Origin of the sequence: Pseudodesulfovibrio pelocollis (genome assembly GCF_030282845.1) — a bacterium.
Taxonomy (GTDB): Bacteria; Desulfobacterota; Desulfovibrionia; order Desulfovibrionales; family Desulfovibrionaceae; genus Pseudodesulfovibrio; species Pseudodesulfovibrio pelocollis.
Map to the genome: position 1 here is coordinate 1 of NZ_JASTWE010000003.1, position 115,343 is coordinate 115,343.

The 115,343-nt window shown below is 66.0% G+C and carries 95 protein-coding genes and 1 tRNA gene (1 of these 96 running past the window's edge); 51 read left to right on the plus strand and 45 right to left on the minus strand.

Translation table 11 applies throughout. The features are described 5' to 3' along the window. The 5 genes from QQS14_RS01870 to QQS14_RS01890 form a co-directional block, all read right to left on the minus strand. Window positions 1-513 (minus strand): class I SAM-dependent methyltransferase (locus tag QQS14_RS01870; RefSeq protein WP_285905191.1); only part of this gene is annotated, 513 nt, incomplete at its 3' end. Between the two features lie 92 nt (window positions 514-605). Next, on the minus strand, window positions 606-2,297 hold the full coding sequence (locus tag QQS14_RS01875; protein WP_425607906.1) for an AMP-binding protein: 1,692 nt from the start codon (window positions 2,295-2,297) through the stop codon (window positions 606-608). A gap of 101 nt (window positions 2,298-2,398) precedes the next feature. Then, the gene (locus QQS14_RS01880; RefSeq protein WP_285905193.1) at window positions 2,399-5,725 is read right to left on the minus strand and encodes a response regulator; all 3,327 of its coding nucleotides are present in this window, start codon (window positions 5,723-5,725) and stop codon (window positions 2,399-2,401) included. A 139-nt stretch (window positions 5,726-5,864) separates the two neighbouring features. Continuing rightward, window positions 5,865-6,191, minus strand: a complete 327-nt coding sequence (locus tag QQS14_RS01885; protein ID WP_285905194.1) for an AzlD domain-containing protein — start codon at window positions 6,189-6,191, stop codon at window positions 5,865-5,867. Then, complete coding sequence (locus tag QQS14_RS01890) at window positions 6,167-6,886, minus strand: AzlC family ABC transporter permease (protein WP_285905195.1); 720 nt, start codon at window positions 6,884-6,886, stop codon at window positions 6,167-6,169. The genes QQS14_RS01885 and QQS14_RS01890 overlap by 25 nt, the downstream gene beginning before the upstream one ends. A gap of 156 nt (window positions 6,887-7,042) precedes the next feature. On the opposite strand from QQS14_RS01890, the gene QQS14_RS01895 reads away from it, so the two are divergent. From QQS14_RS01895 to QQS14_RS01925, 7 genes are all read left to right on the plus strand, one after another. Further along, window positions 7,043-8,530: an aminotransferase-like domain-containing protein gene (locus QQS14_RS01895; protein ID WP_285905196.1), complete on the plus strand. Its 1,488-nt coding sequence runs from the start codon at window positions 7,043-7,045 to the stop codon at window positions 8,528-8,530. A 156-nt stretch (window positions 8,531-8,686) separates the two neighbouring features. Continuing rightward, complete coding sequence (gene rarD, locus QQS14_RS01900) at window positions 8,687-9,658, plus strand: EamA family transporter RarD (RefSeq protein ID WP_285905197.1); 972 nt, start codon at window positions 8,687-8,689, stop codon at window positions 9,656-9,658. Between the two features lie 43 nt (window positions 9,659-9,701). Beyond that, window positions 9,702-10,055 carry an ArsR/SmtB family transcription factor gene (locus QQS14_RS01905; RefSeq protein ID WP_285905198.1) on the plus strand — a complete coding sequence of 118 codons (354 nt, stop codon included), beginning with the start codon at window positions 9,702-9,704 and terminating at the stop codon, window positions 10,053-10,055. A 116-nt stretch (window positions 10,056-10,171) separates the two neighbouring features. Next, window positions 10,172-11,269: a mercury methylation corrinoid protein HgcA gene (gene hgcA, locus QQS14_RS01910; protein WP_285905285.1), complete on the plus strand. Its 1,098-nt coding sequence runs from the start codon at window positions 10,172-10,174 to the stop codon at window positions 11,267-11,269. A gap of 13 nt (window positions 11,270-11,282) precedes the next feature. Then, a complete protein-coding gene (gene hgcB, locus QQS14_RS01915) occupies window positions 11,283-11,570 on the plus strand; it encodes a mercury methylation ferredoxin HgcB (protein WP_285905199.1) in 288 nt (95 codons plus the stop codon). 122 nt (window positions 11,571-11,692) lie between these two features. Beyond that, a complete protein-coding gene (locus tag QQS14_RS01920) occupies window positions 11,693-13,513 on the plus strand; it encodes a PAS domain-containing hybrid sensor histidine kinase/response regulator (RefSeq protein ID WP_285905200.1) in 1,821 nt (606 codons plus the stop codon). Between the two features lie 34 nt (window positions 13,514-13,547). Next, window positions 13,548-13,961 carry a response regulator gene (locus tag QQS14_RS01925; RefSeq protein WP_285905201.1) on the plus strand — a complete coding sequence of 138 codons (414 nt, stop codon included), beginning with the start codon at window positions 13,548-13,550 and terminating at the stop codon, window positions 13,959-13,961. Between the two features lie 84 nt (window positions 13,962-14,045). Here the strand turns inward: QQS14_RS01925 and QQS14_RS01930 are convergent, their stop codons facing one another. From QQS14_RS01930 to QQS14_RS01945, 4 genes are all read right to left on the minus strand, one after another. Beyond that, window positions 14,046-15,059, minus strand: a complete 1,014-nt coding sequence (locus QQS14_RS01930; protein WP_285905202.1) for an electron transfer flavoprotein subunit alpha — start codon at window positions 15,057-15,059, stop codon at window positions 14,046-14,048. A 16-nt stretch (window positions 15,060-15,075) separates the two neighbouring features. Continuing rightward, complete coding sequence (locus QQS14_RS01935) at window positions 15,076-15,882, minus strand: electron transfer flavoprotein subunit beta/FixA family protein (protein ID WP_285905203.1); 807 nt, start codon at window positions 15,880-15,882, stop codon at window positions 15,076-15,078. Between the two features lie 110 nt (window positions 15,883-15,992). Then, on the minus strand, window positions 15,993-17,849 hold the full coding sequence (locus QQS14_RS01940; protein WP_285905204.1) for a 4Fe-4S ferredoxin: 1,857 nt from the start codon (window positions 17,847-17,849) through the stop codon (window positions 15,993-15,995). A 201-nt stretch (window positions 17,850-18,050) separates the two neighbouring features. Next, window positions 18,051-20,159: an acyl-CoA dehydrogenase family protein gene (locus QQS14_RS01945; RefSeq protein WP_285905205.1), complete on the minus strand. Its 2,109-nt coding sequence runs from the start codon at window positions 20,157-20,159 to the stop codon at window positions 18,051-18,053. A gap of 302 nt (window positions 20,160-20,461) precedes the next feature. Between QQS14_RS01945 and QQS14_RS01950 the strand changes: the two genes are divergently transcribed. After that, entirely contained in the window at window positions 20,462-24,325 is a 3,864-nt protein-coding gene (locus tag QQS14_RS01950; RefSeq protein WP_285905206.1) for a class I adenylate cyclase domain-containing protein, read from the plus strand. Between the two features lie 33 nt (window positions 24,326-24,358). Here QQS14_RS01950 and QQS14_RS01955 read toward each other — a convergent pair whose 3' ends face one another. Genes QQS14_RS01955 through QQS14_RS01965 form a run of 3 tightly spaced genes read right to left on the minus strand, consistent with a single transcriptional unit; the run spans window position 24,359 to window position 27,059 of the window. Beyond that, the gene (locus QQS14_RS01955; protein ID WP_285905207.1) at window positions 24,359-25,162 is read right to left on the minus strand and encodes a metal ABC transporter permease; all 804 of its coding nucleotides are present in this window, start codon (window positions 25,160-25,162) and stop codon (window positions 24,359-24,361) included. Beyond that, a complete protein-coding gene (locus QQS14_RS01960; protein WP_285905208.1) occupies window positions 25,159-25,959 on the minus strand; it encodes a metal ABC transporter ATP-binding protein in 801 nt (266 codons plus the stop codon). Before QQS14_RS01960 ends, QQS14_RS01955 begins: the two co-directional genes overlap by 4 nt. A 59-nt stretch (window positions 25,960-26,018) precedes the next feature. Further along, on the minus strand, window positions 26,019-27,059 hold the full coding sequence (locus QQS14_RS01965; RefSeq protein ID WP_285905209.1) for a rhomboid family intramembrane serine protease: 1,041 nt from the start codon (window positions 27,057-27,059) through the stop codon (window positions 26,019-26,021). Window positions 27,060-27,144: 85 nt separating this feature from the next. On the opposite strand from QQS14_RS01965, the gene QQS14_RS01970 reads away from it, so the two are divergent. Then, window positions 27,145-28,248, plus strand: a complete 1,104-nt coding sequence (locus tag QQS14_RS01970; RefSeq protein WP_285905210.1) for a glycoside hydrolase family 3 protein — start codon at window positions 27,145-27,147, stop codon at window positions 28,246-28,248. 100 nt (window positions 28,249-28,348) lie between these two features. On the opposite strand, the gene QQS14_RS01975 is transcribed toward QQS14_RS01970, so the two are convergent. The 3 genes from QQS14_RS01975 to QQS14_RS01985 form a co-directional block, all read right to left on the minus strand. Beyond that, on the minus strand, window positions 28,349-28,831 hold the full coding sequence (locus tag QQS14_RS01975; protein WP_285905211.1) for an META domain-containing protein: 483 nt from the start codon (window positions 28,829-28,831) through the stop codon (window positions 28,349-28,351). Window positions 28,832-28,944: 113 nt separating this feature from the next. Continuing rightward, window positions 28,945-30,288, minus strand: a complete 1,344-nt coding sequence (locus tag QQS14_RS01980) for a TrpB-like pyridoxal phosphate-dependent enzyme (protein ID WP_285905212.1) — start codon at window positions 30,286-30,288, stop codon at window positions 28,945-28,947. A gap of 286 nt (window positions 30,289-30,574) precedes the next feature. Next, entirely contained in the window at window positions 30,575-31,294 is a 720-nt protein-coding gene (locus tag QQS14_RS01985; RefSeq protein WP_285905213.1) for an SIR2 family NAD-dependent protein deacylase, read from the minus strand. Between the two features lie 151 nt (window positions 31,295-31,445). On the opposite strand from QQS14_RS01985, the gene icd reads away from it, so the two are divergent. After that, complete coding sequence (gene icd / locus QQS14_RS01990; protein ID WP_285905214.1) at window positions 31,446-32,588, plus strand: NADP-dependent isocitrate dehydrogenase; 1,143 nt, start codon at window positions 31,446-31,448, stop codon at window positions 32,586-32,588. Between the two features lie 185 nt (window positions 32,589-32,773). After that, the gene (locus tag QQS14_RS01995) at window positions 32,774-33,481 is read left to right on the plus strand and encodes a hypothetical protein (protein ID WP_285905215.1); all 708 of its coding nucleotides are present in this window, start codon (window positions 32,774-32,776) and stop codon (window positions 33,479-33,481) included. Between the two features lie 93 nt (window positions 33,482-33,574). On the opposite strand, the gene QQS14_RS02000 is transcribed toward QQS14_RS01995, so the two are convergent. The 4 genes from QQS14_RS02000 to greA form a co-directional block, all read right to left on the minus strand. Then, window positions 33,575-35,758 carry a glutamine synthetase III family protein gene (locus QQS14_RS02000; protein ID WP_285905216.1) on the minus strand — a complete coding sequence of 728 codons (2,184 nt, stop codon included), beginning with the start codon at window positions 35,756-35,758 and terminating at the stop codon, window positions 33,575-33,577. 455 nt (window positions 35,759-36,213) lie between these two features. Next, window positions 36,214-36,861: an RluA family pseudouridine synthase gene (locus QQS14_RS02005; RefSeq protein WP_285905217.1), complete on the minus strand. Its 648-nt coding sequence runs from the start codon at window positions 36,859-36,861 to the stop codon at window positions 36,214-36,216. Beyond that, window positions 36,858-37,640 (minus strand): hypothetical protein, encoded by a 783-nt coding sequence (locus tag QQS14_RS02010; protein ID WP_285905218.1) that lies wholly within the window; start codon window positions 37,638-37,640, stop codon window positions 36,858-36,860. The genes QQS14_RS02005 and QQS14_RS02010 overlap by 4 nt, the downstream gene beginning before the upstream one ends. A 78-nt stretch (window positions 37,641-37,718) precedes the next feature. Further along, a complete protein-coding gene (gene greA / locus QQS14_RS02015) occupies window positions 37,719-38,213 on the minus strand; it encodes a transcription elongation factor GreA (RefSeq protein ID WP_285905219.1) in 495 nt (164 codons plus the stop codon). 321 nt (window positions 38,214-38,534) lie between these two features. On the opposite strand from greA, the gene QQS14_RS02020 reads away from it, so the two are divergent. Genes QQS14_RS02020 through QQS14_RS02045 form a run of 6 tightly spaced genes read left to right on the plus strand, consistent with a single transcriptional unit; the run spans window position 38,535 to window position 45,706 of the window. Continuing rightward, window positions 38,535-39,722, plus strand: a complete 1,188-nt coding sequence (locus tag QQS14_RS02020) for a BMP family lipoprotein (RefSeq protein ID WP_425607904.1) — start codon at window positions 38,535-38,537, stop codon at window positions 39,720-39,722. A 3-nt stretch (window positions 39,723-39,725) separates the two neighbouring features. Continuing rightward, window positions 39,726-41,219, plus strand: a complete 1,494-nt coding sequence (locus QQS14_RS02025) for an ATP-binding cassette domain-containing protein (RefSeq protein ID WP_285905220.1) — start codon at window positions 39,726-39,728, stop codon at window positions 41,217-41,219. Continuing rightward, complete coding sequence (locus tag QQS14_RS02030; protein ID WP_285905221.1) at window positions 41,216-42,328, plus strand: ABC transporter permease; 1,113 nt, start codon at window positions 41,216-41,218, stop codon at window positions 42,326-42,328. The genes QQS14_RS02025 and QQS14_RS02030 overlap by 4 nt, the downstream gene beginning before the upstream one ends. After that, complete coding sequence (locus QQS14_RS02035; protein WP_285905222.1) at window positions 42,325-43,311, plus strand: ABC transporter permease; 987 nt, start codon at window positions 42,325-42,327, stop codon at window positions 43,309-43,311. The genes QQS14_RS02030 and QQS14_RS02035 overlap by 4 nt, the downstream gene beginning before the upstream one ends. Window positions 43,312-43,337: 26 nt before the next feature. Continuing rightward, a complete protein-coding gene (locus tag QQS14_RS02040; protein ID WP_285905223.1) occupies window positions 43,338-44,342 on the plus strand; it encodes a 2-hydroxyacid dehydrogenase in 1,005 nt (334 codons plus the stop codon). Continuing rightward, window positions 44,339-45,706, plus strand: a complete 1,368-nt coding sequence (locus QQS14_RS02045; protein WP_285905224.1) for a glycerate kinase type-2 family protein — start codon at window positions 44,339-44,341, stop codon at window positions 45,704-45,706. The genes QQS14_RS02040 and QQS14_RS02045 overlap by 4 nt, the downstream gene beginning before the upstream one ends. Window positions 45,707-45,802: 96 nt before the next feature. Here QQS14_RS02045 and QQS14_RS02050 read toward each other — a convergent pair whose 3' ends face one another. Both QQS14_RS02050 and QQS14_RS02055 read right to left on the minus strand, forming a co-directional pair. Next, on the minus strand, window positions 45,803-46,468 hold the full coding sequence (locus QQS14_RS02050; RefSeq protein WP_285905225.1) for a M15 family metallopeptidase: 666 nt from the start codon (window positions 46,466-46,468) through the stop codon (window positions 45,803-45,805). Between the two features lie 158 nt (window positions 46,469-46,626). Beyond that, entirely contained in the window at window positions 46,627-49,119 is a 2,493-nt protein-coding gene (locus tag QQS14_RS02055; protein WP_285905226.1) for a diguanylate cyclase, read from the minus strand. Window positions 49,120-49,370: 251 nt separating this feature from the next. On the opposite strand from QQS14_RS02055, the gene QQS14_RS02060 reads away from it, so the two are divergent. After that, a complete protein-coding gene (locus tag QQS14_RS02060) occupies window positions 49,371-50,258 on the plus strand; it encodes a PHP domain-containing protein (protein WP_285905227.1) in 888 nt (295 codons plus the stop codon). Window positions 50,259-50,311: 53 nt separating this feature from the next. On the opposite strand, the gene QQS14_RS02065 is transcribed toward QQS14_RS02060, so the two are convergent. The 3 genes from QQS14_RS02065 to modB are packed head-to-tail and all read right to left on the minus strand — an operon-like array spanning window position 50,312 to window position 52,550. Then, window positions 50,312-51,061: an ATP-binding cassette domain-containing protein gene (locus tag QQS14_RS02065; RefSeq protein ID WP_285905228.1), complete on the minus strand. Its 750-nt coding sequence runs from the start codon at window positions 51,059-51,061 to the stop codon at window positions 50,312-50,314. A gap of 15 nt (window positions 51,062-51,076) precedes the next feature. Next, on the minus strand, window positions 51,077-51,841 hold the full coding sequence (gene modA / locus QQS14_RS02070) for a molybdate ABC transporter substrate-binding protein (protein ID WP_285905229.1): 765 nt from the start codon (window positions 51,839-51,841) through the stop codon (window positions 51,077-51,079). 22 nt (window positions 51,842-51,863) lie between these two features. Beyond that, window positions 51,864-52,550 carry a molybdate ABC transporter permease subunit gene (gene modB / locus QQS14_RS02075; protein WP_285905230.1) on the minus strand — a complete coding sequence of 229 codons (687 nt, stop codon included), beginning with the start codon at window positions 52,548-52,550 and terminating at the stop codon, window positions 51,864-51,866. A 316-nt stretch (window positions 52,551-52,866) separates the two neighbouring features. Here modB and QQS14_RS02080 point away from each other — a divergent pair, with 316 nt between their 5' ends. Then, the gene (locus QQS14_RS02080; protein WP_285905231.1) at window positions 52,867-53,445 is read left to right on the plus strand and encodes a manganese efflux pump MntP; all 579 of its coding nucleotides are present in this window, start codon (window positions 52,867-52,869) and stop codon (window positions 53,443-53,445) included. A gap of 14 nt (window positions 53,446-53,459) precedes the next feature. Here QQS14_RS02080 and QQS14_RS02085 read toward each other — a convergent pair whose 3' ends face one another. The 4 genes from QQS14_RS02085 to QQS14_RS02100 are packed head-to-tail and all read right to left on the minus strand — an operon-like array spanning window position 53,460 to window position 59,175. Further along, window positions 53,460-54,584 carry an HD domain-containing phosphohydrolase gene (locus QQS14_RS02085; RefSeq protein WP_285905233.1) on the minus strand — a complete coding sequence of 375 codons (1,125 nt, stop codon included), beginning with the start codon at window positions 54,582-54,584 and terminating at the stop codon, window positions 53,460-53,462. Then, a complete protein-coding gene (locus QQS14_RS02090) occupies window positions 54,581-55,780 on the minus strand; it encodes a response regulator (RefSeq protein ID WP_285905234.1) in 1,200 nt (399 codons plus the stop codon). Before QQS14_RS02090 ends, QQS14_RS02085 begins: the two co-directional genes overlap by 4 nt. 26 nt (window positions 55,781-55,806) lie before the next feature. Beyond that, window positions 55,807-57,978: a PAS domain-containing sensor histidine kinase gene (locus QQS14_RS02095; RefSeq protein WP_285905235.1), complete on the minus strand. Its 2,172-nt coding sequence runs from the start codon at window positions 57,976-57,978 to the stop codon at window positions 55,807-55,809. 48 nt (window positions 57,979-58,026) lie between these two features. Continuing rightward, on the minus strand, window positions 58,027-59,175 hold the full coding sequence (locus QQS14_RS02100; RefSeq protein WP_285905236.1) for an HD domain-containing phosphohydrolase: 1,149 nt from the start codon (window positions 59,173-59,175) through the stop codon (window positions 58,027-58,029). A gap of 239 nt (window positions 59,176-59,414) precedes the next feature. Between QQS14_RS02100 and QQS14_RS02105 the strand changes: the two genes are divergently transcribed. The 19 genes from QQS14_RS02105 (at window position 59,415) to QQS14_RS02195 (ending at window position 82,496) form a co-directional block, all read left to right on the plus strand. Next, complete coding sequence (locus tag QQS14_RS02105; protein WP_285905237.1) at window positions 59,415-60,812, plus strand: sigma-54-dependent transcriptional regulator; 1,398 nt, start codon at window positions 59,415-59,417, stop codon at window positions 60,810-60,812. 290 nt (window positions 60,813-61,102) lie between these two features. Continuing rightward, window positions 61,103-61,378, plus strand: coding sequence for a hypothetical protein (locus QQS14_RS02110; protein WP_285905238.1), 276 nt, complete (start codon window positions 61,103-61,105; stop codon window positions 61,376-61,378). 77 nt (window positions 61,379-61,455) lie between these two features. Continuing rightward, window positions 61,456-62,031: a GNAT family N-acetyltransferase gene (locus QQS14_RS02115; protein ID WP_285905239.1), complete on the plus strand. Its 576-nt coding sequence runs from the start codon at window positions 61,456-61,458 to the stop codon at window positions 62,029-62,031. Window positions 62,032-62,054: 23 nt separating this feature from the next. After that, window positions 62,055-62,327, plus strand: coding sequence for a hypothetical protein (locus tag QQS14_RS02120; RefSeq protein WP_285905240.1), 273 nt, complete (start codon window positions 62,055-62,057; stop codon window positions 62,325-62,327). Between the two features lie 62 nt (window positions 62,328-62,389). Then, entirely contained in the window at window positions 62,390-63,040 is a 651-nt protein-coding gene (locus tag QQS14_RS02125) for an SET domain-containing protein (RefSeq protein WP_285905241.1), read from the plus strand. A gap of 81 nt (window positions 63,041-63,121) precedes the next feature. Then, window positions 63,122-64,216 carry an acyltransferase family protein gene (locus QQS14_RS02130; RefSeq protein ID WP_285905242.1) on the plus strand — a complete coding sequence of 365 codons (1,095 nt, stop codon included), beginning with the start codon at window positions 63,122-63,124 and terminating at the stop codon, window positions 64,214-64,216. A 152-nt stretch (window positions 64,217-64,368) separates the two neighbouring features. Continuing rightward, window positions 64,369-65,265 (plus strand): YitT family protein, encoded by an 897-nt coding sequence (locus tag QQS14_RS02135; protein WP_285905243.1) that lies wholly within the window; start codon window positions 64,369-64,371, stop codon window positions 65,263-65,265. Between the two features lie 337 nt (window positions 65,266-65,602). After that, the gene (locus QQS14_RS02140) at window positions 65,603-67,573 is read left to right on the plus strand and encodes an amylo-alpha-1,6-glucosidase (protein WP_285905244.1); all 1,971 of its coding nucleotides are present in this window, start codon (window positions 65,603-65,605) and stop codon (window positions 67,571-67,573) included. Between the two features lie 2 nt (window positions 67,574-67,575). Then, on the plus strand, window positions 67,576-68,862 hold the full coding sequence (locus QQS14_RS02145) for a glycosyltransferase family 4 protein (protein ID WP_285905245.1): 1,287 nt from the start codon (window positions 67,576-67,578) through the stop codon (window positions 68,860-68,862). After that, window positions 68,859-70,058, plus strand: coding sequence for a glycoside hydrolase family 57 protein (locus tag QQS14_RS02150; RefSeq protein WP_285905246.1), 1,200 nt, complete (start codon window positions 68,859-68,861; stop codon window positions 70,056-70,058). The genes QQS14_RS02145 and QQS14_RS02150 overlap by 4 nt, the downstream gene beginning before the upstream one ends. Before the next feature lie 17 nt (window positions 70,059-70,075). Further along, window positions 70,076-74,317, plus strand: coding sequence for an alpha-glucan family phosphorylase (gene glgP, locus QQS14_RS02155; protein WP_285905247.1), 4,242 nt, complete (start codon window positions 70,076-70,078; stop codon window positions 74,315-74,317). A 133-nt stretch (window positions 74,318-74,450) separates the two neighbouring features. Beyond that, complete coding sequence (locus tag QQS14_RS02160) at window positions 74,451-75,863, plus strand: sigma-54 dependent transcriptional regulator (RefSeq protein WP_285905248.1); 1,413 nt, start codon at window positions 74,451-74,453, stop codon at window positions 75,861-75,863. A 259-nt stretch (window positions 75,864-76,122) separates the two neighbouring features. Then, window positions 76,123-76,437 carry a hypothetical protein gene (locus tag QQS14_RS02165; RefSeq protein ID WP_285905249.1) on the plus strand — a complete coding sequence of 105 codons (315 nt, stop codon included), beginning with the start codon at window positions 76,123-76,125 and terminating at the stop codon, window positions 76,435-76,437. After that, a complete protein-coding gene (locus QQS14_RS02170) occupies window positions 76,421-76,774 on the plus strand; it encodes a hypothetical protein (RefSeq protein ID WP_285905250.1) in 354 nt (117 codons plus the stop codon). The genes QQS14_RS02165 and QQS14_RS02170 overlap by 17 nt, the downstream gene beginning before the upstream one ends. A gap of 35 nt (window positions 76,775-76,809) precedes the next feature. Next, window positions 76,810-78,084, plus strand: a complete 1,275-nt coding sequence (locus QQS14_RS02175; protein WP_285905251.1) for a KamA family radical SAM protein — start codon at window positions 76,810-76,812, stop codon at window positions 78,082-78,084. Then, window positions 78,081-79,118: a D-alanine--D-alanine ligase family protein gene (locus QQS14_RS02180; protein WP_285905252.1), complete on the plus strand. Its 1,038-nt coding sequence runs from the start codon at window positions 78,081-78,083 to the stop codon at window positions 79,116-79,118. The genes QQS14_RS02175 and QQS14_RS02180 overlap by 4 nt, the downstream gene beginning before the upstream one ends. Further along, a complete protein-coding gene (locus tag QQS14_RS02185) occupies window positions 79,115-80,128 on the plus strand; it encodes a D-alanine--D-alanine ligase family protein (protein WP_285905254.1) in 1,014 nt (337 codons plus the stop codon). The genes QQS14_RS02180 and QQS14_RS02185 overlap by 4 nt, the downstream gene beginning before the upstream one ends. Before the next feature lies 1 nt (window position 80,129). Continuing rightward, on the plus strand, window positions 80,130-80,648 hold the full coding sequence (locus QQS14_RS02190; protein WP_285905255.1) for a GNAT family N-acetyltransferase: 519 nt from the start codon (window positions 80,130-80,132) through the stop codon (window positions 80,646-80,648). 84 nt (window positions 80,649-80,732) lie between these two features. After that, window positions 80,733-82,496 (plus strand): histone deacetylase family protein, encoded by a 1,764-nt coding sequence (locus tag QQS14_RS02195; protein WP_285905256.1) that lies wholly within the window; start codon window positions 80,733-80,735, stop codon window positions 82,494-82,496. A 51-nt stretch (window positions 82,497-82,547) separates the two neighbouring features. On the opposite strand, the gene QQS14_RS02200 is transcribed toward QQS14_RS02195, so the two are convergent. The 5 genes from QQS14_RS02200 to QQS14_RS02220 form a co-directional block, all read right to left on the minus strand. Next, window positions 82,548-83,189 (minus strand): histidine phosphatase family protein, encoded by a 642-nt coding sequence (locus QQS14_RS02200; protein ID WP_285905257.1) that lies wholly within the window; start codon window positions 83,187-83,189, stop codon window positions 82,548-82,550. A 34-nt stretch (window positions 83,190-83,223) separates the two neighbouring features. After that, window positions 83,224-83,394 carry a hypothetical protein gene (locus QQS14_RS02205; protein WP_285905258.1) on the minus strand — a complete coding sequence of 57 codons (171 nt, stop codon included), beginning with the start codon at window positions 83,392-83,394 and terminating at the stop codon, window positions 83,224-83,226. 143 nt (window positions 83,395-83,537) lie between these two features. After that, a complete protein-coding gene (locus QQS14_RS02210) occupies window positions 83,538-86,702 on the minus strand; it encodes a beta-phosphoglucomutase family hydrolase (protein WP_285905259.1) in 3,165 nt (1,054 codons plus the stop codon). Window positions 86,703-86,730: 28 nt separating this feature from the next. Beyond that, window positions 86,731-87,933: a trehalose 6-phosphate synthase gene (locus tag QQS14_RS02215; RefSeq protein WP_285905260.1), complete on the minus strand. Its 1,203-nt coding sequence runs from the start codon at window positions 87,931-87,933 to the stop codon at window positions 86,731-86,733. A 9-nt stretch (window positions 87,934-87,942) separates the two neighbouring features. After that, complete coding sequence (locus QQS14_RS02220; protein ID WP_285905261.1) at window positions 87,943-89,340, minus strand: DUF4139 domain-containing protein; 1,398 nt, start codon at window positions 89,338-89,340, stop codon at window positions 87,943-87,945. Between the two features lie 259 nt (window positions 89,341-89,599). Between QQS14_RS02220 and QQS14_RS02225 the strand changes: the two genes are divergently transcribed. Next, a complete protein-coding gene (locus QQS14_RS02225) occupies window positions 89,600-90,580 on the plus strand; it encodes a GGDEF domain-containing protein (protein WP_285905262.1) in 981 nt (326 codons plus the stop codon). A 192-nt stretch (window positions 90,581-90,772) separates the two neighbouring features. Here the strand turns inward: QQS14_RS02225 and QQS14_RS02230 are convergent, their stop codons facing one another. The 5 genes from QQS14_RS02230 to QQS14_RS02250 all read right to left on the minus strand — a co-directional run bounded on the left by QQS14_RS02230 (window position 90,773) and on the right by QQS14_RS02250 (window position 96,194). Continuing rightward, a complete protein-coding gene (locus tag QQS14_RS02230) occupies window positions 90,773-90,937 on the minus strand; it encodes a hypothetical protein (RefSeq protein WP_285905263.1) in 165 nt (54 codons plus the stop codon). Window positions 90,938-91,304: 367 nt separating this feature from the next. Continuing rightward, a complete protein-coding gene (locus tag QQS14_RS02235; RefSeq protein ID WP_285905264.1) occupies window positions 91,305-91,958 on the minus strand; it encodes a LexA family transcriptional regulator in 654 nt (217 codons plus the stop codon). 109 nt (window positions 91,959-92,067) lie between these two features. After that, entirely contained in the window at window positions 92,068-94,266 is a 2,199-nt protein-coding gene (gene rnr, locus QQS14_RS02240) for a ribonuclease R (protein ID WP_285905265.1), read from the minus strand. Then, the gene (lpxK, locus tag QQS14_RS02245) at window positions 94,253-95,422 is read right to left on the minus strand and encodes a tetraacyldisaccharide 4'-kinase (protein ID WP_285905266.1); all 1,170 of its coding nucleotides are present in this window, start codon (window positions 95,420-95,422) and stop codon (window positions 94,253-94,255) included. The genes rnr and lpxK overlap by 14 nt, the downstream gene beginning before the upstream one ends. A gap of 40 nt (window positions 95,423-95,462) precedes the next feature. After that, complete coding sequence (locus QQS14_RS02250) at window positions 95,463-96,194, minus strand: Bax inhibitor-1/YccA family protein (protein WP_285905267.1); 732 nt, start codon at window positions 96,192-96,194, stop codon at window positions 95,463-95,465. Between the two features lie 182 nt (window positions 96,195-96,376). Between QQS14_RS02250 and QQS14_RS02255 the strand changes: the two genes are divergently transcribed. After that, window positions 96,377-97,603: a histidine kinase dimerization/phosphoacceptor domain -containing protein gene (locus QQS14_RS02255; protein WP_285905268.1), complete on the plus strand. Its 1,227-nt coding sequence runs from the start codon at window positions 96,377-96,379 to the stop codon at window positions 97,601-97,603. Here the strand turns inward: QQS14_RS02255 and QQS14_RS02260 are convergent. Genes QQS14_RS02260 through QQS14_RS02270 form a run of 3 tightly spaced genes read right to left on the minus strand, consistent with a single transcriptional unit; the run spans window position 97,600 to window position 100,108 of the window. After that, window positions 97,600-98,028 carry a YccF domain-containing protein gene (locus QQS14_RS02260; protein WP_285905269.1) on the minus strand — a complete coding sequence of 143 codons (429 nt, stop codon included), beginning with the start codon at window positions 98,026-98,028 and terminating at the stop codon, window positions 97,600-97,602. The two genes, QQS14_RS02255 and QQS14_RS02260, sit on opposite strands and share 4 nt — an antisense overlap. A 29-nt stretch (window positions 98,029-98,057) precedes the next feature. Continuing rightward, a complete protein-coding gene (locus QQS14_RS02265; protein ID WP_285905270.1) occupies window positions 98,058-98,987 on the minus strand; it encodes a calcium/sodium antiporter in 930 nt (309 codons plus the stop codon). 44 nt (window positions 98,988-99,031) lie between these two features. Further along, window positions 99,032-100,108: a tRNA(5-methylaminomethyl-2-thiouridylate) methyltransferase gene (locus QQS14_RS02270; RefSeq protein ID WP_285905271.1), complete on the minus strand. Its 1,077-nt coding sequence runs from the start codon at window positions 100,106-100,108 to the stop codon at window positions 99,032-99,034. Window positions 100,109-100,322: 214 nt separating this feature from the next. Between QQS14_RS02270 and recA the strand changes: the two genes are divergently transcribed. The 10 genes from recA to trhA all read left to right on the plus strand — a co-directional run bounded on the left by recA (window position 100,323) and on the right by trhA (window position 110,813). Continuing rightward, window positions 100,323-101,396, plus strand: coding sequence for a recombinase RecA (gene recA / locus QQS14_RS02275; RefSeq protein WP_285905272.1), 1,074 nt, complete (start codon window positions 100,323-100,325; stop codon window positions 101,394-101,396). An 89-nt stretch (window positions 101,397-101,485) separates the two neighbouring features. After that, entirely contained in the window at window positions 101,486-104,125 is a 2,640-nt protein-coding gene (alaS, locus tag QQS14_RS02280; protein WP_285905273.1) for an alanine--tRNA ligase, read from the plus strand. Window positions 104,126-104,461: 336 nt separating this feature from the next. Next, complete coding sequence (rplM, locus tag QQS14_RS02285; RefSeq protein ID WP_285905274.1) at window positions 104,462-104,890, plus strand: 50S ribosomal protein L13; 429 nt, start codon at window positions 104,462-104,464, stop codon at window positions 104,888-104,890. Window positions 104,891-104,902: 12 nt separating this feature from the next. Next, a complete protein-coding gene (gene rpsI, locus QQS14_RS02290; RefSeq protein WP_425607905.1) occupies window positions 104,903-105,292 on the plus strand; it encodes a 30S ribosomal protein S9 in 390 nt (129 codons plus the stop codon). A 168-nt stretch (window positions 105,293-105,460) separates the two neighbouring features. Further along, window positions 105,461-106,723: a radical SAM family protein gene (locus QQS14_RS02295; RefSeq protein WP_285905275.1), complete on the plus strand. Its 1,263-nt coding sequence runs from the start codon at window positions 105,461-105,463 to the stop codon at window positions 106,721-106,723. Window positions 106,724-106,738: 15 nt separating this feature from the next. Further along, window positions 106,739-107,986 carry an HD domain-containing protein gene (locus QQS14_RS02300; protein ID WP_285905276.1) on the plus strand — a complete coding sequence of 416 codons (1,248 nt, stop codon included), beginning with the start codon at window positions 106,739-106,741 and terminating at the stop codon, window positions 107,984-107,986. Between the two features lie 144 nt (window positions 107,987-108,130). Next, complete coding sequence (gene cbiM, locus QQS14_RS02305) at window positions 108,131-108,736, plus strand: cobalt transporter CbiM (RefSeq protein WP_285905277.1); 606 nt, start codon at window positions 108,131-108,133, stop codon at window positions 108,734-108,736. Between the two features lie 11 nt (window positions 108,737-108,747). Further along, on the plus strand, window positions 108,748-109,440 hold the full coding sequence (locus QQS14_RS02310) for a hypothetical protein (RefSeq protein ID WP_285905278.1): 693 nt from the start codon (window positions 108,748-108,750) through the stop codon (window positions 109,438-109,440). A 200-nt stretch (window positions 109,441-109,640) separates the two neighbouring features. Beyond that, complete coding sequence (locus tag QQS14_RS02315; RefSeq protein WP_285905279.1) at window positions 109,641-110,087, plus strand: RrF2 family transcriptional regulator; 447 nt, start codon at window positions 109,641-109,643, stop codon at window positions 110,085-110,087. Between the two features lie 84 nt (window positions 110,088-110,171). Next, on the plus strand, window positions 110,172-110,813 hold the full coding sequence (gene trhA, locus QQS14_RS02320) for a PAQR family membrane homeostasis protein TrhA (protein ID WP_285905280.1): 642 nt from the start codon (window positions 110,172-110,174) through the stop codon (window positions 110,811-110,813). A gap of 97 nt (window positions 110,814-110,910) precedes the next feature. Here the strand turns inward: trhA and QQS14_RS02325 are convergent, their stop codons facing one another. The 4 genes from QQS14_RS02325 to QQS14_RS02340 all read right to left on the minus strand — a co-directional run bounded on the left by QQS14_RS02325 (window position 110,911) and on the right by QQS14_RS02340 (window position 114,451). Further along, on the minus strand, window positions 110,911-112,632 hold the full coding sequence (locus QQS14_RS02325) for a uracil-xanthine permease family protein (RefSeq protein WP_285905281.1): 1,722 nt from the start codon (window positions 112,630-112,632) through the stop codon (window positions 110,911-110,913). A gap of 212 nt (window positions 112,633-112,844) precedes the next feature. Further along, a tRNA-Pro gene (locus QQS14_RS02330) sits at window positions 112,845-112,921 on the minus strand. 64 nt (window positions 112,922-112,985) lie between these two features. Beyond that, window positions 112,986-114,005: an AmmeMemoRadiSam system radical SAM enzyme gene (gene amrS / locus QQS14_RS02335; protein WP_285905282.1), complete on the minus strand. Its 1,020-nt coding sequence runs from the start codon at window positions 114,003-114,005 to the stop codon at window positions 112,986-112,988. A gap of 68 nt (window positions 114,006-114,073) precedes the next feature. Beyond that, on the minus strand, window positions 114,074-114,451 hold the full coding sequence (locus tag QQS14_RS02340; RefSeq protein WP_285905283.1) for a hypothetical protein: 378 nt from the start codon (window positions 114,449-114,451) through the stop codon (window positions 114,074-114,076). 318 nt (window positions 114,452-114,769) lie between these two features. Between QQS14_RS02340 and purM the strand changes: the two genes are divergently transcribed. Beyond that, window positions 114,770-115,343, plus strand: the 5' portion of a protein-coding gene (gene purM / locus QQS14_RS02345) for a phosphoribosylformylglycinamidine cyclo-ligase (protein ID WP_285905284.1). 488 nt of this gene lie beyond the right edge of the window; the window shows 574 of its 1,062 coding nt (coding positions 1-574); it begins with the start codon at window positions 114,770-114,772; its stop codon lies off the right edge, out of view.

Genomic DNA, 115,343 nt, shown 5'->3' on the forward strand with positions numbered 1-115,343 from the left:
ATAGTATAATTCTACAGGCAAATGCACAGGGTGGTTGTGGTAACCAAAAGAACTCTCTATTGGCACATCAAAACCGATGAAGTTCCATTTAACCTTGAAAAATCCAGTCAGAAAAAAATGGATGCGGGACTTGATGTTCATTATATTAGGCGTTGTCAGAATGAACAACCCACCTTTCTTTAAGACTCGTTCAACTTCTTTATACACTGCAACATGATCTGGAATGTTCTGAATGGTCTCTGAAATGATCACACAGTCGACACTTTCATCATCAAATGGAGTTTTCTTTGTCAGATCGACTCCATTAACTATTTTCACGGCATTATCTGTATTGCCATACACTGAATAATTGGTCCCGGTGACTTCATAACCGACCTCCTGCAAGCCGGCACAAAGCCGTCCATCGCCACAGGAATACTCAAGCACTTTGCTCCCGACCGGGCAAAGAGCAGTTACCATCTCGAAAATCTTGGTACGTGTAAAACCAAAATTGAAATCTTTCGCTGTTTTCATGGCGGCAACTTATCAATACATATATCAAACTGCAACGATTATATCATCAGCCAACCGCCTGATGCGGGCCTTGTCGCGAGGCCAAGGACCGATCAGTTATCCAGATAGATAAACCGCTTGATCTTCTGGGTGGGGGTCTTCTCGAAGGGTTCCACCTGCTCCACCACGCGGGCCAGGCGGGCGAAGGTGGAGACCTTGGAGTTGGTCTCCTGGCGCACGGCCTCAAGGATGCCCTGGACCTTGGCCCGGACCTCGGACTCGATCATCTTCTTGACCCCGAAGACCTCGTCCAGGGACTCGTAGCTGAGGTGGATGCGGGCCGAGACCTTGCCCGCCGCATCGTAGACCATGGACTCCATGACATGGTCGCAGCCGTTGATGATGGACTCGATCTCCTCGGGGTAGATGTTCTCCCCGCTGGAACCGATGATGACGTTCTTGAGGCGGCCCTTGATGAAGAGGTAGCCGTCCTCGTCGATGGAGCCGAGGTCGCCGGTCTTGAGCCAGCCGTCCTCGGTGAAGGTGTCGGCCGTGTCGCCCGGGGCCTTGTAGTATTCGCGCATGACGTTGGGGCCCTTGGCGTATATCTCGCCCTCGCCCGTGGCCGGGTTCGGGTCGGCGATCATCAGTTCGATGCCGGGCAGGGGCGGGCCGATGGCCCGGAAGCGCTGCCGGGTGGGCGGAGCGCCCGCCAACAGCGGCGAGGTCTCGGTCATGCCGTAGCCGATGGCATAGGGCACCTCGGCCTCGCCGAGGAAGCGCTCCACCTCGGGCGACAGGGGCGCGCCACCGATGCACATGCAGCGCAGGCTGCCGCCAAAGGCCTCGATGAGCTTGCGTCCCGCGATGCGCGAGACCTTGCGCCGGGCCGGACCGATCTTCATCAGTCCGCCCATGATGCCCTTGCGCGAGAGTTTGGGCTTGATCCGACTCTTGTAGATCTTCTCGATGATCAGGGGGACCACGTTCATGACCGTGGGCCGGACCTGCTCCATGGCGGGCAGCAGGGTCTTGGGCGTGGGCGGCTTCCTGAGGTAATGGACCGAGGCCCCGCAGTGGACCGGGACAAGCAGGCCCACCGTGCACTCGTAGGTGTGGGCCATGGGCAGCACCGACAGGAAGCGGTCGGTCTCGTAAATCGGGATGGTGGCCACTCCGGCGATGACGTTGGAGACGAGGTTGCCGTGGGTCAGGACCACGCCCTTGGAGTGGCCCGTGGTGCCCGAGGTGTAGAGGATGGCGGCCACGCTGTCGCTGGTCAGGCCGGAGTCGCCCTTGCCGGTCTTGCGCTCGATGAACCGCCGGGCGGCATCGCTGAACTTCTCGAACCGCTCGCGCCCGCGCTCCACGGCCTCCTCGAAGCTGGTGCGCTGCTCATGCTCATCGACCACGGAGAAATCATCCATGACCACCACGGTCTTGAGGTTGGAAAAACTCCCTTCCTCCACCTTGTGCATGTAGCGGTTCGAGGCCACCACCACCTTGGCCTCGGAGTGCCTGAGGATGTGGTGGACGGCGCTGACGTGGAATTCCTGCAGGATGGGCACGGCGATGGCCCCGGAGGAGACGATGGCGAAATAGGTGATGGCCCAGTTGGGCATGTTCTCGCCGATGATGGCCACCTTGTCGCCGGGGTTGACGCCGTTGGCCGCGAGCAGGGTGGTCATGTCGTGGGCCAGATCAATGAACCGGGCGTAGGTGATGGGCTCCTCGCCGACAAAGCTCAGGGCGGGCCGGTCGGGGAAACGGCTGGCGGCTGTCACCAGCAGATCCTTCAGGGTCATGGTCTCGGTGTTCACGCTCTCCTCCAGGTGCGGGCTGCCTCAACAGACGTTTCAAACGGCCAGTCAGGGCGCCCGCTTCCATACCACGCCGGGCGCAGGGGTCAAGCCCGGGGTTGGGCCGCTCGCCGGGGCGTCAGGCTCGACAGGACCCGGATCAGATCGGTGAAATCCACGGGCTTGGCCAGATAGTCGTCCATGCCCGCTTCCAGGAACTTCTCGCGGTCGCCCTTCATGGCGTGGGCTGTCAGGGCGACGATGGGCAGCCGCGCCTTGGGGCCAAGGCTTTCGTCGTCCCGGATCACCCTGGTGGCGGCCAGGCCGTCCATGCCGGGCATCTGGATGTCCATGAGGATTATGTCGAAATCCCCGGAGCGGAGCCTGTCCAGGGCCTGTTCGCCGTCCTCGGCCGTGACCACCCGGTGGCCAAGCTTTTCCAAAAGCCGCAGCACCGATACGCGGTTGACCGGCTCATCCTCCACCAGGAGCACGGTGAGGGGCCGCACGCTCTCCGGAATATGGGCCACCAGATCGCAGGAGCGGCCCTGCTCGTCGGCCTCGCGGACCCTGATGAAGAGATGGATGTGCGTGCCTTCTTCGTCGCTCTCCACATACACCTGGCCGCCCATGAGACCAGCCAGCCGCTTGACGATACCAAGGCCGAGGCCGGTGCCGCCGTATTTGCGGGTATGGGAGCCGTCCACCTGCGAGAAGGCGTTGAACACTGCGGCGAGCATGTCGGCCGGAATGCCGATGCCGGTGTCGTTGACGGCCAGGAAGAGGCGCATCTCGCCCGGGGTGTCCAGGGGCTGGGTCCAGGCCTCCACGGTCACCCGGCCCGATGGTGTGAACTTGACCGCGTTGCCCACGAGGTTGAAGAGGATCTGGCGGATGCGCGCCTCGTCGCCCACCAGCATGGGCGGCACGGATCCGTCCACCTCCACGGCCATGAGCAATTGCTGCTCGGCGGCCTGGACAGTGAAGTTCTCCAGCACGTCGGTCACCACGTGGCGCAGATCCATGGGCTCGCTCTCCAGCGAGAGCATGCCCGCCTCCATCTTGGAGAAATCGAGCACGTCGTTGATGACCCGCAGCAGGCTGCGGCCCGAGTTCAATGCCGTGTCCACATAGTCGCGCTGCTCGTCGTCGAGGCGGGTGCCGCCCACCAGCTGGAGCATGCCGAAGATGCCGTTGAGGGGCGTGCGTATCTCGTGGCTCATGTTGGCCAGGAACTCGCTCTTGGCCCGATTGGCCGACTCGGCCGCCTCCTTGGCCCTGACCAGCTGCCGGTCCGAGAGCTTGCGCTCTTCCTCAACCCTGATGGTGGCGGCCACGATGCCCATGAGCTGCTCGTCGTTCTCGGTGGGCTCGAAGTCGCCGCGAAACAGGACGTAGAGCGCGCCCAGGGGCCTGTCGCCCATGAAGACCAGCTCTCCGGCAAAAGTGGCCGGGGGCGCGTTGTCCACGAGCGGCGGCTGCGCGGCATAGGGCGAGGTCGCGAGGTGGCGCACAAGGAACACCCCGGGCTTGCCCTCGGCAGCCATGGCGGCAAAGATTCCCTCGTCGATGCAGTCGGCACTCAGGGCGCAGGCGTTGACGCCGCGAAGGCTGACACAGCCGCTGCCGCCGTTGCCAAACCGCTTGTAGCAGCCTACCTGGCCGCCCAGCAGTTCGCGGATCAGGCCGCACAGGCTCGAAATGTTCTCGTCCGGGTCGGCGGTGAACCCCAGGACGCAGGTGTTGATGCTGGCCAGCCTGTTTTCGGCGCGCCGACGCTCGGTGACGTCGTGGGCGATGCCGACCATGCGCCGGGAGCCGCCATCCGGGCCGCTATGAAAGACACGGCCCCTCGATGAAAGCCAGCGCCACGAGTCGGCATCGGTGCGCACGCGATACTCCACCTGAAACACAGGGGTTTCCCCGGACAGGCTGCGTTCCACCTCACGGCGCACGGCCAACGCGTCGTCGGGGTGGAGGCGGTCGTACCAGTCCTCGATGCGTCCGGGCAGCCGGTCGGGATCGCACTCCAGGAGCCCGGCCCAGCGCTCGCTCAGGACAAGCCGGTCCTCGCCCACGTCCCAGTCCCAGAAGGCGAGGTCGCCGCCGCGCACGGCCAGATCAAGCCGCTCCTCGATCTCCCGGCGCGCCCTGTCCGCAGCCACCTGCTCGGAAATGTCGAGCACGGTGACCAGATCGTGACCCGTCTCGCCCAGATGGACCGCGCTGACAAAGAGTTCCACGTCGCGCACCCGGCCGCCAGCCAGCCGGTGACGGGTGATCAGCCGTTTGCCCCCATCCGGGCCTTCGTGGCCAGGGCCGTCTGCACCTGGATCAGACGGAGAGTCCGGCCGCAATCCCTCCAGGCCCATGCCCACCAACTGCCCCGGCCCGAAGCCGTAGAACAGCTCCGCCGCCGGGTTGGCCTCCCTGATCCGCCCGCTGGCCGAGTCCACGAACAGGAGCGGCAGGTGATTGTCGGTGAACATGGCCCGGTGGCGCTCCGCGCTCTCCCACAGGGCGCTCTGGGCCCGCTTGCGGATCTCGGTCTCCTGCTCCAGGGCCTTGCCGGTGCGGTCCGCCTCAAAGGAAGTCATGAACAGCCGTCGGCCAAGCCACATGATGGCCACGGCCAGCAGGGCCACCACGGCCGCCACGGTCCAGAAGGCGGCCGCCCCCAGCCCGGACTCCTCGTCAGCGGGCGAGAGCCAGACGCGCATGGCCCGGTGAAAGGCCGAGTCCCGATCCGCCCGGAGCCTGCCCAACTCCGCGTCCATGGGGGCCAGCAGATCGGCCCTGTCCGACCTCGCGGCCAGCCGCAGGCTCACGGGATCGAAGAACACCGGCGTGTCCTGCACACCCAGCTCGCGCTGGTGGCGCAGACCGAGCAGCCGGTTGGCCACTGCGGCGTCGAGTTCGCCCCTGCCCACGGCGGCCAGCGCCTCGCGGCAGGTGTCGTACATGCGCAGGGTCACGCCCACGCCGTGTTTTCCCACCAGCCGCTTGAAGGCCTCCATGTGGGAGCAGTCGCGACCATAGCCCACGACCCGGCCGTCGAGATCCTCAAGGCCCGAGACTGTCAGATCGCGCACATACACCGCGCCCCAGTCGGCAACGATGGAATTGTCGGAAAAAATCACGCCTCCGTCGGCGTAGGAAAAGGGAAGGCCCGCGCAGATGTCGGTATCGCCCGAGACGAGTCTGTCGCGGCACTCGGCCCGGGTGCCCGGAACAAAGACCGTGTCGTGGCCAAGGCCCAGGCCGATGGCCCGCACGATGTCCGGGACAAGGCCCTCGGCCGCGCCGTCCGGGCCGGTGAAGGCGATGGGCGAATGATCGTAATAGCCCACCCGCACCGGTTCCTTCCCGGCCGCTGCCGGGACGTGCGCGGACAGGCAGATCAACGCTGCCAGGATGGCGATGCGAATACCCACGAAACCCCCAATGAATTCGGCCGGGCCTGCACGATGCTCACCCCCCCCGGGGCGAGCGCCGCAGCCTCGTCACCGATACCTGAAACCGGCCGGTAAATCCATTATTAGATGCGGGCCGGGCACGGCCGCGCAGGAGGGGTCATCCAAGGAGCCAGCGGCCCGCGGCCACCAGCCCCATGCCAAGGGCCACGGTGCCGAAGAAGCTGCGGGTTTTCCAGGCGAGCAGGAAGGCGGGAAGGGCCGCCCACAGGAAGATATTGTCCAGGCCGAGGTCAAGGCCGCCGGCCGGGAGCAGGAGCGAGGGAAAAAGCATGGCCGAGAGCACGGCCGTGGGCACATAGGAGAGCCAGCGCACCACCGGCCCGGGCAGAGCGCGCGAGGCCAGGAGCAGCACCGGGGCCACGCGCGGCGCATAGGTGACCAGGGTCATGCCCACGATGGTCAGGAGGACTGCCGCTTCATCCATGATTCCACTCCCGCGCCAAAGGTTGCGCCAGCAATGGTGGCGATGATCACGCTGAACCTGTCGGCCCCGGCCTGGATCAGGGCCATGGCTGCCAGCCCGGTGAACCCGGCCACGAAGACGTGCAGCCCGTTGCGCACCTGCATGGTCAAAAGGGCGATGAACATGGCGGGCAGGGCGTAATCAAGCCCCAGAGGCCGGACATCCGGGATGCCCGCCCCGGCCAGATATCCCAGCCCGGAGGCCAGCACCCAGGCCGCGTGGGCCGTCACATTGATGGCAAACCCCGTGGTACGGTCCGTCTCGCCCCGGGCGAACCGGGCCGAGTGCAGGGCAAAGGTCTCGTCCGTGACCTGATAGGCGAAGAGGCCGAGCTGCCACTGCCGCCACTCCTTGAGCCCCGGAGTCAGCGAGGCGGTCATGAGCAGATGGCGCAGATTGACCACAAAGGTGGTGGCCACGATGGACACGGGCGGCATGCCTGCGGCGAACATGGCCACCGCGATGAGCTGGGCCGAGCCCGCGTAGACCAGCAGCGACATGAGCACGGTCTCAAGGGCGGAAAGCCCGGTCTTGTGGGCCAGTACGCCAAAGGCCGCGCCCACGGGCAGGTAGCCCATGACGATGGGCAGCGCCTGTTTGACGCCCGAGAGCCACGCGGCCCGCGCGCCCTCCCCTTCCATGCTTTTCGTGATCATTTCCCTCTTCTCCCGCATGCCGGTGTCTTGTCCTGCCCAGGCCTTGCAGTAAAGGGGAAAATCTGCCATCGGTACAGATACAGAATTTGCAATTTTCATACGGAACAGAATGCGAGTTACAATTCTCGGCCACAATTCCCGGTCATGAGAGCGGCCATGCGCGACGACACGACCATCGACCACCAGACAGGTGACGCCCCGTTGCCGGGCGACGGGACGCCATACCGCTATCAGGCGGTGGAGCGCCATGTCACGGCCATGGTCGAGGCCGGGGCCATCGGCCTTGGCGACCGGCTGCCCTCGCTGCGCACCCTGAGCGCCAACCTCGGGGTGTCCATCTCCACGGTCAATCAGGCCTATGTGGAGTTGGAGCGCAAGGGGGTCATCGAGTCGCGGCCGCGCTCCGGGTTCTTTGTCCGCCGCCCGGCGGTCCGGCTGCCGCGCACCGAGCGGGCCGAATCCGGCCGCCACGACGGCCCGCGTCCGGTGACGCGCAGCGGGCTGATCCAGACCGTGCTCGAATCCGTGGGCCGAAGCGACATCGTGCCCCTTGGTGTCATCGCGCCGGGCGTGGAGCTGCTGCCGCGCAAGGAACTGTCGCGGATCATGGCGGCCGTGGTGCGCGACGACCCGGCCCGGGCCATGGGCTACGCGCCCATTCCCGGCGACCCGGAGCTGGTGCGCCAGATCGCCTTCCGCTCCATGGAACACGGCATGGCCACCGCTCCTGACGAGCCGGTGGTCACGGCAGGCTGCATGGAGGCCCTCTATCTGGCCCTGCGCTCGGTCTGCCGCGCGGGCGATACGGTGCTCATCCAGTCGCCCACCTACTACTGCTTCCTGCAACTGCTCGAAACCCTGGGGCTGCGGGCCGTGGAGATTCCCTCCCACCCCGATGGCGGCGTGCACCCGGCGGACCTGGACCGCGCCCTGTGCGCCTACGACATCGCGGCCTGCGTCCTGGCTCCCAACTTCAACAACCCGGACGCCAGCCTGACCCCGGACGCGGCCAAGCGGGAGATCGTGTCCATCCTCGCCCGCCGCGCCATCCCGCTGGTGGAGGACGACGTGTCCACGGACCTGCACTTCACCCCCACCCGGCCCGGCACCTACAAACAGTTCGACCGGGCCGGACTGGTCCTGCTCTGCTCGTCCTTTTCCAAGACCCTCGCCCCGGGCTATCGCGTGGGCTGGATGCTGCCCGGCCGGTTCCGGCAGAAGGTGCTGGAGATCAAGGCCACCACCAATGTCTCCACCTCGGCCCCGGCCCAGATGGCCATCGCCGAATATCTGCGCCAGGGCCGCATGGAGCGCCACCTCAAGCGGCTGCGCACGGCCATCGAGCGGCAGATGGACACCATGCAGCTCCACCTGGGCCGCCATTTTCCGCCCGGCACCCGGGTCAGCCATCCTGCGGGCGGGGCCGTGCTCTGGCTCCAGTTGCCCGGCGGCGTGGACTCGGTGGAACTGTTCTTCCGCGCCCGGGCCAGGTCCATCGGCATCGCGCCCGGGGCCATCTTCTCCACCGGCGACGGCTTTGCCGGATACATCCGCCTCAGCTGCGGCGCGCCCTTCAGCGACACCCTGCACCACGGCATCCGCACCCTGGGCCAGATGGCCTCGGCCATGCTCGGCGGAGAATGACCCGGTCGGACCATCGCGACACCCCCCCCTTCGCAACTGCCGCGACTGCCGCAACTGTCCGGCCGGGCGGTGATTTTTTCGCTTTACCGCGCCGGGTCGCAGGCGTAGCCTTCCCTCCTGGCGCAGGACGCCTTCACCCCAACCGACAAGCCGACCATGACCGAAAGACCGCAAAGCGAGATCACCGCCGGATTTCTGGCCGCCTTCGCCGCCTTCCTCGCCTGGGGACTGCTCCCGGTCTACTGGAAGTCGGTCCAGGGCGTGGCCCCGCTGGAAATCCTCTGCCACCGCATCCTCTGGTCCCTGATCTTCATCGCCACCATCCTGTCCTTCAAGCATCGCTGGGCAGAGACCTTTGCCCCGCTGCGCTCGCCGCGCAACCTGCTCATCCTGAGCCTGAGCAGCCTGACCATCGCCGTCAACTGGCTCATCTACATCTGGGCCGTGAACAACGGCAATGTCCTGGCCACCAGCCTTGGCTACTACATCAACCCGCTGGTCAACGTGCTCTTCGGGTGCCTTTTCTTCCGCGAGCGGCTCAACCCCTTGCAGACCGCGGCCATCGGGCTGGCCGCCCTGGGCGTGGCCAACTCCGTGGTCGGTTACGGCGAATTCCCCTGGATTTCCCTGACCCTGGCCGTGACCTTTGCCTGCTACGGCCTGCTGCGCAAGATCGCGGCCGTGGAATCCCTGCCCGGCCTGTTTCTCGAAACCATGGTCCTGGCCCCGGCCGCCCTGCTCTATGTCCTGCACCTCCAGGTCGCGGGCGCCAGCGGCTTCCTGGCGGGCGACACGCGCATCGATCTGCTCCTGGTGGGCGCGGGCGCGGCCACGGCCCTGCCCCTGATCGGCTTCGCATTCGGCGCACGGCGGCTGCGCCTGACCACCATCGGCCTGCTGCAATACATCGCGCCGACCATCGCCTTCTCCCTGGGCGTCTTCGTCTACAACGAGCCCTTTGGCCCCTCGCACCTGCTCACCTTTGCCCTGATCTGGTCCGGGCTGGCCCTGTACACCATCGACTCGGTCCGGGCCATCCGCCGCCACCGCCGCGCCCGGGCCCTGGCCGGACAGGACGCCCAGATACCGGGCCAGACGCCGCCGAACCCGTCGCCGACAAGCCGGTAGCCCCCTTGACACCCACTCATTCATCGCCTATCGTCGATTGGCGATGAAACAGAACACCCCCTTCCCCTTGCAGGCGGCGGACCCGACAGGGTCAGACCGCCTGGACAGCGACGCCCTGGCCGAGGGCCTGAAGGCGCTGGGCCACCCGGCGCGCATCCGCATCCTGGCCCATCTGCTCCAGGAGGACCGCTGCCTGTGCGGAGGGATCGTGGAGGTCATGCCCCTGGCCCAGTCCACGGTCAGCCAGCACCTCAAGGTGCTCAAGCAGGCCGGGCTGGTGCGGGGCGAGGTCGAGGGGCCGAGAACCTGCTATTGCGCGGACCGGAACGCACTCAAGCGACTGGCCGAGGCCATGCGCGCCATGCTGGACCAGCCCGGGACAGGGGGAGACGAATGAACGACAACACGGAATTTCCCATGAATAAAACCACTTGCGACAGCACTCCTCCTCTGGACTCCCTGATGGCTCCGGTGGGCGCATGTTCGCCGCAAACCTGCGCCCCTCCGGCCGACCTGAACAGCGACGCGCCCTGCTGAGGCCCCAAACCAGACCCCCGTGCCGGGGTCCACGAACGCCCGGGCTACGCCCTCGAACCCTTTGTGGACGGGTTTCTCGACACGCCTGCCGGGCCGGTGCCCCGCGTGCGCACCCGCCTCTCGGCCCGCGACCGGTTCCAGACGGCCACGGTGCGCATCGGCTTTGGCCGCAACGACTTCAAGGTGGTGCCCGGCCTCTACTGCGTGGGCTCGCCCTCGGCCGCGTCGCCGGTCATCGTCACCGGCAACTACAAGCTGACCTTTGACGCGGTGCGGCGCGAGCTCTGCGGCCTCGACGTCTGGCTGCTGGTGGCGGACACTCGCGGCATCAACATCTGGTGCGCCGCGGGCAAGGAGCTGTTCTCCACGGACGAGGTGGCCTTCAGCGTGACGCGTACCCGGCTGGCCGAGGTGGTCTCCCACCGCACCCTGATCCTGCCCCAGCTCGGGGCCACGGGCGTGGCCGCACATGTCCTGCGCCGCAGCTGCGGCTTCTCGGCGGTCTACGGGCCTGTGCGCGCCTCGGACCTGCCCGCCTTCATCAAGGCCGACAACACGGCGGACGAGGCCATGCGCGCCGTAACCTTCACCCTGCGCGAGCGGGCCGAACTCATCCCGGTGGAACTGTATCTCCTGGGCAAGCCATTGGTCGTGGCCCTGCTCGCCTGCTTCCTGCTCTCGGGCATCGGGCCGGACATCTTTTCGCCCGGCGCGGCGTGGTCACGCGGATTGGCCGCAGCCTGCGCCACCCTGGCGGGCATTGCGGCAGGCTGCGTGGCCGTGCCGCTGCTCCTGCCCAGGCTGCCCTGGCGCCACTTCTCGCCCAAGGGCGCGCTGCTCGGGGCGGCGGCCGGAATGATCAACGCCCTGGCCTTTGCCCCCGGCCTCCTCGAAGGAACGGCACTGGTCCTGTGGAGCACGGCCGTGGCCTCGTACCTGGCCATGAACTTCACCGGCTCGACCCCCTACACCTCGCCCACCGGAGTGGAAAAGGAAATGCGCCGGGCCATCCCCATCCAGGCGGGCGCGGCCCTGATCGCCCTGAGCGTCTGGCTGGCCGCCCCCTTTGCGTGACAAGGAAAGCATCATGAAGGATTACCGCTACCTCGACGGCGTGGCCACCCTGCGACTCGACGCGGACGCCTGCATCGGCTGCGGCATGTGCGTGGCCGTCTGCCCCCACCGGGTCTTTGCGCTGCGCGACCACAAGGCCGTGATCATCGACTTCGACGCCTGCATGGAGTGCGGGGCCTGCGGCCGCAACTGCCCGGTCTCGGCCGTGGATGTCCGGCCCGGAGTGGGCTGCGCCTCCTACATCATGGGCGTCTGGCTCGCACGACTGACCGGCGACAGGGTCAAACCCGGCTGCTGCTGACCCGACGGCTTCCTTGCCCGCCGTTCCCACACGCCTTCTCTGGCCGCATTATTGGTGGCGCGCGGACACGGGCTTTGCTAATGTGTCAAGATAAGGCGACACTCAAGCAAGGCGAAACGGCCATGGACACCCGCAGACGATACATACTCCCGGCACTCAAGGCGGCGGCCATCTACGCCGTGTTCGGCGGGCTGTGGATCGTCCTGTCCGACAGGCTGCTCTGGGCCATGGTTCAGGACCTGGAAGCCTACGCCACACTCCAGACCTACAAGGGGTGGTTCTACGTGGCCCTCACTGCGGTCTTCGCCTTTGTGGTGGTCAGCGCCCTGGTGCGCAGGGAGGTCTCGGCCATGGAAAAGGAGAGGCGCAGCGCCGAGCGCTACCGCCTCTCGGCCGAGGGGGCCGGAATCGGCACCTGGGACTGGGACATCGAGGGCGGGGAGATCGTCTTCAACGAGGAATTCACCCGCATGCTCGGCTATGCGTTCGACGCCTTCCCGCCCTTCTACTCCAGCTGGGAGGCGCTGGTTCACCCGGACGACAAGCCTGCGGTCATCCAGGCCCTCAACGACCATCTCGCAGGGAAAACACCGGAATTCGTCAGCGAGTACCGCATCCTCACCGCCGACAACCGCTGGAAATGGATCATGGACAAGGGCCGTGTCTTCCAGTGGGACGATGCGGGCAGGCCGCTGAGGGCCTTTGGCGTCCACATTGACCTCACCGAACGGCGCGCCGCCGAACAGGCCCTGGAGTCGGCCAAGGAGCTGGCCGAGTCGGCCAACGTGGCCAAGTCCCAGTTCCTGGCCAACATGAGCCATGAGATACGCACGCCCCTCAACGGCATCCTCGGCATGCTCCGCCTGCTGCGCGATCACGACCTGCCGCCCGAGCAGGCCGAGTACGTGACCACGGCCGAGACCTCGGGCCGCAACCTGCTGGCCATCCTCAACGACGTGCTCAGCCTCTCCCAGATCGAGGCCGATGCTGTGCGCGTCTGCAACGAGGGGCTCAGCCTGCCCATGCTGGCCGACTCGGTCATGCGCGTCTTCAAGACCCAGGTGGACAACAGCGGGGTGGAGCTTCTCTTTTCCATCGACCCGGCCATCCCGCCCGGCCTGTGCGCCGACCAGGGCAAGCTGCGCCAGATTCTCTTCAACCTCGTGGGCAACGCCCTCAAGTTCACCCACCACGGCTCGGTCCGCGTCGAGATCACGGCCGTGAACGACAGACGCACCCCGGGCGGGATCATCCTCGTCTTCACCGTGGAGGACACGGGCATGGGCATCCCGCCCGACCGGCTGAGCGAGGTCTTCGCCCCCTTCACCCAGGCCGACGGCTCGTACGCGCGCAAATACGGCGGGGCTGGCCTCGGGCTGCCCATCGTCAGCCGCCTCGTCGCCCTGCTCGGCGGGGCCATCTGCCTCGACAGCCAGCCGGACCTGGGTACGCTGGCCGTCTTCTCGGTCCAGGCCGGTGCCTCGGACGACCTCTTTCTGCCGCGGTCGGCCAAAAGCTCACAGCCCAGAAGCACCCCGGGCGAACCCCGGGCCGCGTCCTACTCCATCCTGGTGGTCGAGGACGAGGCGGTCAACAGGCTGGCGGCCGAGCGGTTCCTGGAAAAGCTCGGGCATCGGCCCATGGCCGCCCGCTCCGGCCCCGAGGCGCTGGAGCTGCTGCGCCACCACCAGTTCGACTGCGTGCTCATGGACATCCAGATGCCGGACATGGACGGCCTTGAGACCATGAACGCCATCAGGGACGCCACGGACATCGGCCGCAACACGGCCATCCCCATCATCGCCCTCACGGCCCACGCCCTGCTCGACGACAGGGAGAAGTTTCTGGACGAGGGCATGGACGGGTACATTCCCAAGCCCATGACCTTGGACGATCTGCGAGACGAACTCGACCGGGTCATGGGCGCGGCCACCCTCAGCTAGCCCAGCACAACCCGAAGGAGCGACCGGACAGACCATGGACTCCCGCTGCGAAGCCTCGTCACCCCCCGCCGGGGCAGACACCATCCTGGTGGCCGACGATTCGGACACCAACCGCGCCCTCATCGAACTCTATTTCCGGGGCACACCCTGGCGCCTCGACTTCGCCGTGGACGGGCGTGATGCCGTGGCCCGCTTCGCCTCGGGCAGCTACGCCCTGGTCCTCATGGACATCCGCATGCCGGACATGGACGGCTACGAGGCCACCCGCCGCATCCGCGCCCTGGAGGCCGAGCGCGGCACGGAGCCCACCCCCATCGTGGCCATCACGGCCGACGCCTTTCGCGAGCACGAAGTGCAGTGTCTGGCCGCAGGCTGCACCGATTTCCTGGCCAAGCCCGTGCGCAAGGACGCCCTGCTGCGCTGCGTGGCCCGCCACACCCAACCCTGACCGGAACCCCGTCTGACACGCGACGCGAAAAGGGCCGCCCCGATCCCGGAGCGGCCCCTGCCTTGATGCTGTTTCAGCGACCACTCAGCCGAGCAGTTCGTTGACCTTCTTCATGACCGCAAAGGCGTCGGCCACGTAAAGCACATCGCACTTGCCCTGGGCCCAGCCGCAGCCTGCGTCGGTGTTGATGGCCCGGCGCTCGCCGATGAACCGCCAGCCCACCACGTGCGGCTCCTCGCCGTGGCAGCAGGTGGAGAGTCCCTTGGCGTGGCGCGGGGAAGAGCCGGTCTGCCCCACCTGATGCATGTGCGTCAGGAAGGAGATGACCGCGTGGCCTTCGCCCGAGATATCCACCAGGGACTTGGACGAACCCAGCGAGCTTTTGGTGGCAGTCAGGAAGTTCAGGATGGTCTCCTCGGCCACGTCCACATGGACCGCGCCGTCGGCCTGCTTCTTTGTCCAGCCCGCTCCGGCCACCAGGAGCACCCGGGCGTCGGGCCGGATGGTCTGCTGGTCGGCCGAAGGGCATTCCAGCCCGGACACGGCGGTGCGCACGGACGAGACATCCACGCTCAGCGCCTCCACCTCGGCCTTGCCCGCGCCGGAGAAGGGCACGGCGCAGCCGGAGTCAAGAGTCAGCACCCAGGGCCGCTCGCTGCGGGTCAGGGTGCCCTCCATGCGCTGGCGGTAGAACCAGCGCCGGGCCACGGGCTGCCCGCCCACCACGTCGAGGCCGGAAAGATGGGTGTCCACGCGGCCCTCAAGGCGCACGGCCAGCCCGGGCAGGGCGCGGCTGAAGCGCGAGGTGGCCGGGGCCACGATGATCTGCGCCTCGCACGCCCTGGCCACGGCCTCGGCGGCGGCCAGGTCAGAGGCATAGCGCGCGTCCGCAAAGCCGGGGCCGGACACGCCGTATATCTTCGCGCCGCATCCGGCCACCGAGTCGGCGGCAGCGGCCACGTCAGCGCCAATGATGCCCACGGTCAGGGTGTGGCCCAGTCCCTCGGCCAGCCCCTTGGCAGCGGTGAGGGCCTCCAGGGCGGACTTGTGCAGGGTTGCGTCGCATTCGGTGTGTGCAAGAAAAAGAACGGTACTCATATCGGATATCCCCTGGCTACGCCTTGAGCCATTCGACAATTTCACGGGCCATGTCATCCACTGGCACGTCCTTGACCACGCGGGTCTCGCGCCGCTGCTGGGGCACGGCCACGGCCGAGAGCTTCAGCCCGGAGCCGGACAGATCAGCGGGCTTGGCCTGCATCAGGGCGGGCATGTTCTTTTGCATGTTCTGCATGCCGATCTGCGGGTTGTTGGGCGGCTCGGGCAGTTCGCCAGTGGCCCAGCCGAACACCGCCGGAGCGCCGGACACCACCGAGATCTGGTACGCGCCGCCCTCGACGCGCTCCTTGACCTCCATGGACCCGTCGTCGCGCAGGGTCAGCTTGTCCACGCCCTGGAACTGCTCGGTGACGCCGAGCATCTCGCCCACCATCTGCATGACCGCGCCAGATCCGCGCGAGGCCGACTGCCAGCCGCCAAAGAGCAGCAGCTTTCCAGTGTCCAGACCGGCGATGCCCTTGATGGCCCCGGCCAGCACCCTGGCCGTCTCAAAGCTGTCGGTGAAGCCCGAGGCCGGACCGTCGGCCACCACCAGCTCGAACGGAGCCTTCTGGCTGACGGCCATCATCACCTGCTGCAACTTGGCCTTGGGGGCCAGGCTGACCAGCCAGACGCGGCTGCCCGGATGCTTCTTCGCCAGGGCGGCGGCCTCGTACAGGGCGTGCCCGGCCCAGGGGTCGAGCACGGCCGGAAGCATCATCTCGTTCTTGAGCGCCCAGCCGGTAGGCCCCTCCATCGGGGCCAGGGTCTGAAGCGGGTCGGGCACGATGCTGCCGCAGACCACGATATGCAATTCGCTCATTCAATTACTCCTTGGAATGATTCCACAACCCGGCCACGGCCGGGCCGCATGACAGGACCATCCGAATCGATTCGGAAGGGGCGCGCCTTGGCGCACCCCGTGCGTATAGCCTAATTCTCGACAGAATGCAGCCCGCCCGAACCGGCCAGGAAGCGGACATTGGTGCGCTCCTTGTCCCTTGGCCTCGACTTGCTGCAATTCCAGATGCATGCGCCGCAGTGGACGCATTTTTCTCGATCAAAGAGCGGCGCGCCGCCCTCGGGATTGACGGAAATGGCCTGACCCGAACACGCCTCGATGCAGACCCGCTCGCGGCACGCCTCGCAGGTGTAGGGATCGGCAAAGCGCACATGATCCGCGTAGCCTGGCGCGGCCTGAACCTTGCCGCCCATGAGCAGCGCGTCCTGGTGCGAGACCAGCAGGGTGCCGTCCAGCGGAATCTGCGGCCACCCCACGCGGTCCATGAGGGCGTCGTGCAGCGGCTTGCCCTGCCGGGCGCACTCGGCCCTGATCTCGCGAACCTCGCCCTGGGCGATATATCCCTCGTAGTAGTCCTCAATGGTCGGGATGCGGTCCTGGGGCTTTCGCGGGACACCAGGCATGTTCAGCAGCCCGCCTGTCAGGCCGGTCAGCCCCATGCCGATGAATCCCCTGACCACGGACGAGACGAACCCGTCGCGGGATTTCTCGGCCACCTTGGCCTCGGCCTCCACCCAGGAGGCGCGGCGTCTGGCCACATAGGTGGCTTCAAGATTTTCCCCGGTAAAGGGCTTGCCCGCCTTCATCAGCTCAAGCACGGCCTCGCCGAGCATGACGCCCGTGGCCCAGGCCTCGTCCACGCCCGAGCCGGTGAGCACGTTGGTGGAGCCAGACCCCTCGCCGATGCGGGCGAATCCGTCGCCACACAAAAACGGCTCGCCGCGCCTGCCCGACTCCTGCAACGACTTCGCGCCCCAGGAGCGCAGGGTGCCGCCCTGAAGCCGCTTCCACAGATAGGGGTGGAGCATCCAGTGCTGCATGTAGCGGTAGGCGGTGCGCACCGGATTGTCGAACCAGGAGGGCACGAAGATGCCCAGCGAGGCCACGTTGCCCGGATAAACGTAGAGGAATCCGAAAATTTCCGGCTCGGGATAGCCGATGGTGTGCAGCACGGTGCCGGGCTGCCAGTCGCACCCCTCGGGCAGGTCCACCACGCATTTCATGCCGATGGCCCACTCGTGCTGATGCTTGCCCTCGGGCAGGCCCAGTTCGCGGTCCAGATGGCGACCCACCGGACCCACCGGACCGTCGGCCACCACGGTCAGGGCGGCCTTCATGTCCATGCCGGGCATGGAGCCGGGGGTGAGGGTGCCGTCCTTGCCCACGCCCTGGTCCGCCATGCGCACGCCCCTGACGGCCCCGCCCTCCATGAGCGGCGCGGCCACCGGGCTGCCCGGCCAGATCTGGGCCAGGCCCGTGCCCATGAGGTTTGAGCCCACCCACTGGTTGAACTGGCCGATGGAAAAGATCATGCCCGGATGTTTCTTAAGAAACGGCGGCACATAGGGCAGCACAAAGGCGTCGTCCTCCATCCAGCGCGACAACGCCTTGTCCGCCAGCCTGAAGGCGGTCGGCCTGCGGCTCGCGCCCACGGGATCGCCCAGATAGACCACCTTCTCGTCCGTGACTTCCTGGGCCATGGGTATCTGGCTCAGGTCGAGGTCGGGAAACGACGCCCTGATGGCCCGGCCCCTGGTGACCACGCCGGACACGCCGAACCCGATGTCGTCGGCGCGCTCGTAGCAGATCACCTGCGGCGGCATGCCGGGCATGGCCGCGCTCTCCACGGCCGGGGTGCCGTCCTCGTTCATGAGCCCGCGCGTCAGGGTGGTCAAAAAACCACCCGCAGCCGGGCCAAAGCCCACACAGACGATGTCGGTCTCCATCTCGGCGCGGGGTACTTCAGGGGTGTCCGTGGAATTGCTCATGGTGCCTCCGAGGCTGCCTCCGGCGGCCAGGGAACCTCTTGATAAAGATACCCTGGACCCTTCAATACTTTTTGAAGAAAACGCCGCTGGGAGAGCTTGCGAACTCGATGGAATGCGTTGCGGCGTTTTGGGTCAGATCTCATTGTTCAGAAAAAAAGCGGGAGGGTTACTTTCTTCAAAAGTCTCCCTCCCGCATTTTCATTAGCCCATCGGATAATCAAGCGCCTCGGGGATCATGACCTCGATCAGGGCGTTGCCCGCGCGGTCCCTGGCCTTGCGCGAACCGGCCATGCACATGTCGATCCTGGCCTTGAGGGCGCGGAACTCGGGCAGCTCGTCGCGGCAGCAGTCGCCGTGGTCGCCGGGCAGGGCGCTCGGGGCGCTGCACTTGCACTCGTTGTAGCCGTAGACCAGCTCGGTGCAGATGCGGGCCACCTCGCCAGCGGCCCGGGCGGCCTGAACGTGGCAGATATCCTTGTAGAACCCGGTCAGATCGTCGATGCCGTCGGCCAGGGTCGGGCTCATGGGGCCTTTCTCGATGAGCTCCATGACGTCGCAGGCCAGAAAGTAGGGTCCGAGCAGCCAGCCCAGTGCGTCGGCCATGGGGAAGGTCACGCCCTGGCGCTTGTTGTGGAAGAGCTTGCGGCCCTCGTCGTCGGTGGCGTTTTGCAGATGGTTCAGGGTCCACTGCCACAGCTCCATGGCCGAGGCCAGGACAAAGCCGCCCAGGCCGGGCACGTCGCGGCCAGCGCGCTGCATCTGGCGCACCCAGGCGCTCATTGTCGCCTGGAAGACCTCGCTGGTCATGGTCAGGGTCAGGTGACGGCGCTGCACGGCCTCCGGGCCTTCATAGGTGGCCTCAAGCTGGGTGTCGGCCCATTTCTGCATCAGGAAGCCCGGACAGTCCTCGGTGATGCCGTAGCCGCCGACCAGGGCCACGGCCTCGCGCATCATGGTGGCGCCAACGCCGGTGTTCCAGAGCTTGACCCCGGGGTTGAGCACTCCGGCCAAGGCCTCCATGGAGGCATACTGGACCAGGGTGTCCGCCTTGAGGGCGTCGAGGCGGGCCTGATCGCGCTCGGCGGCCGGGGCGTATTCGAGGTCGATGCATTCCTTGACCTGATCGCCGATGGCGCGCAGGGCGGCCATCTGCTTGCGCGGGCCGGTCACGCCCTGGGCCTCGAAATGGGCTTCCTTGGCCTTTTCGACGGGGTCGAAGGCATCGGCCAGCCGGGACGCGGCAAAGGCCAGGGAGCAGCCCGCCTCGCCGCTGGCCCAGACATCGATGAGTCGTTGCAGGGCGTCCTCGTTGATCTGGATGCCCTTGTCAAAGCGCGGGGAGCCTTCCTTGCAGGAATCGCCGCCCCGGAAGCGGTTGCGGTGGTAGCGGATGACCGGCTCCACGGCCGAAAGCAGCTTGGCCGAGGACATCAGCCCCACCGGAATGCGGGTGCGGTGGAAGACCGCGCCGATGATCTCGGAATGGTTGTATTTGGGCACGATCACGCCGTCCACCACCTCGTAGCCGCCGATGATGCGGCTGGCCGGGACCTTGAGGTTGAGCACGGGATCGCGGGTGGAGGAAAGCTGATGGACCATCTTGAGGGTGGGCGCGCCCCGGTCGAAGAGTCCCTCGTCCGTGTCTTCAAGGATGACCATGAACGAGCCCTTGATGCGCTCGTCGGCCGATTCCACGGCCGCGGTGACGAAATTGGCGAAGTCCATGTTGGTGATGAACCGGCCCCGCTTGTCGATCTGGAGGACCGGCTCCTGGCCGTCCTGCCACTCGGCCACGGTGGCCTTGCCGCAGAGCACGCCGGTGTCAACGCCCACGTAAGGCAGCGGCTCGGTCAGGGCAAAGGCGCCGCGCCATATCTCGCGGTCCTCGCCCGGCTGGGGCGGCACACATTTGGCCATGTAGAAATCGCGCTGCTCCGGGGTGCCCTTTTCGTGGATGGGAGCCAGGGCCAAGTTGGAGGCCAGCGAGCAGGTGGCCGCGCCCGCGTCCACCCAGGAGAGTTCAAAGGCGACCAGAGCCAGGGCCAGGTTCTTGGGACCCTCGATGAAACCGCCCTGGTGGGGGTCCATGAACAGCGCGGTGAGGCCGGACTGGTCAAAGGCGATGAGCAGCTCGTTCTTCTGGTCGGTCCACTCGTGGGTGTTCCTCGCGCCGTCGGCCACCAGCCTGGCGACCACGCCCCGGGCGATGGCCCTGGCGGACTGGACGGACATCTGAAGATCGAAACGGTCGGAAAAACGCCACATGATCTGGCGGACGTCGTCCCCCGGGAGCGTACGCAATGTATACATTGAACCTTTCCTGAGTTTGATTTTGTGCCGGAATTCTGGACTATATAATAGTAGTTGGGCACGATAGGGCATGTTCCCCCACGAGTCAAAGTGTTTTTGGCTCTCAAACACCCGTTTACCCCGCATCATGCCTTGATTCCGTGACTTTCCGACCGCGCCCCGCCCCCTGGCCCGGCCCCCTGCCCTGCGTGGGCCAGACATCCGCACCGCCACGTTGATTATAATGCGCCAAGGCCCCGTCCCCTTTGACTTCCGCCCCTGTTGGCGGCACAGTGTCAATGCCCGCACCGGGCCGTAAAGCCATGAATCAGCATGAACCGAGCATACCCAGCCTCGCAGAGGCCATCCGGGCCTGCCGCGCCGCGCCCCTGGGCGGTGACACGCCCGATCTGGTCGCGACCGCGTCCGCCTTTGCCGAGGCAATGGCCGGACTGGGACCCGACAGCGACGCCGAGGCGGCCCCGGTGGCCGACGCCGTGCTCAATCTCTTCCGCATCGCCCGCTCGTCGAGTGACGGATCCACCCTGCGCGCCTGCCTGCTGGGCATGCTGGCGGCGGGCCGGTTCGGCCGCATCCTGTCCAGCCGGGTGATCACGGGCATGACCGTGTCCCTGCGCGAGCTGGCCGCCGTGGTCGCCCCGCTCCCGGCCCCAACCCGGCTGGCACTGGCCCACGAGATGCTGCGCGACATGCGCACCATGCCGGACAAGCCACTCCTCTCCTGGCTCGAAGCGCTGGCCCGCCCTCTGGGCGAAACCGACCCGGCCGGGCTGGTCCCGTTCCTGGCCGAGCTGGGCGAAGCGGGCGAACCGCTGGCCTTCCCGGTGCGTCAGGTGCTGGCGGGCGGCGGGTTCGACAAGTGGATCGAGGCCCGGCTGAGTGCGGGCGCGGACAGCGCGGACCTCGACCGCCTGTGCCTGGCCCTGGTCGCCCTCAATTCACCGGAACTGGCGCTGAGTCTGGCCCGGGCCATGGCCTCGGGCACAATCAGGCCCACGGCCACAGCCCTGCGCGCCGTGGCCGCGCTGACCGAGGCCGGGAATCGCGCCGTGCTCGACATGTTCCTCAAGGTGCTCGCTTCCCGTGAGAGCGGTTCCGGCAACGCGCACCTGATCGGCGCGTGTCTGGACGGCATCATCGCCCAGGACACCCCGGCCACGGGCAGGCTGATGGCCACCATCCGCCTGAAGAAACCGGCCATGCGCCGGGCGGCCGACAGCCGGGTGCCCCTGCTGGGCGACACCGCCCATGCGGCGTACCTCGCCGCCCTGCCCGACGCCCACCGGGCCGGGGCCGAGGCCGACGCCCTGGCCGCGCTTCAGGCCATGGCCCCGGATTTCGTGGAGATCACCAGCCGCGCGGGCACGGCCAGACGGCGCACCCTCACATCGCAGCCGACCCAGTCCGAGCGGGTCCTTTCCAACGGGACCGACCCGGCGGCCGCCTGCCCCAAACCGGGACTCATGGCCCGGCTCTTCGGCTCCCGGCGCAAGACCCTGGCAGGGGTACTGCCGGGACTGCGCAACATTCGCCACATGGATCTCGCCTGCTCCCGGATCGAGGACCAGGAGCTGGACGGCCGCGAGCTGACCGGGCTGGACCTCTCGGACTCGACCTTTGCCCGGGTCGTCTTCCTGCGGGTCAAGATGGCCGGTTCACGGCTGACGCGCAGCGTGTTCACTGGCGGCTCGGCCACGGGATGCGCCTTCACGGCCACGGATTTTTCCGGCGCGGACCTGACGGGCGTCGCCTTTGCCAAGTGCACCTTCACGGACTGCGACTTCACGGGCGCGGCCCTTTCCGGCTGCACCTTTGCCGACTGCCGGTTCCGCACCTGCGCCCTGGGCGGGGCGGCGCTCCTGGACACGCGCCTCTCCCTGTGCGTGTTCACGGCCTCGGCCCTGGCCGGGGCCACCCTGCACGGGGTGCGCGCCCGCTCGTGCCGGTTCGAGGACACGGACTTCACGGCCACGGAATTCACGGCCTGCGACATGGCCGGGCTGGAGTTCATCGACTGCGCCATCCGGGCGGCGCGCCTTGCCGGATGCACCCTGTACTCCGTGACCATGCCCGGCACCACCGTTGCCGGCTGCCACGTCCACGCATCGGACATCCCCCACGCCCTGTTCCTGGGCAACCGGCTCGACCGGCTGCCCGAGGCCGCCGACGGGTTCGCCTCGGTGCCTCCCGACGCCCTGGCCGAAGCCCTGACCGACACCGGGGACCACGGCGAGCCCGCGACCCTGCGCGACTGGGCCAGGGAGCTGACCTTCATGCGGCGCGAGCGGAGCATCCAGATGGCCAACCGCAAACGGCTGACCCGGGCCATGGGCCGCCTCGCCCCGGAAAAGCGGGCCTATCTGCACATGCTCCCCCACCTGCTGGCAACCGACGTGTTCGAATCCCGCTTCGGACTCGACAGCGTGCCGCCCTGCGAGGTCTGGGGCTACACCCCGAGCCTGACAGCCATCGAGCTGACCCGGCAGTTCTTCCCTGACATCAAGCCCTCCGGGGCCAGGGCGCGGGTACGCATCCTGGCCGTCTACGCCATGGGCAGCCTCGGCACCGTGGCCCAGACCGCGCAATCGGACATCGACTGCTGGGTCTGCTTTGACAGCGACGTGACCCCTGACGCCGAGGCCGGGCTGCGCCGCAAGCTCGATGCCCTGGGCCTGTGGGCCGAAAGCGAGTTCGGACTTGAGGCGCACTTCTTTCCCATGCGCATGGACGACGTGCGCGACAACCGGTTCTCGTCCGGGGACGAGGAAAGCTCCGGCTCGGCCCAGGCGCTGCTGCTCAAGGAGGAGTTCTACCGCACGGCGGTGCGCATCGCGGGCAAGCATCTGGCATGGTGGGTGACTCCGGCCGGTGCGGACAGGCCTGCGCACGATGCCTGTGTCCGGGCCGCTCGCCGCTACCCGGCCATGGGCCGTCCGAGGCTTGAGGACTTCGGCCATCTCGCGCCCGTGCCGCCGGACGAGTATTTCGGGGGGTCGCTGTGGCAGATGGTCAAGGCGATCCATTCGCCCTTCAAGTCCGTGCTCAAGCTCGGCCTGCTGGAGACCTACGCCGACCCGGCCGCCTCGCACCTGCCCCTGTGCGACCGCATCAAGCGCAACCTGTTCATGAACCGGCACGGCGTGCGCCACACCGATCCCTATGCCGGACTCTTCAGCACCCTGCGCACCTACTACGCGGACCTGGGCGATGTCGGGGCCGCGAGGCTGCTCACCGAGGCCTTCAGGCTCAAGGCCAACCTGCGCGACATCGAATTCTTCCTGGGCAGCCCGGCCCGGGCCGAGGACACAAGCCTTGTGACCACCCTCTTCGGCCGGGAATGCACCGAGCCGGAACGCCGCTGCCACGCCGAGGTCGCCTGGACCTTCCAGAAGTCCCTGAAGATGGGCGGCGCGGTGCGCGACTACATGGTCTCCACCTACCAGCGCATCCAGGCCGGGCTTTCCGAGGGCGACCGGCAGGACGTGCGCATCACCCCCGAGGACCTGACCCGCATGGGGCGTCGCATTGCGGCCAACTTCTCGCCCAAGCCGCACAAGGTCATGCGCGTGCCCTTCATGGACGCCCCGGGCGGCGGCTTCGCCATCCTCCATTTCTCGGCCAGGAAGGCCCCGGGCAAGCAGACCGTCTGGGTGACGCGCGGCGGTTCGCGCGCCGAGGCCAAGAAGCTGTCCTCCGCCCTTCAGGTCCTGCACTCGGGCGGCGACCCGGCCCACATGCTCGCATGGCTGCTGGCCAACCGGCTGTACACCCCGAGAACCCTGCTCCAGGGCGACCGGACCATGGCCCCCATCTCCCTGGCAGACCTCCAGAAACTCATGCCCGCCATGCACGAGTTCTTTCCCTTTGACCAGACCTTCGAGCGAGACATCAACGAGGGCCTGAACCCCGAGCGCGTCACCCGGGCCTTCCTCCTCTTCAACCTGATGGCCGGGCCGGACCTCAAGCGCATCGAGCAGGTCTCGGTGATCTATTCCACCAACTGGGGCGAGATGTTCTGCCGCACCTTCCGCCAACCCGGGCCGCTCCTGGAGCGCCAACCGTCGCAGTTCCTGGCCGAGGCCCTGGACCATCCGGTCACGGACATCCCGAGGATGACCCAGTTCATCCCCAAGGGGTCGCAGTGCAAGCGGGTCAACCTGATCTGAGGGGGTGCATGCCCGGATTCCGGGCGGCCCGGGTCACGACGCCTTGCGCGGCAGCAGGAGCGAGGCGAAGAAGCCCACCGAGGCCACGGCGATGATGGACGCTCCCGAGGTGATGTCGGCCATGTACGAGACCGCCAGCCCGGCCACGGTGAAGACCCCGCTGAGCAGGGCCGAGAGGACCATCATGGAACCCAGCGAACGGGTGCGCCGCTCGGCGATGAAGGGCGGGATGGTCAGCAGCGCGATGACCAGAATCAGCCCCACCACCCGGATGACCATGACCACGCTGAGGGCCACCATGGAGATGAGCAGGCAGTAGAGCACGTCCACGGGCACGCCGCGCGCCCTGGCGAACTCCTCGTCAAAGCTCATGGCCAGAAACCCGCGATAGAAGACGAGCACCAGCCCGGTCACCAGGCAGGCCAGCCCGGCCATGATCCACAGGTCGGACCGGGGCACGGCCAGGATGGAGCCGAAGAGGTAGCTCATGAGGTCCACGTTGTAGCCGGGCGAGAGGTCGAGCAGGATGATGCCCAGGGCCATGCCCGCGGCCCAGATGACGCCGATGACCGTGTCCGCCCGCTCCCGGGCGCGCAGGGTGACCAGGGCCATGATCAGGGCCGCGCACAGGGTGAAGCCCGTGGTCACGGGCAGCACGGGCAGGCCGAGGAAGAAGGCCAGCCCAACGCCGCCGTAGGAGGCGTGGGCGATGCCCCCGGATATGAAGACGATGCGGTTGACCACCACCAGCGTGCCGATGATGCCGCAGATGAGGCTGGCCAGCAGCCCGGCCATGAGCGCGTTGCGCATGAACTCGAAGTGGAGCATCTCCATCATGATTCGTCCCCCTCGCGATGGCGGCCCAGCACCCGGTGGGGCACATCGCCGTGGGTCACCAACTCCACCGGGCAGCACAGCTCGCCCTCGCCGCCGTAGCCCATCCTGAACATCTCGCCGGTCAGCTCCGGCGCCTTGTGGAAATGCAGGGTGCGGTTGACGCAGGCCACGGACTTGACCCCCGAGGCCAGCGAGGAAATGTCGTGGCTGACCATGACCACGGTCATGTCGCGGTTTAACTCGGCCAGCAGCCGGAAAAGGGAGTTGCGGCTCTTGGAATCCACGCTGGCCGTGGGCTCGTCCAGGAGGAGCAGATCGGGATCGTCCACCACGGCCCGGGCGATGAACACCCGCTGCTTCTGCCCGCCCGAGAGATCGGCCAGGGCGCGCGGCGCGTGATCGAGCATGTCCACCCGTTCCAGGGCGCGGCGCGCCCGCCGGGCTTCCTCGCGCCCTCCGCCCAGCCCGGCAATGCGCCCAAGGCCCGGGCTGACAGTGCCCATGCGCACCGCGTCGAGCACGGTGATGGGGAAGGAGCCGGAAACATGGGTGTGCTGGGGCAGATAGCCGATGCGCCCGCCCGCCTCGCCCGCAGGGACGCCCAGGACACGGACAGTGCCGCTGTCGGGCCGAAGCAGGCCGAGGATGACCTTGAGCAGCGTGGACTTGCCGCCCCCGTTGGGCCCGAGCACGGCCAGAAAGTCGTCCCGCTCCACCGCCAGATCGATATTCTCCAGCACCGGGACGCCTCCGAAGGACAGGGTCACTCCGTTGATTTCTATTACATACTCAGCCACTGGCGACTCCCGGATGGTTCAGTGTCCGTCAACGAAGCGAAGCTAGCACGCCCCCTGGCTCATGCCAACCAGGCATAGGCCCAGGCCCCGGCCGGAAGGGCCAGGGCGGCCGCGTAGAGCGCGCCGTCGGCTCCCGACGTGGGCAGCCCGGTGCGGCTGGCGGCCAGCCCGGCCAGCCCGCCCAGAAGCAACCCCGAGGCAAAGCCGAACAGGTGCGCGCCCAGGTCGGTGTTCTCCCCGGTGCCGAGCATGGCCAGCAGCCCCAGCCCGGCGGCCACCGGCACCAGGGCCGAGCGCAGGACGCGGGCCACGCGCTGGCCCAGCGGCTCGCTGCTCAGGCCTAGGCCGTGCAGCCCCCCGCCCACGGCAAAGGGGGCGATGGCGGCCAGCACCCCGGCCGCCCCAAAGGTGGCCGTGGAAAACCCGATGGCATTGTGCGGCGCGGCCAGGACCATGGCGTTGACCAGATTGCCCAGCCCGCCCGAGAGCATGGTCAGCAGCCAGGCGAACCCCGCGCCCAGTCGCCGCGAGGCGAGCCAGACAAAGACCCCGCCGATGACCGCGTTGCCCAGCACGTGGGCACCGTCGCCGTGCAGGGTCAGGGCCGTGAAGAGCCGCCACCACTGGCCCGAGAGGATGCGCCCGGCGTCGGCGCTGCCCAGTTCGAGCCACAGGGCCGGATAGAGCCCCAGGCCCGGATAGGCGCGGTTGTACGCCCAGAAAAAGAGCACCAGCAGGGCCATGGCCGCCACCGTGGGCTCGCCCCCGCTCACCGGCCGCAGATCGGGCAGGGACAGCGCATGGCCGCTCGGCGAGTTCTCCTCCAGATACAGGCGAATCTCTGCGGCCGCCCGCTGGGCGAACCACTGCTGCACCTGGATCGAATACCCCTGCCCCTGATCGGGCCGCAGCCGCTGCTGCCGATGGGGAATGTGGCGCGAGGCAAGGACCAGGGACCACTGCCGGGCCGTGGCGTGATCAAGGCCGCCCGCCCCCTCGCCCAGAACCAGCGGGGCCAGATCGGTCCACGATGGCCTGACGGCCCGGCGCAGAAAGCCCTGCGGTGTCTCGTCGCTGTGCATGACGGCATAGTAAGGCAAATCCCGGCCGGGTCAATGCGGTTTCACCCTTGCATGGCATGCTCGGCCGGTCTATGAACGGGAAACCGCAACCCCGGAGACCACCATGCGCACCACCGCCCTCGCCCTGCTGCTCGCCGCCCTCACCCTGCTTGCGCCCCTGCCCGGAAGCGCCGACGACGACCTCGACCGCATGGTCGGACAGATGCTCATGGCCGGATTCCGCGGCTTCACCGTCACCCCGGACAGCCCCATCGTGCGCGACATCCGCGAGCGCCACCTAGGCGGGGTCATCCTCTTCGACTATGACGTGGCTCTGGGCAGCCCGGACCGGAACATCGACTCCCCGGCCCAGGTGGCCCGGCTGACGGCCGACCTAGCCGGGCACGCCACGATCCCCCTGCTGGTGGCCGTGGACCAGGAGGGCGGGCGGGTGCAGCGGCTCAAGCCCGCGCGCGGCTTCACCGGATCGCCATCGGCAAGGGAACTGGGGAGCATGGACGACACGGCCATCGAGGCCGCCGGGGCCGCAGTGGGCCAGACCCTGCGCGAGGCCGGCTTCAACCTCGACTTCGCGCCCGTGGCCGATGTGGACGTCAATCCCGACAGCCCGGCCATCGGCAGGCTCGGGCGCAGCTTCTCGGCCGACCCGGCCCGGGTGGGCCGCTGCGCGGAACGCTTCCTGGCCGGATTGTCCAGCCAGGGCGTGACCGGCTGCCTCAAGCACTTCCCCGGCCACGGCAGCGCGGGCGCGGACAGCCACCTGGGCGTCACCGACGTCACCGCCACCTGGAGCCGCGACGAGCTGATCCCCTACCGCATGCTCATCGGCCAGGGCGCGGCCCGGATGATCATGACCGCGCACATCTTCAACGCCCGGCTCGACCCGGACCACCCGGCCACCCTCTCGCGCCCCGTCATCACCGGCCTGCTGCGCGGCGAACTCGGCTTCGACGGCGTGGTCGTCACCGACGACCTGGACATGAAGGCCATCACCGACCAATTCGGCCGCGACCAGGCCATCCGGCTGGCCATCGAGGCCGGGGCGGACATCCTCCTCATCGGCAACAACCTGACCTACGACCCGGACGTGGTACGCCTCGTTCATGACCAAATCACGGCCATGGTCCGCGACGGGATCATCGCCGAGACCCGGATCAGGGAATCCTATGACCGGATCATGCGCCTCAAGGCGGAACTGCCACGATAGGCGCGACGCATCACCGGACAAATGACGAGGCCCCGCGCACCAACCGGTGCGCAGGGCCTCTTTCGCGTCGATAAGACGGTCCGCGCCCGCAGGAATCCGTCTACCAGAGCCACCCGGACGAGCCGGTGGAGAGCCGGATGGGCCGCAGGGCCTCCTCCAAGGTCAGGTCCACGTCGCTGCCCGCGAGCTTGACCCCGCTCACGCGGCGCAGGAAGGAAAGATAGGAGAAAGCCTGCTCGTCCAAGGCCGGGCCGCAGGAAGTGCCGTCGTGGGTCAGGGCGTCGAAGTGAAGCACATTGCCATCCAGGGCATAGGTGCCGCTGAAGGTGCCGCAGCCCGCGCCGCCGCTCACGGTGCCGGCAGGGGAAAACTCGATGGTCAGCGGCTCCTTGCCCACCACGGAACGTCCGGCCAGGGAGCGTACGGTCCACTGCTTGCCCACCAGGGCGCTACGCACGGCCTCGGGGTCCGGGGGGGCGACATCCTTGGAGCCGCATCCTCCTACGAGCAGAAGGACGGGCAAAAGGACGAGGACCAGGGCGCAGGAGGCCAGCGGGGTCAATGGGCGCAAGGGGTTGGGCATGGGGTGTCTCCTTGTTGATTTCTGCCCCCAAGTGGTACCAGCCGACGCAACCCGTTGGCAAGGAAAAGGCCCGGCCCGCCGAAACGGACCGGGCCTGAGTACCCGAGGGGAGATTACTCCACCACGGGACAGCGCTTGAGCGCCTCTTCGATGTCGCGCTGGGGCAGCTCGAAATTGGTCAGCAGCCCCTGGTTGAAGGCGTCGTAGGAGGCGAGGTCGAGCAGGCCGTGGCCGGAATAGAGGAAGACGATGACATCGTCCGGCCCGGCCGTCTTGGCCGCCTCGATGGCCCCCTTGATGGCGTGGGAGGTCTCGGGCGCGGGCAGGAACCCCTCGGTCTGAAGGAAGAGCCGGGCCGCCTCGAAGCACTCGGTCTGGTAGTAGGCCACGGGCTCGCACAGCCCCTCGGCCACCACGTTGCAGACGATGGGCGCGTCGCCATGGTAGCGCAGGCCGCCCGCGTGGATGGGCGCGGGCATGAAGTCGTGCCCCAGGGTGTGCATCTTGACCAGCGGGGTCAGCCGGGCCATGTCGCCGTAATCGTAGCGGTATTCGCCCCTGGTCAGGGTCGGGCAGGCGCGCGGCTCCACCGGGATGAAGCGGACCGGGTCGCCCGCCAGCTTCTGGGGCAGAAACGGCAGCACCAGTCCGCCGAAGTTGGACCCGCCGCCCACGCAGCCCACCAGATGGGTCGCCTTCTCGCCAATCATGGCCAGTTGCTCCTGCACCTCAAGGCCGGTGATGGTCTGGTGGATGATGACATGGTTGAGCACCGAGCCCAGGGCGTACTTGGTGTTGTCGTGGGTGGCGGCGTCCTCCACGGCCTCGGAGATGGCCAGCCCGAGCGAGCCCTTGCAGCCGGGATCGCGGGCCAGCATCTCGCGGCCGGTGCGGGTCTGCTCGGACGGCGAGGCGAAGATGGTGCCGCCGTAGGAGTTGATGAGCATCTTGCGGTAGGGTTTCTGCTCGTAGCTGACCTTGACCATGTAGACCACGCACTCCAGGCCGAACTGGGCGCAGGCAAAGGACAGAGCCGTGCCCCACTGGCCCGCGCCGGTCTCGGTGGCCAGCCGCTCCACCCCCTCCATCTTGTTGTAATACGCCTGGGGCACCGAGGTGTTGGGCTTGTGCGACCCGGCAGGCGAGACGGACTCGTCCTTGTAGTAGATGCGGCATTTGGCGCCGATGGCCTTCTCCAGCCTGTCGGCCCGGACCAGTGGCGAGGGCCGCCACAGCCGGTAGATATCCTGCACCGCCTCGGGGATGTCGATGAACCGCTCCTGGCTCATCTCCTGGGCGATGAGCGAGTCGGGGAAAATGGGGGCCAGCATGTCCGGGGTGATGGGCTTCAAAGTCTCGGGATTGAGCGGCGGGGCCAGGGGCGTTGGCAGGTCCGGCATGGGGTTGTACCACTTGGTGGGCATCCGGTCCTGGGGCAGAAAGATTCGCTTGAGCATGATATTCCTCCAAACTGTTGCATAGGCTCCCGGGCGGGCATTGACGCCGGCCGGGCACGAAAAAGCCGCCGGTTCGGCAACCGACGGCTCCACAGGCCCTTGACCGCGCGCGGCGAAGCGCCACCGTCGGCAGACGGCGGGCACGCCCGGGCGCGAGCTCAGGACTGGGGCCGCTTGACGTTGCGCCACCCGCGTCCGCTGTAAAACGAGTGCGATATGGGTGTGTTCATGGCTCAATTGGGTAAGCTGATTCGCTTCCCGGAGTCAAGGCGGGTCAGGCGAAGACTCAGGGCACCAGTTCGGGCAGGATGTCGCCCGCCAGACCGTGCAGGGCGAAATCCATCAGCCCGGTGTTTGGCGTGGGCTCCGCATTGATCTCCACGGTGATGGCCCCGTGGTCCTTGGCCAGTTGGTGAAATGAGGCGGCGGGCTGGACCAGCCCTGATGTGCCCACCGAGAGGAAGACATCCACCTCCCGCAGTTGGGCCACGGCCAGACGCAGCACCCCGGGCGTCAGTGGCTCGCCGAACCAGACCACGGCGGGCCGCAGCAAATGGCCGCAGACCGGGCACTCGGGCAAGGGCGGCAGGTCGCTGAAGTCCTCGCGGGCGTGGGTGCAGACCGTGCAGCGCACCTGCCAGAGGCTGCCGTGCATCTCCACCAGTCTTCGGCTCCCGGCCCGGCCATGCAGCCCGTCCACATTCTGGGTGATCAGAAGAAAATTCGGCATCTGCCGCTCCAGAGCGGCCAGGGCCAGATGGGCCGGGCCGGGCTCGCACCCGGCCACCAATGAACGCCGCCAGTTGTAGAACTCCCAGACCAGTTCCGGCCGGGCCGCAAAGGCGTCGGGCCGGGCCAGGTCCTCGGCGCGATGGGTCTTCCACAGGCCGCCAGGACCGCGAAAGGTGGGCACCCCGCTCTCGGCCGACACGCCCGCCCCGGTGAGGACCACCACCTTCCTGCCCGGGTCGAGCAACGCCTTGACCATTTCTATGTTCGCCTGCATCGCGTCCCCTTAGCCGTTGTTTCGGACTTGGCCGCCCTTTGGGCCGGGTCGCGGCTTGCAATCCGGCCGAATAAACGTCATAGTCCGCTTCCCATTTTCACCACAATCCCAAACAGAACACCCGCTGTTTCGTCGCACGAAGGAGGACGCATTGGCTGAAAAGACCATCTACTACATCGAAGGTGACGGCATCGGCCCCGAAGTCTGGAAGGCCGGACGCCCCGTGCTCGACGCCGCCGTAGCCAAGGCTTACGGCACGGCCAACGCCCTCAACTGGGTCGAACTGCTGGCTGGCGAGCGGGCCTTTGCCGAGACCGGCGAGCACCTGCCCCAGGCGACCATGGACGCCCTGGCCGGGGCCGAACTGGCCATGAAGGGGCCGCTCCAGACGCCGGTGGGCAAGGGGTTCCGCAGCCTCAACGTCACCCTGCGCCAGGTTTTCGACCTGTACGCCTGCATCCGTCCCATCAAGTACTTTAAGGGAATCGAGTCCCCCGTCAAGCGGCCCGACCTGGTGGACATGACCGTGTTCCGCGAGAACACCGAGGACGTGTACGCGGGCATCGAATACCAGTCCGGCAGCCCCGAGGCCAGAAAACTCATCCAGTTCCTGGCCGACGAGCTGGGCGCCAAGGTGGACATGACCGCTGGCGTGGGCATCAAGCCCATCACCCCGGCCGGGTCCAAGCGGCTGGTCAAGCGCGCCCTCGACTTCGCCATCGAGCACGGCAAGCCGTCGGTCACCCTGGTCCACAAGGGCAACATCATGAAGCACACCGAGGGCGGTTTCCGCGCCTGGGGCTATGAGCTGGCCAAGCAGGAATACGCGGGCAAGGTGGTGCGCGAGGGCGAGAACGGCTCGGGCGTGGTCATCAAGGACCGCATTGCCGACGCCATGTTCCAGAACGTGCTCATGTATCCCGAGCAGTATTCGGTCATCGCCACCACCAACCTCAACGGCGACTACATCTCCGACGCCCTGGCGGCGCAGGTGGGCGGTCTGGGGCTGGCCCCGGGTGTGAACATGGGCGACACCCTCGCCTTTTTCGAGCCCACCCACGGCACGGCCCCGACCATCGCGGGCAAGGACATGGCCAACCCCGGCTCCCTGATCCTCTCCGGGGCCATGCTCCTGGAGCACATCGGCTGGACCGAGGCCGCATCCCTCATCCACGCGGCCATGGAAAAGACGCTGCAAGACAAGAAGGTGACCGTGGACCTCGCGGCCCAGATTCCCGGCGCGACCCAGGTGGGTTGCCAGGAATTCGGCGAGATCCTGCTGGCCAACCTGTAGGCTGGACCGGACAAATCGCAAACTCGGGCCGCCCCCGCGCAGACGGGGGCGGCCTTTTCGTTGCTCACCAGGCTGACTCCACAACCGTGAACGACCGTGAAACCGCACCATGGCCCGGCATCCGGCCGATTTCGACCGGGATTGTTTGACCAGCCCTGAATCCTGCGGTAATTTCATGCATCACCATGACCGCACGACTCCGCCACATCGGCCGCTTCATCCGGGCCGCGCCCTGGCCCTACATGACCGGGCTGGCCTCGCTCCTGCTCGCCTGCACGCTGGCAGGCCTGGGCCTGTCGCACCTGGCCCAGACCAACCCGGCCCGGGCCGTGGTCCTGGGCGGCTGGGGCGCGGGCTGGCTGACCGTGGGCCTCTTTGCCATGGCCGACGGCATGTCCCGCTACCGCGAATACCGGCGGATCAAGGCCATGCTCCTGCGCTTCGGCTATTCCGAGCGCATCCTCGAACCCCTGGCCCGCTCCCGCTGCCAGCGCGACGCCGCCCTGCTGGCCGCCCGCGAGGCCGGGCACGGCGACTGCGCCCGCGCCTACTTCACCGCCCTGGGCTACCGCTGGTACCACATCCTGCCCGACTCGGTCATGCGCAACCCCCTGGCCTTCCTGCGCCCGAGTTTCCTGCGCTCGTCCTTCCTGCCCGGCAAGAAGGGGGTGCGCCGCGAGGCCCCGGAAACACGGCGCAATGCCCCGAAGCCCGAGCCATCGGGCCACACCGGCCACCTGCGGTCGGATTGCGTGTCCCAGCCCGAGGCGCAGCATGGGGCGCAGCGAGGGGCGCACCACGGGGGACACTGGCCGCCAGCGCGGCCGGAATACGAATCTGCCGGGTTCCTCCCCGCAGACCACGTCCCGGCCAAGGGAAGTTCCTGCGCCTGAGCTTCCACGCATCCCGCGACACGCTCTTCCCGGACATCACGAAAAAGGCCCGCCATGACGGCGGGCCTTTGTGTATCAAGGGTTTCGGAGGCGCTACTTGATGAAGAGCATCTCCTGGTAGCTGGGCAGGGGCCAGAGGTCGTCGGCCACCACGCCTTCCAGGGCATCGGCCACCTCGCGCACGGCGAGCATGGCGGGCAGGATCTTCTTGGTCTTGTAGACCGCTTCATCTTCCACGGACTTGAAGTTCTTCTTTTCCATCAGTTTTTCCAGATCCTCGGTATTGGCCTGGAGCTTGCGCAGCTTGGTGGTGACGTCCTGTAGGATGGAGGTGGTCGGCTCGATGCCGGCGGCCTTCATGCTGGCGGCCGTGGAGGCCAGCTCGCCCTGGTAGCGGATGGCCGCGGGCAGGATGATGGTCCTTGCGATCTTGCACACCAGCAGGGCCTCGGTCTTGATGGCCTGGTTGTACTGCTCGTGGTAGATCTCCACCCGGGAGTGCAGCTCTTCGGGGGAGAGGACGCCGTATTTGCCGAACATCTCGACCACGTCGGCGTCGCCGATGACGGGCAGGCAGTCGGCAGCGGTCTTCATGTTGGGCAGGCCGCGCCGCTTGGCCTCCTTCTGCCATTCCTCGGAGTAGCCGTCGCCGTTGAAGATGATGTGGCCGTGCTTCTTCATGATGGCCTGGATGACCTTCTGGCAGGCAGCGCCCAGCTTGGAGGCATCACCCTTGGTGATCTTTTCGATCTCGTCGCAGACGAAGTCGAGGGACTCGGCCAGCATGGTGTTCAGGGCCACCTGGGCCCCGGCGATGGACTGGTTGGAGCCCACGGCGCGGAACTCGAAGCGGTTGCCGGTAAAGGCAAAGGGGCTGGTGCGGTTGCGGTCGCCCGCGTCCATGGGCAGCGGGGGCAGGGTGTCCACGCCCACGGTCAGGCAGTCCTTGGTCTTGCATCCCTTGAGGCTGCCCTTCTCGATCTGCTCGAAGATGTCGGTCAGCTGTTCGCCCAGGAACACGGACATGATGGCGGGCGGAGCCTCGTTGGCACCCAGGCGATGGTCGTTGCTGGCCGTGGCGACCACTGCGCGCAGCAGCTTGCCGTATTTCTCCACCGCGCGGATGGTGGCCGCGGTGATGGTCAGGAACTGCATGTTCTCGTGCGGGGTGTCGCCGGGATTGAACAGCGAGCCCTGCGACGGGGTGGACAGCGAATAGTTGAGGTGCTTGCCCGAGCCATTGATGCCCGCAAAGGGTTTCTCGTGCAGCAGGCAGGCCATGCCGTAGCGCTTGGACACGGACTTGAGGGTGGTCATCAGTATCTGGTTGTGGTCGGTGGCCAGGTTGGACTGCTCGTAGATGGGAGCGATCTCGAACTGGCCGGGGGCCACCTCGTTGTGGCGGGTCTTGACCGGCACGCCCAGCTTGTACAGCTCGCGCTCCACTTCAAGCATGAAGGAGAGCACGCGGCGCGGGATGGCGCCGAAGTAGTGGTCGTCAAGCTCCTGGCCCTTGGAGGGCTTGGCCCCGAACAGGGTGCGGCCGCAGACCATCAGGTCGGGCCGGGCGAAGTAGAAGTTGCGGTCCACCAGGAAGTATTCCTGCTCGGGACCGGCGTTGGACACGACCATCTCGCCGATGTCGTTGCCAAAGAGACCGAGGAAGCGGCGACCGGCCTTGTTGATGGCCTGGTTGGCGCGCAGCAGCGGTGTCTTCTTGTCCAGGGCGTGGCCCTTCCAGGAGACAAAGGCCGTGGGGATGCACAGGAAGGTGCCGTTGGGGTTCTCGATGATGTAGGCCGGGTTGGTCACATCCCAGGCGGTGTAGCCGCGCGCCTCAAAGGTGGCGCGCAGGCCGCCGGAGGGGAAGCTCGACGCGTCGGGCTCGCCCTGGATGAGCAGCTTGGGGTCGAACTCGGCGATGGCTCCGCCCTCGCCGTCCGGGGTCAGGAAGCCGTCGTGTTTCTCGGCGGTCAGGCCGGTCAGGGGGTAGAAGACATGGGTGTAGTGGGTCGCTCCCTTGGAGAGCGCCCATTCCTTCATGGCCGCGGCCACGGGACCGGCTATGGCAGGGTCCAGTTTCTCCCCGGCGTTCTTGGTCTTCATCAGGGACTTGTACACGTCCTTGGGCAGCATCGCCTTCATGACCTTGTCGTTGAAGACGTTGGACCCGAAGATCTGCGCCGGGGAGGTCTCGGCGAAATTCAGGGGCTGGTTGGTGGGTTTGTAGTTGGTCACCGCTGCGATGGCGGTCTGACGCGTCTGGTATCCGCTCATGAAAAATCTCCTTCAGGCAAAATATGACGATGTTACCGGCCTCTGCCGGACCAAAGGGCAGCCTGACCCTTGACTGTCTTGCACGGCCCTCTACCAAGGACCATGCCAAATGGTGAAAAAACTTGAAATACAAAGCATTACGCCAATGCCACCTGTGCCGGACCTCGCAGAATCATACGAAAATGTATTACGATCACCCTTTTTCACCTGTTCCGTGTTCCATTTTTGCAAAACCGCGCACATTTATAGATTAACTTGCTTGAATTTTTGGCAATTTTAATCACATTAATGAGAAAACCCAAACCATGCCAACCGGGCGGACGTGAACGGGCGCGCGGCGGGCCGAACCGGGCCTGCGTTTTGGGTGACAAAATTGCCATTTTTCCAAAAACGTCAGAAATCGCTTTCTGGCGACCGGGCCGGACTGCGCGGCTGGCCCGACGGCGTGCGGCATGTCAGAACGGGGGCGATGACGTGAATTCCATGGGCTGGCGCGTGGACGGGTGGCGAAAGCGCAGGGTGGAGGCGTGCAGCCGGAGCTGGCCCGGAGCCGTGCCTGTACCGTAGAGCCGGTCGCCCACGATGGGGAACCCGAGGCCCTTGGCGTGGGCTGCGTGGAGGCGCAGCTGATGGGTGCGGCCGGTCAGGGGCATGAACTCCACCCGGGTGCGGCCGCCCTCCACGCCGAGCTTGCGCCAGCGGGTGACGCCCGGCTTGCCGCCCTCGGGGTCGTAGACCTGATAGGGCCGGTTGTCCGGGTCGAGCCGGAAGGCCAGCTCGATGACGCCCGCGTCCGCCGCCACCACCCCGTCCAGCAGGGCCACATAGCGCTTGCCCACCAGCCGTTCCATGAACTGCACGGACAGGGCGCGGTGGGCCTTGGCGGTCAGGGCCAGGACAATGAGGCCCGAGGTGTCCTGATCCAGCCGGTGGACCGAGGGCTGGTCGATGCACTCCGGGCACAGGGCCTTGAGGCGGCTGACCACGCAGTCCTGGTTCTCCGGGCCGCGACCGGGCACCGAGAGCAGGCCGCCGGGCTTGTCCACCACCACGAAGAGCGGGTCGCGATGGACGATGACGAGTCCTTCCGGGATGGGGGTCATGCCTGATCAAGCCCGCAGAGCATGGAGCCGAGGATGCGGCCGCACTTGTGGGCGCAGGAGGCGTAGACCCCGCCGTGCCGCCGGGTGCCCGAGCGGTTCTCCCGGCCGAGATAGAACTCGGCCACGCCCAGCGGGGTCAGGGAGTGGCGGGCCGCATAGCCCAGGAGCTTGGGCGCGCAGCAGTCGCCCGTGCCTGAGGGAATGCCGCCCTCGCCGTGCACGATGGCTGGCAGGGGCTTCAGCTCGCGGCGGAAGTTGGGGATGCGGTAAAGGGCGTGGATGTCGAGCATCAGGGCGCGCGAAAGCTCGCGCCGTCTGGCGGCCAGGGTGGTCCGCCCGGGGCTGCCCTCGGCCAGGCGTTCCATGTCGCGGCCGAGCCGCTTGATGAGCCGCTCCACTCCGCCGCTCATGGAGGCCAGGGCCTCGGTGTCCACCAGGGGCGGCACCCAGCCGGGCACGCGCCACACGCCGTTGAACTGGCCGGAAAAGGCCTTGAGCACCCCGGTGCGCCCCTCTTGGTCGCGGCAGACGAGCACCCCAAACATGTGCCCCCGGGCCTCGCCGAAGAGGGGGGCGGTGGAGAGGCGCGGGTCCGCGTTGGCGTCGTCAACGTGCAGGTCCACGCGCCCGGCGCTGGTCAGGGCGCGCAACAGTTCCCGTGCCTGGACCACGGCCGGACCAATGGGCAGGGAGTGCACCCTCCCGCACCGGGAGCAATACCCGGAGCAGGCGGTCCGAATGTCGCTTTCGGCAGATATCTCGATTAGTTCCATCAGCATATGAACGTACAGTGACCCCACCGCGATGTGCGATGGGGCCACTGTACACCGAAGGCAAGTGAGAACCAAGTGCAAAATCTACCGGATTTTCAACCCCGCTGAACCCAGGAACTGGACAGAGAGAATCTCGTATTCGATGCGGCCGCGCGGGGCGTCCACCACGACCTCGTCGCCAGCCTCCTTGCCGAGCAGGGCGAGGCCCATGGGCGAGAGCACAGAGATGGAGCCGTTCTTGTGGTCCGCGTCGTCCGGGCCAAGCAGGGTGAACCGCTTGGTCTCCTCGGTCTCGATGTCCTCGATCTCCACCGTGGCCCCGAATATGGCGCGCTCACCGCCCAGGGTGTCGAGATCGAGCACGTCAAAGAGCGGCATGCGCGAGTTGATGTAGGTGATGCGCGCCTCCAGCATGCCCTGGCGCTCGCGGGCGGCGTCGTAGCCCGCGTTCTCGCTCAGGTCGCCCTCCTCGCGGGCCTCCTTGATGGCCTGGATGATGGCGGGCCGCTGCGCCCTGAGATCTTCGAGTTCCTGCCTGATCTTTTCAAAGCCTTGTTTGGAAATGGGAATCCTGTCCATTGCGTGTTTCCTTCCGGTGTATGTAAGGTAAAAAAAAAGAGCAGTTGCGCGGCTTCTCAAGGGAGGGACCGCGCCCCTGCGTTTATCGTCTCGTGTGCGTGACAAATGAATACATAGAACATGAACGCGCATTGGTCAAGCCTTGGCTGAGCGGAAAACGCATTCCGCAGTTGACACGGGCGGGCGGAGTGCATCACAAATGTTACTTTGCGCGGCGGGGGACATGGACGCTCCCCGCCTTTCCTGCGGCCTGCACCCGGGCCGGGAAACCCAACCGCCAGACGCCTGCCGGGATGGCGGGCTACCGCAACGGAGGATTCGATGCCCAAGCTACGCTCACTGCTTTTCGTGATGCTCTCTGTGGTGTTCATGGCCGCACTGCTCGTCCCCGGGCCTGCCTCGGCCAAGGATTTCACCATCGGCCTGATCCTGGTCGGCCCCTACAACGACAAGGGATACAGCCAGGCCCAGTATGAGGGCGGCAAGTATGTCGAGGCCCACATGCCCGGCGCAAGGATGATCTACCTCGACAAGGTCAACCCGGCCGACCGGCCCGGCCTGACCGTGCCCCAGGTGGTGGACGACCTGGTCGAAAAGGGCGCGGACCTGATCATCGCCGGGTCCGACGACATGAAGGACGGCATCCTCGAAGCCGCGCGCATGCACCCGGACAAGACCTTTGTCCACATCTCGGGCGACGCCACCTGGACCGGCGCGGCCCCGGCCAACCTCGGCAACCTCTTCAGCCGCATGGAATACCCCCAGATGATGGCCGGATTCACTGCGGCCATGGCCACCGAGACCGGCAAGATCGGCTACCTCGGCCCCCTGATCAACGAGGAGACCCGCCGTCTGGTGGCGGCCGCCTACCTCGGCGCGGCCCATGCCTGGACCACGGTGCGCGGCAGGGACGTCAAGGACCTCTCCTTCAACGTCAAATGGATCGGCTTCTGGTTCAACATCCCCGGCGTCACCGCCGACCCGACCCAGGTGGCGGGCTCCTTCTTCGACACCGGGCACGATGTGGTCATCTCGGGCATCGACACCCCGGAGGCCGTGGCCGTGGCCAGACAGAAGAGCAGCCAGGGCGCCAAGGTCTTCGCCCTGCCCTACGACTATGAAAAGGCCTGCGAAGGCCAGGGTGCCATCTGTCTCGGCGTGCCCTACTTCAACTGGGGCCCGGGCTTCCTGCGCCTGGCCACCCAGGTGCGCGACGGCAGCTACAAGCCCGCCTTCGAGTGGGACGCGCCCTACTGGGCCAAGATCAACGACCACGACAAGTCGCCCGTGGGCTTCATGCCCGGCGAGGGCATGACCCCCGAGATCCAGGCCAAGCTCGACGGGTTCGTGGCCCAGATGGGTTCGGGCCAGCTCGACCTGTTCACCGGCCCCCTCAACTATCAGGACGGCTCCGTGTTCCTCAAGCCCGGCGAAAAGGCCACGGACAAGCAGATCTGGTACATGGAGCAGTTGCTTGAGGGCATGACGGGACAGTCCAGCGCCAGATAGCAGATGATCGTCTTACAGGACATTCACAAGCATTACGGCCGGGTTCGGGCCAACGACGGCGTCAGCCTGACCCTCGAACCCGGCCGCATCTATGCCCTGGTGGGGGAGAACGGCGCGGGCAAGAGCACGCTCATGCGCGTGCTGGCCGGGCACACCCGCCCCACCTCTGGCACCATCGACCTGGGCGGCCGCACCGTGGCTTTCCTCACGCCGACCCTGGCCCGCGAGCACGGGGTGGGCATGCTCTATCAGGACCCGCTTGATTTCCCGGCCATGCCCATCTGGGAGAACTTCCAGTTGGGCGCGCCCAAACGGACCAAGGGGCAGGTCTTCGACGTCATCGGCGAACTTTCCTACCGCCTCGACGCCTGCTTCCTGCCCGACGAGGCGGTCTCGTCCCTGACCGTGGGCGAGCGCCAACTGCTCGAACTGCTCCGGCTGCTGGACCTGGGGGCCACCACGCTGATCCTCGACGAGCCGACAACGGGCATCACCCCGGAGCAGAAACGCGAACTCTTCGACCTGCTCATGAAGCTGGCCCGCGAGGAGAACCACACCATCGTCCTGGTCACCCACAAGCTCTCCGAGGCCCTGGAGATGGCCGACGCCATCCTTGTCATGCGCCAGGGCGCCATTGTCGCCACCCTGACCCCGCCTTATGACGAAGGGGAACTGGTGCTGCGCATGTTCGGCGATGCGGCGGAGTCCGAAGGGGCGGACGCGCCCGGACCGGCCACCCCCAGACCGGCCGCCCTTGACGCGCCCCCCCGGCTGCGGCTGGACAACGTGGTCATGGCCGGCCCCAAGTATTCCATGGGGCCGATGCGTTTCTCGGCCCGGCCCGGCGAATGCATCGGGCTGGCCGGGCTGGACGGCAGCGGCCAGGAGCTGTTCCTGCGCGGCCTGTGCGGCCTGGACCGCATGCCCGGCGGCACCCTGACCCTGGATGGCCGGGCATACACCACCAACGATTTTCCCGTGCTGCGCCGGGCCGGGGTCCACTTCGTGCCCGCCGACCGGCTGGAGATGGCGCTCTTCCCGGCCCTGACCCTGCGCGAGCACATCGCCCTGGCCTTTCCGGGCCGTTCCGACGAGCTGGACGCCTTCTACCAGAGCCAGTGCGTGGAGCGCTTCAACCTGCGCGCCCACCCACAGACCCGGGCCAGCGAGCTGTCCGGCGGCAACCAGCAGCGGCTGCTCCTCTCCCTCATCCCGGACCACGCCGCCCTGCTGCTCATGGAGCATCCCACACGCGGCCTTGACGCGGGCTCGGCCCGGCAGGTGTGGAGCCATCTCCACGACCGCTGCCGGGCGGGCGCGACCCTGATCTTCTTCTCGCCGGACCTCGACGAGGTGCTGGCGCACAGCCACCGGGTGGCGGTCTTCTATGACCGGGCCATGGCCGCGGTGGTGGATCGCGCCCGGGCCACCACCGAGGTGGTGGGCGCGCTCATGGCAGGCAAGGACCCCGACCAAGTCCTGGGAGGCGGGCAATGAAACGGGCAACGTCGCGGGCGACATCGCAGGAGAAATCGCGGACACAATCGCAGGAAAAGACGCAGGCATGGTCACGATTCCCGGCACTGACCGAGGCGGGCTGGCTCGGCGCGGCCCTGCTCCTGGCCCTGGGCCTGACCGTCCTGGTCACCCTGCCCTCGGGCGCGTCTCCTTTCGAGACCATCGCGGTGCTCCTGGAGGGCGGGCTCGGCTCGGTGACCAAGCTCGGCCGCGCCCTGGCGGGCTGGGTGCCGCTGACGCTCTGCGCCGTTGGCCTGCTCGTGACCTTCACCGCCCGGCTCTGGAACATCGGCGTGGAGGGGCAGGTGGTCATGGGAGCCATCTTCTGCACCGCGGCCCTGCGCCCCTTTGACACCGGCGGCGTGCCCGAGATCATCCTGGCCATGGCCGCAGGCATCCTGGGCGGCGCGCTCTGGGCGCTGCTGGCCGGGCTGCTGCGCGTCTTTGGCCGGGTTCACGAGATTTTTTCCGGCCTGGGCCTCAACTTCGTGGCCCTGGGCGTGACCCTGTGGCTCATCTTCGGCCCGTGGAAGCGGCCGGGGGTGGCCTCCATGTCCGGCACCGAGCCCATCGACGTGTCCCTGTGGCTGCCCCGGCTCGGCCCCATGAGCGTGAGCTGGGCCGCCCTGGCCCTGGCCCTGGCCGCCATCGTCGGTGTGGGCCTACTCCTGCGCCGCTCGTCCTGGGGGCTCAAGCTTCGGGCCGTGGGCGAGAACCCCAAGGCCGCCACCCTGTTCGCGCTGGGGCCGCGCCGCCGCCTGCTCCAGGCCTTCATGCTCTGCGGCGGGCTGGCCGGGCTGGCCGGAGCCATCCAGGTGCTGGGCGTCTACCACCGGCTGCTGCCCTCCATCTCGTCGAGCTACGGCTACACCGCCCTGCTGGTGGGCATGATGGCCTCCTTCCGGCTCGGCCCGGTGCCCTTCATCTGTTTCTTCTTCGCCGTGCTCACCGTGGGTTCCATCCAGCTGCCCCTGCAAATGGGCCTTGATTCGTCCTTGAGCGGGGTCATCCAGGGAATAATGGTCCTGTCCGTGTTCATCGTCCACGGCCTGCGCCTATGGCTGCGCCAGAGAAGGGAGGCGGCATGACCGATACCATGGCCCTGGCCCTGGCCGCCGTGCTCATGGCCGCCGCGCCCCTGATCCTGGCCACCCTGGGCGAGACCCTCACCGAGAAGGCGGGCGTCATCAACCTGTCGCTGGACGGCTCCATCCTGCTGGCCGCCATGACCGCCTTTGCCGTGGCCGTGACCTTCGACAGTCCCTGGCTCGGCATGCTCGGCGGCATGGCCGTGGGCGCGGCCATCGCGGGCCTGCTCGGCGTCATCGGCATCTTTCTGGGTCAGTCGCAACTGGCCGTGGGCTTCATCCTCACCCTGCTGGCTCGCGACCTGGCCTACTTCCTGGGCCATTCCTTCTCGCGCCAGCCCGGGCCGGACCTCGGCCTGTGGACCATTCCGGGCCTGGGCGAGGTGGCCCTGATCGGCCCCGTTTTCGGCTCGCGCTCGCCCGTGGTCCACCTGAGCCTCGTGGCCGTCTTTTTGTGCTGGTGGTGGATGTACCGCACCGAGGCGGGCATTCGGCTGCGGGCCGTGGGCGAGTCGCCCCGGGCGGCATTTGGCCGGGGCATCCGGGTGCGGCTGGTCAGGCTGTGGTACTGTCTGGCTGGCGGGGCGCTGGTGGGCATGGCCGGAGCCGCATACTCCCTGGCGGTCAAGCCCGGCTGGGGCCGCCCCCAGGGGTGCGAGGGCGCGGGCTGGATTGCCCTGGCCATCGTCATCTTCGGCGGCTGGCACCCGGTGCGCGCGGCCCTTGGTGCAGTCCTCTTCGCCGCCCTCCAGGTGTCGGGCATCTATCTTCAGGATATCTTTCCGTCCATTCCGGCCCCGGTCTTCCAGGTGGCCCCGTTCCCCATGATGATCCTGACCCTGCTGGCCGTGAACATGGGTCGCGTGGGCTGGATTCAGGATCTGGTCCGCCGCCACCCGCTCCTCAAGCGATTCTCCCGGGGCTGGTCCTTCGACCCCCCGGCGGCCCTGGGCCAGGACTTCGACCCCAGAAAGGGGCTGTAGCCCCCCGAGACCCCAAGGAGGCATTCATGAGCAAACCGAAAATCTTCATCACCCGGCGCATCCCGGACGCGGGCATCGACCTGCTGGCCAAGACGGCCGAGGTGGCCGTCAATCCCGAGGACCGCACCCTGTCGCGGGCCGAGCTGCTGGCAGCGGTGGCCGACTGCCAGGGCGTCATCGGCCTGCTCACCGAGAAGATCGACGCGGAGTTTTTCGAGGCCGCGCCGGGGCTCAAGGGCTACGCCAACTACGCCGTGGGCTACGACAACATCGACGTGGCCGAGGCCACCCGCCGCGCCATCCCGGTCTCCAACACCCCGGGCGTGCTCACCGACGCCACGGCCGAATGCGCCTGGGCGCTCCTCTTTGCCACGGCCCGGCGCGTGGTGGAGGCGGACAGGGTCATGCGCTCGGGCGCGTGGCAGGGCTGGGGGCCGCTCCAATTCATGGGCCAGGGCGTGCGCGGCAAGACGCTGGGCATCGTGGGCGCGGGCCGCATCGGCACGGCCATGGCCCTGATGTCGCGCGGGTTCGACATGCCGGTGCTCTACACCAGTTCCTCGGGCAGGCGCAACGCGGTGCTCGAAGACCGGCTTGGTGCGCGCCTCGTGCCCTTTGACACCCTGCTGGCCGAGGCGGACTTCATCTCCATCCACGCCCCGCTCACGCCCGACACCCGCCACCTCTTCGACGCCACCGCCTTTGCCCGGATGAAGCCCACGGCCTGCATCGTGAACACGGCGCGCGGCCCGGTGATCAACGAGGACGACCTCGTGGCAGCCCTCAAGGATGGCATGATCGCCGGGGCGGGCCTCGACGTGTTCGAGCGCGAACCAGCCATGGCCGAGGGACTGGCCGGGCTGGACAACGCCGTGGTCCTGCCCCACATCGGCTCGGCCACCATCGAATCGCGAACCGACATGGCCACCCTGGCCGCGCGCAACATGCTCGCCATGCTGGCCGGGCAGCGGCCCGAGACCTGCCTCAACCCGCAGCTCTTCGACGGGCAGAACAGCGGAGCAACGGCATGACCACGGCCCACGCCGCGCGACGCGAGCACCTGCTGACCATCGTCAACCGGGCCATCGAGGCCGTGGCCCCGAAAGGAGCCATGCGCAAGGCCGTGGCCCGCGATGGAAACATCCTGACCGTGGCCGGAAAACGATACGACCTGACCGACTTCGAGCGCATCCTGGTGCTCGGCGCGGGCAAGGCGAGCGCGTCCATGGCCCGCGCCCTGGAGGATATCCTGGGCGAGCGGGTGCTTGAACGCTGGCTGCACGATGGGTTGGTGATCACCAAGTACGGCCACGGTTGCGACCTCGCCCGCGTTCGCATAGAAGAGGCCGACCACCCCGTTCCTGATGAGGCGGGCCAGCGCGGGGCCGAGGCGCTCCTCAACCTCGCGGCCACGGCCACTGAGCGCGATCTGGTCTTCTGCCTCGTCTCGGGCGGAGCCAGCGCCCTGACCCCCGCGCCCGTGGCCCCCGTGACCCTGGCCCACAAGCAGGAGACCACCAGCCGCCTGCTGGCCTGCGGGGCGACCATCGACGAGATCAACGCCATCCGCAAGCACCTCTCGGCCATCAAGGGCGGGCATCTGGCCAAGGTTCTGGAACCGGCCACGGTCCTGACCCTGATCATCTCCGACGTGGTGGGCGACCGGCTGGACGTCATCGGCTCCGGCCCCACCGCGCCGGACGACGCCACCTTTGCCCATTGCCTCGACATCCTCGAGCGCTACGGCCTGCGCGAGGCCGTGCCGCCCGAGGTGGTCGAGCTGTTCCGGGCCGGGCGCGACGGCAACCTGCCCGAGACCCTTGGCAGCGACGACCCCTGCTTCGCCCGAGTGCGCAACATCATCATCGCGGGCAATGCCCAGGCCCTGGCCGGGGCGGCCGAGGCGGCCCGCGAACTGGGCTACGCGCCGCTGGTGATGGAGCCCGCCATGCAGGGCGAGGCGCGCCAGGTGGCATCACACCTCGTCTGCACGGCCATGGGCATCTGCGGCGGCGACGGCCCCAAGCCGCCGGTGTGCCTGCTGGCCGGGGGCGAGACAACCGTGACCATCCGGGGAGCAGGCACTGGCGGCCGCAACCAGGAGATGGCCCTGGCCGCGGCCATCCGCCTCCATGAATCCGGCCCGGAAAGCGGGCGCATCAGTATGGCCTGCGTGGGTACCGACGGCACGGACGGCCCCACCGATGCGGCAGGCGCCCTGGTCCTGCCCGACACCCTGGGCGACTGCGACGCCACCAACCTGACCGCCGCCCGCCGCCACCTGGACGACAACGACGCCTACACCTTCTTCACCGCTACCGGGACCATCCTCAAGACCGGCCCCACGCGCACCAACGTCATGGATATCGTCGTCATCCTCGTGGACCCGGCCTGACCGGGATCACGGCCCAAACAGACGCATCGAACGGCAAAGACCGGCGCGCAGGGGGCTGCGCGCCGGTCTTTTTTGCGGACCCGGAAATTTCGCGTGTCAGCGGACCGGGAAATCGAAATAGGTGTCCGGGAAAGGCTCATCCTCAAGGGTGAAGTGCCACCACTCCTCGGCCAGGGGGCGGAAGCCGTGGCTGATCATGATCCCCTGGAGCAGGGCGCGGTTGGCGCGCACCTGGGCGGCCATGGCCGGGCTGTCGGGCCAGGAGGGCGGGCCAAAGAAGTCGAAGGCAGTGCCCATGTCCAGCGGCTTGCCCGTGGCCGCATCGATGATGGTCAGGTCCACCGTGGAGCCGCGCGAATGGCCGGACTTGGCCGCGATGTAGTCGTCAAGATTCTCTGCCCAGCGCACGAAATGGTCCACGGCCCGCTGGGGCCGGTAGCCGTCAAAGACCTTGAGGCCGAGGCCGAAGCGGGCCAGGGTCGCCTGCACCCCGGCCAGGGCGCGGGCCGCCTGCACCGTCAGGATGACGCGCGGCGCCTCGTATCCGTCCACCGGCTCGCCCACGAAATTGTGGCTGGTGAAGTAGCGCACGTCGAGGACCACGCCGGGGACCGCCTCGTCCACGTGGCAGAACCCCTCGGGCAGCCCGGCCCAGGCCGGAGCGGCCAGCAGCAGGACCAGGGCCAGGGCCAGGAGGCAGGGACGTGGGGTGCGGAAATAAAGCATGGGCCGCTCCTTGATGGTGGCTGATGCAAGGACCATGGCGGTCCTCCCGATTTTTTCCGGATACCCGAAACCGCCAACGCGGGCAAGACCGACCCGAGTCTGCGCCAGGGCAAACGCATCGGATTTCGAGTCAGCGCTTCGATTGTGAAGCGGTTGCCCACCCGGCGATTCTTTGATGCGTTTGCCCTGGCGGATCAGGCCCGTTCGACCCGGTTGCGCCCGTTCTGCTTGGCCGCATACAGGGCCGTGTCCGCGCCCTTGAGCATGTCCTCGAGGTTGGCCGAGGCCGGGTCGCCCACGCTCACGCCGATGCTCACGGTCACCGAGAGCGGAGCGCCGGTGCCGATATCCACCCGGCAGGCCGCGATGGCCGTGCGCAGCCGCTCGGCCACGAGCAGCGCCTGCTCCGCGTTGGCCTGGGGCAGCACGGCCGCAAACTCTTCGCCCCCGATGCGGCCCAGCACGTCCACCTGACGCAGGGTCTCGGCGGCGGTGGAGGCCATGGCCCGCAGCACCGCGTCGCCCGCGTCGTGGCCGTATGTGTCGTTGACCGCCTTGAATCGGTCGGCGTCGAACATGAGCACCGAGACGGGCTCGTCGTAGCGTCTGGCGTGGTCGATGGCCCGCTCGCCCAGCTCCATGAAGTGGCCCCGGCTGAAGAGGCCGGTCAGGCTGTCGCGGGTGGCCAGCCGCGTCAGCTCCTGCTCGGCCAGCCGCTGTTCGGTGATGTCCTGATTGATGCCGATGATGCTCGTCACCCGGCCGTTTTTGTCCTTGCGCGCCCTGGCCGAGGCCCGGATGTGCCGCAGGCCGCCGTCGGGCAGGACGACGCGAAATTCGCGGTTCCAGTCGCCGCCCTCGGTGCGCAGGGCTCCCAGCGTGGCCTCGGCCTCTGGCAGGTCCTCGGGATGCACCCGGCTGGTCCAGGCGCGGTAAAGCCCGCTGAACTCTCCGGGCTTGATGGCGTACAATTCCTTCATGCGGGCGTCCCAGGTCAGTTCGTCGGTCAGGGTGTCCCACTCCCACACACCCACGCCTCCGGCCTCTGAGGCCAGGGCGATGCGCCGGGCGTAGGATTCGAGCTTTTCGCGCGCATCGACCCTTCGTGAGATGTCGCGCAGGATGCCCACGGCGTGCCACTGGCTGTCCAGGGAAAAGGCGGATACCGCCCGCTCCACCGGGAAGGTGGTGCCGTCCTTGCGTACGGCGGTGAACTCCTTGATCGTTCCCACGGCCGGGCCGGAGCCGGTTCGGGCGAAATGGGGATACCCGTGTCTCGCTTCCCGCGCGTCCTGGGGCAGGGTGACGAGGCCGTGCAGATTGCGGCCCATGGCCTCCTGCTCGGTGTAGCCGAAGAGCCGCGTGGCCGCGCTGTTCCAGAAGAGTACGGTGTCTTCGGCGTTCACCATGATGATGGCGTCGATGGAGGCATCGCTCATGGCGCGCAGGGTTTGCTCCCTGGCGCGCAGGGCGGCCTCGGTTTCCTTGAGGGGGGTGATGTCGAGCAGGGTGCCCACGGCGCGGGCTGGATCGCCGCCCCGCCCGTTGGTGAAATTCCCCCGGGCCATCACATGGCCCACGCTGCCGTCATGTCTGACGATGCGGTGGGTCAGGGCGTACGGCTTTCCCCCGGCCTGGGCAGCGGCAAAGCTCTCCTCGCTCAGGCTCCGGTCATCCGGGTGGACCAGTTCCCATATGGCGTCCATGGTGGGCGTGTAGTGCTCCCTGTCCAGGCCGAAGATGCGGTAGGTCTCGTCCGACCACCGGACCGAGCCGGTGGCGAAGTCCATTTCCCAGCTGCCCAGGTGGGCCATTGATTGCGCCTCGGCCAGCCCCTGGCTGATGCGATGCAGATCCTGGTCCTTGCGCAGGGTCCGGTATGAGAAGACGAGCCCGCCCGCGTAGAGCAGGGCCACCAGCCCGTACATCACCGGCAGGGAGCGCGGGATGCCGGACCAGCCGGACGCGGGCAGGGCGGCCAACTGCCACGAGCCCGAGGAGAAGGACACGGGCATGAGCACGGCCTCGCGCGCCGGGTCGAAGAGGGAGGCGTCGCCGAAGAACACGGCTCCTTCCTCGCCCTTGCCGTCCACGCCCCGGATGGCCAGCTTGAGGTCGCCGTAGTCGCGCAGGCCCACGGCCTCGTACAGGCGCTCGATGTCTATGATGGCCGACACAAGGCCCCAGAAGCGCTCCTGGTTCATGTCGCGAATGATCACGGGCGCGCGGCCCACCAGCCCGGTGCCCCCCTGGACCAAGGCGACCGGTCCGGCCACCACCAGAGAACCTGTCTCCTTGGCGCGCAGGGCCTGCTCCCACTGGCCGGGCAGGGTCCGGTAGTCGGTACCCAGAGCCTGACGGTTGCCCTCCATGGGGTAGACGAAGCGGATGACGAAGTCCGGCGCGGCCGAGATGTTCTTGAGCAGCGAGGTGTCGCGCAGGGTCTCGCTGGCAAAGCGGTTGAAGGCGTTGTTGTCCAGGCTTGGCGTCGTGGCGATGAAGGTGGCCATGCCCTGTATGCGCAGGAGGTTGCCGATGACCTCCTTCTCGATGCTCGTGCGCAGGGTGGCCATCCGCAGCGACAGGGCGAACCGCTGGTCGTTCCGGTGCCCCTGGTGGAGCAGGACGCAGAGTAGGGCGGCGGCGGCCGAGTAGATCAGAAAGCGCATGAAAAATTGCCGTTTCACGGTGAGCCATCCTCGTTCACAGGAATCGGTGGGGCGCTTGTGGCGCTACTTGGCCCACCATGCAGCATCTGTCATTCGCGGGCAATGAGAATCATTGATCACCACGCTCCGTCAGGTGCGCTGTCCGACTTTGCTTGACAAAGCGGCGAGAGTGGTTAGATTTTGCCCCGGACGTCATGGCCGACCACGCGCTCCCCCGCGCCACGTTATCCGCGCCCGCTACCCGTGAGGAGCTTCGGAACATCGAGCCCATGCTGACATTCGACCTTCATTTCCATGCCAACATCCACCGCATGCCCACCAGGAGCAAGGCCCTGCGGCTGCGGAAGATCCGTCGGCACCTCAGGCAGTGCGGCCCGGACTTCCTGGCGTCCACCGAACATTCCTACAAGAAGCCCCTTGAGGCCTACCAGCGGCTGTCCGAGGCCACGGCCGACCTGCGCACCACCGTCATCCCGGGCGTGGAGGCCGTGTCGTCCGAGGGCATCGACATCATTTTTCTCTTTGACGACGAGGCAGGGCTGCGTCGGGGTCTTGGCGAGGTCCGCACCTTTGGCTGGTCCGTGCGCGATGTGGCCCGCATCGCCGCCGAAACCGGCGCGCTGACCATCGTGCCCCATCCCTTCCACCTTGGCCGCACCTCGGCGGGCAACATCCTCTCGCGCCGGGCCTACCTCCGGCTGCTGGCCATGTCCGACTACGTGGAGATTCACAACGGCTCGGCCCTGACCTTTGACTCGCAGCTCACGGGCTGTGGAGCGGGGCAATTCTTCTGCAAGACCCAGCACAAGCTCGACCTGACCCTGGACCTGCCCCTGGCCGACAGGGGTGAGGGGCTGGGCTGGGCCGTGAGCAGCGATGCCCACTACCCGGGCGAGCAGTTCATCGTCGGCAGCACCGACGCGTTCATGGCCCCCGGCGAGCCGGTGCTCGACTTCCTGCGCCGCAGAATCCGCTTCGCCCCCCACGCGCTGGTGCAGCCCCCGACCGAACATTCGGTCAACAGCCTCCACCTGCTGCGCAGCCTTCAGGGCGTGCTCAAGGAGGCCATGGTCAAGCAGTGCCTCAGGACATCGGGACGCGCCCGGGCCGCCGCTCTGGCCCTGGCCCTTTCCTGTAGCATGTTCCCCTCCGTGTAACCCTGCCGCCTTGCTGGCGGTCGGTTCGCACCCCTGCTCCATCCACCATCCGGTCAGGCGTCGGCGTAGGCATCGGCCACTTGGCGGCGCAGCACGTCCGCCAGATCACGGCCCTGGCCCGTCACCTCGTCGGCGCGATGCACACCGGCCACGGCGCCGTGGTTGTAGACCACCACGGTCCGGGCAAAGGCCTCGGCCTCGTCGGCGTCGTGGGTGACCAGGACCATGGGGATGGACACCGCGTCGAGCATCCGTGACAATTCTTCCCGCATGCGCAGCCTCAGGGGCTGATCCAGGGCGCTGAAAGGCTCGTCGAGAAGCAGGGCGCGCGGCCTCGGGGCCACGGCCCGGGCCAGGGCCGTACGCTGTTTCTGACCGCCCGAGAGGGTGGCCGGGCGCTGACCGGCCAGGCCGGACAGGCCGAAGAGGTCGAGCAACTCGTCCACCCGCTCAGCGTCCTCCCTGCTGATGCGGCCAAAGAGCGGTGTCAGGCCAAAGGCCACGTTCTGCCAGACGGTCCTGTGGGGGAACAGGGCGTAGTCCTGAAACACGTAGCCCACGCCGCGCCGCCGCGCCGGGAGGTTGATCCCGGCCTCCGAGTCGAAAAGCACGTCGCCGTTGATGGCGATGCGCCCCGCATCCGGCGTGAGCAGCCCGGCCAGGGCCAAAAGGGTCAGGGTCTTGCCCGACCCCGATGGCCCGAACAGGGCCAGGGCGCGGTCCGTGGCCGAGAACCGGGATCGCAACACGAATTCCCCGCTGCCGCCCCGCAGCCGCTTGACGATGTCCACTTCAAACTGCATCGGCTCTCCCTGCGGTCATGGTCTGGCAAAGCCATGGGCTTCGAGCAGGGCCGCCCCGGCGGACGAGGTGACGAAGGCCACAAAGGCCTGGGCCATGGCCGGGTCGCGACTCTCGCTCACTGCGGCGATGGGGTAGGTGATGGGTTCTTCAAGGGCAATCTCCTGCACCACCAGGACGGCCTTGCCCGCCTTGACGGCGTCGGTGCGGAAGACGAACCCGCAATCCACCTCGTCCCGGGCAATGTAATCAAGTATCTGGCGGACGGTCTCGCCAAAGATGAGCTTCGGGGCAAGGGCATGGTACAGCCCGGCCTCGCTCAGGGCGGTGCGGGTGTATTGCCCAGCCGGGGATGTCACGGGAGTGGCCAGCCCGATGGTGCCTACCCTGTCGCCGGTCAGGTCGCCAAGTTCCGTGATTTTGGCCGGATTGTCGGCGGGCACGGCCAGCACGAGGTCGTTGCGGACAAAGACCGCGACCGCGTCCCTGTTCACGAATCCTTCGTCCACGGCCCTTTCCATCCACTTGTGGTCTGCCGAGGCGAAGACATCCACGGGGGCGCCCTGCGCCATCTGCCGGAAGAGCGCGCCGGATGCGGCGAAGTTCATGACCACGTTCACGCCGGGGTGCTCGGCCTCAAAGGCGGTCTTGATGTCGCCGAAGGCGTCGGTCAGGCTGGCCGCGGCCGAGACGATCAGGTCCTTGGCCCTGGCCGGTGTGGCGGGCATGACGAGGCTGATGGCCATGGCCACCGTGAGGATGATTCTGGAAAGGCTGCGCATGACGAGTTCTCCCTTGGGGTTGTCAGAATCTGGGTCGCAGCAGGCGGCTGGTGGTCATGAGGATGGCGATGCAGACGAGGCTGATGACCAGGACCAGCGCATTGGCCAGATCATCGTCCCCGGCCTGCACGGCGGAATAAACGGCCAGGGACAGGGTCTGGGTGCGGCCCGGCAGGTTGCCCGCCACCATCAGGGTGGCCCCGAACTCGCCCATGGCCCGGGCAAAGGCGAGCATGGTCCCGGCCAGCACGCCGCGCATGGCCAGGGGGAGCGACACGCGCAGGAACACGGCCAGTTCGCCCTGGCCCAGGGTGCGGGCCGCGTCCTCATAGTGCCTGCCCACCCCCTCCAGCGCGGCCCTGGCCGACTTGAACACCAGCGGGAAGGCGGCCACGGCGGCAGCGATGACCGCGCCCTGCCAGGTGAAGACCAGGGTGATGTCGAATGTCTCCTTGAGCCACCCGCCCACCATCCCCCGGCGGCCGATGACCACCAGCAGATAATAGCCCAGCACCGTGGGCGGCATGACCAGCGGGAGCGTACACAGGGCGTCCACCAGATCGCGGCCGGGGAATTTGCTCCTCGACAGGACATAGGCAGCGGCGATGCCCAGCGCGGCTGCCACTGCGGTGGCCAGCCCGGCCACCTTGAGCGTGAGCAGGAGCGGTTCCATGAACCGGGCCTCAAGCAGTCGATGCAGAATATCCATGGTCGTTGGTCCACTCCTTGACGTTCCCTCGGACAGTCGCGCCAGTGTCACCCTAATCACAAGCCGTGCCAATGGGAAGGATTCATGCATTCAGGCAGGTTGGCGATACGACGCCGCAGGGAGCAGCAACGCTCACGACAAAATCGTCTGACATGACACACAAAAACGTATGCGCAGACATTTCTGTAGCCAAAGAATGGCGGGTCGCTAGGGACAGCCGGGAATTCGCTGCGTTTGCCCTGTCCACCCGCCAGCCGGTCTTGTCATCCCTCGCCGACCGGGCTATCCCTGTGGCTCCACTTTGACCGGAGCGTACATGGGACCCATCGAACTCTTCATCATCGCCGTGGCCCTGGCCATGGACGCCTTTGCCGTGGCCGTGGCCACCGGCGTGGCCCTCAGGACCGTCAGCCCGCGCCAGACCTTCCGCCTCGCCTGGCATTTCGGCCTGTTCCAGGCGCTGATGCCGATCCTGGGCTGGTCCCTGGGCCTCACGGTGCGCGACCACATCGAGGCCTACGACCACTGGATCGCCTTTGGCCTGCTGACCTACATCGGGGTCAAGATGATCCGCGAGGCCTTTGAGGAAGAAAAGCAGGGCCGGGGCGACCCCACCAGGGGATTCTCGCTGGTCATGCTCTCGGTGGCCACGAGCATCGACGCCCTGGCCGTGGGCCTGAGCCTGTCCATGCTCGGGGTGTCGGTGTGGTGGCCCGCCCTGGTCATCGGGCTGGTGGCCCTGGCCTTCACCGCCGCGGGCCTGCACCTGGGCAAGACCGTGGCCCGGGCAGAGCGCATCGGCACCTGCTCGGAGCTATTGGGCGGCACCATCCTCATCGCCATCGGCCTGAACATTCTGCGCGAGCACGGCGCGCTGGACTTCCTGCTCTCCTGACCCGGGAGCCTGCCTCAGCCCTCCACCGGCACCAGAACCCGCAGCCGCCCGGGCAGCCGCTTGGCCTTGGCGAAGTTGTCCAGGCGCATCAGCGCCGTCTCGGTGATCTCCGTGCCCTCGGCCATGATATGGACCTTGTCCAGGCTCCAGAGCGGTTCATCGAGGATCATGCCCTGGCGCATATCGGCAAGCGCCACCTCGCGCCGGATATAGCCGTCGCCCCCGGCCGTGCCCAGTTCCAGCACGTCGAGCACGCGGGGGTCGTAGACGCCGGTGCGGGCACGCAGGGCGTCGATGGCGTCCTGCTTGTCCATGCCCTGCTCGACCAGGGCGTCGTAATCGAGACACGCCTTGAGGATGCGCGCCTCCACGGGCAGCATGGGCGTGTCGGCCAGGGAGTCGTTCTGGTGCAGGATGATCTCGGACACCCGCTCCATCCTGGGGATGTGGGCCAGCATCCTGGCCGTGATGGCCGGGTGGCCGTCATAGGCCGCCCGCTCCTCCGGGGTCAGGGGCTCGCCCCGGAAGACCTTTTCGAGCACGGTGTCGGTCAGGGTGACGCTCCCCAACTGGCAGAGCATGGCCGCGAGATCGAGGCTCAGGGTCTGGTTGAGGCCCAGCCGCTGGGCCACGAAGGCGGCCAGCCGCCGGACCCGCTCGCTGCGGCCGAAGGCCGCCGGATTGACCAGCCCGAGGATGTCGGTGAGCACCTTGATGCTGCCGCGCAGGGTGCCACGCAGCAACTCGCGCTCGGCCACCACCAGGGAATACTGGCGCATGGCCGCCTCAAGGGTGCGGATCATCTCGTCCATGGAGCAGGGCTTGGTCAGAAACCGAAAGACCGCGCCGTCGTTGACCGCCGCGATGGCCGCCTGAAGATCGGCGTGGCCCGTGAGCATCACCCGCACGGTGTCTGGCGCCACCGCCTGGACCTTGCGCAGGAAGCGGATGCCGTCCATGCCCGGCATCTTGAGATCCGAGACCACCACCGCGTAGGGGCCGAAGAGGCGGAAGCGGTCCAGCCCCTCTTCCGGGCCAAGGGCCGTGTCCACCTTGAACCGACGGCGCAGGGAGACCCGGTAGGTATCGAGAATGTTCTGCTCGTCATCGACAAAAAGCACCTTGGGTTCGCCGCTCATTTTCCCTCCATGTGTCGGCTGCAGGCATCGCGCCAGACCGCATAGCGGTCAGTCTTGCCCACACCTTCCAGCCAGTCAAGGTCGATGGAGGGAAAGACGTAGGTACCGCCCTGGTCGATCTCGTGTTGCAGGGAGTCGGCCGCGTGGACCACGAACCCCATGCCGAATCCATGGGCCGAGGCTTCCGGCGAGTGGTGCTCGTTGATGGCCTCCACCACTTCCTTCTTGAAGCCCCAGAGCCCGGCGAGGTAGGCCCCCACCTCGGCGTGGCTCACCCCCAGCTCGCGCCGCTCGATGGACAGCACCGGCCCCTTGCCCAGGCGCGCCTGCTCGATCACGGGCCGGTACGCCTCGGGCATCTGGGTGACGAAGACGAGCTTGCCGATGTCGTGCAGGATGCCCGCGATGAAGCACCCCTCCACGAAATCGTCGTCACCCCCTTCAAGCCCGGCCACTACCTTGGCGCAGTACGCGGTCTGGAGGCTGTGGGTCCACAGCTTGCCGATGGAGTAGCCGGGCACGCCTGAGGCATCGGCCTCGGTGAGCAGGTGGGCACCGAGAACCAGCCCCTTGAGGGCCTCCACGCCGAGCAGGGCCACGGCATGGGCCGGAGAGGTGATCTTTTCGTAAAAGCCGAAGAACGAGGAATTGACCACCCGCATCAGGGTGGCGGAGATGCCGATGTCCTTTTCCACCAGCTTGGCGATGCGCCGCAGGTCGGGCTCGCTCCCCTTCAGCTCCCGCTCGATGCGGATGTAGAGGTCGGGCATGGCGGGCAGCGACTGCAGGCCGGTGACAATGGCGCGCACCGCCTCGTTGTCCAGGATGTGCTTGAGGTCCGTGACCCGGCGGATGGTGGCCACCACGGTCTCGGAGCTGCACGGCTTGCTCAGGAACTGGTGGGCGTGCTTGACCGACTTGAGCACCGCCTGCATCTCCGAATAGCCCGAGAGGATCATGCGCACCGCGCCCGGCTGGCGGCGCTCCACCTCCTTGAGGAAGTCCGCCCCGTCCATTCCCGGCATGCGCATGTCGGCGATGACCACGTCGAACTGCTCGCGGTCTATGTATTCAAGGCCCTCCCTGGCGTTGAGGGCGAAGCGGCACGTCCACTCCTTGCGCTTGCCGTAGAGCAGGGTTCGGAAGCCGTCGAGGATGTTCTGGTCGTCATCCACGAAAAGTATGGTTCGATTCATTGGTCAATCCTTGCTGGTTGCGGGGCTCACTCCCCGGCGGGCAGGCGGATGATGAAGGTCGTGCCCCTGCCCGGCTCGGATTCCACGTCGATGACGCCGCCGTGCCGCTCCACAATGATGTCGTGCACGATGGCGAGGCCCTGGCCTGTCCCCTTGCCCACCTCCTTGGTGGTGAAGAAGGGGTTGAATATCTTGTCGCGTATCTCGGGACTGATGCCCGTGCCGGTGTCGGCGATGGAGATGATCACCTCGCGGTCGCCCCGGCGGGTGGCGATGGTGATGGTCCCCTTTTCCCCTGAATTGCCCACCACGTCGCCAATGGCCTGGGCCGCGTTGACCAGGATGTTCAGGAACACCTGGTTGATGTCGCCGGGCAGGCACTGGACCATGGGCAGGGCGTCGAAGTCCGTGACCACTTCGGCCACGTACTTCCACTCGTTCTTGGCCACGATGATGGTGTTTTCCAGGGCCGCGTTGATGTCCACGGCCTTCTTCTCGCCGTCGCCGGGGTGGGCGAAGTTCTTCATGGCCCGGACGATGGTGGCCACGCGCTTGGTGCCGCCCAGGGCGCGCTCGCACGCCTTGGGCACCTCTTCGAGCACGAAATCGAGATCAGCGGTTTCGCCGAGGGCGTCGATGCGTTCCACCAGATCGGCCCGGAACCCGGCCTCGCGGCAGGCCGCAGCCAGCTGGGCCTGGGCTTCCAGCACCGCCGCCACCTCGGCAAAGGCCTCCTTGACGAAGAGAACGCTGTCGCCCACGTACTGGATGGGGGTGTTGATCTCATGGGCGATGCCCGAGGCCAGTTCGCCCACGGATTCGAGCTTCTGGGCGATGTGCAGCCGCCGCTCCAGGTTCTTGCGCTCGGTGATGTCAAGGACGATGACCCCGATGTGGTCCTCGCCCCGCAACTCCATGGGCACCAGATACCGGGCCACGGGAAAGGACTGCCCGTCGGTGTGCCGGGCAACGCCCTCCACGTAGGTGTTGTTCCTGATGGCCCGGGGGCAGAGCAGGTCCTCAAGCTGGTCCGCGACATTGGCAAAGGCCTCGGAACACGGCCTGTCCGCCAACTGCCAGGGCGAGAACCCGAACATGGCGTGGACCACGCTGTTTGACTTGACCACATGCCCGGTGCGCGGATTGAGGATGAAGAAGGCCGCGCCGATGCCCTCCAGCAGGGCCGACACCAGCTGGCCGGACTCCCGGGCCTCGATCTCGGACTCGCGCCGCTCGCGGATCTCTATGGAGAGTTGCACGGTGCGCATCTTGAGGTCCGCCGTGCGCTTCTCCACCTCCTTCTCCAGTTCGTCGCGCAGGGCCTGGAGCCTGACGTTGGGCACGATGTAGAGCTTGTTGCCGACAAGATGGATGACGAACATGAGCAGGAGCGCCCCCACCCCCAGGGTGGCAACCATGCCTGCGGCCAGGGTGCGCATCTGGCTGTCCTCCTCGCCGTCGGGGATGGCGACCTCAAGTGAGACACCCCGGTAGGCAGTGTCCTGCCGGAAGACACTCACCGGCTCCGAGACCGGCGCGGAAGCGATGACGGGCACGCCATTGAGCAGGATGGACACCCCCGCCGAACCGTTGCCCGTCAGCCACGCCTGGCCGGGGTCCAGGGGCACGAAGGCGCAGAGCAGGCCCGCCGGGAGCCCCCCCCGCAGCACCGGCATGGCGAGCCGCCACAGGTTCACGCCGTCGCGGTCCATGACCAGGGACACGGTGCCCGATTGGGCGGCCACAAGCTCGTCAAAGGTCCTTCCGCGCGGCACCAGGGCTTTGGCCCGGCGGTCTGTCGCATGGAGCGGGAAGCCGTCTGCGTCCTGAAGGGTGAAGGCCGCGTGGCTGTCAAGCAGGAACAGGGAGTGCATGATCCCCTTGAGCCGGTCACCCTCGCCCGGCCGGGCCAGCCCCTCGGCCAGGGCCGGCAGCCGGGAGAACTCGCCCAGCAGGACCAGCCCGGCCGACTGGTGGGCCTCCAGCGCCTGCCTGCGAAAATCCAGCTCGCAGCGGGCACGCTCGGCCTGCATCCGCCGCGCCTTGCCATCGATGAAATGAAAAATGACGTACAGCCCCACCGCCAACTGGAACAGGAAAAAACCGACCACGCCCCAATTGAACAGCCTGGACAGGGAAACCTGTCCGCCTTTGTCCGTCACCGCACCGGCCTTGTCGTGGGTGTCCGCATTCGTCATTGATTCGCACCTGCCTGATGAGTGTTCCCGGCCACGCGGTCCGGACCGTTATCCCCGCTGCTCGGGCACGAGCACCTTGAAGGGCTGGCGAATGGTGCCGCGCAACTGAAACGCCTTGAGCTTGGCGATGATGCTGTGGGTCACCTCCATGCTCTTGCGGCAGAGCACCAGCCCTGACGCGTCCGTCACCGGCTCGTCCAGGATGATGCCGGGCCACAGCTCGTCGATGGTCATCTCGGCCAGGGAGTAGTGGGCCTCCTTGCCGAGGCTTCCCTCCAGATAGTAGAGCAGCTCGGGATCATACCGGTCGATGTGCTCCTCCAGGGCGGCAAAGGCAGCGCTGGGTTTGCCCGTGCGCATCAGGGCCGTGTCGTAGTCGAGCACCAGCTTGAGCATCCTGGACCCCAGGGGAATGGCCTCCCCCTTGACCGAATCCAGGGGAACGCCCGTGCCGTCGTAGTTCTTTTCCTGGTAGGCGATGATCTGGGCGACCTTTTCCATGCGCGGAATCTTCTTGAGCATCTCTGCCCCGAGGGTCGGGTGCATGGCGAAGAGTTGCAGCTCCTCGCCCTCCAGCGGCCGCCCCGCCTGGAGCTTGGCCAGGGTCCTGTCCGGCAGCAGGATGCAGCCGAGCTGGGAGAGCATTCCGGCCATTTCATAGAGCCAGCCGGTCTTCAGATTCATCTGCTCCACCAGGTAGCCCATGTGGCGCTTGATCCGCTGCGAGCGGCCAAAGGCCTCGGGATTGACCAGGGAGACGATCTCGGTGAGCAGTTCCACCGTGCCCTTGAGGGTCTGATTGAGCAGCACCTTTTCGGCCACCACCAGCCGGTGCTGGCGCAACGCCGCATTGATGGCGCGCTCCAGGTCGTCCAGCGGGCAGGGCTTGAGCAGAAAGCGGTAGAGCTGGCCCCGGTTGACCGCGTCCATGGCCAGGGTGAAGTCGCCATGGCCGGTGAGCATGATGCGCACCGTGGTCGGGGCCAGGGTCTGGATCTCGGCGAGCAGGTCCATGCCCGATTTGCCCGGCATCTTCTGGTCCGAGACCACCACGGCGTATTTCTCGCCGGACTTGATCTTGTCCAGGGCCTCGTCCGCGCCCTCGGCCAAGTCGAGTTCGAACTTCTTGCGGAAGCTGGCCCGGAAGGTCTTGAGGATGTTCGGGTCGTCGTCAACAAACAGTACACGTTCGGCCATGCGGACCTCGCTCCCACCGCGCCCGCCGCCAAGGGCGCGAAAAAGGTTTCCGACAGAAGGAGACCATAGAACAATCTGTGTCATTTGGGAATTATAAGCAAGCCGTGGCGACAAAATTTCGATTCCGGCCCCCGGGGAGCCCGCGTTTGGCGTTGTCCCCGGCCGCGTTTGCCGGTATGGCTGGGCAGACCGGCGGCCACCCTGACAGTGGCCGCGCCCGGACGCGAGGTGAACGTCCCATGCGAAAGATGCTCGTCATAACCCGCGACGGCGGCCGGACCGGACAGGTCGGCCTCCCGCGCGGCCAGGACCACACGATGACGCCCGCCCCGGAGGGGACGCGGCCCGGCCAGGACCGGCCCGGCGACATCGACACCCTGTTCGTGGACGCCGAGTCCCTGCTTGGCGACAACGACTCGGTGGGCGACGCCCTCAAGGCGCTGTGGGCGCACTATCCGGCGGCGGCCATCGTGGTCATGACCGACGAGGCCCACACCCCGGTGGCCCTCGACGCGGTCAGGGCCGGGGCCTTCGACTACCTGACCCACCCCGTGGGCCGCGAGGAACTGGGGCTGGCCATGGACAGGGTCCACCAGTCCGACGTCATGCAGTCCGAGCTGGACTACTTGCGCGGCCAGTTCTGGAACGAGGAGGCGCTGGAGTTCGTGGACACGCGCAGCCGGACCATGCGCGAGGTGTTCGCCAAGGTCAGGCAGGTGGCGGCCACGCGCACCACCGTGCTCCTCACCGGCGAGACCGGCACGGGCAAGAGCCTGATGGCCAAGCTCATCCACGCCCACAGCAACCGCAATGACAAGCCCTTCATCAGCGTCCACTGCGGGGCCATCCCCGACACCCTGGTGGAGAGCGAGCTTTTCGGCCACGAAAAGGGCGCCTTCACCGGCGCGGTGCGCCGCAAGCTGGGCAAGTTCGAGTTGGCAGGCGGCGGCACCCTCTTCCTGGACGAGATCGGCACCATCAGCCAGTCGGCCCAGGTCAAGCTGCTCAACGCCATCCAGGAGCGGGTCATCCAGCGCGTGGGCGGCGAGGCCGACATCCCGGTGGACGTGCGCATCATCGCGGCCACCAACGACGACATGGGCACCCTGTGCGACGACGGCCTGTTCCGGCGCGACCTCTTCTACCGGCTCAACGTCTTTCCCGTCTGCCTGCCGCCCCTGCGCGAGCGCAGCGAGGACATCCTCAGGCTCTCGGAATCCTTCATCAAGCAGCTCAACAACCTGCTCAACAAGGACATCCGGGGCATCCACCCCGACGTGCTCGACGCCTTCAGGGACTATCCCTGGCCCGGCAACGTCCGGGAGCTTGAGAACGTCATCGAGCGCGCCTGCATCCTTGAAACCGGCCCCATCCTGCTGCCGTCGAGCTTCCCGCCCGACTTCTTCTCCCCGCCCGGAACCATCGTCACCGCGCCGGTCAGGACCGGCCTGCCCCTGCGCGAGGCGAGGCAGATCACGGTGGAGGGGTTCGAGAAACAGTACCTGAGCGCCGTGCTTGAGGAGTGCGGCGGCCGGATAGCGGACGCGGCCAGACGGGCGGGCATCACCACCCGGCAGCTTAACAAGCTCATGAACCGCCACGGTCTGACACGGCGGCAGTTCCGTCCCGCCCGATAAGTCCCGCCCGGCAAGTCCTGAAAGTTCCTCTTTTCCAAAAACAGGAACAAAAATTTCTTATTCCGATTCAACACACTGTGATAAATGATGTTTTTTCAATCGGATCAGCAGCATTCCCCGCGCACCACGCCCATGACGCCCCGGCAGGGGCCACCGCCGAGGCAAACAGGAACCAGCAGTTCCTGTGCGCGCCCCCTTTCCCACTGTCTTATCTTTTTATTTCATACCTTTGCGCCCGTGGCACGGTGTCTGCTTATTGGAGCCGTCCGCCATGGCAGCGGGAGGAGATCATGCAGCACCACGCCGACGCCACATCTGCCCGCAGGGAGACCATCAGCGGATTCATCGTGCCCATGCAGTGGGACGAGCAGTTCCGCGTGACCGAGGTGCTCATCGCCTGCGAGGCCGAGCGAGACGTGCAGGTGGCCAATCTGCACACCTTTCCGGATCTGGTCTCGCTGGCCCGCACCCGGGCGTCTGTCACCGGCACCGTGCGCCGCGTGGGCAACGTGGAGACCATTCATGTGGAGAGCTTCACCCCCGTGGAAGCCATGGAGCCCCGGTAGCCCATGCCGTCCTGGACCGATATGGCCAGGCGGGCAGTGTCTCCCGTCCCCCTCAACCAAAGCACCGCCCGGGCGGCATGAACATCATGGATAACGCCATCACCGATCAGGACAGCAGGCAGACGACCGAGTGCGAGGTGCGCATATCGACCGGGGTGGCCCCGGAGGATGTGGAATCCCTGCTCGACATGGCCGCCGCCTGCGGCATGTTCAACAACGACGAACTGAGCACCGCCGAGGGCATGGTCTGGGACTGCGCCTATCAGGGCGACAGCGATGCCTGCCGCTTCATTCAGGCCAGGACCAACGAAACGGACGGCGACACTCTGGCAGGGTTTCTCTGCTACGGCGCCATCGCCCAGTGGCCCGACAGCTTCGAGCTCATCGGCATCTCGGTGACGCCCCGGCTCCAGCGCCAGGGCATCGGCTCGGCCATGCTCGCCGAGATGGAGCGCCAGGCGGCGGCCAGGGGAGCCAAACGCATCCTCGTCGAGACCGAAGGCGGACGGACCTTCGAGGCCGCCCGCACGTTTTACGAAGCCAACGGCTACGACAGGGAAGACAGATTCCTTCGACAATTCATTCCCAAGGAGGGCGGCGTGGTCTACCGCAAGGACTTCGAGTCCGACGCCCAAGAACGCCAGCCCCAATAACGGACACAGGGAGAACAAGCGACGTGTCAGCAGATTGTTACGACGACACCATCTACGGGCAGATCCTGCCCGTGGAGCGTGAGGACGACGACGAGGCCGGACTGATGATCCTGGTGGACGGCGAGGAAGAATTCCTCGTGGAGCCCGACAAGAACGGCCTGAAGCTCATGGACCACATGGACCAGTGGGTCACGGCCCAGGGCACGGTCACCGAGGAGGGTGACGAACTGCTCATCCGGGTGCGCGACTTCACCCTTGATGACGACTGGAACTTCGGGGACGACGACAACTGGTGACGCCGTCCCGCGTCAATCCGACCTTGAACCGGCCGCGACCGCACCATCAAGCGAGAAAAACAGTGATCCATCCGAACACGGAAATCCGCTTCGTCAACGCGCAAATCGGCTATGGCGTGTTCGCCACGGCGGACATCCCCCGCGGGACCATCGTCTACGTCAAGGACCGCCTGGAGATCGAGCTGTCTGAAAAGGACTTCAACGCCCTGGACGAGTGCCACAGAGCCCTTGCGGGCAAATACTCCTACATGGACGAAAACGGCGTGCGCATCCTCAGCTGGGACCACGCCAAATACGTCAACCACCGGTGCGACTGCAACACCATGAGCACCGGCTACGGGTTCGAGATCGCCATCCGCAACATCTGGAAGGGCGAGGAAATCAGCGACGAGTACGGCCTCTTCAACATCGAGGAGGAGATTCCCCTGGCCTGCGGCTGCCCCAATTGCCGAAAAGCGTTGCGCCCGGACGATATAGAGCGCTATCATGGGGTGTGGGACATGCAGATCATCTCGGCCCTGGACAAAGCCACCGACGTGCACCAGCCCCTGATGGAATTCATGGACCCTGACGCCCGGCGTCGGCTGCGCGCCTATCTCTGCGGCGACGAGCCATACACCTCGGTACTGACCCTCAAGTGCCGCCGGGGGGGCATCGACGGCCACGCCTGCGCCGAACCGGCGCTCTCCGGGGCCGTGGGCCTACGGGGCTAGCGCCACGCGCCTTGCGGCGGCCGCCCCGGCGACCTGAAAACGACCGCCGGAGCCGGCGCACGATCACGGGAGGCAACGCCTTTGGGTCTGATTCGCCTGCTGCTCGCCATCGCGGTGCTCAACTCCCACTTCACGGTGTCCGGGCTGCCCATGGTCCGGGGCCACGAAGCGGTGCTGGCCTTCTTCGCCATCTCGGGCTTCTACATGGCCCTGATCCTCGACACACGCTATGCCTCGGCCCGGCGCTTCTACCTCTCCCGGTTCCTGACCCTCTACCCGGCCTATGTCCTGGCCGTGGCCGTGGCCATCGGGCTGCTTATCTCCTTTGACATCCACCCCATGACCTCGCGGGCCGAGCTTTCCAGGCTATTGTCCGACCCGACCGCCTTCCTGGTCATGGCCTGGACATCCCTCGGCGTCGTGGGCCAGGAACTGCTCTTCTGTCTCTCCCAGGCCCCGGAGGGCGGGCTCCAGTTCATCCCGGCGGCGCGCGACTCCATCTGGCACAGCGCCCCCCTCATCCAGGGCTGGTCCCTGTCCCTTGAGATCATGTTCTACGCCCTGGCCCCGCTCATGGTCCGCCTGCGCTCGCGCACCCTGGTGGGGCTGGCCTGCGCCAGCTTGGCCCTGCGGCTGGCCGTGCCCCTGGCCGGACCGGAAAACGTCCTGTTCTTCAAGCGGTTCTTCCCCCTGGAGCTGTGGACCTTTGCCGGGGGCATCCTGGCCTACAGGCTCCACAAGCGGCTGCCCGCCATGCCCGGGGGCATGGCCGATTACGCGGCCTTTGCCGCCCTGGCCGCAACCGTGCTCCTGGCCGGATGGACCCCTGAACCGGCCAAGCCCTACCTCATGCCCGCAGTGGTCATGACGACCATGCCCTTTGTCTTCCGCAGCTTCGGCCGGTTCCGGTTCGACCGGTTCGTCGGCAAACTGAGCTATCCCTTCTATCTCTTCCACTACAGCGTGGTCGCCGTGTTCGAAACCACGGCCGATGCGCCCGAAGGATGGGAGATCCTCCTGGTCTCCCTGTCTGCCGCCCTGGTGGTCCACGCCCTGTTCGAGCCAGGCCTGGAGACCCTCAAGCGACGGTTGCGCGGCCGCGCCCACCCCGTGCTGACGGACCTGACCCCGCCCGATCTCGGCCCGCCCGCATCGCCTCCCGTCGCGACGCGGTAGCCCGCCCGCGAACCGCGCCACCGGCCGCCTTGATCGACCGCCTGGAAAAAGGTATGCCCTAATGGGGCTGCCCGGCTGATTGCCGGGCCTGCTGCGGCGCGATCAGACAACCAATTGTCAAAACAGGGTATTCCCGGCACGGAGCCTTCACCATGTCCAATGCGGCCAATTCAAGACTCGGCAAGGGGCCGTCGTTTCGGGTGGAGTTCTCCTACTCGCTGTGGTGGAATACCCTGCTCATCACCGTGGGCACCCTGCTGGTGGCCGTGGGCATGAAGAGCCTGGCCGTGCCGCACGAGTTCATCCCCGGCGGCCTCTTCGGCCTGGCCAGCCTGATCTACTACTCCACCGAGACCCTGAATCCAGGCTGGATATACCTGCTGCTCAACGTCCCCCTCTTCGTCTTCGCCTGGGTCAAGGTCAGCCGCCGCTTCTTCTGGTACAGCGCCTACGCCACCGTGACCACGACCCTGTTCTACGAGCTGGTGACCATCCCCATCCAGGTGGAGAACCAGCTCTACGCCAGCGTGGCCTGCGGCGTCATCGTCGGGTTCGGCGCGGGCGTGGTCCTGCGCTCGCTGGGGTCCAACGGCGGCCTGGACGTCATCGCGGTCTACCTCTTCCAGCGCTTCAACATCGGCATCGGCAAGGTCTACCTCCTTTTCAACGCGGGCCTGTTCAGCCTGAGCCTGTTCCGCATGCCCCTTGACCTGATCATCGCCTCCCTGATCCTGGTCTTCATCACCTCCGTGGTGGTGGACAACACCCTGTCCATGTTCAACCAGCGCAAGGTGGTCTTCATCATATCCAACCACGCCGACGCCATCAGCCACGACATCCTCCACTCCCTGCGCCAGAGCGCCACCTTCCTGCGCGGCTTTGGCGCCTACTCCCGCGAGGAAAAGAACGTGCTCATGACCGTGGTCAACAACGTCCAGCTCAAGAAGCTCGAAGAGATCACCTTCAGACACGACGACAACGCCCTGTTCATCGTGGAAAACACCTTCTCGGTGCTGGGGTCGAGTTTTTCCCGACGCAAGATATACTGACCACGGAAAAACCCGAGGCAGCACACTTCGACCATAGTCCTGCGTCGAAATCGACCTCGCCCACGCCAAAGTGCCACTCTTCACTGAAAAACGCTCAAACAGGCCCCCTTCAGGGGGCCGAAGAAACGTATCCCGACACACTTCCCAAGCCTTTCACACCTCACGCCCCCGCATTGCGCCGCCCCCTTCGTGGAGCGGTCGTGAAAAAATACCATGACGCCCAACGTTTTCTCTTGCCAGTCGCAGCCTTTTCTTATCTAAATCAAAGATGGGACAAGTGCCTATTTGCGCGGGGATCAGCGGACAACCACGGCACAAAACCAAACCGGCGGGCAGCATGATAAAAATTTCCAGGGACATATGCGTCAACACCGAAGCGGCGACGCGCAGGGAGTGGCTGGACACAAACGGCATAGGCGGCTATGCGTCGAGCACCATCATCAACTGCCACACGCGCAAGTACCACGGCCTGCTTGTGGCCGCGCTGGCCGAGCCGAGGGGGCGTTTCGTCCTGCTCTCCAAGGTCGAGACCTCCCTGGTCAGCGACGACAAGGAGTTCGTGCTCGCCACCAACAAGTACCCCGGGGTCTACCACCCCACCGGGCACCAGTTCGTGGACTCCTTCGAGCAGGGGCTCTTCCCGGCCATCACCTACCGCATCGGCGACGTGCTCATCAGGGAGAGCATCATGGCCCTGCACGGCGAGAACACCGTGCTCCTGTGCTACGAGATGCTTGAGGGCAAGGTCAGCCCGGTCATGCGCATCCGCCCCCTGCTGGCCTATCGCGACATCCACACCCTGATCCGGGAAAACATGTTCCTGCGGCCCAAGTGCTTTGTGGAGAAAAACGGCTGCGTCATCGAGCCGTACGAGGGCATGCCGCCCCTGCACATGGGCACCAACCGCGCCTCGGAGTTCTTCCCCGGCCCCAAATGGACGCGCAATGTCGAATATCTCATCGAGCGCAACCGGGGCTTTGACTACCAGGAGGACCTCTTCTGCCCCGGCATGTTCGAGACAAGGCTGCACAAGGGCAAGCCGGTCATCTTCGCGGCCTCGGTGGAGCCCCTGGGCAATCTGGAGCGCAAGCGCAAGGGTGAGACAGCCCGGCGCGAGGCCCTCTTCGCGGCGTCCAGGGACCGGACCAGGAGCGTCCACTGGCTCAAGTATTTCGGGGATCAGTTCCTGATCCGCAACGTGTCCGGCTTCGCCTCGGTCATCGCGGGCTATCCCTGGTTCGGCGAGTGGGGCCGCGACACCATGATCGCCCTGCCCGGGCTGACCTTCCACGCCGGGCGCATGGAGTTCGGCCAGGAGGTGCTGGCCGCCTACGCGGGCCTCGAGCGCGACGGGCTGCTGCCCAACTACCTGGACCAGAAGTCCGAGCACCTGGCCTACAACTCGGTGGACGCCTCCCTGTGGTTCTTCTGGACCGTGCAGGAATACCTCAAGGCAGGGGGAAGCCGCGCCTTTGTCATGAAGCGGGTCTACCCGGCCCTGAGGAGCATCGTGGCCGCCCATCTGGACGGCCGGGTGCCGCTGTGCGGACTGGCCGACGACGGCCTGCTCTACGCAGGCAACGAGACCACCCAGCTCACCTGGATGGACGCCCAGGCCTATGGTAGGCCCGTGACCCCGCGCCACGGCGCGCCCGTGGAGATCAACGCCCTGTGGTACAACGCGCTGCGCTTCTTCCTGGAGCTGGCCCCGCCCGGCGACGCCGCCCTGGCCGAGCGCGCCCTGACCGAGCGCGCCATGGAAGCCGCCGCCCGGCTTGAAGCAAACTTCGTCGCGCGGTTCTGGAGCGATGAGGAGGGCTGCCTGTGCGACGTGGTCAACGGCGAGCGCAGGGACCATTCCGTCAGGCCCAACCAGATCTTTGCCGTGTCCCTGCCCCACAGCCTGCTCGACGTGCCCCACATGCACGCCGTGATCAGCAAGGTCCAGGCGCACCTGCTGACGCCCTACGGCCTGCGCACCCTCTCGCCCAGGAACCCGGCATACTCGCCCTTTTACCGGGGCGACGCCGACTCGCGCGACTCGGCCTATCACCAGGGCATGGTCTGGCCGTGGCTGGCCGGGCATTTCGGCGAGGCGCTGCTGCGTCAGGCCGAGGACAAGGCCGGAGCCAAGGTCTTCCTGCGCACCTATTTCAAGCCCATCCTGCGCGAATTTCCCGACAATTTCGGCATCGCCTCGGTGCCCGAGATCTACACGGGCAACCCGCCACACCTGCCCAAGGGGTGCATCGCCCAGGCCTGGAGCGTGGCCGAGGCCATCCGGCTCAACAAGCTGTTGAGGAGCTGATCATGCGCGTACTCATGTTCGGGTGGGAGTTCCCCCCATATATATCCGGCGGTCTCGGCACCGCCTGCCTCGGCCTGACAAAGGGTCTGGCCGGGATGGGCACGGACATCGTCTTCGTCCTGCCCAAGCTCGAATCCGGCGAATCCGGCGGCCACCTGACCCTGATGGGGGCCAACCGGGTCCGGGCCAGGATAGGCATCTCCGAGATCCTCTCCCTGCGCGAGCGGGTCAAGGTGCTCGAAGTGCTCTCGCCGCTGCGCCCCTACCTGACCGAAAAGGAATACCGCAGCCTCATCGAACGCGATGAGTTCTTCACCGCCCAGGACATTCTGGGCGAGATCGAGAACGACTTCGCGGGCGGCTACGGCGACAACCTCATGGCCGAGATCGTGCGCTACAGCGTGGTGGCCGCGCATCTGGCCGCCTCCGAGCAGTTTGACGTCATCCACGCCCACGACTGGATGACCGCACCGGCGGGCATCGAGGCCAAACGGGTCTCGGGCAAGCCCCTGGTGGTCCACGCCCACGCCCTGGAGTTCGACCGCAGCGGCGACCACGTCAACCAGAAGGTCTACGACATAGAGCGGGCCGGGTTCGAGGCTGCGGACCGGATCATCGCCGTGAGCCACTACACCCGCGACACCATCATCAAGCGCTACTCCATCGACCCGGCCAAGGTCACCGTGGTCCACAACGCCGTGTCCAAGGAACGGCGCTTCGGCCAGATGCGGATAACCAAACCGCTCAAGGAGAAGATCGTCCTCTTCCTGGGGCGCATCACCTTCCAGAAGGGGCCGGACTACTTTGTGGAGGCTGCGGCCAAGGTCCTCGAGAAGAACCCGGACGTGCGCTTTGTCATGGCCGGAACCGGCGACATGTTCCCGCGCATGGTGGAGCGCATGGCCCAGCTGCGCATGGCCCACCGCTTCCATTTCCTCGGCTTTGTGCGCGGGGCGGACGTGGAGCGCATCTACGCCATGAGCGACCTGTACGTCATGCCCAGCGTTTCCGAGCCCTTTGGAATCACCCCCCTTGAGGCCATGGTCTACAACGTGCCCGCCATCGTCTCCAAGCAGTCGGGCGTGTCCGAAATCCTCGACAGCGCGGTCAAGGTGGACTTCTGGGACGTGGACCGCCTCGCCTTCGAGATCCTCGACATCCTCGGCGACGAGGCACGGTCCGCACGGCTGGCGGTCAAGGGAGCGGAGACCCTCAAGAAGATCAAGTGGGAAATCGCGGCCGAACATGTCCTCAACGTCTACCGCGAACTCGCCGGAGGTGCGCGATGATCTCCGTATGCTTCTACTTCCAGGTGCATCAGCCCATGCGGCTCAACCAGGGCTACTCCTTCTTCGACATCGGCGTGGGTCACGACTACCGCGACGAGGCGGCCAACCGCGAAATCCTGCGCAAGGTGGCCGACAAGTGCTACCTGCCCGCCAACCGGCTGATGCTCGACCTGATCAACGAGTTCAAGGGCAAGTTCCGCATAGCCTACGCCATCACCGGCGTGGCCATGGAGCAGTTCCAGGAGTTCTGCCCCGAAGTGCTCGAATCCTTCCGCGAGCTGGCCGACACGGGCTGCGTGGAGTTCATCGGCGAGACCCATTACCACTCTCTGTCGTTCCTCTTCTCAAAGGAGGAGTTCCGGCGGCAGGTCAGGATGCACGAGCGGGTGCTCAAGGAGTTCTTCGGGGTCAAGCCCGTGACCTTCCGCAACACCGAGCTGATCTTCAGCAACGCCCTGGCCCTGGAGATCGAGAAGATGGGGTACAAGACCATCCTGGCCGAGGGCGCGGACCACGTGCTGGGCTGGCGCTCGCCCAACTTCGTCTACCAGCCCGCCGGGTGCTGCAAGCTCAAGGCGCTGCTCAAGAACTACCGTCTCTCGGACGACATCGCCTTCCGTTTCTCCAACCAGGCCTGGAACGAATGGCCGGTCAACGCGGAAAAGTTCGCGGGCTGGGTCCAAGCAGTGGCCGGCAACGGCGAGGTGGTCAACCTGTTCATGGACTACGAGACCATCGGCGAGCACCAGTGGGCGGACACCGGCATCTTCGAGTTCTTCCGCGCCCTGCCAGGGGCCATCCTCGAACATCCGGGCTTCGTCTTCGAGACCCCGGCCGAGGCGTCCGCCCGGCTCGATCCCATGGCCCAGCTCGACGTGCCCCACTTCACCTCCTGGGCCGACCTGGAGCGCGATGTCACGGCCTGGCTTGGCAACCCCATGCAGGATCAGGCCGCCGAACTGGCCTACGCCCTTGAGGACCGGGTGCTGGCCACGGGCGACCACGACCTCATCGCCACCTGGCGCGAGTTGCTCACCAGCGACCATTTCTATTACATGTGCACCAAATGGTTCTCGGACGGCGACGTGCACAAGTATTTCAACCCCTATGAGACCCCGCATCAGGCGTTCATCACCTACATGAACGTCCTCAACGACCTGACGCTGACCGTGGATGGAAGGCTCGGCAACAAGTGACCCCAGGAGTGTACCCGATGGAATCCAGCTGGCTCTTTGAAGTATCGTGGGAAGTGTGCAACAAGGTGGGTGGCATCCACACCGTCATCAGCAGCAAGGCCGCCGAGGCCGTGTCCGCCTTTGACGACCGCTACGTGGCCATGGGCCCGCTGCTCGACCGCAACCCCGGGTTCGAGCCCTGCGACCCGCCCGAAGAGTTCCTGCCCGCTCTTGAACGCCTGAAGCAGCAGAATATCCCCGTCCAGACAGGCCGCTGGGACATCCCGGGCAATCCGTGGGTCCTGCTCGTCAGTTTCCAGGGGGCCTTCACGACCCACGACAAGCTGCTCTTCCAGTTGTGGAGCGACTTTGGCGTGGACTCAATGACCGGGGGCTGGGACTACATTGAGCCGGTCACCTTCAGCACCGCCGCGGCCATGGTCATCAAGGAGATCAGCGACGAACTGGGCGACGAGAGCGACGTCTTCGCCCACTTCCACGAATGGATGTCCGGGGCGGGTGTGCTCCATCTCAAGAAGCAGGCCCCGGAAGTGGCCACCCTGCTGACCACCCACGCCACCATGCTCGGCCGAGCCATGTCCGGCTCAGGAGTGGACATCTACGACCGTCTTGAGGAGATCGAGCCGTCCCAGGAGGCCAAGGCCATCGGTGTGCTGGCCAAGCACTCCATGGAATCGGTCAGCGCCCGCGAGGCCGACTGCTTCACCACCGTGTCGGACATCACCCGGCGCGAGGCGTCCAACCTGCTGGGCACCAATCCGGCCGTGACCACCTACAACGGCTTCAACCTCGAAGGCTTTGCCAAGCCCGCGGCCGTGGAAAAGGCGCGCCGCGGCGCCCGCGCCCAGCTGGTGGACCTCGCCTCCCGCTTCCTGGCGCGCGACCTCAAGCCGGACAAGACCCTGCTGGTGGCCACCAGCGGCCGCTACGAGTTCCACAACAAGGGCATCGATCTGCTCATCGAGAGCCTGGCCCAGTTGGACGAGGAACTGGCCCTGACCGACTCGGACATGACCGTGGTCGCCTTTCTGCTGGTCACCTGCGGCTATGCGGGCTTCAGCGAGGAGGCGCGCAAGCGGCTCAAGGACGAGCACTACAGCATCGAGAAATACGGCGGCATCGCCACCCACCACCTGGGCGACTCCGACCGCGACGCCATCGTGGTCAAGTGCCGCGAGGCGGGCCTGGACAACGGTCCGGACAACCGCTGCTGCGTCATCTTCATCCCGGTCTACCTCGACGGCAACGACGGCATCCTCAACCTCGAATACTACGATGCCCTGGCGGGCATGGACCTGACCGTGTTCCCCTCCTTCTACGAGCCGTGGGGCTACACGCCCATGGAGAGCGCGGCCTTTTGCGTGCCCACCATCACGGCCGACCGGGCCGGGTTCGGCCAGTGGGTCATGGAGCGCCACCCAGGCGGCCATCCCGGGGTCATGGTCCTCAACCGGCTCAAGGACAACTACTCCACCGCCGTGGGCAAGCTGGCCAAGCTCCTGGCAGACTTCACCCGCTGGACGCCCGAGGAGCGGGCCTTTCGTCGCGGCGAGGCCCGGCGCATCGCCGAGGAGGTCACCTGGAAGAACTTCTACCCTCACTATCTCGAAGCCTACAAGATGGCGGGCGACATCCGCACCGAGCGGGTGGCCGGGGTGCAGCGCATGGCCGTGGCCCCGGGCAAGCTCTTCAGCTTCACCGGCGTCAACACCACCCAGCCCCGGCTCAAGTCCTTTTCGGTGATCACCGACCTGCCGCCGAGCCTGGCCAGGCTGCGCGACCTGGCCGCCAACCTCTGGTGGGTCTGGCACCGCGACACCCAGGAACTTTTCGAGGCCATCGACAGCCAGCGGTGGATTCAGTGCGCTCACAACCCGGTCCAGTTCCTGGACACCATCGACCCCGAGCGCATCGCCCGCATCGCCGACGACACGGCCTTCATGGCCCGCTTCGCCGAGGTGCTGGGCCGCTTCGACGCCTACATGGCCGAGAGCGGCAAGGCGGACCACGGCGGCATCACCTGGGACAACCCCATCTCCTACTTCTCCATGGAGTTCGGGCTGCATGAGTCCATTCCCATCTATTCCGGCGGCCTGGGGCTGTTGGCCGGCGATCACATCAAGGCGGCCAGCGACCTCAACCTGCCCTTCATCGGCGTCTCGCTGCTCTACAAGAACGGCTACTTCCACCAGCGCATCAACGGCAACGGCGATCAGGTGGTGGAATACCACGAGAACAACTTCGCCTCCATGCCCGTCAACCCGCTGCAACGCGGCGACTCGGACCGGATCATGGTCACCGTGGACCTGCCGGGCCGCACGGTCTACGCCCAGGTCTGGGAGATCCGCGTGGGCCGGGCCAAGCTCTATCTGCTCGACACGGACGTGCCCGAAAACTCGCGCGCCGACCGCGACATCGCGGCCAAGCTCTACGAACCCTCGTCCAAGGGGCGCATCGAGCAGGAGATCGTGCTCGGCGTGGGCGGGGTGCGCATGTTCCAGACACTGGACATCGTCCCGGCCATCTACCACCTCAACGAGGGGCACTCGGCCTTCCTGCTCTTTGAGCGCGTGCGCCAGCTCATGCGCCTTGACGGCGTGGACTTCTCCACGGCCAAAGAGATCGTGCGCGGCTCCACGGTCTTCACCATGCACACCCCGGTGCCCGCAGGCAACGAGCGGTTCGAGCGCTCCCTGGTGGAGAACTACTTCCGGGGCTACGCCGCCGAGATGGACGTGCCCTGGGACACCCTGTGGAACCTCGGCCACATGTACGCCGAGGAGGCCGACCACCTGAACATGACCGTACTCGCCCTACAGTTCTCCTATCTGCGAAACGGCGTCAGCAAGCTCCACGGCGAGGTCTCGCGGCGCATGTGGATGGACCTGTGGCGCGGCTTCCTTCTCGACGAGGTTCCGGTGGGACACATCACCAACGGCATACACGTCACCACCTGGCTCGACGAGCGGGTGCGCCGCGACATGGAGGAGAGCTGCAACATCTCCGTGCACAAGGCGCTCATGGACGACATCGACTGGAACGTCATCGACGCCATCGACGACCGCCGCCTGTGGGATACCCATGTCGCCCTCAAACACCGGCTCTACGAGGAGATCCGCCACTCCATCTCCACCCAGTGGGCGCGCGAGGGCGAGCCGCCCAACCGGCTGCACAGCTTCCTCGAAACCCTGGACCCGAGCCACCTGACTCTGTGCTTTGCCCGGCGCTTCACGGCCTACAAGCGGCCCACGCTGCTTTTCCACAACCTGAACAAGATCAAGCAGATATTCAGCCACCCCAGCCGCCCGGTGAACATCATCTTCGCAGGCAAGGCGCACCCGGCCGACACCATCGGCGCCAGCTTCATCAACCTCATCTGCCGGCTGGCCAAGCAGGACGATTTCCTGGGCCGGGTCATCTTCCTCGAAAGCTACGACATCCGGCTGGCCCGGCTGCTGGTCTCCGGCTCGGACGTGTGGCTGAACACCCCCACCCGGCTGATGGAGGCCAGCGGCACCAGCGGCATGAAGGCCGCCCTCAACGGCGTGCCCAACTGCAGCATCCTCGACGGCTGGTGGGACGAGGCCTACGACACCATCAATGGCTGGGCCGTGGGCCAGGGGCTGGTCTACGAAACCCAGGTCAACCAGGACATCGTGGACGCCGACAACCTCTACGCCGTGCTCGAAACCGAGGTGGCGCCCGAGTTCTATGACCGGGGCGACGACGGCGTGCCCCACGCCTGGATCAGGCGGATGAAGGCATCCATGAAGACCGCCCTTGACCAGTACGGCACCCACCGCATGGTCCGCGACTACATACACGACATGTACCTGCCCGCCCTGGCCCTGGCCGCGCGGCGCAACAAGAACGACTTCGCCCTGGCCCGGGACGTGGGCGCGTGGCACCGGCGCATCCCCGGCCGCTTCTCCACGGTCAACATCAAGGAGATCCGGGTGGAGGGCATCCACGGCGATGTCTTCATGCTCGGCAACACCCTGCGCATCACCGCCAAGGTGGACAAGGGACAGCTGCTCCAGGAGGAGATGCTGGTGGAACTGGTGGTGGCCAGCCCGTCCGAGGACGCGGTCATCGACTGCGTGCCGCTCAAGCTGAAGCACACCGAAGGCAACACCCTGGACTTCCGGGTGGAATACACCCCGACCTCGTCGGGCACCTGCCGCTACGGGGTGCGCGTCATCCCGGTCCATCCCGGGCTTGGCACCAAGTACGAGACCCGCCTGGTCCGGTGGAGCTGACCCGTCGAACCAAAGGCCCCAAGGCCCGGTCGCGCCTCCCTCCGGGGGAGCGCCTCCGGGCCTTTTCGCGCCCTGTCGCAATTCCCCTTGCCAGTTGATCTTTCGAGGATTACAGCGATCACGAGGAGCAGCCATGCGCAAGTACATGATCGCCACCCCGGACACCGCGGCCCACAACACCCTTGAGGCCATCCTCGCCCCTGACGGCGAGGGTGAGACGTTTCAGGACATGGCCGCCCTGCGCTCGGCCCTGGCCACCCGCCCGGTGGACGTGCTCTTCGTGGACTACGGCCTGCTGACCGAGGGCGGCCCCACGCACCGCGACGGCATCAGCGCGGTCTGGCAGGGCCACCAGGATGTGGAGATCGTCATCCTCGTCCAGCAGGACGAAATCCGCCGCGCCGTGGACGCGGTCAAGGAGGGCGCGTCCGACTACCTGACCTACCCGGTCAACCCGGCCGAGGTGCAGATGGTCCTTGAGCGGCTGGACAAGACCCTCATCCTGACCAGCGAGCTGGACTACCTCAGGGACCAGTTCTGGAACGAGGAGGCCCTGCGCGTGGTCAGGACCAACAGCCCGGCCATGCGCGAGGCCTTTGCCAAGGTCCGACAGATGGCCGGGACCAAGACCACGGTGCTGCTCACCGGCGAGACCGGCACGGGCAAGAGCCTCATCGCCAAGCTCATCCACTCCCACAGCGTGCGGCGCGACGCCCCCTTTGTCAGCGTCCATTGCGGGGCCATCCCGGACACCCTGATCGAAAGCGAACTCTTCGGCCACGAAAAGGGCGCCTTCACCGGCGCGGCCAAGCGCAAGATCGGCAAGTTCGGCCTGGCCGAGGGCGGCACCCTGTTCCTCGACGAGGTGGGCACCATCTCGCCCGCCATGCAGGTCAAGCTCTTGAGCGTGCTCCAGGACAAGACCATCCAGCGCGTGGGCAGCGACCGGGAAATCCCTGTGGACGTGCGCATCATCGCGGCCACCAACGACTCCCTGCGCGACATGTGCGACAAGGGCTTCTTCCGCAAGGATCTCTACTACCGGCTCAATGTCTTTCCCATAGAGATCCCGCCGCTGCGCGACCGCAAGAGTGACATCTTCTCCTTTGCCGAGGTGTTCATCAGCCATTTCAACAGCCAACTGGGCAAGAACATCAAGGGGCTGCACCCCAAGGCCCTGGACGCCTTCCAACGCTATTCCTGGCCCGGCAACGTGCGCGAGCTGGAGAACATCATCGAGCGGGCCTGCATCCTGGAGCAGGGCGAGTTGATCACCCCGGCCAGCATCCCCCAGGACCTCTTCGGGCACTGCCCGGAAACAGCAGGAGGCCGCACCGACATTTCCATCCCCCTGGGCCGGGCGCGCCAGAACGTGGTGGACGCCTTCGAGCGCTCCTACCTCGCCGAACTGCTCGAAGCCACCCACGGCAGAATCAAGGACGCCGCCCACTGGGCGGGAATCACTCCGCGCCAGCTCCACAAACTCATGGCCCGCCATGGTTTGCAGCGCCGGAACTTCCGTACCCCGACCAAAAAAGGGAACTGACGCTTCGCTACGCCAGGTTTCGGAACCCGCGATTCACCTTTTGAAATAAACAAAACAAATACAGCGTGATACGCTGCCACTTCCAGACCTGACGGCCACCACACCCGCCCCACCCTTGCCTGATACCGAAAAAGGGAACTCGCAGTTCCCTCTCGCCTCCTGCCCACAATAGATATTCTCAATCTATTCCGGCAAGTTACACCATTGGCCCCGAATATGCTTTGCCGTGCCGACCGCGATTTTTATTCAAGGAGCATGCATGGGACACAGGACACGCACATCCGTGCCAGGACGCGAGACCGCCGTGGGCGTTCTCATTCCGCATGGATGGGACGACAATTTCAGCGTCACGAGCGTTTCCCTGGCATGCGACGGCGAGCGGGAAATCGTCATCGGCAATCTGGACAACCACCCGGGCCTGCTCGTGCTGCTGCGCAGACGGGTCAGCCTTACCGGGTCCGTGACCCGCGACGAGCGCGGGGAGAGCATGACCGTGGTGTCGTACAAACCCGTCAGCGAAAACGACAGCAACGACCCAGAGACCAGAGGAATGACAAATGAAAATGTTCTGTAGCGTCCTTGCCACCCTGCTCCTCGCCCTGGCCCTGGCCACGGGCCCGAGCACGGCCCAGGGCCAGGAACAGATGATCGAGATCGAGGCTGACATCACAGTGGAAGGCATCGTGGCCGTCATGGACGACGGCGTGTTCCTCGACGACGGGGTCAGGCTCTTCCTGCTCATCGACATGGAGGACATCCGCCTGGAGGGCATGCTGGTGGAGGTGTTCGGCCAGTATCTGCTGGTGGACGAGATGCCCGCCATCAAGGTCCAGGAGATGACCGTCCTCGACGAAGGGGCGGCCATCACCCCCAGGCGCCAACCGGGCGCGACAAACAACAGCAACGGCTGACCACGCAATACCATTTCACAAAAGAGGACATGACAATGATCGAAATCGAAGCCTGCACCGAACAGGAGCCTCCCCTTCCCAAGGGTGTCCCGTCCGCTGAAGAAGCGCAAACCGTGAACACGGCACGCGAAACCGATGATCCCGTCCCCGGCGGCCCCTATCCCTCCATGCGGGCCTTCCGCGAGCACGTTTTTCCGGGCGTGACCGAGGCTCGGTGGAACGACTGGCGCTGGCAGATCGCAAACCGCGTGCTGGACGTGGACACCGTCGAAAAGGTGCTCGGCTATTCCCGGGCCGGGTCCATGCCCCTTGGCAAGGGGCTGCCCATGGCCGTGACCCCCTACTATCTCGGCGTGGCGGCCGTGGCCGGGTCCGCGTCCCTGCGCCGCTGCATCGAGCCGACCATCCACGAATTCGTCATGGACACCAGCGAGGCCGAAGACCCGCTGGGCGAGGAGAGCCACACCGCCGTGCCCGGCATCGTCCACCGCTATCCGGACCGCGTCCTTTTCCTGGTCACCGACTATTGTTCCACCTACTGCCGCTACTGCACCCGCTCGCGACTGGTGGGCAAAAGCGGCCGCAGGCACGACGCGCGCAAGTGGAAGCGCGGCATCGACTACATCCGGGCCAACCCGGCCATCCGCGATGTGCTTCTCTCGGGCGGCGATCCCCTGACCCTGCCCGACGACCGGCTCGACTGGCTGCTGACCGAACTGCGCGCCATCCCCCATGTGGAGATCATCCGCATCGGGTCCAAGGTGCCCGCCGTGCTGCCCCAGCGCATCACGCCCGAGCTGACGGCCATGCTCAGCAAGCACCACCCGCTGTTCATCAGCCTGCACTTCGCCCACCCCGACGAGCTGACGGCCGAGACCGTGCGCGCCTGCACCATGCTGGCCGACGCGGGCATCCCCCTGGGCAGCCAGACCGTGCTGCTCAAGGGCGTCAACGACGATGTCCCGACCATGAAGCGGCTCATGCAGGGGCTGCTCAAGGCCCGGGTGCGCCCCTACTACCTGTACCAGTGCGACCCCATTCCGGGCTCGGCCCACTTCAGGACGCGCGTGGAAAAGGGGCTTGAGATCATCCAGGGGCTGCGCGGCCACACCTCGGGCTACGCCGTGCCCAGCTACGTCATCGACGCGCCCGGCGGCGGCGGCAAGATACCCCTGCTGCCCGAATACTATGTGGGCCGCGACGAGCGCGGTGTGCTGCTGCGCAACTACGAGGGCAAGCTCTACACCTATCCCGACCCCGAGCCCGCGACCGTCATGGCGGCCGCCGCGCTCACGGAGAACGCGCAATGATCATCGGCATGACCTACGACCTCAAGGACGACTACCTCAAGCAGGGATTGTCGTGCGAGCAGGCCGCCGAATTCGACTCCGAGGTGACCATCGCGGGCATCCAGGGGGTCATTGAGAACCTCGGCCACACCGTGGACCGCATCGGCAATATCTCGGCCCTGGTCTCGCGGCTGGCGGCCGGGCACCGCTGGGACATGGTCTTCAACATCGCCGAGGGGTTGCACGGCCTGGGACGCGAGGCCCAGGTTCCGGCCCTGCTCGACGCATGGTCCATCCCCTATACCTTTTCCGGCCCGGAGCTGATGGCCCTGACCCTGCACAAGGGCAGGACCAACGCGGTGGCCCGCTCCCTGGGCGTGCCCACCGCCGACTACACGGTCATCACCCGGCTTGCGGACCTGGACGCGGTGTCCCTGCCCTTCCCGCTGTTTGCCAAGCCCGTGGCCGAGGGCACCAGCAAGGGAATCAGCGACCGCTCCCTGGTCCGCGACGCCGCCGCCCTGCGTGAGGTCTGCGCCGAGTTGCTGGCCGCCTTCCGCCAGCCGGTGCTGGTGGAAACGTATCTGCCCGGCCGCGAGTTCACAGTGGGCCTTCTGGGCAGCGGCGACCACAGCCGCGTGGCCGGAGTGATCGAGGTCAGGGCCGTGGGTCAGGGCGACGCCTCTGCCTACACCTATGAAAACAAGCAGGACTGGACCCGGCGCGTGGCCTACGAGCTGGTGGACGACGAGGCGGCCATGGGCGCGGCCCGGCTGGCCCTGAACGCGTGGCGCGCCCTGGGCTGCCTGGACGCTGGCCGCATCGACGTGCGCCTGGGCGCGGACGGCGCGCCCCGCTTCATCGAGGTCAACCCCCTGCCGGGCCTCAACCCCGAAAGCTCGGACCTGCCAATCCTGTGGCGCCTTGGCGGCCGCTCCTACGACGCCCTGATCCAAGAAATCCTTCACTCCGCACTCGGCCGCATCAGTGCCGCAGAGACTGCCGGGGTCGCTACCGGCATCGCTACCGGGGTCGCAGCCGGGGTCGCAGCATGAAACGCACCGCAGCCGTGGTCAGAAACAGGGTCCCGCGCGGCGCGGCCGGTGACGTGGCCGACGTCATCGCCCAGAGCCGGTTCGTCAGCCGCATGCTGCGCGAACTGGGCTGGAGCGTGGTCGAGGTGGAGCTTGGCTCCGACCTGGGCGAGGCCGTGAACACGCTCCAGGGAATCCGCCCGGCCGTGGTCTTCAATCTGGTGGAAAGCATCATGGATTCCGACGAGCTGGCCAACCTGACGCCGGTCATCTTCCGCAAACTCGGCCTGCCCTTCACAGGGACGGACAGCTCGGTGCTCTTCCTGACCAACGACAAGCTGGCCGCCAAGCGGCACATGCTCTCAGTGGGCCTGCCCACCCCGGCCGGGGTGGACGAGACCGGCCTGAGGCGCGGCCGCTTTCCCGGCCCGGGCCGCTACATCGTCAAGAGCCGCTGCGAGCACGCCTCCATCGGCCTGGACGATACCTCGGTCATGGACATCGCCAACGCGGACCAGCTGCTGGCCGCCATGACCGCCCGCCGCCACCGCCTGGGCGGGGTCTGCATGGCCGAGCGATTCATCGACGGCCGCGAATTCAGCGTGTCCCTGCTCGAAACACCGGACCACATGGCCGAGATTCTCGGCTCGGCCGAGATCGTGTTCCGCGCCGACATGCCGGTCAAGATCGTGGGCTACGACGCCAAGTGGCAGGAGGGGTCCGAGGCGGATCTGGCCACGGTGCGCGGCTTCGGCTTCCGCCGGGCCGAGCCCGGCCTGGCCGCCCGACTGGAGCGCACCGCGCGCGACTGCTGGGACGAGATGGGCTTGAGCGGCTACGCCCGGGTGGATTTCCGGGCCGACGCCAAGGGCGACCTGTTCATCATCGACGTCAACGCCAACCCCTGTCTGGCGGAAAACGCCGGATTCATGGCCACGGCCAGGGAGGCTGGACGCAAGCCCTCGGACGTCATCGCGGCCATCGTGGACGGCGCGCTGCGGCGGCACACCGGCGAAAAAAAGGCGGCCTGACGTGAGCGAGACGCACATCCTGACTCTGGACATCACCTACGGCGATCAGCTGGCCGTGGAAGACGTGCGCACCCTGTGCGCCCTGGCCGCCGAGACCCGCTTTTTTTCCGAGGAGGAAGTGCTCATCGTGGAGGAACTGGCCTGGGCGGCCATCACCGAGGGCGAAGAGAGCGGCTACCACTTCCTGCTGGCCCGGCCCGAGGCCGATCCGCTGGCCCCGGCCGTGGGCTTTGCCTGCTTCGGCCCGGTGCCCTGCACCCGGGGCAGTTGGGACCTCTACTGGATCGTGGTCGATCAGGCCATGCAGGGACGCGGCCTGGGCAGGCGCATCCTGCGCGAGTCCGAGAGGCGCATCCTGACCATGGGCGGCCGCAAGGTGTTCGTCGAGACATCCTCGCGGGAGCAGTACCTTCCCACCCGGGGGTTCTACGAGTCCTGCGGCTACGCGCTGGAATCGCGCCTCATCGACTACTACGACCGGGGCGAGGACTGTCTGGTCTACACCAGAACCCTCGACTGACTGGACACCGGCATGCGCACGGGACGCCCATGGCCCGGCCAACCTGATCGAGACCACCAGACCGCGCAAACCAAGGACTGACCCATGTTCAAGATCCGCCCGGTGTACGACACCCGGCTGCCCGTGGATCAGGCGGCCGTGACCAGGGTGCAGGCCATCCTGCGCGAGCGCTTTCCCCTGCTCGATCCCTCCGAGATCGAGCAACTTCCCGACCTGCTGACCAATCCCTTTCTCAAGCAGTACCGCTCCATCCTCTTCGTGGCCGAGAACGGTCGCGCAGAAGTGCGCGGCTTTGCCCTGCTCTGCCACTTTCCCGATCTCGACTTCTGCTACCTGGACTTCATCTCGGTCAGCCTGCGCCACGGCGGGGGCGGCATCGGCTCGGCCCTGTACGAGAGGATTCGCGAAGAGGCCATGGCCCTTGGCGACACGGCCCTGTTCTTCGAGTGCCTGCCCGACGACCCGGCCCTGTGTTCCGGGCCGGACATCCTCAAGGAAAACAAGGCCCGCCTCGCCTTCTACGAGCGCTATGGCGCCCGGCCCATTACCGGCACGGCCTATGAAACCCCGCTGACACCCGACGCGGAGTGCCCGCCCTATCTGGTGGTCGATGCCCTGGGCAGAAAGCTCAAGCTCACCCGCGCCCGGATACGGGCCATCGTCCGGGCCATCCTGACCCGCAAGTATCGCGATGTCTGCCCGGCCGAATACACGGACATGGTGGTAGCCTCGTTCACCACCGGCCAGCTCACCTTGCGGCCGCCGCGCTACAGGGCCCGAAACGACACCGCGCCCGACATGATCGCGCCCGGCCCGGTCATGAGCCGCGACCGGCGCATCGCCCTGGTGGTCAACGACCGCCACGACATCCACCATGTCCGAGAGCGCGGCTATGTGGAGGCCCCGGTGCGCATCGCCAAGATCCGCAAGGAGCTGGACAAGAGCGGCCTCTTCGACGAACTGGCCGTGCACCACTTTCCCGAGTCGGTCATCACCGCCGTCCACGACAAGGGATACGTGGACTACTTCCGCCGGGTCTGCGCCAGCCTGCCCGAGAACAAGTCCGTGTATCCCTACGTCTTCCCCATCCGCAACGCCACGCGACCCCCGCGCGAGCTGCCCGTGCGCGCGGGCTACTACTGCATGGACACCTTCACCCCCCTCAACGCCAATGCCTGGAAGGCAGCCAAGCGCGCCGTGGACTGCGGGCTGACCGCGGCCCAGGCCATCGTCATGGGGCGCAGGCTCGCCTACGCCCTGGTGCGGCCGCCCGGCCACCACGCCGAGCGCCGGGCCTTTGGCGGGTTCTGCTACTTCAACACCGCTGCCGTGGCCGCCCACTGGCTCTCCCGGATGAGCACCGTGGCCGTGCTCGACATCGACTACCACCACGGCAACGGCACCCAGAACATCTTCTACGAGCGCGACGACGTGCTGACCCTGTCCATCCACGGTCACCCCCGCTTCGCCTACCCCTACTTCAGCGGATTCGCCGAGGAAACGGGCAAGGGCAAGGGGCTGGGCTACAATCGCAACTTCCCGCTGCTGGAGCGGGTGGACGGCGAAAAGCACCGCAACACCCTGGTCCGCGCCCTGGCCCTGGTCCGCGACTTCGCGCCCACCTTCCTGGTCGTCTCCCTGGGCCTGGACACGGCCAAGGGAGACCCCACGGGCACCTGGAGCTTAAGCGCCCGCGACTTCGCGGCCACGGGCCAACTCATCGGCCGCCTGGGGTTGCGCACCCTGGTCATCCAGGAGGGCGGCTACCTGATCCGCTCCCTGGGCGTCAACGCCCGCAGCTTCTTCCAGGGCCTGCACCAGGGCGCGACCAGGGCGACCCGGCGCTGACACCGTTTTCTACCAGAGGAATAGATGGGTTCGGGATGCGCCAACCGGCGCTTACGCCTTGTCGTGCAGGCACAGGCCCACACGGTGGGCTGTCCAGCCCTCGGGCGTGCGGTCGAGCACGTTGACGCAGCAGTAGTCCTGGGGGATGGAAAAGAGATCGGCCAGATGGCGGCCGGTGACATGGCAGAGGAGCGCCCGGTTGAAGCCGCCGTGGGCCACGGCCAGGACCGTGCCGGTCAGCGGTGCCAGCGATTCGAGAAACCGGACGGCGCGCGCCTGCACTTCGGCAAAGCTCTCGCCGCCGGTCGGGCGGTATCCGGCCAGGTCGGTGCCGCGCGCCTCGTACTGGCCGGGGTATCGGTCGCGCACCTCGTCCACGGTCAACCCCTCCCACCGCCCGAGGGCGATCTCGCGCAGCAGGGGCGTGGGCGCGGCCCCAAGGGGCCTGCCGCCGCCCTCCCGGCCGCCAACCACGCCAGGTGCCTTGGCCCATTGCGCCTGGGCACAATGGGCCAGCACGCGCCGGGCCGTCTCCCGCGCCCGGGCGAGGTCGCTGCAAAAGGCTCCGTCAAGGGACAGGGACAGCGCCCGGCCCACCGCGTCCGCCTGCCGCTCGCCCTCGTCGTCCAGAGCCATGTCGCGCTGGCCAAGGAAACGCCTGGGCGTCACCTGGACCACCTGGCCGTGGCGCATGAGGATGAGCCGCAGGGTCGTGCCCCGGGGCGGATCAGTAGGAAAAGGGATACTTGCGCCCGTCCTTTTCGTAGCTCTTGCTCTTGTCGAAATTGAAAGACTCAAGCTCCCGCTTGGGTTGGCTCGACTTCCTGCGGAAGAGGAACAGGACAAGGGCCAGCCCGACCACGGCCAGGGCCAACCCGACGTATATGTAAGTCTGCATGGGAATTCTCCTTTGCTCCGGCACCAGCCGTCAGCCGTGCACAGGCGACACGATCAGGCTGCTACTGGGGAAACAGCACCATTTTAGATGCTCGCCCAGCGGGCGTCAATACGATCCGGCCGAAAGACCGCATCTGACCGGCGCTACTCGCGCACAGCCTCCACGGTCATGCCCGGCTTGAGCATGTACGGCTTGCCGAAGATTTCCACGGGCAGCACCCGGTCGCCCTTGTGAAAGGCGGTCATGTTCACGCGGTCGCGGGCGATGTGCAGATCGAACCACACCTTGCGCCAGACAAAGCTCAGGTGCACCTCGCCCCAGTGGGCGGGCAGGTCCGGGTCCACCTTCATGGGCGTGGCCGAGAGGTTGAGCCCGGCGAAGTCCTGCTTGACCACCTCCAGGGTCCCGGCCATGACGCCGGAGTGGATGCCCTCGATGGTGGTGCCGCCCTGAGTGTCCTCGATGTCGCTGTGCATGGCTTCCATGAACCAGTCCCAGGAGACCTCGCTCGGGTAGATATAGCGGGAGATGACCGCGTGCACCACCTTGGACAGGGTCGAACCGTGGCTGGTGCGCTGCTCGTAGTAGTCGTAGTTGTCGCGCAGCAGCTTGACGGGATCGTCCACGCGGTGGCCGAGCTGGTTCAGGATACGCGCCACCTCGTCGGGTTCGAGCACATACCAGGTCATGAGCGTGTCCGCCTGCTTGGCCACCTTGTAGTTGTCGGGCGAGTCGTTCTCGGCCTTGAGGATGCGGTCCATGCGATGGATGGAGTAGAACCGCTTGCGGTATCCCTCCCAGTCCAGTTCCGGGAGGTCCATGTAGCCGTCGAACTGGCTGATGATGCCGTCCTTGGTCATGATCACGTTGAGCTTGGTGGTCATGTCGCGCCACCTGTCCAGATCGCGCTCGGTCAGGCCGATGCGTTCGGCCACGTCCTCTCGCACCCTGGCGGGCAGCTCGTCAAGGATTTCCAGGGACTTCTCCAGCAGCCAGACCACCATGATGTTGGTGTAGGCATTGTCTTTCACGCCGGGCTTCTTGCTGCCCGGCAGCTTCTCGTGGAACTCGTCCGGCCCCATGATGCCCTCGATATGGTACCGGCCGGTGCCTTCGTCGAAGCGGGCGATGGAGCCCCAGAAGCGGGCGATATCGAGCATCAGTTCGGCCCCGAAGGCCTTGAGAAACGTCTTGTCGCCGGTCCACGAGACATAGCGCCAGGCGTTGACGAAGACGGCGATGGACACATGCCGCTGGCGGCGCGACAGGTCCGGGTCCCATTGCTTTGACTCGGGATTGTAGTGCACCTCCTGGGTCTCCTCGGTGCCGTCGTCTGCGGTCTGCCACGGGTACATGGCCCCGACGCAGCCGTTTTCGCGGGCGTAGGCCCTGGCCGCGTCGAGCCGGTTGTAGCGGTACATGAGCAGCGACTTTGAGATTTCCGGGAAGTTGGAGTCAAAGAAGGGCTGGATGTACATCTCGTCCCAGAAGATGTGGCCCCGGTAGGCCTCGCCGTGCAGTCCGCGGGCGGGCATGCCCGCATCACGGTTGATGTTGTGGGGGCTGGCCGTGACCAGCAGGTGGTAGATGTGCAGGCGCAGCACCCGCTGCACGAAGCGGTCGCCGGTGACCCGAATGTCCGCCTTCTGCCACAGCCCCTTCCAGCTTCTAATGTGAGGGCCGTGCACCCCGGCAAAGGTGCGCACCCCGCGCAGGCCGTCCAGGCACATTTCCTTGAGATCACCCGGCTCCTGATCGAGAGAGGTGCGCACGTACACGAACTTTTCCAGCGTGTACCGGGTGTTTTCCGTGGCCGAGATGCATATCTCCTCGGACACCTTGGCCTCGTCCTGGACCACCTCGCGCTGCACGCGCAGCGGCTTGCCATCCTCAAGCACCGCGCACTTGGCGGCCATGACAATCTGGTAGCGCGACTGCGTGGTCTCCACATGCAGGAAGATGCCGTCGCCTGCCGCGCCGCCGCCCACCCGGCGCAGGTGGCGGGTGTTGAGGGAGGCGTAGCGGGCCACGCCATTGTTCTCCACATTGCCGTCGATGGTCGAGCGCAGGGTGATGCGCGAGGAATAATTGAGGGGCGTCAGGTCGAAGCTCAGGGCGCAGAGGTGGCAGTCGGCCATGGACGCCAGCCTGCGCGAGGCGATGCGCGTGATCCGGCCCACCTGATCCTTGACCACCATGTCGCGCGAGAGCACGCCCGAACGCATGTCCAGCCGGTGGCAGTAGCTGAGAATCTCCATGGACAGCGGGCTGACGAACTCGCCCTGGCCGATGCGGAACTCCACGGGCAGCCAGTTGGGGCAGTTGACCATGTCGTTGTTCCACACGTCGCGCCCCTGGACCTGGCTGACGGTCTTGTTGAACACGCCCGAGATGTAGGTGCCGGGATAGAAGTAGTAGGAGGCGCACTCGCACTCGTAGGCGCCGCGCGTGCCGAGGTAGCCGTTGCCCACGGCGGTCAGGGTCTCGCGCAGTTTCTCGTCGCCAGGATCGAAGCCGTTGTAGGTCAGGAACCACTCGTCGCTGGCCATGCCTGTCTCGAACCAGTCGAAGAGGTCGTCCACCGTGATCTCGCCGAGATCCGAGACGACCTTGTCCGCGCCGAAACGCAGCAGCAGCTCGCCCGGTGTGTTGCGGGCCACGCCCAGGGTCATGCCGAAGTTGCCAGCGCGCCCTGCCTGGACGCCGGAGATGGCGTCCTCCACCACCACGCACTCGCCCGGGTTGCACTCAATCTCCCTGGCCGCGGCGATGAAGATGTCCGGGTCGGGCTTGCCCTTGAGGCCGCGCTCGGCCGAGACCATGCCGTCGATATGGGCCTCGAACACGTCGTCGAGCCCGGCCAGTTGGAGCACGAGCATGCAATTGCGGCTGGAGGTGGCCACGGCCACGCGCACCCCGCGCGCCTTGAGCTCGTCGATGAGGCGCACCGAGGTGGCGAAGACCTCGGGGCCTTCATCGCGCAGAATCTTCTGATACACCTCGTTCTTGCGATTGCCCACGGCGCAGATGGTGTCCAGGCCGGGCGGGTCGTCGGGGTCGCCGGCGGGCAGCCGGACTCCGCGCGACTTGAGAAAACTCAGCACACCCTCGAAGCGCGGCTTGCCGTCCACGTAGTTCTGGTAGTCCCGGGTACGGTCAAAGGGCTCGAAGGGAATGGTCTTCTCCTCCGAGTGCAGCTTGAGAAATTCGTTGAACGCGGTTTCCCATGCCTGGGCATGGACGCTTGCCGTCCGGGTGATCACGCCGTCAAGGTCGAAGACGACGCCTTTGAGAGGAATTGCAGCCACTGTATCTCCTTGTCTGAAGTTGTCCCGGTCACGGGGACAGGGAACCCATGATCGCCACCAGCATGTCCGGCTCGGGGACGATCACAGCGTTGGCCGTCACGCCCCTGACCCTTGTGGCCAGGGCTTCGTCGCGGGTCACGAAGATGGCCCGGGTGTCGGCGGCCATGGACATGGCGGCCTCAAGCATGGGCACGTCGCTGTTCGTGTCTCCGCAGACGAGGTGCGGACCATGGACCATCTCGAGGTCCAGTTCGGAACTGAGGTATTTCACCCCGTCCCCCTTGTCGAAATCCTTGAGCGCGTCGCCCTCGGTCTCGATGGTCAGGATGATCTCCACATCCAGCCCCGTGTCCTCGATGCGCAGCATGTCTTGCCTGGCGTCCAGTTCTTCCACCAGGGAGCCAATCACGCCGAGAAAGGCCAGGGACTCGTCCTCGGGCACGGACCGGCCGATGTCCTGCCGGGCCACGGTGGACTGGCCGAACTTGAATTGCAGGCCCGAGCCGATGAGGGAGAACTTCTCGTACTGGGGTTTGGTCACCAGGGCGGCCAACCGCTCGTTGAGGTCGGCCATGAGGCGCTGCTTGTCCGGCGATATGGGCAGGCGGCGGACCCGCCCCTCCAGGTCGAGGCACTCGCGCCCCTTGGACGCGGCGTAGTAGATGCGCCCCTCGGGGTTGACGCTGATCTCGATGAGCCCGGCCAGTGGGGCCGAGGTCAGGATGACCGGCCGCTGCACCCGGCTCATGGCGAAACGCGACAGGAAAACCGCGTTGTACACCGACTGGATGGAGGTCAGGTAGCGGGCGCAGTAGTTGTTGATGGTCCCGTCGCGGTCGGTGATCATGCAGTTGAGGTGCAGCCCGTCGAGCAGCTCGCGCCCGGCCGCCACATGCTCGTCAAAGCCGGGATGCAGGTCGGCCAGGAAGTCGAGGAAGAGATCCTCCCCCTGTTCGAGGAAGAAGATGTCCTTGCGCGTCTCGTTGATCTCGTAGTCCATGTCGAGACCGATGTCGCGCACCCCGTCAAGGGAGAGCACACGGCGGCCATCGGCCACGGGCACTTCCTCCAGGGCGTGCAGGGCGCTGCGCAACGAGGGCACCACGTCATCCGGCATCTCGTCGCCACGCAGGATGGCGGCCACGGCCATGGCGCGCACCTCGCGGGTGGCGGCCATGAGGGCGTAGAAGTCCTTGAGGGTGGTCAGGCTGGTGGCGTCAATGGCGGGCATCGCGTCTCCCTAATAGCTTACTTGCACGGTGTAGGTGACAACCATGGGCGCGCCGTCGTCGGTGGCGGGCACCATCAGGTCGAATTCGAGGCTCCCGGCGTCAGGGGTGGCGTGGTCGTGGCTCGCGGCCGTGACCTTCCACTGGCCCGGATACACGTCCGTCAGCTTGAGTGCCCGGGGTTCGGCCTTGCCGTTTCGCACCTCGATGCGCCAGCTCGTTTCCACGGAATTCTTGCCCAGCCGGGTGAAGCCGGTCTGGGTCCGGGTCACGGCCACGTCAAAGGAGGAGCCAAGGGCCAGATCCACCTCGCTGCCACGGCCCACATGACCGATCCGTGCCTCGCCCGCCAGCAGCAGCCGGCCGTCCGAGGCGGGCATGAAGACGCGGGCCAGCCCGGCGGGCATAGCCCGGCCCAGGCCATTGGCATCGGTATTGTCAAAGCGCAGGGCCAGGGCCACCGGCTGGGACACCGGGCCGGACACCTGGCCTATCCCGCCGTGGTAGCGGCTCGAAAGCTCCTGGCGCACCGCCACCTTGGGGGCAGAGAACAGGCTCAGCTGGACCATGCCCGAGCCGGGGATGTCCACGGGCCGCTCCACGGTATAGACATGATATTCGGAGAAGGATTCCTCGGCGGGCTGCCCGGCCATGACCGCATCCTCGTTCATGGCCCTGGCGACCATCAGCCCCTTGGCCCGCTCCGGCGCGGCCTGGCGCACGTCGCCAGCCACCAGCTTCAGGGCGGCCTCGGCGTGGGCATGGCCCGAGCGGTTGTCCACCGTGGCCCAGGCATCGACGGCCGCCGTCTTGCTCGCGCCGTCAACGATGACGGTATAGTCCGCCCGCCAGTTGATGCCGCCCATGAGGTAGCTCAGGCGCACATCGCGCCGCCCTTCGCTGCCGTTCTCGGTGATCAGGGTCAGCGTGGGCACCGGAGTCAGGTCGCCGGGCAACTCGGGCAGCAGCAGGGCCTCGTAGGCCCCCACATAGACCTCGTCGCCGACCATGAACACGGGTGCGCCGTCGTTGGCAATGAGGGTGGCCTTGCGCAGGGTGCGCGCGGTGGCGTCGGCCGGATCGGGCAGGATGACCGTCAGCTCGCGGCCCACATAGCGGTCAAGCAGCGCCTGCACCGTGACCGGCTGGGATGCGTATTCCAGCCCGACCACGCGCATGCCCGGGGCCGATGCGCGCACCGAGGTGGGCTCCAGGGTGGCGGGCACATCCTTGAAGACCACCCGGGCCGCGCCCTTGGGCAGGGTCACGGAACGCGACTCCTCAACCAGGGCGCGCCCGGAATTGTAGACGGCCAGGGAAGCGCCGGCGGTTCCGGCGGCCCGAGCCTGACCCGGCAGCAGCAAAAGCAGGGCGGCAATGAGGATCAACAACCTATCGGGTTTCAGCATGGTCGGGTCTTCTCCGTCGTGTAGTGACAGGTTTCGTGTGAAAAAAAGGTTCGCCAAGTAAAGCCAAACTACATTGCCGCGCCTCGTTTTGCAAAAAAATTACACGTCTTTTTCCCGGCATCGGCATTGGTTTTTCCCAACTCCCCGTATTCATGCCGATTTTGACTGACCATACCCAGCCCTGCCGCGTCTCCCGGATATGTCCGCAGACGGTGATTGCTCGCCAAGCAAGGTGTTTTCTGGTAGTTGCCTGTCCATCATGAAACTTCTTATTGTCGATGAGTGCTCGGCCTCGGTGGCCTTCATGCGCGAGGTCCTTTTCAGGGCGGGCTACACCGACATCATTGCCGTGTCACGTTTCGACCAGGCCATGGCCGTGCTCGCCGCAACCATCGAGTCCGACGACCCGGCGGATCTGGTGATCATGGGCGTGGACCTGCCGGGGCATGGCGGCATCGGGGCCATCCTGACCCTCAAGTCGCACCACGCCTTTGAGGACATCCCGGTCATCGCCGTGACGCAGCACAACGACGAGGCCACGCTGGACCACGCCTTCGCGGCCGGAGCCTCGGACTACATAGTCAAGCCCCTCAGCGCCATCGAACTGCGGGCGCGGGTGCGCTCGGCCCTGCAACTGCGCCGGGAGATGGTCAAGCGCATGCAGCGTGAGCGTGAACTGGAGAAACTGGCGCGCAAGCTTGAGCGCATGACCAACCTCGACAGCCTGACCGGGTTGGCCAACCGCCGCTGCTTTGACGATGCCCTGGTCAAGGAATGGGTGCGCAACGGCCGGGCCGACGCGCCGCTGGGCCTGATCATGATCGATATCGACCACTTCAAACATTACAACGACGCCCTTGGGCACGTGGACGGCGACACCTGCCTGCGCCGGGTGGCCGAGGCGATCCGGTCCGTGGTCCACCGACCGGGTGACATGGTGGCCCGCTACGGAGGCGAGGAATTCGCCGTGATCCTGCCCAACACGGACTATGCCGGTGCCTTGGCCGTGGCCGAAAACATTCACGCCAGCGTGGCCCGCATCGGCATTGAGCACCCCGACTCCTCGGTGGGCTGTGTGGTCACCGTGTCCATCGGCGTGGCATCAGGCGTTCCCACCTGCGGCACCACGCCGGAGCAACACCTCCAGGCGGCCGACCGCGCCCTGTATCAGGCCAAGGAATCCGGCCGCAACCGCACCCGGGGCATCTCCCTGCCCGGCCCGGAAGATCTCCGCCAGTAGCCCATTCCCAGCCCCGGCCCGCCGGAATACTGCCCACGCGGACGCACCACTCAGGCAGGCCCGGGGACCAGGAAAGCACGGACCGGCCGCATCGGGGAATGCGGCCGACCCGTGCTCAACAGGGATGGGAAGGCGGGATGAATGTCCGTGGAAAGCGGACCCCGCCAGGGGATGGGAATTTTCCGGCAGCGCCTAGCGCAGAAAATGGATGGACAGGTACGCCCCGCAGCAGGGGCAGACCTTGACCGGCGCATCAGCGCAGTCGCCCTTGAGGATCACGGCCTCCCAGGGAATGAAGCCGTCGAGGGTATACTGAACCTTGAGCTTGTGACCGCACTTGCAAAAACGTTCCTGCATGACTCTTACTCCTTGATCTGCGCCAGGGGCGATTTCGATCTCATCAAGCCAACGTGAGTCCTTGATAGACAAACTTGGTCACATTGTCAATCTAAAAACTACAACTGTATCAAATCAATTTACACGCTGTGCCCAGCGAATGAAAAGCGCCAGCGTTTCTTACTCGCCTCGCCACGACAGCGTGAAAAACAGGCTGAATCAGCCAGAAGGCATGACCCACGGGACAGGGCAAAGGGAAGGCTGGGAAAGGAAGGCGGGCGCGGATCAGGTGGCGCAAAAGGCAAACGGCTGCTCCGCCCGAAATGCAAAAGGGCGACAAGGACCAGGGCAGGTGTCCCTTCCTGCGCGACCTGCCGTTACCGGCAAGCTATCGATACTCCCGCGAGGTCCAGAGAATCTTGCCGATGACGCGCACGTTGTCCAGTTCGTCGCCGGAGAGGTGGATGGGGGAATAGTCGGTGTTGTCGCTGCGCAGGACCAAGGTGCCGGGCAGCCGCTCCACGCGCTTGACCATGACCGTTTCCTCCACGCCCACGGCGTAGATGCCGCCGGAGAGGATGTCCGAGCGCGACTGGTCGATGAGGACCATGTCGCCCTCCTTGATCTCGGGCTCCATGGAATTGCCCACCACCTCCATCAGGACCATGTTGACCGGGTTGCCGCGCGAGCGCAACCAGTCGGCACGGAAGGAATAGTATCCTTCCACCTGCCCCTCGGTCTCGAAGGAGCCGCCCCCGGCGCAGAGCCGGGCGCGGACCTTGGGAATCTCGTGGTAGGGGGTGTGCTCCTCGTCATCGCAGTGGCCGGACCGGGCCGGGCCAGCGCCCTTTTCGAGCCACAGGGGACTCAGGCCGAACCGGGACGACAGGTCGAGGATCCAGCGGGCGGGCACGGATCCCTTGCGCTTGGCCAGGGACACGGCCGCCCGGCCCAGGTCCAGCTCGCGGGCGAGTTGGGACTGGCTCGTGATGTCGGTCTCGGAACACAGCCTTGCGAAGAACGCGTCGAAATTGTTGCTCATCGTTACGCCTTGGTTCTTGGGGTGTTGCTCCAATGCGTCGATGTTTACTATTGATATACCAATCCGTCAACAATAATCGACACGCGCCCGACAGCCGAGGGATACGGGATCAGATGTGGTCCTTGTAGTCCAGGGCCGAGTCGGCGATGGACTTGAGGGTGAAGTTCAGCTCCAGCCGCTCCAGGCTCGCCTCCTCCAGAACCACCTCCACGGACTGGCCGAGCTTGAAGGCCTGGCCGGTGCGCTCGCCCACCAGCATCTCGCGCTTGGGCCAGTAGGTGTAGTAGTCGTCGTCCATGGTCGAGAGACGGACCATGCCCTCGGCCATGACTTCGCGCAGCTCCACATAGAACCCGTAGTCCGTGATGTGCGAGATGACGCCGCCAAAGGTGCCGCCCACCTTGTCGCGCATGAACAGGATCATGACCCGCTTGTGGATCTCGCGCTCGGCGTCCATGGCCCCCCGCTCGCGGCCCGAGAGGTGGCCCGCGATGTTGAAGAGCTTCTTGCGGCCGGGCGTGGCCGTGGGCGGGCCTTCGGCCGGGGCCAGGGCCGCCTTGACCAGCCGGTGGACCACCAGGTCGGCGTAGCGCCGGATGGGTGAGGTGAAGTGGCTGTATTCGGCCGAGGCGAGGCCGAAGTGGCCCTCGTTGTCCGGCGAGTACTTGGCCTGCTTCATGGAGCGCAGGAGCATGCGGTTGACCACGTATTCCTTGTCCGTGCCCTTTTGCGAGGCGATGAGCTGCTGTAGGGCGCGCGGGGTCATCTCCTTGGGCATGGTCACGCCCGGGTCGGTCTGGGCCAGCAGGCGGAAGAGGTTCTTGAGCCGCTCTTCGTCGGCCGGGGGATGGATGCGGAAGAGGCAGGGCAGATCGCGCTCGATGAGGAACCGGGCCACGGCCTCGTTGGCCGCGATCATGAACTCCTCGATGAGCTGGTGGCCGAAATGGCGGCGCCTGGGCCGGATGTCGCTGGTGTCGCCGTGGACGTCGAAGAGAATCTCGGGCTCGGGCAGATCGAAGTCGAGGCTGCCGCGCCGGGTGCGCAACGCGTTGATCTTGCGGGCCAGCTCCACGGCCAGCGTGAGCATGGGCAGCACCGGGCCGATGGCCTCGGCCTCGGCCGGGTCGCCGTCGAGCACCCCGCGTTTGATCTGGCCGTAGGTCAGCCGGGCCTGACTTCGGATGATGGCCGGGAATAGCTCGGTCCGGCGGGTCGCCCCATGCTCGTCGGCCTCCATGCGGGCCACCATGACCAGCCGGGGCACGCCTGGATTGAGCGAGCACAGACCGTTGGAAAGGCGCTCAGGGAACATGGGCTCCACGGACTGGGGGAAATAGTAGGAATTGCCGCGCTCCAGGGCCTCGCGGTCCAGGGGGGTGCCCTCGCGCACATAATGGGCCACGTCGGCGATGGCCACCCAGAGGACATAGCCCTTGCCCGCGCGCTCCACCAGCACGGCGTCGTCAAAGTCGCGGGCCGTGGCCCCGTCGATTGTCACGAATTGGCGCTTGGTCAGATCGCGCCGCCCCTGCATGTCCTTGTCGGCCGGTTCCTGCGGCAGGGCCTCGGCCTGGGCCAGGGCACCGGACGGGAAGCGCAGCCGGATGTTGTGGTTGGACTTGACCAGGGCCTCCTGCACCGGGACGCTCGCCTCGGGGCCGAGGTAGGCGGTGATCTCCCCTTCCCACATGGTCGGGTCGATGCGCTCCCCCGGGGCGCACAGGGCGATGTCGCCGGGGCGCACCTCGATGGTCGGGTCGGCCAGCCCGGCGATGATGCCGAAGCCAAGGCGCGGGTCCGTGGGACGGCAGAGCCACTCGCCGCCGCGCATGCGCTTGTGGACCTTGACCGGCAGCACCTTGCGGCCGCGCTCCAGCACCCGGACCACGCGGCCCTCGTGATTGCGGTCGCCCTTGTTCTCGCGGACGATGGCGGCCACCACCTTGTCGCCGTGCCAGCCATCGCCCAGGTCGCGCTGGTTGATGAAAACATCCTTGCGCCGGGAATCCTCGGGCACCACGAAACCGAAGCCGCCGCGCTGGATTTCGAGCCGCCCGGTGATGCAGTGCATGGCCTCGGCCAGGCCGTAGCCGCGCCGGATGCGGATAAGCTTGCCCTGCTCCACCAGCTCGCGCAGCATATCCTTGACCGCGGCCTTGTCCTTCTTCTTCAACTTGAGGTGACGGACGACCTCGGCCCGGGACATGGGCCTGCGCACTTCCTTGAACACCCTGAGCAGCCCCGTGGGCGACAGGGACGGCTCGGCCGGGCCCGGACCGGACTTCTTGCGTCTATTTCTGGTCATGGTCATGCTCCCCGTCCGTGGTCTCGTCCCGGTCGGCGGCTACCCGCTCCTCGGCCTCGCGGGCGTCCTCCAGGACATCCGTGCGCCGCAGGTTGAAGGCGTCGAACCGGCGGCTCCACCACGTGTTGAAGGGTTTGCCCGAGCCAAGGGCGGACGGGCCGAAATCTAAGCGCAGGTCAAGCCGCCAGAACTCCTCGGAGCACATGGGGCCGAGCTTGACTGCGTCCTTGGGCGTGCACAGGATCGCATCGCAGCCCAGGCGCCGCGCCGTGGTCTGCATGGCCAGCACATCGGCCTTGGTATAGGCGTGGTGATCGCGAAAGACCAGATGCCGGGCCGGAGGATAGCCGAAATAGCGCGCGACCGAGCGCCGCACCTGCTCCGGGTCGCCCACGCCGGTGACCAGCAGATAGGCCCCGCCGCCGAACCCGGCTTCCGCTTGGCCGTCCAGGACATGGGTCACGCCCACGGGCCGCAGCTGAAAGCTGAAGACCGGCTTGCGGAACCGCTCCAGCCGCTCTGAGATGAAGGGAATGAGCCGGGTGAAATTCTCGGGTGCCATCTTGACCAGGAAGGCGTCGGCCCGCTTCAGCGCGGCCGCTGGCTCGCGCCACGATCCGGCGGGGATGACGCGGTTCCACTGTCCGGCCAGATCGTCGGGCCGCAGCAGCACCAGATCGACATGGCGCTTGACCGCCATGTGCTGGAACCCGTCGTCAAGGACCACCAGCCCGGGACGGAACTGCCCCATGGCCCAGCGCCCGGCGCGGGTGCGCACCGGGTCCACCACCACCTTGGCCTTGCGGTGCATGGTTGCGAGCATGAGGGGTTCGTCGCCCGCCTCCTCGACCAGCGCGCCAGGGGTGACGAGGTAGGGATAGGTCACGGGCCGCGCCTTGTAGCCGCGCGTGAGCAGGAGCGCCTCCATGCCGCGGCTCTCGGCCCAGCCGAGCAGCCACCCGGCGATGGGGGTCTTGCCCGAGCCGCCCCAGCCGATGTTGCCCACCGAAACCGTCAGCGCGTCCGGCTCCCAGGCCGGGAGCAGTCCGCGCTGATAGAACCCCGCCCGCACCCGCATCCCGGCCGAATAGACCCATGAAAGGGGTGCCAGCACCGGGGCCAGGGAGCGTTGGAGCGTGTCGATGGAGTGTGACATCGCAAAAAGGGGAGACCTTGCGGCCTCCCCGTTATTCGCATTACCGGCGGTCGCCCATGAGCCGCAGGAGCATCAGGAAGAGGTTGTAGAAGTCGAGATAGAGGGTCAGCGCACCGAGGATGGTGCCGCGCCGGATGGCAGCGGTGTCGCCGGCCGGGACGTTCTCGCCCATGGTCTTGAGCTTCTGGGTGTCATAGGCGGTGAGGCCGAGGAAGATGATCACGCCGATGACCGAAATGGCGAAGGCCATGGCCGAGCTCTGCATGAAGATGTTGACCACCATGGCGATGATGATGCCGATGAGGCCCATGAAGAGCAGGCTGCCCCAGCTGGTCAGGTCTTTCTTGGTGAGCATGCCGTAGAGCGACATGGCACCGAACATGCCCGCGGTGGTGACAAAGGTGGAGACCACCGAGGCCGTGGTGTAGGCCATGAGGATCGGGGCCAGCGAAAACCCGTTGAGGGCGCTGAAGCCCAGGAACAGGGCCGTGGCCGTGGAAGGGTTCATGGTCGAGATCTTGAAGCTCAGGAAAAAGACCATGCCAAAGGCCGCGAACAGGGCGATCATCGGCAGCATGGTGGGCGAAAGGGTTCCTGCCTCGGCGTTGTAGGCAAAGGCGAGGTTGAACAGGGCCGGGACACTGAGCGTGGCGTAAGCCATGAACGCGGTCAGGGCGAGGCCGCCGCTCATCCACCCGTACACGCCGCGCATGAAGGCGTTGACGATTTCCGCTTTCGCCACCTGGCCGGATGCGCTGGGGTACTGATTCATGAATATTCCTCCACAATTTTAAATGACTGATTTCAAGCCGGGACAATGCCAGCAGTGAATTAATTAATCAGCTTTTCCCCCAGAGGCAAGAGAAAGCGGTTTGCTGCACAAAAATATTTGACCGCGCGCATGAAAAGGGCATTATTGGCATGAAGAACCATTCACCCCCGGAGCAACCAGCAATGCCATCCAGGTTCTGCAAAGTCGCCAAGGTCTCTGTTGCCGGACAATCGCCCGTGATCCTGCCTGTTTCCGGCCTGGACAAGCCGGACATATCCCCCGTGGTCATGGACAAGTGGCAGAACCTGAGCAATCTGGCCGCCAAGGCCACCGGGGCCGCCGCCGGGCTGGTCATGCGCATCCACCCCGAAGACATCGAGGTGTGCATCTCAAGCAAGGGACCGGACAACCCCTACAAGCCCGAAGAGCACGAGCGCCTCGGGCTTGGCCTGTACTGCGAGACCGTACTCGGCACCCGCAACATCCTGAACATCCCCGACGCCTTGGCCGACCCGCAGTGGAAGGACAACCCCGACATCTCCCGGGGCATGGTCGCCTACCTGGGCATGCCCATCAAGTGGCCGGACGACGAGATATTCGGCACCATCTGCGTGCTCGACAGGAGCAGGCGCGAATTCTCCGTTTTGCACATCGAATTGCTGGCCCACTTGCGCATGGCCGTGGAAACCGATCTGCACATGCTCTGCGAGCGGCAACGGCTCGAACGCCTCTGCCACGAAAAGACCCTCGCCCTGCGCGAGGCGCACCACCGCATCAAGAACCACCTGCAACTGCTCTCGGGCGTGATCCATCTGCGGGCGCTGAACGACACGCCGCCCGAGGCGGAAATGGCCGGGCTCCTCGACGACCTGACGGGCCGCATCCAGGCCATCGCCATGCTCCATTCGCACATGACCACGGCCGAGGACGACCAGTTGGCCTTTGATGGCTTTCTGGAGAGCATCGCCTCCACCATCATCAACTCCCTGGCTCAGCGGCCCGTTGTCCTGCGCCTGGAGACCGCGCCCGTGATCGTGAACAGACGGGCGTTCTTCCACGCCGGGCTGCTGGTCAGCGAGCTGGTCACCAACGCCCTCAAGCACGCCTTTGCCGACACCCCGCAGCCTGAGATCGGGCTATTGCTGGCCGACATTGACGAGGACTCCTTCACGCTGCGCGTGCGCGACAACGGGTGCGGCCTGCCCGAAGGGTTCGCGCCCGAGGGATGCGACTCCATCGGCATGACTCTCATCAGCAACCTGCCTCAGCAGATGAACGGAACCTGCACGGTGAGCACCGACCACGGCGCTATCTTTGATTTTGTCCTGGAGAAGCGGCCCGGAGAACCCGACCCGCCCATGAACCCGCCAAAAAACTCGCCGAAAGGCTCGCCAAAGGGCCGGGTCTAGCGGCGCGGATAGTAGGCCTCGGCCTCGCGGATGGTAACCACGGCCATGCCCACCGGGGCCAGGGTGATGGCCGCCAGCTTGAGGTGCTGCCAGCCCCACGGGATGCCGATGATGGTCACGAAGCAGGCCAGGGCAGAAAGGATGTGCCCCACGCACAGCCACCACCCGGCAAAGACGAACCAGAGCACATTGCCCACGATTCCCCATTCCGAGGTGCCGACATCCTTGCGCCCGGTGAGCATGTCGCGCCGGATCAGGGTGCAGCCAAAGGGCACCAGGGCGAATTTGGCAATGACAAAGGCGGAGCGCGCCCAGGGCAGGCCGATGATGGACACGGCCATCAAACATCCGGCCAGGAACCAGCCCAGGGCCATGAACACCCCGCCCATCACGAACCAGATCACATTGCCGAGAAATGAGAGCATGTCGCCTCCGATCCTGTCCAAAAAGTCTGTCAGGCGGTGAAATCGTTGACCCAGCGCAGCAGGTTGATGCCCACAAGCAGCGCCCCTTCGAGGCGGGTGACGCGCCAGCCGGTGCGCAGCATGATCAGCACCAGCCCGACCATGCCCACCAGCACGATGAGGCCAGACCCGGCCTCGGGCGACACGGTCAGGGGCTTGATCAGGCAGGTCAGGCCGAGCACCCCGGCGAAATTGAAGAAATCCGAGCCGATGAGGTTGCCAAGGAGCATTTCGTTCTTGCCCTTGACCGAGGCGGCAAGGCAGGTGACCAGCTCGGGCAGGCTGGTCCCTGCGGCCACGATGGTCACCCCGATGACCCAGGACGAGACCCCGAAATCCTCGGCAATGGACGTGGCCGCCGAGACCATCAGATGCCCGCCCGCGGTGATGGCCCCAAAGCCGAGGACCAGCAGCACCACGTCGCGCCAGGACGCGGTGCGCCCCTTGAGTTCCTCAAGCTCCGCCTCGCCCGGCGATTCGCGCCGCATGCCCAGGAAGACGAGGTAGCCCACGAGCAGGGCCACCAGCGCCCCGCCGAAAACCCGCCCCAGCTCGCCGGTGAAGGAGACGAGCAGGATGCACGCCGTGGTCGCCAGGAGCAGCAGGCCATCACGGTAGACCACGGTCCGGCTGGCGACCAGCGGCCTGATCATGGCCATCAGGCCCAGGATGAAACCGAGGTTGAAGATGTTGGACCCGACCACGTTGGACAGGGAGATGTCGTTGTGTCCCCGCAGGGCCGCGTTGAACGTGACCAGGAACTCCGGGGCCGAGGTGCCCATGGCCACGATGGTCAGGCCGATGACCAGTTCCGAGACATTGTATTTGCGCGCGATGAGCGCCGCCGAATTGACGATCCAGCTGGCACCGAACCAGAGCAGCACGGCCGAGACGCAGAAGGTGGTGATATCGATCAGCATGGCGGCATCCTACGCCGTGTCCCTGGCCGGTGCAAGGAGCGGATTCACCGCGATTCCAAGGCCCGCGCCTTCTTCCACTCGCGCACGATCTCCGGCCTGGGCTCGGCCCAGGGCAGCGCGGTCTGACGCGTGGGGACGACCTCCACGGTCTCGGCAATCTCGCCCGGCCCGGCGTCACGGCGCACGATGACGCGCACCGGCTGGCCCGTGGCCTCGAAATGGCGGCGCGCCCTGGTGGCGTATGAGGCCACAAGGGCGGCCGCGTCGCGCACGGCCTCGGCCTCCCACTCGCCGGCCACAGGTCGCGCCACGGCCAGGGGGCCGGGAAAATCCGCCAGCTTGAACACGTAATCGCCGGGGCGCTGGCAGGCTTCAAGGGCGGCGTTGTCCCCGGCCGTGCGGCCAAAGGCGAGCCAGTGCGTCCCGGCCCAGAGCTGCCTGCCCTCCCGGGCGAGGCGGAAATCAGCTGGCTCGGGGGTAGGCCGATGCAGGAGCAACTGGACGAACCGGGCCGCGCCCTGGGCCTCGGTCAGGCAGCAGCCGCCCGCCGGGGTGGGGATCTCGGTGAAGCCGTACTGCCCGGCCAACTCGTACTGGGGCTTTCGGCCCCGGCCGCTCCAGTCGAGGAGCCGGTCGCGGTCCACCAGCCCGGATTCCTCCATGGGCGTGGGCGGCAGGTTCCGGGCGCACAGGGGCCGCAGGAGCAGATCGCGCACCCCGGCCCGCTTGGTGATGACATTGAGGGAGTCAGCCCGCTGGCTCATGGGCCGCTGGCCGATGACCTCACCCGAGATGAGAAACTTCGCGCCGTAGGCGGGCAGCAGCGCGGCGGCCCGGTCGAGCATGGTGATCTTGCAGTCGATGCACGGGTTGAGCCACTTGCCAAACCCCTGGGACGGGTCGCCAAGGAGCATGTCCACGTACTCGCGGTCGATGTCCACCGCCTCCACCTCGATGCCGTAGTGCTCCCGCCAGAAGGGGATCAGGTGCGGCTTGCCGAAGAAGGGCGTGGTGAAGTGCAGGCCGAGCACGGCCAGCCCCTGGTCCATGACCGTGCGCATGGCCAGAATGGAGTCCAGCCCGCCAGAGAGCAGGGCCAGGGCGTCGTAGTTCCTGTTCATGGGTGCGACCCTTATTGGAGAATCGGCCCAAGGTCAAAGGGATACGCCACCGCCACCTTGGCAAGACAGCTCGCGTTGCGGACCAGAAAAGAAGTAATATTTTGTATTTTATTGTTTTTATCTCCAACCACATGCCTGTTGCCCGTCGGACCCGTATCTGGTATCTAAGCGTGTTGCTCATACGTTGCGTCTGTAACACCCGGAGGAAATTCCCATGGCACGAAAAGCCGTCGATCCCGATACCCTGCGCAAGGAGGCTCTCGGCACCGCCCTGACCACCATCGAGCGCAAGTTCGGCAAGGGCGCCATCATGCGCCTCGACGACGAGGCCGCCCACACCATCCCCTTCATCCCCACGGGTTCCATCGGCCTGGACATCGCGCTGGGCATCGGCGGCGTGCCACGCGGCCGCGTCATCGAGATTTACGGGCCGGAGTCCTCGGGCAAGACCACCCTGGCCCTGCACATCGTGGCCCAGGCGCAGAAGCAGGGGGGCAACGCGGCCTTTGTGGACGCCGAGCACGCCCTGGACCCCAGCTACGCCAAACGGCTGGGCGTCAAGACCGACGAGATGCTCATCTCCCAGCCCGACTACGGCGAGCAGGCCCTGGAAATCGCCGACCTGCTGGTGCGCTCCGGCGCGGTGGACGTGATTGTCATCGACTCGGTGGCCGCCCTCATCCCCCAGGCCGAGCTTGAAGGCCAGATGGGCGAGACCCAGGTGGGCGGACAGGCCCGGCTCATGTCCCACGCCCTGCGCAAGCTGACCGGCACCATCCACAAGTCCAACTGCGTGGTCATCTTCATCAACCAGATACGCATGAAGATCGGCATGACCGGCTACGGCAACCCCGAGACCACCTCCGGCGGCAACGCCCTGAAATTCTACGCTTCCTGCCGGCTCGACATCCGCCGCATCCAGACCCTCAAGGACAAGGACGAGGCCTACGGCATCCGCGCCAGGATCAAGGTGGTCAAGAACAAGGTCGCCCCGCCCTTCCGCGAGGCGCTGGTGGATGTGCTCTACGGCCAGGGCATCAGCCGCACCGGCGAGCTCATCGACATGGGCGTCGAACTTGGCATCATAGAAAAATCCGGCTCCTGGTTCGCCTTCGGAGCCGAAAAACTCGGCCAGGGCAAGGAGAACGTGCGCCAGCTCCTCGAAGACAACCCGGACATCGCCGGGGCCATCGAGGAAAAGCTCATGACCCACCTCGGGTATCGCGGCGAACCCGCCACGGGCAAGCTGGCCGGGTCATCCTCGGCCCCGGACGAGGCCGACGACTAGACATCGCGCACGCCGGGCAACGGCGCCCCGGGCATCCGGCCCGGGGCGCTTTTGTCTGGAAACATACCTTTCGTGGAGAACATTCACCGATGAACGCTGCTGAAATCCGCCGGAAATTCCTGGAATATTTTGAAAAGAACGGCCACGCCGTGGTCGGGTCCTCGCCGCTCATTCCCAAGGACGACCCCACCCTGCTCTTCACCAACGCGGGCATGGTCCAGTTCAAGCGCCTCTTCCTGGGCCAGGAGAAGCGCGACTACTCCCGGGCCACCACCTCGCAGAAATGTCTGCGCGTGGGCGGCAAGCACAACGATCTGGAAAACGTGGGCCGCACCGCGCGCCACCACACCTTCTTCGAGATGCTCGGCAACTTCTCCTTTGGCGATTATTTCAAGGAAGACGCCATCCGCTACTGCTGGGAGTTCCTGACCGAGGAGCTGAAGCTGCCCAAGGACCGCCTCTATATTACCATATACAATGACGACGACGAGGCGGGCGAGCTGTGGCAGAGTGTGGCGGGCGTCCCGGCCGAGCGCATCTACCGGCTGGGCGAGAAGGACAACTTCTGGTCCATGGGCGACACCGGCCCCTGCGGCCCGTGCTCCGAGGTCCACTTCGACCAGGGCGAGCATGTGGGCTGCGGCCCGGAGTGCGGCATCGGCAAGTGCGACTGCGACCGCTACCTCGAAATCTGGAACCTCGTGTTCATGCAGTTCGACCAGGCCGAGGACGGCACCCGCACCCCACTGCCCCGGCCGTCCATCGACACGGGCATGGGCCTTGAGCGCATCGCCGCCGTGTGCCAGGGCGTTGCCTCCAACTACGAGACCGACCTCTTCCAGTCCATCATCCGCTACACCGCCGAGCTGGCCGGAGTAAAGTACCGCGAGAACGAGGAGATCGACACCGCGCTTCAGGTCGTCGCCGACCACAGCCGGGCCATCGCCTTCCTCATCCCGGATCAGGTGCTGCCCTCCAACGAGGGGAGGGGCTACATCCTGCGCCGCCTCATCCGCCGCGCCTGCCGCTTTGGCAAGCTCATGGGCCTGACCGAGCCGTTCCTGTGGAAGACCGCCGGCAAGGTCGTAGAGGACATGGGCGACCACTTCGCCGAGCTTCGGGAATCGCGCGATTTCATGATCGAGGTGGTGCGCGGCGAGGAGGAAGGGTTTGCCAAGACCCTGGACAAGGGCCTTGAGATGCTCGAAGCCGAACTGGCCGAACTCAAGGCGGCTGGAACCGCCCTGGTGCCCGGCGAGACCGCCTTCAAACTCTACGACACCTACGGATTTCCCATCGACATCGTCCGCGACGTGGCCGAGCGCCACGCCATCGGTGTAGACGAGGCAGGCTTCGAGGCCCTTATGAAGGAGCAGAAAACCCGCTCCAAGGCCGCCTGGAAAGGATCGGGCGACAAGGACCTGGCCGCCGTGTTCCACACCCTGCTCGAACAGGACGTGACCAGCGAATTCACCGGGTACGAGGCCATGGCCGACCAGTCCGAGATCACCCACCTGCTCAGCGAGGCGGGCGAGGCTGTCGAGGCCCTGGAGCCGGGCGCCACCGGCTGGGTAGTGACGCGCTCCACCCCCTTCTACGGCGAGTCCGGCGGCCAGGTGGGCGACTCCGGCGAGCTGGCCGCGTCGTCGGGCCGGGGCATTGTGCTTGACGCGGTCAAGCCCTCCCAATCCCTCACCGCCCACAAGGTCGCGATGACCCAGGGCCAGCTGCGCGTCGGCGACTCCGTGTTCCTCAACGTGGACCGGGGCCAGCGGCTGGCCACCATGCGCAACCACACCGTCACCCACCTGCTCCACGCGGCCCTGCACAAGGTGCTGGGCGACCACGCCCGGCAGGCGGGCTCCCTGGTGGGGCCGGACCGGCTGCGCTTCGACTTCACCCACATCAAGGGACTGACCGTGGAGGAGATCGTCCGGGTCGAGACCCTGGTCAACCAGAGCATTCTCGACGCCGTCCCGGTCAGCCGCGAAGTGGTCTCCATCGAAGAGGCCCAGGCCAAGGGGGCCACGGCCCTGTTCGGCGAAAAATACGGCGACTCGGTCTCGGTCATCGAGGTGCCGGGCGTGTCCATGGAACTGTGCGGCGGGACCCATCTCGACAACACTGGGCTTGCCGGGCAGTTCGTCATCGTCAGCGAATCCGGCGTGGCCGCTGGCATCCGGCGCATCGAGGCGGCCACCGGCGGCAACGCCATCGCCTACCTTAACGAGCGCCGCGTCGCGGCCGCCGAGGCCTCGGCCCTGCTCAAGGCCCAGCCCGCCGACCTGCCCGCCAAGGTCCGCGCCCTGCAACAGCAGGTCAAGGACATGGCCCGCGAGGTGAAGCAGCTCCAGGCCAAACTGGCCTCGGGCACCGGCCGCGACATGCTGGCCGAGGCCGAACAGATAGGCGGCGTCACCGTACTGGCCGCCCAGGTGGAGGCCCCGGACATGAACGTCATGCTCGAACAGATGGACGCCCTGCGCAGCAAGATCGCCTCGGGCATTGTCTGCCTCGTGGCCGGGCACGACGACGGCAAGGTCTCGGTGGCCCTGTCCGTGACCAAGGACCTGCACGGCCGGTTCAAGGCGAGCGACCTGATCAAGCCCGTGGCCGCCGAGGTGGGCGGAGGCGGCGGAGGCCGCCCGGACCTCGCCCGCGCGGGCGGCACCGATGCCTCGGGCATCCCCGCCGCCCTGTCCAAGATCAAAGCCCTTGTGGCCGGATAATCCGAACCAGCTTCACACGGGGCGCGGCCTTGGCCGCGCCCCGCTGCGCCCTGCCGCCCTCCCGAAAAACCCCTTGTGGCCCGACAGGTTTTTGTGTATCATCGTGCTCCCGGTCAGGATCGGCGGCTTGAGGGACACCCCGTTACACCCCAGTTCCCACGCCACGAGACGACCGGACAAGCGACCGGAACGACACTTGAATCGGACCGCCGAACCCTTCCCGCCCGGGCCGAGCCCGGGTAGGCGGCATGGACTCGACGGCCTGAAAAATTGGTTGACATACGGAGGCAAACTCCGTAAATGTCCCATTCCCAGTTTGCGCAAGGAGCATTCATCATGAAGACATATAGCCCCAAGCCGGAAGACGCGAGCCGCGAATGGTTCGTGGTTGACGCCACGGACAAGATCCTTGGCCGTCTGGCCACCGAGATCACCACCCGTCTGCGTGGCAAGCACAAGCCTGAATTCGCCCCCCATATGGACATGGGCGACTTCATCGTCGTGATCAACGCCGAGAAGATCAAGGTCACCGGCCAGAAGCTCGACAAGAAGATGTACTACAAGCATTCCAACCATCCCGGCGGGCTCAAGGAAAAGACCCTGCGCGAGATGCTGGACAGGAAGCCTGAGAACGTCATCACCGCCGCGGTCAAGGGCATGCTGCCCAAGAACCGGCTGGCCGCCCAGCTGCTCAAGAAGCTGAAGGTCTACGCAGGGTCCGAGCACCCGCACGCGGCCCAGGCTCCCAAAACTCTGGATATCTAATCGGGGATTATCATGAGCGATTTCACTTACAGCACCGGCAAGAGAAAGAACGCCATCTCCCGCACCCGCATGTATGCCGGGACCGGGCAGATCACCGTTAACGGCCGTCCCTTCGAGGACTACTTTCCCCGCAAGACCCTGCAGATGATCGTCCAGCAGCCGCTCAAGCTCGTGCGCATGCTCGACAAGTATGACATCAAGGCCAACTGCTCCGGCGGCGGCGTCACCGGTCAGGCCGAGGCCCTTCGCCACGGCATTTCCCGCGCCCTGTGCGAGATCAACCCCGAGCTTCGCTCCGTGCTCAAGCCCGCCGGTCTGCTGACCCGCGACGCACGTAAGAAAGAGCGCAAGAAGTACGGCCTGCGCGGCGCCCGCGCCAGCTTCCAGTACTCCAAGCGCTAAGCCGCTTGCTCGGACCATCCGGTTCATTCCGGCCGACACCGCTTGCGGTGTCGGCCTTTTTGCGCCCTTTGTCCAGACTCGACGAGCGCCACACTCCCCTGGGGGCCCATCGCGCCGCGTCCCATTCACTCCTTGCCCTGCCTCGCCCTTTTCCCGTATACCCTTGCCATGTCCTCAAAGAACAAGCCCCAGCCGCACATGCTCTTCGCCACCGCCGAGGGCGAGATATACGACCATCCCGAGCTGCTCATGCTCTGCCGCCGGGGCAACGAATTCGGCCTGCCCCGGCCCGACGAAATCACGCCGCTGCCCGATGAATCCGAATTCTTCATGCTCCCCGGCCGCCACGCCATGGGCTACAACCCCGAGACCGGTCAGACCGAGGTCATGGAAGAGTTGGCCGTGGCCGCCTTTGCCTGCCCGGGCAACACGGTCACCGGCATCAGCGCCTACGAAACCGACGAGGGCGCGCCCGTGCTGCCCCTGCTCTCCTACGCGGCCATCGGCTATGCCAACGGCCGGTTCTGGGTCTGCGCCAAGCAGGTGGACGAGGACAGGCGGCAGGTCTTTTCGCACATCCCGCCGGACCGCATCGAGGCGGGTGCCCACGCACTGATCACCGAGATGCCCGGCAACCGGCTCATCAACCATCTGGCCGGGTGCGCCCTGACCAGCGGCTGCCCGGCGGCCAAGAATCTTGCCCTGGGCCGGTTCGAGTGTCCCCTGCCCACCTCGCGCGCCTGCAATGCGGCGTGCGTGGGCTGCATCTCGCACCAGCCCGAGGATTCCGGCTTTCCCTCGCCCCAATGCCGCATCGCCTTCACCCCCACCGTGGAGGAGATCGTCCAGGTCATGCGCCGCCACGAGTCGCGCGAGCGCAACCCCATCTTCTCCTTTGGCCAGGGATGCGAGGGCGAGCCCCTGCTTGAGGCCGAACTCATCTGCGAGGCGGTCAAGGCATACCGCGCCGACGGCGGCACCGGCACGGTCAATGTCAACACCAACGCATCACGTCCCCAGGCCATGCCTGCCCTCAAGGTGGCCGGGGTCAACGCCATCCGGGTCAGTCTCAACTCGGCTCGGCTCGGCCCCTATGAGGCCTACTACCGCCCCGCCGGGTACACCTTCGACGACGTGCGCGAGGCCATGATCAAGGCCCACGAGGTGGGGCTCTTCGTCTCCCTGAACCTGCTCTTCTTCCCAGGCATTACCGACACCGAAGAGGAGCTGGCGGCCCTGATCGAGCTTGGCGAGACCAGCCGGTTCGACTTTGTCCAGCTGCGCAACCTCAACCTCGACCCCGAGCTGTACCTGCGCCTCATGGCCCCCTTCGGCCACTCCCCCTGCATGGGCTTCATCAACTTCCGCAAGCGGCTCAAGAAAGCGCTGCCCTGGATCAACTACGGGTATTTCAACCCGTATCTGCCCTGACGCGCGGAGCCTGCCATGTCGGTGATCATCAGAAAGAGCCTGCTCGAACTCGTCTTCTCGGGCGCGTTCATGAAGCGCTGGAACGACAAGCTGCGGCCCATGGAGCTGGTGGAAGTGGACAAGCAGGCCCACAAGATGATCGTGGCCTGGCTGCTGTTCCTGCTCAATTCCGGGTCCATGGACGTGGCCCGCAAGCGCGCCCTGGGCGAATCCATCGTCGAGGGCGGCATCTTCGACTACCTCTACCGGCTCGTGATCACGGACATCAAGCCGCCGGTCTTCTACCGCATCAAGGAGAACCCGGACCACTACCGCACCCTGACCAACTGGGTGCTGGCGGAATTGAGCCCGCGCATCATGCCCCTGGGCAACGAGTTCGTGCGCCGCATGACCGACTACCTCATGCGGCCGGAAGACGCTGGACTGGCCCGGCGCATCCTCCACGCCGCCCACCTCTACGCCAGCTATTCGGAATTCAAGCTGCTCAAATCCATCAACAAGATGGACCACGAACTGACGGAGATCGAACAGAGCTTCATCGACCGCCTGGGCGAGATGCGCGACCTTGCGGGGGTGGCCGAACTGCTGGACGAGGAGAACAACGTGCTTGGCTTGTTCGCGCGCATGTGCGGCAGGCTGCGCTTCCAGAAACGCTGGTCCCAGACCCCGCGCGTGCCCGAGACCTCGGTGCTCGGCCACCTGTACATCGTGGCCGCCTTTTCCTGGTTCTTCAGCATGGAGGTGGGCGCGTGCCGGGCCCGCTCCCAGAACAACTTCTTTGCCGGGCTCTTCCACGACCTGCCCGAGCTGCTCACCCGCGACATCATCTCGCCGGTCAAGGGCTCGTCCAGCGACATCGCGGCCCTGATCCACGAATACGAGGACCTCGAACTCAAGCGGGTGGTCCTCGACCCCCTGCGCGAGGGCGGCTACGGCGAGGTGGCGGACCGGCTCGAATACCTGCTGGGCAAGGCCGTGGGCAGCGAATTCAAGGGCACCATCCGCCGTGACGGCATGGTGGTCGAGGCCAGCGACGAAAAGCTGGCGGGCGAATGGAACCTCGACTCCCTGGACCCCAAGGACGGCCCCCTGCTCAAGGTGTGCGATTCCCTGGCGGCCTTCATCGAGGCCCATACCGCGCTGAAGAACGGCATCTCCTCGGGCCAGCTCCACCATGCCCTGTATCGCATCCGCATGCGCTTCAACGAGACCCCGGTGGTTGCCGGTGTGCAGATCAGCGCCCTGCTGGCCGACTTCGATTAACTGGCCGCAAAGCCTCCCCGCCCTTGCCTAGCCGCGCGGATAGGTGTATACGGAATCCGGGTTGTTCACACGCCGCAGATATTCGCGCCACCGCCATCCAGGCAGGGGGACGACGATCCGGCATAAATCCGGGGCGATCATCACATGCATATTTCCGAGGGAGTCCTGTCCGCGCCGGTGCTGCTCGGCGGAGCCGCCCTGGCCGTGATCGGCACGGCCATCGGCCTGAGGAAGACGGATCAGGACAAGATCATGACCGTGGCCATCCTCTCGGCCGCCTTTTTCATCGGCTCTCTGGTGCATGTGCCCATCGGCCCGGCCAGCGCCCATCTGGTGCTGGGCGGCCTGCTCGGGGTCATGCTCGGCTGGGCCGCCTTTCCCTCCATCCTCGTGGCCCTGCTGCTCCAGGCCGTACTCTTCCAGTACGGCGGCCTGACCACGCTGGGGATCAACACCTTCAACATGGCCGCCCCGGCCGTGCTCTGCTTTTTCGTGTTCAGGCCCCTGCTGGCCCGGGGCACCACCTTCCGCTTCACCGGAGCCTTTGCCTGCGGATTCCTGGCCATGCTCCTGAGCGCCCTGCTCACGGCCGCTTCACTGGCCCTGTCGGGCGATGCCTTTGTCCCCTCTGCCGCCGCGCTGTTCGCGGCCCATGTGCCGGTCATGGTGGTGGAAGGAATCATCACCGGATTCGCCTACACCTTTCTGGCCAAGGTCAAGCCCGAGGCCCTGGCCGCGCCCATCAAATGACGGAGACCATCATGCGCCGTTTCGCCCTTGCCGCCTGCGCCGCCCTGGCCGCCCTGCTCCTCCTGACCACGGCCGGGCACGCCCATCGGGTCAACCTCTTCGCCTATGTTGACGGCGACACCGTGGTCACTGAGAGCGGCTACAGCCGCAGCAGCCGGGTCAACCACGGCACCATCGAGGTCTATGACGCCGCCACCGGCATCCTGCTGCTCACGGGCACCACGGACGACCAGGGCCGCTTCGCCTTTCCCATCCCCGAACCCGCGCGGGGCGGGGCCATGGCCCTGCGCCTCAAGCTCCTGGCTGGCGAGGGACATCAGACGGAGTGGACCATCGCGGCCGAGGAACTGGCCGCCACCGGACAGAAAACGGCCACGCCCGATTCCACGCCCAAATCTGGGCCCAAATCTGAGCCCAAACCCGCGCCAGAATCCGCGCCCGCCCCGGACCTTGCCGCGCCCCAGTCGCCCCTCTCCGACACTGCGGCCCAGGCGCAAATCGAAGCTCAAATTGATGCCCGAATCCAGACGCAGGTCGAGGCCACAATCCGCCGCGAGCTGACCCCTGTGAAGCAGATGCTGGCCGAACTGAGCCAGGCCGGGCCGGGAATGACCGAGATCGTGGGCGGCATCGGCTACATCGTCGGCATCTTCGGCATCCTCGCCTTCATCAAGAGCCGCACAAGGCCCAAAGACCGCGCCTGACCCGCACCGGCCCCGTCGAACTCTGCCCGCCTGCGGCCGTGCCCGGCGTTGTCGCGGGGTCAGTTTTGTGCTAATTCCCCTTCGAGACAAGACCTGTTTTGACATCGACCAATGATTCAGAATAGATGGAGAGCCGGATTTCCCGACTTCTCCGGGCGGCATTGAATCAGACACCGCACCAGCAACCGATCAGGGGAACCATGCGACTCACCACGCGCAGCCGATACGGCACCAGGATGGCTCTGGACATCGCCCAGCACTGCGGGTCCGGGCCGGTCAGGATTCAGGACATCGCCGAGCGCCAGGGCGTTTCCACCAAATATCTCGAAAAACTCATCCGCAAGCTCAAGGACGCTGGATTCGTCACGAGCAAGCGCGGCCCCAAGGGCGGCCATACCCTGTCCTGCCCGGCCTCGGAGATTCTCCTGGGCGAGCTGGTGCGCATCCTGGAGGGCGACGACTCCCTGGTGGAGTGCCGCACCGGCAAGACCGACTGCCTGCGCCGCGAAGTGTGCCTGACCAGCCGCCTGTGGGTGGAGGCCGCCGAGGCCATGTATCAGCGGCTGAACTCCTTCACCTTGGCCGACATGCTGGCCGACGCCGAGCAATGCTCCAAGCCCGAGGCCCCGCCCATGCTCATGGACTGACCTCCTGGAGCTCCCCCAGCTCAAACACTTGTTTCATTCGCGACAACCGTGTAAGGAAACAATAGGAGCAACCCCGGAGGCATGATGATCCGCTTTCTTCGCGACCCAATGAACGGCCTGACCCACTGCATCGCCGCAACCCTGGCCGTGGTCGGCACCGTGGCCCTCATCCTGCGCGCGGTCGATCCGGTCATGCCGTGGCACCTCGTGGGTTTTTCCATCTTCGGCGTAGGGCTTGTCCTGCTCTATACGGCCAGCACCCTCTACCACTGGCTACCCCTTGACGAGCGCGGCGTGCGCGCCCTGCGCCGGGTGGACCACGCCATGATCTTCGTCTGCATCGCGGCCACCTACACGCCCATCTGCCTGATTCCGCTGCGCGGCCCCTGGGGGTGGTCCATGCTCGGGGTCATCTGGAGCGTGGCCCTGGGCGGCATCCTGCTCAAGATATTCTGGCTCTCGGCCCCTCGCTGGCTCTCCACGGCCATCTATCTGGGCATGGGCTGGATCGCCCTGGTCGGCATCTATCCGCTGGCCATGAACCTGCCCACAGCCGGACTGGCCTGGCTGGTGGCGGGCGGCCTGGCCTACACTCTGGGCGCGGTGATCTACGCCCTCAAACGGCCCGACCCCTTCCCCGGATTCCTCGGATTCCACGAGATATTCCACCTCTTCGTCATCGGCGGCAGCACCTGCCACTTCATCCTCATGTACCGCTACATCTGACCCCACGCCCTCACAAAAAAAGCCGACACGATTTCTCGTGTCAACCCATCACTTCCTGGTCGGGGCGCGTCACGATCGGTCTGGCTGGACGAAGACGCTAAAGCAGAAAAGAGATAAAGGAGTAGCCTGATATTTCAATGTGTTTTACATCTTTTGCACACTTTGAGAACAGAATAAGCCCCAGGGTGTTCAGTTCATGTGTTGTGGCGCTGAAAAAACTCTTTGGTACGACAAAGTTGTTGATGTCGTCCATTTTATAACCTGTCACCGCTTCGGTAAAAATCCCATCTTCCGTCCTGGATATTCGTAGAGAGAACTTGCGTTGTACATCAGTGTTGGGTTCTTTCGCCATATGGCAGAATATTTCTTCGCAGCACAGGGAGAGGATATTGAATTCTTTTTGTGACAGGCTTAATTTTTCTTGCCCTTTTTTCAGGAGCTGTTGCAGACTTTTTAGTTCGGAAATGTCGGCATGAAAACTACCTTCCACTCTTTTTTTCGGAGCCAGATACGCCAGTGTACTCAGAAAAAATGCAGTGAAACCACCCATTGCCACGCTGTTTTGAAACATGGGAGAAAAACTTTCCGGTATAATGCCGGGAAAGTAGGTACCGCTTTCTGCGATGAGCCCTACTGTCAGCGATAGACCGAGAATGAGCCCGTGTTGGTTGCTCAGAGAAGTCATGGTCACCAACCCCACGCCGGCATGGAAAAGAAGGGCGGCGATGACAATAACAAAACCGCCGATAACTGGCCCAGGCATGTCTAGGATAATGCCACTGACCTTGGGCATAAATGCCAGTGCAGCCAGAATAATAGCGCCGTATTGACTAATTTTTCTCGAGGCTACCCCTGTCATTTCAATAAGGGGCAGATTGTCGCAGTACACAGACGGCACAGCGGTTCCGAACAATCCTGCAGTGATTTTGCTTAGGCCATCACAGTACAATCCGCCTTGCACGCTATCATAAGACACTCGGCGAAAATCACGTTTTGAAATTTGCTGCACGAGCATGATGTTACCGGTGTTTTCTATAGTACTGGCAAGCATTGCCATGGAGAAGGCAATAAATAGCGGCAGATGCATGCTGGAAAGGTTAAACTCCAGCCCCGGCCATGCCTGCACTGGCGGCAGGCCGATCCACGATGCTTGCATGGTATTGGAAAAGCTTAGTTCTCCTGTAAAAAAAGCCACAACGTATCCGATGGTCATGGCCAGAATAGGGCTCCAGAGCTTGAGCGTACTGTTACCGAAAAGCATTAGCACAGTAAGCACCAGTATGGTGCAAATCCCAATACCTAGCTTTACGTAAATCGGTGTTGCGGCGACTTGGGGCGCGTGGCTTCCGGCCCACAGGTCTAACCCGATAGGCACAAGGGACACCGCAATAAGCAACACCACCACCCCTCCCACTGCGGGAGTAATGATGTGACGTAGAAAGCGGATAAAATAGGTATACAAGAAAACAATGGGTGCCGTCAGCAGGGCCATTGTACCTAGCAGTGGGAGGCCACCCATATTTACCGCATCCACGGAGCAGAGCAGAAATGCACTGTAGGAACCTGAAAAAAGGATAAATCCGCAGCCCAGACCGAACTTCCGCAGACTTTGGATATATGTAAAAACAGCAGCGATGATGATGGTGGAAAACGTCATGAACTGGAGGGAATCATGTGGCAGGCCAACGGTTTTTCCCAGCACATTGGGGATGAAGATAATAGCTTCGAAAATAAGAAGTACATGGGTGATGGCTACGACCAAGCACATATAGACTGGGGGCGTTTCATTGACGTCATACTGAAGCATGTCTCGCTGCATCAAGATGCCCTTTTCGACGGATGTATCTATCGTTCTTTGTATAAATCAAATAAATCTTAACCAGAAAATCGGGGTATGCCACGCAACCCTCATGAAAATCAACCTCCATGTCCATTGTTTTTGCCAAAAGTACGCTGGACTGTACCATCCTTGTACAAAACGACTAAAACAAAAAGTGACCTCAGATAACCATCTGAAGTCACAAGTTTTTATGGTCGGGGCGGAGAGATTTGAACTCCCGGCATCCTGCTCCCAAAGCAGGCGCGCTACCAGACTGCGCCACGCCCCGTTGTTTCCATCGTCCCCGACGGGGATGCATACCTACTGGAAAAGGGACGCGTTGGCAAGTTCGCTCAGTCCATGCCCACCCCGGCCACAGGGGTGCCACAGCGCTGGCAGCGCCCCTTGGTGAGGCCCATGGCCGAGGGGGCGAAGCCGAACCTCTCGATGAGCGTGGCCCCGCAGCCCGAACACACCGTATGCTGCCGGTTGGAGCCGGGCAGGTTGCCGATGTACACGTACTTGAGCCCCTTGTCGCGGCCCATGGCCCAGGCTGCCTCCAGGGTGTCGGTGCCGGTGACGCCCACATCGTTCATGCGGTACTCCGGGTGAAAGCGCGAGATGTGCCAGGGCGTGTCTTCGCCCAGCTCGTCCACCAGGAAATCCGTGAGCCGGTCCAGCTCGTCCGGCGAGTCGTTCCTGCCCGGGATGAGCAGGGTGGTCACCTCCAGCCACCAGCCCAGGTCGTGGCGGATGCGCACCAGATTCTCCAGCACGGGCTTGAGCCGCGCCCCGCAGATGTCGCGGTAGAAATCCTCGCTGAAGCTCTTGAGGTCCACGTTGGCCGCGTCGATGAGGGGGCCGAGTTCGTCGAGACATTCGGGGCTCATGAAGCCGTTGCTGACCATGATGTTGGCCAGCCCCTGGTCGGCTGCCAGCCGGGCCGTGTCCTGCATGATCTCGAAGAAGATCGTGGGCTCGGTGTAGGTGTAGGAGATGCTCGCCGCCTTGAGCTTGACGGCCTCTTCCACCAGATCGCCGGGGGTCATGGCCCGGCCGGTGACGCGCCCGCCCTCGCGCTGGGGCTGGGAGAGCGACCAGTTCTGGCAGAAGGTGCAGCTAAAATTGCAGCCCGCCGTGGCAAAGGAATAGGTCCGGCTGCCCGGATGGAAGTGGAAGAGCGGCTTCTTTTCCACCGGATCGAGGTTGATGGCCGCGATTTTGCCGTAGTTGAGGGCCATGAGCGTGCCCTCGCGATTTTCGCGCACGCCGCACTGGCCGCGCTCACCCTGGCCGATGACGCAGAAATGGCTGCACAAACGACACTGCACCGTGTCGCCCTTGAGCCGCTTCCAGAGCCGTGCCTCCTGCATGGTCCACCTCCCGGACATTGATCATGCCACAGGTCGCGGCCGCCGTCACCGTCCTGGACGCGTAAAAGCTACCAGTTGCGCTCCTCGGTGGTGGTGGTCCTGGTCTCGGTGTCTGTGGCGTTGTCGTAGGCGGTTCTGGTGCGCGTGGACGAGGATGTGCCCGAGGTGGGCCATTTGGTATCCGGGTTCACGGTGATGATGACCTTGTCGTACCAGTCCACTTCCTCGGGCTTGGGCGCTGGCTTGACCTTGAGGGTGGAGTCTCCGGCCTCGTTGGTGCCGAAGGTGGTGGTGGCCGTGTCCGCGCCCTGGTCCGTGCCAAAGGTGTTGGTGCGGCGGTCCTTGGCCGTGTCCTTGTTGGTGAACTTGGCCCCGGCCAGGGCCAGAGAGAGCGTCAAAATCACAACGGCTACGGCCGCGACGAGTATCCTGCCGAATCTGCGCATTGTTCCCTCCGGGGGTTGGGGGCGGAGGCCTCTGTGTCTTGCATACGGCCCGCCCGGCAAAATGGCAAATGCAATTCGCGGGCCGGGCGCGCCGTGCAGATGGCCCTTGAACTTGCCCGGCCAAACCCCTATAATCCGGGGAATCCCGAACGTTAACTGGCCGTTGAAAAAGTCAGAACCAGCAGGCTATTCTAAAATGGTGAGATGCAGGCGCGAAAAAAGTTCAAGACCGAAGCGTACTTCCTGTACGCGAGGGTTTGAACTTTTTGAAGCAACGACGCAGATTGCCATTTTCAACAGCCTGCCAAGGAGCATCACATGAGCGACAGCGCCAGACGGTCCCAGGCATACACCGCCGCAGGCGTGGACATCGAGGCGGGCAACCGTTTCATCGGCCGCATCAAGGACATGGTCAAGTCCACCTTCACGCCCGGCGTGGCCACGGACATCGGCGGTTTCGGCGGGCTGTTCAAGCCTGACCTGACCGGGATGCAGGCCCCCATGCTGGTGGCCGGGGCCGACGGCGTGGGCACCAAGCTCAAGCTCGCCTTCCTCTTTGACAAGCACGACACCGTGGGCATCGATCTGGTGGCCATGTCGGTCAACGACGTGCTTGTGCAGGGCGCGGCTCCCCTCTTCTTCCTCGACTACTTCGCCACCGGCAAGCTGGAATCCGGCGTGGCCGAGCAGGTGGTGGCGGGCGTGTGCGAGGGATGCCGCCGGTCCGACTGCGCCCTGCTGGGCGGCGAGACCGCCGAGATGCCCGGCTTCTACCCAGACGGCGAATACGACCTCTCGGGCTTTGCCGTGGGCATGGTCGATACCCCGCGCCTGGTCACCGGCAAGTCCGTGGCTCCCGGCGACGTGCTCATCGGGCTGGCCTCGTCGGGCG

Coding starts and splice junctions, on each gene's coding strand:
- QQS14_RS01940 (WP_285905204.1), bottom strand. CDS start 17,849: ATGAGCAATTCCACGGACACCCCTGAAGTACCCCGCGCCGAGATGGAG.
- QQS14_RS02300 (WP_285905276.1), top strand. CDS start 106,739: ATGTCGGTGATCATCAGAAAGAGCCTGCTCGAACTCGTCTTCTCGGGC.
- QQS14_RS01980 (WP_285905212.1), bottom strand. CDS start 30,288: ATGCTCAAGCGAATCTTTCTGCCCCAGGACCGGATGCCCACCAAGTGG.
- QQS14_RS02010 (WP_285905218.1), bottom strand. CDS start 37,640: ATGCTGATGGAACTAATCGAGATATCTGCCGAAAGCGACATTCGGACC.
- QQS14_RS02340 (WP_285905283.1), bottom strand. CDS start 114,451: ATGCGCAGATTCGGCAGGATACTCGTCGCGGCCGTAGCCGTTGTGATT.
- QQS14_RS02105 (WP_285905237.1), top strand. CDS start 59,415: ATGCGAAAGATGCTCGTCATAACCCGCGACGGCGGCCGGACCGGACAG.
- QQS14_RS01945 (WP_285905205.1), bottom strand. CDS start 20,159: ATGTATACATTGCGTACGCTCCCGGGGGACGACGTCCGCCAGATCATG.
- QQS14_RS02165 (WP_285905249.1), top strand. CDS start 76,123: ATGGGACACAGGACACGCACATCCGTGCCAGGACGCGAGACCGCCGTG.
- QQS14_RS02090 (WP_285905234.1), bottom strand. CDS start 55,780: ATGAATCGAACCATACTTTTCGTGGATGACGACCAGAACATCCTCGAC.
- QQS14_RS01925 (WP_285905201.1), top strand. CDS start 13,548: ATGGACTCCCGCTGCGAAGCCTCGTCACCCCCCGCCGGGGCAGACACC.
- QQS14_RS02025 (WP_285905220.1), top strand. CDS start 39,726: ATGATCGTCTTACAGGACATTCACAAGCATTACGGCCGGGTTCGGGCC.
- hgcB (WP_285905199.1), top strand. CDS start 11,283: ATGAAGGATTACCGCTACCTCGACGGCGTGGCCACCCTGCGACTCGAC.
- QQS14_RS01930 (WP_285905202.1), bottom strand. CDS start 15,059: ATGAGTACCGTTCTTTTTCTTGCACACACCGAATGCGACGCAACCCTG.
- QQS14_RS02005 (WP_285905217.1), bottom strand. CDS start 36,861: ATGACCCCCATCCCGGAAGGACTCGTCATCGTCCATCGCGACCCGCTC.
- recA (WP_285905272.1), top strand. CDS start 100,323: ATGGCACGAAAAGCCGTCGATCCCGATACCCTGCGCAAGGAGGCTCTC.
- QQS14_RS02050 (WP_285905225.1), bottom strand. CDS start 46,468: ATGGTCCTTGCATCAGCCACCATCAAGGAGCGGCCCATGCTTTATTTC.
- QQS14_RS02220 (WP_285905261.1), bottom strand. CDS start 89,340: ATGCTGAAACCCGATAGGTTGTTGATCCTCATTGCCGCCCTGCTTTTG.
- QQS14_RS02080 (WP_285905231.1), top strand. CDS start 52,867: ATGGGACCCATCGAACTCTTCATCATCGCCGTGGCCCTGGCCATGGAC.
- QQS14_RS02145 (WP_285905245.1), top strand. CDS start 67,576: ATGCGCGTACTCATGTTCGGGTGGGAGTTCCCCCCATATATATCCGGC.
- rplM (WP_285905274.1), top strand. CDS start 104,462: ATGAAGACATATAGCCCCAAGCCGGAAGACGCGAGCCGCGAATGGTTC.
- QQS14_RS02295 (WP_285905275.1), top strand. CDS start 105,461: ATGTCCTCAAAGAACAAGCCCCAGCCGCACATGCTCTTCGCCACCGCC.
- QQS14_RS02205 (WP_285905258.1), bottom strand. CDS start 83,394: ATGCAGACTTACATATACGTCGGGTTGGCCCTGGCCGTGGTCGGGCTG.
- QQS14_RS02115 (WP_285905239.1), top strand. CDS start 61,456: ATGAACATCATGGATAACGCCATCACCGATCAGGACAGCAGGCAGACG.
- QQS14_RS02270 (WP_285905271.1), bottom strand. CDS start 100,108: ATGAACAGGAACTACGACGCCCTGGCCCTGCTCTCTGGCGGGCTGGAC.
- amrS (WP_285905282.1), bottom strand. CDS start 114,005: ATGCAGGAGGCACGGCTCTGGAAGCGGCTCAAGGGCGACACGGTGCAG.
- QQS14_RS01950 (WP_285905206.1), top strand. CDS start 20,462: ATGAATCAGCATGAACCGAGCATACCCAGCCTCGCAGAGGCCATCCGG.
- QQS14_RS02325 (WP_285905281.1), bottom strand. CDS start 112,632: ATGCAGCGAGACATGCTTCAGTATGACGTCAATGAAACGCCCCCAGTC.
- glgP (WP_285905247.1), top strand. CDS start 70,076: ATGGAATCCAGCTGGCTCTTTGAAGTATCGTGGGAAGTGTGCAACAAG.
- QQS14_RS02255 (WP_285905268.1), top strand. CDS start 96,377: ATGCCATCCAGGTTCTGCAAAGTCGCCAAGGTCTCTGTTGCCGGACAA.
- QQS14_RS02035 (WP_285905222.1), top strand. CDS start 42,325: ATGACCGATACCATGGCCCTGGCCCTGGCCGCCGTGCTCATGGCCGCC.
- QQS14_RS02095 (WP_285905235.1), bottom strand. CDS start 57,978: ATGACGAATGCGGACACCCACGACAAGGCCGGTGCGGTGACGGACAAA.
- QQS14_RS01905 (WP_285905198.1), top strand. CDS start 9,702: ATGAAACAGAACACCCCCTTCCCCTTGCAGGCGGCGGACCCGACAGGG.
- QQS14_RS02030 (WP_285905221.1), top strand. CDS start 41,216: ATGAAACGGGCAACGTCGCGGGCGACATCGCAGGAGAAATCGCGGACA.
- QQS14_RS02195 (WP_285905256.1), top strand. CDS start 80,733: ATGTTCAAGATCCGCCCGGTGTACGACACCCGGCTGCCCGTGGATCAG.
- modA (WP_285905229.1), bottom strand. CDS start 51,841: ATGCGCAGCCTTTCCAGAATCATCCTCACGGTGGCCATGGCCATCAGC.
- QQS14_RS02065 (WP_285905228.1), bottom strand. CDS start 51,061: ATGCAGTTTGAAGTGGACATCGTCAAGCGGCTGCGGGGCGGCAGCGGG.
- QQS14_RS02235 (WP_285905264.1), bottom strand. CDS start 91,958: ATGAGCAACAATTTCGACGCGTTCTTCGCAAGGCTGTGTTCCGAGACC.
- QQS14_RS02020 (WP_425607904.1), top strand. CDS start 38,535: ATGCCCAAGCTACGCTCACTGCTTTTCGTGATGCTCTCTGTGGTGTTC.
- QQS14_RS01875 (WP_425607906.1), bottom strand. CDS start 2,297: ATGACCCTGAAGGATCTGCTGGTGACAGCCGCCAGCCGTTTCCCCGAC.
- QQS14_RS01970 (WP_285905210.1), top strand. CDS start 27,145: ATGCGCACCACCGCCCTCGCCCTGCTGCTCGCCGCCCTCACCCTGCTT.
- QQS14_RS01885 (WP_285905194.1), bottom strand. CDS start 6,191: ATGGATGAAGCGGCAGTCCTCCTGACCATCGTGGGCATGACCCTGGTC.
- QQS14_RS02000 (WP_285905216.1), bottom strand. CDS start 35,758: ATGAGCGGATACCAGACGCGTCAGACCGCCATCGCAGCGGTGACCAAC.
- QQS14_RS01985 (WP_285905213.1), bottom strand. CDS start 31,294: ATGCAGGCGAACATAGAAATGGTCAAGGCGTTGCTCGACCCGGGCAGG.
- QQS14_RS02045 (WP_285905224.1), top strand. CDS start 44,339: ATGACCACGGCCCACGCCGCGCGACGCGAGCACCTGCTGACCATCGTC.
- cbiM (WP_285905277.1), top strand. CDS start 108,131: ATGCATATTTCCGAGGGAGTCCTGTCCGCGCCGGTGCTGCTCGGCGGA.
- QQS14_RS02150 (WP_285905246.1), top strand. CDS start 68,859: ATGATCTCCGTATGCTTCTACTTCCAGGTGCATCAGCCCATGCGGCTC.
- QQS14_RS01995 (WP_285905215.1), top strand. CDS start 32,774: ATGACCGCACGACTCCGCCACATCGGCCGCTTCATCCGGGCCGCGCCC.
- lpxK (WP_285905266.1), bottom strand. CDS start 95,422: ATGTCACACTCCATCGACACGCTCCAACGCTCCCTGGCCCCGGTGCTG.
- rnr (WP_285905265.1), bottom strand. CDS start 94,266: ATGACCAGAAATAGACGCAAGAAGTCCGGTCCGGGCCCGGCCGAGCCG.
- trhA (WP_285905280.1), top strand. CDS start 110,172: ATGATCCGCTTTCTTCGCGACCCAATGAACGGCCTGACCCACTGCATC.
- QQS14_RS01920 (WP_285905200.1), top strand. CDS start 11,693: ATGGACACCCGCAGACGATACATACTCCCGGCACTCAAGGCGGCGGCC.
- QQS14_RS02230 (WP_285905263.1), bottom strand. CDS start 90,937: ATGCAGGAACGTTTTTGCAAGTGCGGTCACAAGCTCAAGGTTCAGTAT.
- rarD (WP_285905197.1), top strand. CDS start 8,687: ATGACCGAAAGACCGCAAAGCGAGATCACCGCCGGATTTCTGGCCGCC.
- QQS14_RS02085 (WP_285905233.1), bottom strand. CDS start 54,584: ATGAGCGGCGAACCCAAGGTGCTTTTTGTCGATGACGAGCAGAACATT.
- QQS14_RS02135 (WP_285905243.1), top strand. CDS start 64,369: ATGTCCAATGCGGCCAATTCAAGACTCGGCAAGGGGCCGTCGTTTCGG.
- QQS14_RS02170 (WP_285905250.1), top strand. CDS start 76,421: ATGAAAATGTTCTGTAGCGTCCTTGCCACCCTGCTCCTCGCCCTGGCC.
- QQS14_RS02215 (WP_285905260.1), bottom strand. CDS start 87,933: ATGCCCGCCATTGACGCCACCAGCCTGACCACCCTCAAGGACTTCTAC.
- QQS14_RS02225 (WP_285905262.1), top strand. CDS start 89,600: ATGAAACTTCTTATTGTCGATGAGTGCTCGGCCTCGGTGGCCTTCATG.
- greA (WP_285905219.1), bottom strand. CDS start 38,213: ATGGACAGGATTCCCATTTCCAAACAAGGCTTTGAAAAGATCAGGCAG.
- QQS14_RS02315 (WP_285905279.1), top strand. CDS start 109,641: ATGCGACTCACCACGCGCAGCCGATACGGCACCAGGATGGCTCTGGAC.
- QQS14_RS01975 (WP_285905211.1), bottom strand. CDS start 28,831: ATGCCCAACCCCTTGCGCCCATTGACCCCGCTGGCCTCCTGCGCCCTG.
- QQS14_RS02310 (WP_285905278.1), top strand. CDS start 108,748: ATGCGCCGTTTCGCCCTTGCCGCCTGCGCCGCCCTGGCCGCCCTGCTC.
- QQS14_RS02260 (WP_285905269.1), bottom strand. CDS start 98,028: ATGCTCTCATTTCTCGGCAATGTGATCTGGTTCGTGATGGGCGGGGTG.
- QQS14_RS02250 (WP_285905267.1), bottom strand. CDS start 96,194: ATGAATCAGTACCCCAGCGCATCCGGCCAGGTGGCGAAAGCGGAAATC.
- QQS14_RS01895 (WP_285905196.1), top strand. CDS start 7,043: ATGCGCGACGACACGACCATCGACCACCAGACAGGTGACGCCCCGTTG.
- QQS14_RS02265 (WP_285905270.1), bottom strand. CDS start 98,987: ATGCTGATCGATATCACCACCTTCTGCGTCTCGGCCGTGCTGCTCTGG.
- QQS14_RS02160 (WP_285905248.1), top strand. CDS start 74,451: ATGCGCAAGTACATGATCGCCACCCCGGACACCGCGGCCCACAACACC.
- QQS14_RS02140 (WP_285905244.1), top strand. CDS start 65,603: ATGATAAAAATTTCCAGGGACATATGCGTCAACACCGAAGCGGCGACG.
- QQS14_RS02200 (WP_285905257.1), bottom strand. CDS start 83,189: ATGCGCCACGGCCAGGTGGTCCAGGTGACGCCCAGGCGTTTCCTTGGC.
- QQS14_RS02040 (WP_285905223.1), top strand. CDS start 43,338: ATGAGCAAACCGAAAATCTTCATCACCCGGCGCATCCCGGACGCGGGC.
- alaS (WP_285905273.1), top strand. CDS start 101,486: ATGAACGCTGCTGAAATCCGCCGGAAATTCCTGGAATATTTTGAAAAG.
- QQS14_RS02175 (WP_285905251.1), top strand. CDS start 76,810: ATGATCGAAATCGAAGCCTGCACCGAACAGGAGCCTCCCCTTCCCAAG.
- rpsI (WP_425607905.1), top strand. CDS start 104,903: ATGAGCGATTTCACTTACAGCACCGGCAAGAGAAAGAACGCCATCTCC.
- QQS14_RS02100 (WP_285905236.1), bottom strand. CDS start 59,175: ATGGCCGAACGTGTACTGTTTGTTGACGACGACCCGAACATCCTCAAG.
- modB (WP_285905230.1), bottom strand. CDS start 52,550: ATGGATATTCTGCATCGACTGCTTGAGGCCCGGTTCATGGAACCGCTC.
- QQS14_RS01890 (WP_285905195.1), bottom strand. CDS start 6,886: ATGATCACGAAAAGCATGGAAGGGGAGGGCGCGCGGGCCGCGTGGCTC.
- QQS14_RS02060 (WP_285905227.1), top strand. CDS start 49,371: ATGCTGACATTCGACCTTCATTTCCATGCCAACATCCACCGCATGCCC.
- QQS14_RS01935 (WP_285905203.1), bottom strand. CDS start 15,882: ATGAGCGAATTGCATATCGTGGTCTGCGGCAGCATCGTGCCCGACCCG.
- QQS14_RS01955 (WP_285905207.1), bottom strand. CDS start 25,162: ATGATGGAGATGCTCCACTTCGAGTTCATGCGCAACGCGCTCATGGCC.
- QQS14_RS02180 (WP_285905252.1), top strand. CDS start 78,081: ATGATCATCGGCATGACCTACGACCTCAAGGACGACTACCTCAAGCAG.
- QQS14_RS02185 (WP_285905254.1), top strand. CDS start 79,115: ATGAAACGCACCGCAGCCGTGGTCAGAAACAGGGTCCCGCGCGGCGCG.
- QQS14_RS02110 (WP_285905238.1), top strand. CDS start 61,103: ATGCAGCACCACGCCGACGCCACATCTGCCCGCAGGGAGACCATCAGC.